The organism is Acinetobacter seifertii, assembly GCF_000368065.1.
GTDB classification, from domain to species: domain Bacteria; phylum Pseudomonadota; class Gammaproteobacteria; order Pseudomonadales; family Moraxellaceae; genus Acinetobacter; species Acinetobacter seifertii.
In genome coordinates this window covers 2010166-2125508 of sequence record NZ_KB851200.1, presented here as the reverse complement: position 1 = coordinate 2125508, position 115343 = coordinate 2010166, and the positions used below count along the sequence as shown (strand labels likewise).

Here is a 115343-nt window from a genome sequence, read left to right as displayed (position 1 = left end):
CGTTGGGTGAGCCCGGATCGGGGCATTCGTTAGATGAAATGCAAGAGTCATGAGATTTTAAAGATCGTGCTGTATTGATGTCTGGGGAAAACCGCAGCACTTCGTTAGGTAAAAGAGAAATGAAGACAAATTCGTTGATTATTGATTTACGTCGTCAATTACCGTGGCACAAGCGCTATGTTTCTACAACAAGCACAGCCATGATGTGGGGCGGTTGGTTGTTGTTGTGGCGTCCGTTCGTGTTTGTATGGCTATTGGTTGAACTACAAAAAACACATTTGGTACACCGTTTATTTAGTGCCTTTGGTGTGGGAATTGAGCATGGCTTTACAGCACTCATTGCTTGTGCAATTGGTTTGTTGCTATGGAGTCATATTTTGCCTGAACGCCGTGTGGGTGGTGATGAACTTGACATGAAGCAGACAGATGATTATGCACGCTACTTTGATTTACCTGAGCAAGAAATTGAGCAGGGACGTAGCCAAAAAATTACGATAGTCCACCACGATGAATTTGGTAAAATTGTTAGAGTTGAATAAGCCAAATTAATTCAAGAAAGCCCACATTATGTGGGCTTTCTTTTTATATATGTTTTTAGAGAGTAATAAGTTTTAAATCTTGAAAGCTGTGTCTAAGTAGGCTTTATTTACCTTTGAAAACAGGTGGACGCTTTTGCAACATGGCAAAAACACCTTCTTGAACATCTTCTGTGGTCAGCAAAGGCTGAAGATGGCTCTGTAATTGGCTAAAAGCAGTTTCATAACCTTCATTAATGGCTTCGCGTGCAGAGGCAAGAGTGGCTTTGACAGCAAGTGGCGCAGCTTGGGAAATATGTTCCGCAAGTTCTATCGCACGGTTAAGCTCCGTCCCTTCAGGGCATATTTCTGTAATCAGATTCATATCAAATGCTGCTTTTGCATCAAAAGGGTCACCTGTAAGCAAATAGCGCATGGCCTTGGCCCAACCTGCTGCCTGAGTAAAGCGGGCAGTTGCACCGCCAAATGGTAAGATGCCACGTTGGACTTCCATTTGCGCAAACTGAGTATTTTCACTCGCAATTGCAATATCTGCATTAAGAAATAGTTCTATGCCAGCTGTATAGCAATAACCTTGTACGGCTACAATTAATGGTTTACTCAGTTTTCGGCCAACTGTACCCCACGGGTTAATTTCTTCATCACTAAAATCAAAAACACCTGTAGCAAGCTTAGGTTGTAACTCAACTAAATCTAAACCCGCCGTAAAATGGTCGCCATGAGCAAAAATAATCGCACAGCGCAGAGCATCATTATTTTCATATTCTGTAAGCGCTAGAGATAAATCTTTAATGAGGTAGCTATCAAAGGCATTGCGTTTTGCTGCCCGATCTAAACCAATTAAAAAAATATGTCCGCGAGTTTCACGGCTGACTTTTCCTTCTTGATTTGACATATTGTCGCGCTCTTTATTTGTGTTTCATTATCTTTTAAACAATCATTTAAAAACGATCAAATACAATTTGTTGATGACTTGGTAAGTGAAAATAAAAGCATGCTGTCAATACTCGTCAAAAGTCAACCTGACGCATAGATGTATCAGGTTGAGCAGGTTTATGCAGAGCGCCTTGAATACATTAATAGCCCTAGACATAACAGGGTTAAACCTAAAACAAGATGTGAGCTAAGTTGTTCATGGTTGAACCATGTTCCCCAAAAGGTGGCTAAAACAGGGGTAATAATTGTAATAAGTAGTACCGTCGTCGGTTGGAGTACCTTAATGAGTTGATAATAAAAAATCATGGCAAGTACAGAAGAAAAGACAGCACTATAGAAGACCGCGAGTGAAATTTTCAGACTTGGAAGTTCAGTTGGAAGATGTGACCAAAAGAAAGGCAATAAGCATACGTAACCTACCCACGAGACAAGGCTAGAACCCGTCATTTGTATAATGGGATGAATATGCGCTCCGACAGATTTTACGGCGAAAGTCGACAATACATAAAACAGCATAGCGATTAGCTCTAGCATAATACCAATATTGTTGAGCTGAAAACCTGATGAAGATAGCCCTAATGTAAAACTCATCCCGACAAGCGCAATACCGAGACCAAGCCACTGCCATGATGAAAAACGCTCAAGCCCTAATACAAAAGAACTGACAAGCCCAGATACTAACGGAGAGGTGCCGTAAATAATTGAAATAATGGCTGATGGAACTTTATCTGCACCCATGTAGCAAAAAGCCATGGAACCAAATAAACCAATGGCTCCTGCACAGTAGCTTAAAACCGCTTTTTTACTAAAGATCAGTTTTAAACGGAAAAACTTTAGACATAGTAAAGCAATCGGAATAGCGATGCTAAAGCGAAGGAATAATCCCCATGCCCAGTGAAGTTCTTGTACTGTCCAGACGGCGGCGAGTGGTATAAGCGACCAAATAATAATGACCGCAATAAATTGGCCGGCTGTAGCGAGTCGAGTCGGAGATGAAGGTAATGCTACAGCCGGCTGAATCTGCGGGCTGGACGTACTCTGTTGTTCAAATAAAGGCTTCATATAAAGCTCCATAAAGTAATGTTTTGTAGGATGAACGGGCATAAAAAAAGCCGCTTTTTATGGCGGCTTTTTAAGAAAAATCAGAGGAAATATTATGTAAGTAACTTCTTGATTTTTTTATTCAAAGCGCCAAATTTTCTGAAATAAGGGCGTCGGCAATTGACCACACAGAGCATCATCTCTGAGGCGTGAAATTGACGCGCTAGACAATAATGGGCTTTAGATAAAAACATGATAAGTATATTAAAAATATAGATGATATTTTTATAACATATAAACAGAAAAGTACAAATGAGATTCAAGCGTGGAATATAGATTTTGTTGAATACGTTAAATTAGTTGTTTGCTTAGCCCCATATTTTTCTCATAATACCTCGTCAAATTGATCTCAATAAGCAGCTGCTCTTATGTCACCTTTAGAAATCTTTGCGGTCTTAATTAGTCTAATTGGAGTCGGATTAACTGTAATTCGCAATATGTGGTGCTGGCTGTTTAATTTCTTTGCCTTTGTTCTATACGCCTATTTGTTTTATGAATTTAAGCTTTATGGTGAAACGATTTTGCAGTTCTTTTTTATGGCTGTAAATTTTTATGGTTTTTACTATTGGCTCAAAGGAAAGCAGCAAGATCATGACATTCGTATAGAACCAATAGCCCCTAAAGTTGCAATTTTTCAAATGATCATTGCCGCGGTAGGTGGTTTACTTTTTGGTTTGATACTTAAAAACTTTACCGATGCAGCAGTGCCTATGCTCGACTCACAGCTTGCAGCATTTAGTTTGCTTGCAACTTATTGGACCAGCCGAAAACATATTGCGACTTGGATACTTTGGGTATTTGTCGACATTATTTATGTGGGTATGTTTATTTATAAAGATCTATTTTTAACTTCAGCCTTATATGCAGCCTTTGTGTTAATGGCAGCTTATGGTTGGTATCAATGGGAAAAGGTTAAAAGAAAGCAGGTTGATCATATAGATCTGAAAAAAACTATTTAATGTATGAGAAAATATTAAAACAATAATCCTCTTTGGAAATTATTTGATGACTCATACTTTAAAAAAACTTTTATTTTGTTTATTTCTTTGTTCTGGTTATGCAAATGCTCAGGTTAATGCTATTCCTTTAAACCAGCTCAGTAAATTACCTGATTCATGTCAGAAAGATGAACCTGTTGAAAATAATAAATTAATTATACAGACGGCACAGGTAAAAATACAAAGCTATTCTTGCTTTAAGCCTGATATAGCTGATGCGCTAGGCTATAACGTATTTGCTATCAATTTAGATAAAAATAAAACCTATTATATTAAATCGAAAACTCAGGATATATCCTCAATAGCTGGTCAGACTATACATAAAATTGATTCTGAAACCTTTGCAATAGACAACTATCAAGAGCGTGGCGGAAATTTCATTATTTTTTGGATAGCGAATTGGTCAAATATTTATACACAAGATATTAGTTATTATACGGATGATGAAGTCTCTATAGATAGTGTTATTAAAGACAACCAGATTTATTTACAGAAGAAAAAATATTTGGATAATACCAAAACTAAAAAAGTTGGATCTCCCTTAATCATTATGAAAGACAAACAAAAAGGTTTGATTATTAATAAGACGAAAGCGCAAAACTTTTAAATCATTAATTTCTGGATTTTTATGAAAAATTTAACTCATATATTTTTATTTTGTATTGGCTTTTTAGTAGCAACAACCTCTTATGCACAAGTAAATATTAAACCTTTATGGCATGGGAAAGTATTGAACAGTTTTGATATTCCTTTAAATAACCTGAAAAAGCCAAAGCAGGTTATTAAAGGTGAAGCTGATGAATGTAATGGTGGTTATTTTCCAGATCAATGGGTATATGAAGATGGAGTGGTACTCTCTACGGGTTCTTTAGATAAGGTATATGTAAGCCAGCAAAATGGTCTAAAGTATGGTTCCCGATTATTTAATCATTTAACTTCTGAGAATGAGTTTAAAAAGTTTTTTGGTGAACAGATCTATATGACTAAAAAACATGTTTATTCTTTACAACCTTGGAAAGGGAGTAATGATGGCTTACATTTTCATTTCCGTAATGGAAAGCTACATTACTATACGCACTCTATTGATGACTGCTAGTAATTAACTTTTAAGAATAACCATGATCCTGAATTTAGTCATATATAAACAGCAACAGTTTGATGCAGTGGCCCAAAAAATTATGGCTGAGCCTGCAAAATATATAGATTTTAATTCAGTGTCAGATTTCTATAAGGCTGCATGGCTCAAAGATTTTCCACAAGGCACTCAGGTCTCTGCGACAGGTTTAGATGATGGAGCCGAAGAGTTTTATGCAGTGGTGCAATTTAAACAGCAGTACTTAAATTTTGATATTAAAGAAAATTATTCAACACTGTGTTTTCAGGATATGAATGGTGAAATTTTTAAGCGTAATTTTTAATTAATGAAATAAAAACATAAAAAAAGCGACTTAACGTCGCTTTTTTTAATAGATAAATTTTGAAATTTTATCTGCCGTTGCGATGACTAGAGCGGCGATATCTTCTTTAAAGGTCTTTTCATCATAAGTGGTAATTGGACAGCTCACCGAAAGGACCGCTACCATTTTTCCATTAGATTGTTTGAAAATAGGAGCACCACAAGCAGCCATATCATGATTGTAATGACCCCAGCTCACCATCGATTTTTGGGTTTTTACATAATTTAGTTTTTGTAAGAGTGCTTTCAAGTTAGTTGGGGTAAGTTCTGAGAAACTATCCCACTCATTGAAATTACGATAGCGTTGTCGTACTTCTGCCTCTGGTAAATCCGACAATAACATTTGACCAATAACGGTAGCATGGGCTGGCCAGCGAGTACCTAAGCTAATATTGCTGGTAAAAGTACCCATTGATTGAACATTATTTACAAAAACAATATGTGTGCCTTCCAAAACAGTCAGATGTACTGCCAGTTTGGTCTGATCACGTAGTTCTTTCATTAAAGGAGTGGATAAATCGAGTAATGAAAGCTTCGATAAACTGTTAAAACCAAGCTCCATAACTTTTGAGTCAAGCGCATAAGTTTTTTGGGATGCTTTCCTTAAATAGCCACAAGCTTCGAGTGTATAAATAAGACGAAATGCACTAGAACGGTTCACTTCCAAAATTTCGGCAATTTCTGTAATCGTCATTTCTTGTGCTTGTTGATTAAATGCTTGCAAGATGGCTAAACCACGCACAAGCCCTGGTACTAAATATCGATCATCATTTTTTGTCGTTTCTGATTCTTGCAAATCTTCTTCAATCTCTAGGCTCATTTGTGTTGTTTTCCTATAAATAAAAAAGGGTTCGAATTGGGGCATTATGCTTTATTTTAGAACTATTGTAATTATAAAGATCACATAAAACATTTTTTATATTTAAAACAAAGTTTTCTTTTTGAAACGTAACAAATTATTTAAAATTAATTAATAGAATGATTTTTATCATTATTTTTACTTTGACAAAAATTAACCAAGAGTATTATTCTTTGCTTGTGTTTTGAAAATGAAATTAAGTTTTGTATATAAAACAAAATGAGGACGCAAAGTATGAGTTGGATCTCAGTTTGTCAGCAGGGTGACGTTAGCGAAGATGAGCCGAAGGCTATCGAAGTTGAAGGAAAAAAAATTGGCGTATTTTTTGTCGATGAAAATTACTTCGCTATCGAAAATGTTTGCCCTCATGCGTATGCCTTATTAACGGAAGGATTTATCGAAGATCAAACTGTTGAATGTCCATTGCACGAAGCAATTTTTGACATTCAGACAGGTGAGCTAAAAAGTGGGCCCGGGTGTAGAAACCTATGTACGTACCCAGTTCGTGTTGAAGGACAGGATATTCAAATTCAACTCTAGTCCTCACATGTACAAGGAAGCAGAACAATGAAGACATTTAATGAAAGGTTAGCAAGCTGGATTCATGCAACGCCAGCAACCGAAGCAGGTATCAACAATATTCAAATTCCTGGTCAATCTGAATTGTTGGTTTGGCAGACACGTTATAAAGAACCGACTCTCTACGAGCAAGATTTTGTAAAGAACTTAATTCAAGCATTTTCTGCGGGTGCAACAGCGCTAGATGATGTTGTTTCTGCACTTAATCAACAGGGTTTCCGCTGTGAATCTGGTGATGAATGGACTTCTGCAAGCTTTACAGAAGAAATGCAACGTTTAGGTTATTGATTCAGGGAAGAATAAAATGAACGCAATCGTATCAACTTCACAAAGTGCTGAAGAATATTTAGAACTTGGTTTACGTGACCAATGGCATCCGGTTTTGGCAAGTTGGGAAGTCGCTGCTAATCCGGTCGGAATTACCCGTTTAGGCGAAAACATTGTGGTTTGGCGTGATGCTGAAGGGCAGGTTCATGCACTTGAAGATCGCTGTCCGCATCGCGGCGCTCGTCTTTCCCTCGGTTGGAACTTGGGTGACCGAGTTGCTTGTTGGTATCACGGTGTTGAAGTTCGTGCTGATGGTGTGGTTGCCGATGTGCCAGCAGTTCATGAATGTCCAATGACTGGAACTAAATGCTTAAAGAACTATCCAGTAATTGAGCAGCATGGTGCAATCTTCATCTGGTTTGGTATTGATGCAAATGAACAACCAGCACCGCTTGAGTTCCCAGAGCAACTTGCCAGTGAAGAGTGGAGTGCCTTCCTTTGCCAAGCAGACTGGAAAGTAAACCATCAATACGCGATTGATAACGTGATGGACCCAATGCATGGTAGTTATTTACATGCGACATCGCACTCGATGGCAGATGGTGATCGTACCGCAGAGATGAAACATCGCACCACCGATAATGGTTTTATTTTTGAAAAAGAAGGTCAATTAGGTGTGAACTTCGATTGGGTTGAATATGGTTCAACAGGTGCGAGCTGGTTACGTCTGTCAATTCCATACCGCAAACAATTTGGCCCAGGTGGTGAGTTCTGGATCGTGGGCTATGCAACGCCAATTGATGCTAACAATACCCGCGTATTTTTCTGGCGCTGCCGTAAGGTGAGTGGCTGGCAACGTAATGTATGGCGCTTCTTGTATCGCAATCATTTAGAGCAGTTGCATTGGGATGTATTGGAACAAGACCGAATTATTTTAGAAAATCTTGCGCCAAATGCACGTGAACAAGAATTCCTCTATCAACACGATGTTGGCCTTGCTCGTTTACGTCGTTTAATGAAAAAAGAAGCTGAAAAGCAATTAAAGAAAATTGCTGCGCTAAATGCATCAAACCGTATTGAGATGCAGGAAGAAGCTCATGGCTAATGTAGCGTTGTTGCAAGGCAAAAAAGTTTTAGTGACTGGTGCTGCACGTGGTTTAGGCCGAGATTTTGCTCAAGCTATTGCCGAGGCTGGTGCTGAGGTTGTGATGGCAGATATTTTATCTGACTTGGTACAACAAGAAGCACAAGCTTTGCAAAAACAAGGACTGAATGTTCATGCTGTTACCGTTGACCTTGCCAATGCAGACTCTATTGAAAATGCGGTTGCAAAAAGTGCTGACGTACTCCAAGGACTAGATGGCCTTGTGAACTGCGCGGCACTGGCAACCAATGTGGGTGGAAAAAATATGATTGATTACGATCCTGAACTTTGGGATCGGGTCATGAATATTAATGTGAAAGGCACATGGCTCATCAGTAAGGCATGTGTTCCCCATTTAAAGCAATCGGCTGCAGGTAAGATCATTAATGTTGCTTCCGATACAGCACTTTGGGGCGCACCAAACCTGATGGCTTATGTTGCAAGTAAAGGTGCAATTGTTGCCATGACGCGTTCAATGGCAAGAGAGTTGGGACAATCTAATATCTGTGTCAACACATTGTCACCGGGACTTACTCTGGTTGAAGCAACCGAGTATGTGCCTCAAGAACGTCACGATTTATATGTCAATGGAAGAGCGATTCAACGTCAGCAACTTCCACAAGATTTAAATGGAACAGCATTGTATCTACTGTCGGATTTGTCCTCTTTTGTGACAGGTCAAAATATTCCGGTCAATGGCGGTTTTGTCTTTAACTAAGGAGTAGTCAAATGATTACAGGGATCGAGATTTTAAAGTTTGGAGTTGAGGATAGAGCCGCTTCAAACAAGTTTCTAGCAGATTTTGGTTTAAGCCAAAGTACTTCGGATATTGAAGGTACAGATTTATACCAAACTCAAAATGGCAGCAAGATTTATCTATTTAATTGTGATGATGATCGTTTGCCACCTGCGATTGAACAAGGCTCAACTTTACGTGAAGTCACTTGGGGTGTTGATAATTCTCAAGACCTTGAAGACTTGGTAACTCGTTTGGCTGATGTAGAAGGTTTTAAACGTTCTGAACATACAGTTCAGTGTCTTGACCCAAATGGCATGACGATTCGTTTTGAACAAAGTTTTGTTAAAGATGTCTCTGAGCTCAAAACGGAAGGTATTAACCAGTACGGCAACATTCAACGTGTTAATGCAGCAAGTCCTGTCTATGAAAAAGGTCAGCCTGTTGCGATTGGACACGTGGTGTTCTTTACACCGGATTTGGCAACAACTGAAAACTTCTATATTGAAAAAGTAGGCTTTCATTTATCGGATGCTTACAAAAATCGCGGTGCTTTTTTACGTTGCCGCGGTGAAGGTTATCACCATGATTTATTCTTGCTGAGTGTTCCAAATAAACCTGCTGGCTTAAATCACGTTGCGTTTGTAGTACGTGATATCCATGAGGTGATTGGGGGCGGTTTAAATATGAATCGTTCGGAATGGTCAACCTTTATTGGACCGGGACGTCACCCAATTTCTTCTGCTTATTTCTGGTACGTCAACTCACCATTGGGTGGTGCATTTGAATATTACACCAACGATGATTATTTGACAGAAGAATGGCAGCCACGTGTAGAAGAGCATCGTCTAGAGCTTTTCACCGAATGGGCGATTGAAGGTGGTCTTGATGACACAACCCGCCGTCAGGTGAAGCCTGTTTAACAGGTATGGCTGAACAAGGAAGATGGCTATGGAAAAGATCGTAATTGTAGGTGCCGGACAGGCAGCGGGTTGGGCAGTAAGTACCTTACGCCAAAATGGTTATGTGGGCGAAATTCACGTGGTTTCAAATGAAGACCAGGTGTTTTACGAGCGTCCACCACTGTCTAAGCAAGTACTTTCAAAAGAAGCTACTTATGAAAGTTTGAATCTGTTCTCACCTGAACAGGTTCAAGAGTTCAACGTTCAATGGCATAAACCAGAAATTGCGACAAAAGTTGATCGTGAGCAAAAACAGGTTCATTTAGAAAGTGGCCAAGTTTTGCCGTATGACAAATTGTTGATTGCAACCGGAAGCCGTGCACGTGTACCGGTCAATACATGGCAGTTCATTCCAAATGTTGTGACTTTACGCAATGTGCAAGACTGTGAACGTTTGGCTGAAATTTTAAAGAATGCAAAAAATGTCGCTGTAATTGGCGGTGGCTGGATTGGTTTAGAAATTGCTGCAACTGCACGTAAGCAAGGTAAAGATGTTCATATTTTTGAATATGGTGACCGTTTATGTGCAAGAAGTGTGAGTCCGGAAGTTTCTACATTTTTAAAAAATATGCATGAGACCCAAGGCACAAAAATTCACTTAGACAGTAAGAGCCTTCATTTGGTTGAAGCACCTAATCAAAAAGTTGAAGTGGTGAATCATCCTCAAAATAGTCAGTTATTTGACTGTGTTGTAGTAGGTGCTGGTGCTGAAATTGCCAAAGAGTTAGGTGTGCACGCTGGTCTCGATGTGAAAGATGGCATTGTGGTGAATTGTTTTGGGCAAACCTCAGATCAAAACATTTATGCCGCAGGTGATGTCGCGATTCATCCAGGCTTGGGTTATTGCATTCAGTCTTGGGCAAATGCACAAAATCAGGCGATTGCCGCTGCGAAATCGATGCTCGGAATTGAAACTGAATATAGCGATATTCCATGGCTTTGGTCTGATCAATATCACTTCAATATTCAAATTTTAGGGACTTATCAGCCTGAACAAACAAAAGAGTTGGTGATTCGCCAAGGCGGTGATGATCAGGTGAGCTATTTATATCTGGATCATGAAAATCGTTTGCTGAACATGATTGCCATTAATGATTCGAAACTGGTCAAACTGGCAAAACGTTGGATGCAAGCCAACACCATTTTAGATCCAAAACTGTTAGCAGATTCTGAATTTAATGTCATGAAGTTAAAACCGTAAACATTAAATCTGGTTCTCATTACCAAATCGAAGGAATGACACATGAGTAATGAAGAAAAAAGTGGATTAAAGCATTGGGTACCTGCTTTTGTCCTTATGGTGTGTGTGGTACTGGCGTTTTTCGACAAGATTAGTATTGCGGTTTTATTTTCAGATCCTCATTTTCAAAGTGCAATGGGAATTGCTGAAGATAAGGCCAAGCTTGGATGGCTTATGACAAGTTTCTTGCTTGCTTATGGCTTTTCATCGGTCTTTCTAAGCTTCTTGGGTGACATCTTTAACCCAAAGAAAATGCTGTTCTGGAGTGTGACCTCTTGGGGTTTACTCATGTTTTGCATGGGCTTCACCACCAGTTATTCAGGCATGTTGATTTTACGTGTACTGCTCGGTTTAGCAGAAGGCCCGCTATTTGCCTTGGCGTATACCATTGTTAAGCAGACTTATACAGACCATCAACAGGCACGTGCTTCTACCATGTTCTTACTTGGAACGCCGATTGGTGCATTCCTTGGGTTCCCGATCACTGCAAATGTTTTAGCGCACCATGACTGGCACACCACATTTTTTGTTATGGCTGGTTTAACACTCATTGCCATTTTCAGCATTGTCTTTGGTTTACGTAACTTGCAGCTCAAGAAAACTGTCGAAATTGATGGTGAGAGTAAACGTACCAATTTCAAAGGTCACATTGCCAATACTAAATTGCTCTTAAGCAACAGTGCATTCTGGTTGGTGTGTCTATTTAACATTGCATTGATGACGTATTTGTGGGGCTTAAACAGTTGGGTTCCTTCTTATCTTATGCAAGACAAAGGATTCAATCTCAAAGAGTTTGGGATGTATTCAAGCTTTCCATTCATTGCCATGTTAATTGGCGAAATCATCGGTGCGTTTTTATCTGACAAGTTAGGCCGCCGAGCAATTCAAGTCTTTAGCGGTTTATTACTCGCGGGCATCTTCATGTATGTGATGGTCATTATGACTCAACCATTATTGATTATTGCTGCCATGTCTTTAAGTGCGATGGCGTGGGGTTTTGGAGTAGCAGCAGTATTCGCTTTGCTTGCCCGAGTAACCACCTCAAATGTAGGGGCGACTGCGGGTGGAATATTTAACGGTTTAGGTAATTTTGCAAGTGCAATTGCGCCTGTTCTTATCGGTTACATCGTGATGCAAACACATAGTTTTAATTTAGGAATTAGCTTCTTGGCTGCTGTCGCTGTCATTGGGTCTTTGTTCTTGGTTCCTCTTTTAAAACGTTATTAATTCACTGTATAGGAGTTTTAAAAATGACTACACAACAATTCGAATCGTGGGCACAACCAGAGGGTGCTTCTTTAGAAGATTGGTTAAATACGCGTATTGCTCGCTTTGAGACACGTAAATACGACTTTGATGCTTTGAAGTTCCAAGCAGATTACGACCCTAAGTATCGCCGTGCACAAATGCGTTACATGGGTACGGGTGCAACAGGTGTTGCAAATGACGGTAACACTGTTCCAGCAGAAAACTTCACATTTTCCACACTGGTTTTGCCTGCACAGTGTGAAGGTCCTTTGCACATTCACCACGATGTTGAAGAAGTGTTCTTTATGCTTCGTGGCGAAATTGATTTATTCATTGAGCACAACGGCGAAAAATTTGAGACCCGTTTAAAAGAGCGTGACCTGATTTCAATTCCACCGGGAATCTACCGTGGTTTGTTTAACCCAGGTCAAGAAGATGCCTTGATGTGTGTGATGTTGGGAACAGGTAAACCAACCATTCCGAACTATCCACCAGCGCATCCATTGTCTCAAATCAAACGTTAATTGTTTGATGAAGTGAATGAAGGAAAGAATTGAAAATGATGACACTCATTGAAAAGTTAGCAGAATTTCCAGTGAAAACCGTGACTGTTCAAGGTCAGCAACAAGCTTATCGGGAAGCCGGTCAGGGCGAGTACCTTGTGCTGTTGCATGGCATTAGTTCAGGTTCTGCTTCATGGGTGAACCAACTTGAAGTGCTGTCTCATCATTTTCATGTCATTGCCTGGGATGCACCGGGCTATGGCAAATCAGATGAACTTTTAACGGATCAACCGAATGCTACCGATTACGCAAAGCGTTTGGCAGCGTTATTCAATACTTTAAAAATTGAAAAAGCAATTGTGGTAGGACACTCATTAGGTGCCTTACAGGCGAGTGCATTTGCTGCACTTTACCCAGAGCGAGTGAAGCACTTAGTTGTTGCTAACTTGGCTCAAGGCTACCAACGCCACGATGAACAAACACAAATTCAGGTTTTTGAAAAAAGACCAAAAATGTTGAAAGAACTAGGCGCTAAAGGAATGGCCGAAAGCCGTGGACCTCATTTGATTTATAAACAAGAGCCACAAGCCTTAGCCTTAGTTTCAGAGGTGATGCAGCAGTTGACCCAACAGGGTTTCACACATGCATCGTACTTACTGGCATATGACGAAATACGTAATTACTTAACCGATTTAAAAGTCCCATGCACAGTCATTGCAGGGCAGCAAGATCAAATCACTCCTGCGTTAGGTATACAAGAGCTTGCTCAGGAATTGCAGTTGGAACAGCCCTTCGTCATAGAAGATGCAGGACATTTAAGTTATGTCGACCAACCGCAAGCATTTAACCAAATTATGTTGACGATTCAGGAACAATCGTAAGAGAGATTAAGGATTATGAGCTTCCAAGTTGAAGGAAAAGTTGCAGTTGTTACCGGTGGCTCATCTGGGATTGGGCTGGCTGCTGTTGAAATACTGGTTGCAGAGGGTGCAAAAGTTGCTTGGTGTGGTCGCGATGAAGAGCGTTTAAATGCTTCAAAGCACTATATTTTAGAAAAATTTCCACATGCCAATATTTTTACCAAAGCATGTAATGTTTTGAAAAAAGAAGAAGTTCAGCAATTTGCTAAAGACGTCAAACTCAATTTGGGCAATGTAGACATGCTCATTAACAATGCTGGACAAGGCCGTGTTTCAAATTTTGAAAATACGCAAGATGAAGACTGGATGAAAGAAATCGAGCTGAAATATTTCAGTGTTTTACATCCGGTACGGGCTTTTCTTGACGACTTAAAACAGTCGGCAAATGCCTCAATTACCAATGTGAACTCATTACTGGCATTGCAACCAGAACCACACATGATTGCGACGTCATCTGCACGCGCTGCACTGTTGAACTTAACCCATTCTTTGGCACATGAGTTTACTCAATATGGCGTTCGCGTGAACTCGATTTTACTCGGAATGGTCGAATCTGCGCAGTGGAAACGCCGTTATGAAACCCGTTCAGATTTAAATCTGTCATGGGAAGAATGGACAGGCAATATCGCAAAAAATCGTGGTATCCCAATGCAGCGTTTAGGCCGTCCAGAAGAGCCTGCACGTGCTTTAGTTTTCTTGGCATCACCATTGGCATCTTATACCACAGGTTCGGCAATAGATGTCTCAGGTGGTTTTAACAAACATTTATAAATATCAGGTGCTGTCATGAAAAAGTTGATGATGATTGGTTTTGGCGCAATGGCAGCAGAAGTGTATGCCCATTTGCCCCAAGATCTGCAACTCAAATGGATTGTCGTGCCATCTCGCAGTATTGAAAAAGTGCAGTCACAAGTTTCTTCAGAGATTCAGGTGATTTCAGATATTGAGCAATGTGATGGTACGCCAGACTATGTCATTGAAGTGGCAGGTCAAGCAGCAGTGAAAGAGCATGCTCAAAAAGTTTTAGCGAAAGGCTGGACCATTGGTCTGATTTCGGTGGGTACTTTGGCTGATAGCGAATTTTTGGTTCAGCTTAAGCAAACTGCCGAAAAAAATGATGCACATCTGCATTTACTTGCAGGGGCTATCGCAGGCATTGACGGTATTTCTGCGGCTAAAGAAGGTGGTTTGCAAAAAGTCACTTACAAAGGCTGTAAAAGCCCAAAAAGCTGGAAGGGCAGTTATGCAGAGCAATTGGTCGATCTAGACCATGTTTCAGAACCTACGGTCTTTTTTACAGGAACTGCCCGCGAAGCTGCGACTAAATTTCCTGCCAATGCCAACGTTGCAGCAACGATTGCACTGGCAGGACTTGGTATGGACGAAACCATGGTTGAGTTAACTGTTGATCCAACCATCAACAAAAACAAACACACCATTGTGGCAGAAGGTGGCTTTGGGCAAATGACCATTGAACTGGTGGGCGTGCCGTTGCCAAGTAACCCGAAAACATCAACTTTGGCTGCGCTTAGCGTGATTCGTGCTTGTCGCAACAGTGTAGAAGCAATACAGATTTAAGAAGGATTTGATCATGGCAAAGGAAATTTATATTGCAGGTGAATGGCGTTTAGGCCGTGGTGCAGTCATTCAAAGCCTGTTTCCGGCAGATCAGTCGGTAAATGCTGAGCTTTCAACGGCAACGCTTGATGATGTAAATGAAGCAATTGAAAAAGCGGATCAGGCTTGGCGTGAGCCGAGCTGGAGAAACAGCTTACCGCATGAGCGCGCACGTATTCTCTACAAAGTTGCAGACATTATTGAGGCACGTGTAGATGAGTTAGCGAAATTACAAACCCGCGATAATGGGAAGCCTTTAACCGAAACTCGCGGTTTGGTGATGAGCGCTGCGGCGACTGCACGTTATGTTGCGGCGGCATGTGAAACGTTGAACGATGAGCTCACTACTCAACGTGCTCCAGACTTTATGACCATGAGTGTGCATGAACCTGTGGGCGTTGTGGCAGCTATTACCCCTTGGAACTCTCCAATTGCGAGTGAAGTTCAAAAGCTTGCTCCAGCTTTGGCAGCGGGAAATGCAGTGGTGTTAAAACCAGCAGAAGCAACTTCACTGATTGCTTTAGAGCTTGCCAAAATTTTTGAAGAAGCAGGCTTACCAAAAGGTTTACTTAGTGTGTTGGTTGGGCGTGGTTCAGTGATTGGTGATGCAATTGCTCAGCACCCGTTGGTTCGTAAAATCTCTTTTACAGGTGGAACAACCACGGGTCGTCATTTGGCACATATTGCCGCAGACAAACTGATTACTACTTCGCTTGAGTTAGGTGGCAAGTCACCCACCATCGTTTTGCCGGATGCAGATGTTGAACTGGCTGCTAAAGGTGTTGCGTACGGTATTTTTAGCTCAGCAGGCCAAGCGTGTATTGCAGGTTCTCGCTTGTTTATTCATAGCAGTCTTTACGATCAGTTTTTAACGCGTTTGGTTGAAATTACCAAAGGCTTACGTGTGGGCCATCCAGACCAGGCGGGTGTGCATTTAGGGCCACTAGTGAATGACAAACATTTGCAGTCAGTTGACCGCTATGTACAGCTTGCCAAAAGTGAAGGAGGTCAAGTTCTGATTGGTGGTGAAGCACTTACGACTGGTGACTATGCCAAAGGAAGTTATTACTTACCAACGATTATTACTGGCTTAAATAACAGTGCTCAAACTTGTCAGGAAGAAATTTTTGGCCCTGTTTTAGTCGTTATGAAATATGACAACGAGCAAGATTTAATTGCCCAAGCCAATGACAGTTGTTTTGGTCTTGCCGCAGGCATCTGGACTGAAAGCTATCGCAAAGCTTGGCGTATTGCACGTGCATTAGAAGTAGGAACGGTATGGATTAATACCTACAAAAAATTCTCGATTAGTGCGCCGTTTGGTGGCTTTAAAGACAGTGGAATCGGGCGCGAAAAAGGCCGTTTGGGCATTTTATCGTACATGCAACAAAAGAGTATTTATATGGGGCTGAATGAACAGCCTAACCCTTGGTGCGATTAATAAATTCAAGGACTGAAAACAAATTTTGAGGAACAGACATGACTGAACGTGTAAATGTAGGCGAAGCAATCGCAAGAGTTTTAGAAGCGCACCAAGTTGATAGTATTTATGGTGTTATTTCCATCCACAATTTACCTATTGCCGATGCAGTAGGGCGCCGTGAAAAAATGCGCTTTGTTGCAGCACGTGGTGAAGCGGGTGCAGTCACCATGGCAGATGCACACTCACGCTTTAAAGGTTTAGGGGTAGCCTTAACCAGTACAGGTGCTGGTGCAGGTAATGCGGTAGGTTCACTGATTGAAGCAATGAATGCTGGTAGCCCTGTATTACATTTAACAGGTCAAGTTGAGCGTGAATATCTCGACCGCGATGCAAGCTTCATCCATGAAACCAAAGACCAACTTACGTTTTTACGTGCATCAAGCAAAGCGGCATTCCGCATTACAAGTCCAGACAATGCAGTTGGTGTGATTCGTGAAGCCATCCGTGTCGCAACTACGGTTCCAATGGGACCAGTAAGTGTTGAGCTACCAATTGATGTACAAGCAGCAGAAATTGACTTGCCACTTAATCTTGGGCCAGTAAAAGCACTTGAGTTGCCACAGGCAGAGCAAGCTGAAATTGATCTTCTTGTCAGTGAAATCAAAAAAGCAAAACGCCCGATTTTCTGGATTGGCGGTGGAACTTTAAATAGCGTTGCTGAAGTTAAAGCAATTGCAGATTTAGGTATTCCGGTTGTGTCGTCTACGCACGGCCGCGGTGTTTTGGCAGATGATCACCCACGTAGTTTAGGTGCTTTCCATAACTCGGCAGGTGTTGAGCAGTTATTAAAAGATGCTGACTTGATGGTTGTTGTGGGTTCTCGTTTACGTAGTAATGAAACTAAAACCTATTCGGTTGAGTTCCCTGAAAATATTATTCAGGTAGATGCCAACCCAGTGGCTCAGCAACGTAATTACAAAATCCGCAACTTCATTTGTGGCGATGCCAAAGATGTCTTAACACGTGTGTTGGAACAGCTTAACGGAACCTCAAAAGTTGATGCCGATTACGATGCTGCTGTAGTGGCAGCAAAACAGGCTGCAATTGATGCACTGCGCAAACAAATCGACCAATACGCTTTAATCTGTGATCACTTGCGTGCAGCATTACCGCAAGACGGTATTTTTGTACGTGACATCACCATGTCGGGAAGCACATGGGGTAGTCGTTTATTCTCTGTACAAGCACCAAACCAAAACATCCACTCACTTGCAGGCGCAATTGGTTTAGGCCTTGCAACTGCAATCGGTGCTTCGGTTGCTAACCCTGACAAAAAAGTAATTGGTTTAGTCGGTGATGGCGGCTTAATGCTTGGTATTGGTGAAATTGCAACTATGGTGCAAGAAAACACCAACATGGTCTTAATGATTATGAATGACGGTGGTTATGGCGTAATGCGCGGCATTCAAAATAACTACTTTGGTGGTCGTCAGTATTTCAATGAATTGCATACGCCTGACTACAAACTTCTTGGCGAATCAATGGGTGTGAAGAGCTGGAAAGTGGGTAGTGCAGATGAGTTTAAAACGGTTATTCAAGAGGCTGTTGCTTTTGAAGGGCCAACCGTGATTGAGCTCGATATGAACTCGATTGGACCATTAAACTTCGCGGGTCCACCGCAAAAGAAACTGTATTAACCAGTTTGGATGGCTTAGTACATATGCGATGGGAGCTGCTAAGCCATCCTTTTTTTAGATAAAATTTTTTGTCTAAAAAACAATAAAAACTAAGTTTTACAGGTAAAACAAATAAAGTTCCAGCAGGACGCTGGAACTCAATCAAGGATGTAGAGATGAAAAAGACTTCATTGATCATGGCATTCATTGCACCGCTTACGCTGGGGGTAAGCGTCAATGCATTTGCAAAAGATTCATTGCTTGAATGGAAAAGTGATGACGGCTCCGACTCATTAAAGTTAGGTGGGGTGGTTCGGTTAAATCAACGCTATGAAGATTGGGAAGGGCCAAACCGTGGTTTTGGTAAGCTCCATTTTGATATTTTCAGGGTTGATCTAAAAGGTAAATTTGATGATGCCTACATCAATGCCAGTTATATGTTTCAAGACCAACAGAAAACGTCCATTGAAAAAGCATATGTCGGCTATAACTTAGATGCCAATAACAGCATTGAAGCAGGTCTTGTCTATAAACCTTTCACGATTTATCCATACCCACAAAATGGCTGGACCTATCACATTCCATTCTTTTTAGGCTATGGCAACAATATTGCACCGGGGATTAACTGGAATTATCACGACAAAGATTGGGATTTAAAACTCGGGTATTACCCGCAAATGTTAGAGACGAATTTGCGTTATTCACCTGAAAGTGCAACTTATGATGACTTGGCAGGAAATGCATTTCCATCTCAAAAAGCCTATCAAAATGAAAAGCGCAATCAGGTGAATACCCGTATTGTTCGCAAGTTAGAGACTGATTTCGGTAAGCAAGAGTTCGGTGTATCGGGTGCAATTGCTCAGTTGCATAATGATATTACCGATAAAGACGGCAAATATTATGCAGTCGGTTTGCACACCGAAAACAACTACAAACGCTTTAATTTACAAAGCTCGGTCATTCACTATCAGTACGATGCTAAAAATCCAGATGGTGTAAATAGTGATATGACTTTGATGGGAGCAAACGGCCTTACACCTGCTTATTTCATTGCTTCGGAAGGTACGATTGCCAGTTTAAACCTTGCCTATACGTTGCCTGTCACCAATATGGGTAAGCTAAAATCCATTAAGTTTTATAATGACTATAGTTACCTTGATAAAAAACGTGATGATTGGTCCGACTCGCAAATGAACACTACAGGTATGATGTTTATTGCTTCACCCTTTATGGTTTGGGCAGATTATACGTGGGGTAAAAACTCCAACATTATTGGTGGTTCTACAAACTCAACGGGTTATACCTCTGCAAGCTCGCCAAACAGCGATAAATGGTTATATCGTATTAACTTTAATATTGGCTTTACTTTCTAAAGTAAGCAGCAATAAAAAACCACGCAATCGGCGTGGTTTTTTATTTAATAAGTTAAAGCGTTTAATATCTGTTTTTTTCAAACTTATTCCAAAATACAAAAGCAGTCACAAAGGCCAAAATGGTCAGCGCGAAAATATAATACATCGCACCAATATCACTATATTGACTGAGCCAATGAACGAGAGGCAGTGTCATACCACCAACAATTGCATACGATAAATTATAAGAAAATGAAATGCCCGAGAAACGCACAGGCGCGGGGAACATTTTGACCATACTGCTCGACACTATGCCGACAGTACCAGAGCATAGACCCAACAGCATATATAAACCAAAAATGGTTGAATGTGCGGCATGTCCTAAACTGTTATAAAAAACTGCTGCTGTAAGTGCAACGGCAAGCGCGCCGACCATCATGACTTTGCCACAGCCAAAACGGTCAGCAAAATAGCCTGCCAAAATACAACCGACCATTTGCATGACAATGGCCGCACTTTGCATTTCAAAAGTCTGCGCGCGCTCAAAGCCAAATGAACCAATCAATAAATTGGGCATGGCTAAAATCACCACCACTACACAGCCGGTTAAAAACCACGTAAATAACATGCCAATCGCAACGGCTGTTTTATGCGTTTTTAAGACTTGTTTTACAGGCATTTCTTTTGAAATTTCTTTACGTGCCTGCATAGCTTTAAACACAGGCGTTTCTTTTAAATAAGTCCGTAAATAAAGTGCGACTAGACCAAAAATACCACCTGCAATGAAAGGAATACGCCAAGCCCAGTCATGGATTTGTCCTTCACTAAAATTCAGTGAAATCCATAGAGACATCAGCGCGCCTAGTAAAATTCCTAGAGACAGTCCAGCAGTCAATAAACCATTTGCCAGACCAACTTTTCTTTCGGGTACATGTTCAGACACAAAGGTCCATGCGGCTGGAATTTCACCCCCAATCGCAATACCTTGCACCACACGCATAAGTAATAAAAGTAGGGGGGCCAAATATCCAATATTTTCAAAGGTCGGCAATATCCCGATAAACAGAGTAGGTAGCGCCATTAGCAAAATAGAAAGCGAAAACAATTTTTTACGCCCGACCAGATCACCAAAATGGGCCATGACAACTCCGCCTAATGGCCTAAAAAAGTAACCTGCTGCGAAAATGCCATAAGTGTTAAGCATGGCCCAAAATGGGCTGAGTGTGCTTGGGAAAAAGAGGTCGGAAATGATTTTGGCGTAAAACACATAAATCACGAAATCGTAAAACTCTAAAGCACCGCCCAATGAAGAAAGGGCAAGGGTTCGTTTATCTTCTTTATTAAGATAGTTCGCATCCTGCAAAGTTAAGTCCTGATCCATTTTTTTACTTAATTGTTGTAATTGAAGTTTGGATATTAATGGAAAAGTGAAGTAAAAGTAAATGGAGGAAATTTGTTCTATATGGAGGTTTAGATTTTGCAATCACTCAAATAAAAAAGCTTTAAAACAAAAAACGCATTAGATGAAACAAAAACAGATGTAGGAATGACTTTTCTTTTGAGCTGTTCAGCGACACAATAAAACTTGTCATATTGAGTTTAATGAGAGATTCAAAGGATGAGTGTAGTTTTACCAGTCGCAAAGCGTGGTGAAGATATCTTAAAACTGATTGCGGCTCCTGTCTCGGCAAATGAGTTGAACAGTGATTGGCTTTATCAGCTTGCTGCTGCTATGCAAGCAACAATGCTTGAGCGTAATGGCGTAGGGATTGCCGCACCACAAGTTTATATTTCTAAACGCGTCATTATTGTGGCTTCCAGACCAAACCCACGTTATCCCGATGCACCTGAAATGGATGCTGTAGTGATGGTGAATCCTGAAATTTTAGAGTTCTCAAATGAAACGCTTTTGGGTGAAGAAGGTTGCTTAAGTGTGCCAGATGAGCGTGGACAAGTTGAACGTGCAGAAATGGTTAAGGTTAAATATTTAACACTTCAGGGTGAAGCCGTTGAAACAGTTTTCCATGGTTTTCCGGCTCGAATTGTTCAACATGAAGTGGATCATTTAAATGGAGTTCTATTTGTAGAAAGAATAATCTAATCTTCTATTTAAAGTTTTTAAAAACGTATAATGAGCTTGAAATAAATAAGCCATCGGAATTACAATACTTATATCGTGATTTTTATTTCACTAAAAAATTATAATTTTAATATTATCAGCAGGTTGTGCTGAAAAAATGATCGAAAGTGTAAATCTCCTCATTTAAGGTTACTGACCATGAAAACCCCTCTCCCAGATTATTTGGCAAATGTGATAGAAGCCTGTGAGGTAGATAATAGCGGACATCTAGCTGACTATATTCCAGAGTTAGCAAATGCAAATCCAGATCGATTAGCTTTAGCCATGTCTACGGTAGATGGCGAAATTTATTCGATTGGAGATGATGATGTTGAATTCACCATTCAATCGATTTCTAAACCGTTCGTATATGCCTATGTTTTACAACAGCTTGGCATTGATGCAGTACTTGCGAAAGTAGGGGTAGAGCCTTCGGGGGAAGCCTTCAATGAAATTTCATTGGGTAAAGACGGACGTCCGAAAAACCCGATGATTAACTCTGGCGCAATTACTGTACATTCCTTGATTCAGGTCAAGCATGGTTTACATAGTGCAGAAATTCTACGCCGTTTTATGAGCGAACTTGCAGGGCGTGAATTAAGTTTTGATGAGTCTGTTTATGATTCGGAAGTCAAAACTGCCTACCGTAATCTTTCGATCGGTTATATGTTGCGAACTGTCGGAATTTTAGAAACTGACCCTGTCGATATTGTGAATGGTTACATTCGTCAATGTGCGATCATGGTTACAGTTAAAGACTTGGTACGTATGGGCAGTGTACTTGCCAATGGTGGGGTTGACCCTAAAACTGGAAAGCGTTTGTTAAACCGATCTGTCGTTAGACAAGTGCTCAGTGTCATGATGAGCTGTGGTATGTATGATGCCGCGGGTGACTGGTTGTCGACTGTAGGTATTCCTGCTAAGAGTGGTGTAGCAGGCGGTATTTTAGGTGTGCTGCCGGGTCAGGTCAGTATTGCTGCTTTTTCTCCTCGTTTAGATGAGCATGGTCATAGTATTCGAGGCATCGATATTTTAGAACGGTTATCCCGTGACATGGGATTACACCTCATGGAAGGTACACCTTCTGCACAAACGATTGTACAAAGCCATTACCGTACAGGAAAAGATGCTTCATTAAGTGTATATGTGCTTCGCGGTGTATTGAAATTTACCGAAGCTGAAATGTTGTTGCGCATTTTACAAGACGAGACAACTGACCAAAGCACAATCGTCATTGATTTAACCCAGATTTCACTTATCCACGATGTGGGTAAACGTATGTTCTTAGAAGGTGTAGATCGTCTGATTGATGATGGCCATACGCTTGTTTTAGTGGATCCTGAACAACGATTAGATCATGCGAGAACTGGTAAAGATCGTGAGCTTCATGTCTACCATGATTTTGACGATTTGCTTGAAAAGCATGACCTACCTGCAAAAAAAAAGACTTATAGCGACATCGCAGAACTTCTAAACTGCTGAGGTGTTTTTCCTAGATGTCGCTTAAACATCGCACTGAACGCACTGGGGGTGTTATACCCCAGTGATTCAGAAATTCGAGCAATAGATTCACCATTCGCGATTTTACTTAAGGCAAGTGCAATATGCATTTGCTGGACCCATGCCCGATAAGACAGTCCAGTTTCTTTTTGGAACATGCGCATTAGGGTTCTAGAACTCGCACCAATCTCATCAGCCCAATCTGTTAAGTCTTTTGAATGGTCAGGAGTATGTAATAACTCTTGGCAAATTTTTAATAGTCGTTTGTCTTTCGGCCAAGGAATCTGAATAGGCAACAAATTGGCCCGATGAATTTCTTCAAAAATCAAAATTTGTAAAGAACGGGAAAGTTCTTGAGACGTCGCCGTATTGGGCGTGTCTTCTCGTTCAATTTCATTTAAACGAATCAAAAGCTCATGCAACAGGTTGCTTACCCGAATAATAAAGCAATGTTGCCCCATTAGAGCGGCTGCATTTACTTCAACCAACGCCGTATTTAACTTCACGTGACTTAGTGAAATCACACTGTGCTCAACATGAGCAGGAATCCATAAGGCACACATGGGTGGCACAATCCAGACATTATTCGGTGTAAATACCTGAATGTTTCCTGTGGATGCATACAAAAACTGCGCACGTGTATGCGTGTGGGTAGGGGTGATTTCTCGGTAAGAATGCTCAGAAGATAGCCCAATCACAAGTTCAGATAAATCAGACTGAATAAGAGAATCGGACATAAACTATCCTAAAAATTGTCACTTATACAATGATTATTGGAAGATAACTTTATAAGCGACAATTTACAATAAGCATCTTACTTAGAATATTGGAGTTTTTCAGGTATGACGTCTTCAATACAATTGAAAGATGGTATTGCCAATACCGTTGCAAATGATCAGCCTCAAGGAATGATTATTAAAATTGTAGGCGCCGTGGCGGTCGCACATTTACTGAATGATTTGATTCAAGCAGTGCTACCCGCTATTTATCCAATGCTAAAAGCAAACTTTTCGCTGAGTTTTGCTCAAGTTGGCCTGATTTCGTTTGTATATCAAATTACAGGTTCACTGCTTCAGCCTTGGATTGGACTTTATACCGATAAACATCCAAAACCGTATCTTCTACCACTCGGAATGATGGTCACATTCTGCGGCATTATCTTGTTGGCATTTTCACCAAGTTTTGCAGTGTTGTTGTGTGCATCTGCACTGATTGGGGTAGGGTCGGCAACTTTTCACCCTGAAGCTTCACGGGTGGCACGAATGGCATCGGGTGGGCGCTTTGGTACGGCGCAGTCGACTTTTCAGGTAGGTGGAAATACAGGTACTGCCATTGGCCCATTATTAGCAGCGTTATTGATTGTTCCATTTGGGCAGCATGCAGTTGCGGGCTTAGTGATATTTGCACTTTTAGCGATTTGGGTTTTATTTGGCGTAAGCCGCTGGACGGTGAGTCATGCTAAAAATCAGGTGGCTGCGCGTGCAAATCAAGCACAAAGTAAATTGCATGGCCGTAAGCTGATCATTGCTTTGAGCACAATTAGTTTATTGATGTTTGCTAAATTTACCTACATTGCCAGCATTAGTAACTACTTTACTTTTTATCTTATTCAAAAGTTCCATATCAGCATCCAGACCGCTCAATTGCATTTATTTGCCTTTTTAGCAGCTGTTGCTTTAGGTACATTTGCTGGTGGCCCAATTGGTGACAAAATTGGCCGTAAAGCGGTTATTTGGGTTTCATTTGTGGGTATGGCGCCGTTTGCATTAATGATGCCGTATGCAAACTTATTTTGGATAACAGTTTTCTCAATTATTGCAGGTTTGGTGTTGTCGTCTGCTTTTGCTGCCATGGTAGTTTACGCACAAGAAGCTGTTCCGGGCCGTGTGGGTATGATTGCAGGTTTAATGTTTGGTCTTATGTTTGGGGTAAGTGGTATTGCCGCAGCTGGGTTAGGACATTTAGCTGATATTAACGGCATTGAATGGGTATTTGGTTTATGTTCATTCTTGCCATTACTTGGATTTGCAACTGCATTTTTACCAAACACAAAAGTTAAATAAATGAAAAGACTCTCAGTCATATTCGGCTGAGAGTCTTTTTAGATAACTATAGTTCCAATCAAAAAGACTATTTCTGAATACCAAATTTAAATACGGTGACACTGTTATAAGTTTGATTTGGATTCAAACGTGTAGAAGGGAAGGATGGTTGATTCGGGCTATCTGGAAAATGTTGTGTTTCTAATGCTAACGCATCTGCTTGTCGATAGAGTACGCCATTTGAACCAGCAACATTTCCTAGTAAATGATTGGCTGTATACATTTGAATGCTTGGTTCAGTAGTTAAGACTTGCAGTGTCCGTTTAGATTTCGGATCAAAAACATGAGCTGCAAGATTTAACTTTCCTTGAGACTTTTGATTAAGTACCCAAGTTTGGTCATAGCCATATCCATAGGCCAATTGCTGATGATTCGCTCGAATATCTTTCACAATCGCTTTAGGCGTCCGAAAATCAAAAGGTGTACCTGCAACCGAAGCTATTTCACCTGTGGGTAAAGAATTTTGATCGGTTACCAATACACGGTCTGCATTAAGTTGTACAACATGATCGAGCACACCATAAGGGTTGTTGCCAGCACCTGACAAGTTGAAATAACTGTGGTTGGTGAGATTGACGACTGTCGGTTGATCAGTTTTAGCCTTATATTCAATCTTGAATTCATTTTGATCTGAAAGACTGTAGATTACTTCCACATCTAATTTTCCGGGAAAACCTTGATCCCCATTTGGACTGATTAACTTCAGAGAAGCTTTAACGGTTTCGCCTTTGGAAACGAGGGGCTTAACTTGCCAAACACGTTTATCAAAACCCGGATTACCGCTATGTAATGAATTCGGTCCATTATTTTTTTCAAGGTTATACGTTTTTCCATCTAAGCTAAATTTAGCATTACCAATACGGTTCGCATAACGACCAATTAATCCGCCAAAATGAATGCCTTCCTTGGTATCAGTGATTTCATAGCCTTTTAGATCATCGAAGCCTAAAACAATATTATTTTGTTTGCCTTGTGCATCGGGAGTCAAAATCTGGGTAATTACCCCACCATAACTAATAAAGGATACAGAGACGCCTTTGTTATTGCTCATGGTATATAGATCAACTTTTTGACCGTCTTGAGTCGTACCATATGGCTTTACATTTAATGTGGCTGCATTTGTAAGTTGTGCAATGCTATAAATCGTAACACCTAAAATTGCTAATTTTTTCATGCTTATACTCTATTTTGTAATAGTAAGACTGGATGAATATAAGATTGATTTTTCATCTTTTTAAAGAGGTTTTTATTATAGATAGTGTTAATGATGCTTAGTGCCATTAACTCTAAATATTAAACAAACTTGTACAATTTAAGGTTATAAAGAAATTAATCCTATGAGTAAAACTCAATGGTAAGGTGTTTTATGGTACAAATTGATAACTTCTTCACTATGAATTTTACTTGAATTTTTAACCCTATTTTATCGAATACAAAATTTAAATAAAAGTTATCTTATTTTTCTAAAACACCATTCCTTAACTAAAAGTCGGGATGGTGTTTATGTGTTTTATTATTTTAGTAATCTTTTTAATTCATTAATCATACTTTCATATAGATAATTAGGTAAACTAAAATTTCTATTAATATCAAATTTATTCATATGAGGAGGGGTGAAGTTTTCTGGTATTTTTGACATATCATAAGCTATTATTGGATAAATTTGATCACTATAAATATGGATTTGTTGAATTGAGAATAACTTTGCCAATTCAGCAAGTGAGTGTTCTTGTGTCGCGATATAGAAAATATTTAGTTCATTATTATTGAATTTAAAAAAAAGTTCAGGAAATCTGAGTAGATATAAGTCCCAGGCTGTTGATTTTATCACCTCTAAAGCTTTTTTAAATGATGTGTTATCTTGTATATTTAGTAATTGATCTTTAGTGTCGTGAAAGTAATGTATAGCAAATTGCATTTCTCTTGCAGGATTTATTTTTAAAACACTCTTAAAGAAACCTATAAAACTATTTATTTGATCTTTATGAGATCCATTTTTCATCTCAAATTTTTTAATTAGTAATATTTTAATTAATGCTATTTCTATTAAGGTTAGTTGATTATTAATCATACTTTTAGAGTATTTTGAAAGAAAATCTGTTACGATTTTAGCCGCGACTTCCTTTAGGTTTTTACATTGAAAAGTATTTAAATAGTGCTGGACAGCTTGCGGATTACTTTGGATTTTATTTGTTTCTAGAAAAATATTAGAATCCATAGAGTGAAGTATTAATAAACATTCTGTAGATTGTTTAGCATATTTAAGAAATAATTCTGAATTTTTACTTTTACATAAACTTTCCAAATAATAAAACAACAATGAATAATCACAATTCACCTTTGTCATAAACTTTATAAGTTCATAAACTCCATCTCTACATTCTCCTTTATTAACAAAATTTACTATTTCATCAGAGATGTTTGAATCTAATAATACACTAGGAAAAATTGGGAAGCTTATTTGTCCTTTTTTAAGAAATTCTTCATTAATTATTGATGGCTGTTTTCCAGAATATTGATCAATAAGATAACATTTCTTGTCTGTGCCAAAATCCATGGATGATGTAATAATTTGTGAGCTATAAGGAGATTGAGATGGCAGAGTAAAACTTGAAGTGCGACATAAACCACCTAATTAATTTAAAGGGTTTATGGAGTATATAAAATTGTCATACCATCATCTTAACTTTGAAGATCGTACTGCATTAATGCTTGAGTCAAGAAAAGAAGGCTTTTCAGCCAGAAAATTTGCTGAACTTATTAAAAGACATCCTAGTACGATCTATCGTGAGCTTAAAAGAAATAGCATCAATGACGTTTATCAAGCTCAATATGCTTCTGATAACACTTTTGCTAGACGTAGACGTGGTCACAGAAAACTCAAAATCGATTCAATCCTCTGGAAATTTATTGTTGAAGCGATCCGTTGTTTATGGTCTCCTCAGCAAATAGCAAAGCGTTTAAAGACATTTCCTGATTTGGATCAAACAATGAATGTAAGCCATACAACGATTTATTCAACGATACGAGCATTACCCAAGGGTGAGTTGAAAAAAGACTTATTATCCTGTCTACGTCATGAAAATAAAAAGCGAAAAGCTAACGGTGAACCTAAAAAAGATTCTATATTACAGGATATTAAAACTATTCATGAGCGCCCAGCCGAAGTTCAAGAAAGAAAAATACCGGGTCATTGGGAAGCTGATTTAATTAAAGGTAAAGACAATAAAAGTTCGATAGCAACACTTATTGAACGAAATACACGGCTCTGTATCTTGGCAACATTACCTGATGCAAAGGCAGAATCAGTGCGCAAGGCTTTAACTGAAGCTCTGAAATATTTACCTGCAGAACTGCGTAAAACGTTGACCTATGACCGTGGACGTGAGATGTCAGAACATAAAATACTCGAAGAAGATTTAGGCATAGATGTATATTTCTGTGACCCACATTCACCCTGGCAAAAAGGCACATGCGAAAATATGAATGGTTTAATTAGGCAATATTTACCTAAAGGGATTGATTTAAATCAGGCAGATCAGCATTATTTAAATCAAGTTGCCATGTCACTGAATACTCGTCCTAGAAAGGCGTTAGATTGGCTTACACCATTAGAGAAATTTGCTCAGCTTGTTGATTATCATATGGCTTTTGAAACTGTCGCACCTCATGTTTGAATTCGCCGATATTTCCCAAATGAAGTTCATTGTTATATCCAAATTAATAAAATTTTATAATACATATTAATATATATAGTATTTGTAATATTTAAAGTGGTTTTCTAAGAAAAATTAAGCTTAGTTACATTAATTATCTAAAATATATTTTTATAGTAATTTTAAGAAAATTAGTTTTAAAAACTTTAAAGATAAATAGAGCATGATGGAATTTCCCTCACGCCCTATTTTTAATCAGGATGATTCAAAATTTAAACAATCGAATCATCTAAATTCGGCGCTAACCAACGTTTAGCTTCATCCAGTGTCCAACGTTTACGTTTTGCATAATCTTCAAGTTGGTCTTGAGAGATTTTGCCCACGTTAAAGTATTCGCTTTGAGGGTGCGAATAATAGAAACCACTTACTGAAGATGGCGGCATCATTGCAAAGTGTTCAGTCAGTTTGGTGCCGATTTTGTCGGTAGAGCCTAACCAGTCGAACAACACCGCTTTTTCAGAGTGCTCAGGGCAAGCAGGGTAGCCTGGTGCTGGGCGAATACCGACATATTTCTCTTTAATCAGTTCTTCATTGCTGAGCTGTTCATCAGCTTTATAGCCCCAGAACTCTTTACGAATGCGTTCATGTAAGTGTTCGGCAAAGGCTTCAGCAAAACGGTCGGCTAGTGACTGAACTAAAATTGCAGAGTAGTCATCACCTTTAGCTTTGTATTCATTTGCCAATTCTTCTGCACCAAAAATCGATACAGTAAATCCGCCTAAGTAGTCTTGTTGCTCACGGTCAGCGCGAATGTAATCTGCCAAAGACAAGTTTGGTTTACCTGTCACTTTGTCAGATTGCTGACGTAAGTGCTCAAAAGTATGCGTAACATTTTGGCCAGCTTCATCAAATACACTCACTGTGTCGGCGTCAGTGCGCTGAGCAGGGAACATACCAAATACAGCACGAGCATCAAAACGGTTGTTGTCGATAATATCTTTCAACATTGCTTGAGCTTGGTTGTAAAGGTCAGTTGCCGCTTCACCCACCACTTCATCTTCTAAAATTTTCGGAAACTTACCTGCCAAGCTCCAAGAAATGAAGAATGGTGTCCAGTCAAAATATTCTACAAGGGTTGCAAGCGGGTAGTTGGTGAGGACTTGTGTTCCCAAAAGATTTGGTTTTGGTGGTACATAGCTCTCATCAATTTTAAAACCATTCTCAACCGACTCTTTATAAGTCAATTTTGCAGCTTTTGGCTGTTTATTGGCTAAGCGCTCACGGATCTTGGCATATTCAGCACGATGCTCTGCAATAAAGTTTCCACGCATTTCTTTCGAAAGGAGAGTGGTTGCAACACCTACAGCACGTGAAGCATCTGCAACATAAATCACTGCATCGTTTTGATACTGAGGGTCAATTTTTACTGCTGTGTGTGCTTTAGAAGTAGTCGCGCCACCAATCAATAAAGGAATGTTAAAACCCTTACGTTGCATTTCTTTCGCAACAAATACCATCTCATCTAAAGATGGAGTAATCAGACCAGACAACCCAATGATGTCACATTTTTCATCAATTGCAGTTTGCAAGATTTTCTCGCAAGGTACCATCACGCCAAGGTCAACAATGTCGTAACCATTACAGCCAAGTACTACGCCAACAATATTCTTACCAATATCGTGTACGTCGCCCTTAACAGTTGCCATGAGGACTTTACCTTTAGATTGGCTACCTGTTTTTTCAGCTTCAATGTACGGGTTGAGCCAAGCCACAGCTTGCTTCATAACACGTGCAGATTTCACAACCTGAGGTAAGAACATTTTGCCTGAACCGAACAAGTCACCAACCACGTTCATACCATCCATCAAAGCGCCTTCGATTACATCTAAAGGACGTTTTGCTTTGAGGCGAGCTTCTTCTGTATCTTGATCAATGTAAGTGGTAATACCTTTAACCAACGCATATTCAAGACGTTTTTCGACTGACTCATTACGCCATTCAAGGTTCTCGGCTTCTTTGGCAGCACCGCCTTGTCCGCGGTATTTTTCAGCGACTTCAAGCAGTTTCTCAGTCGCAGCTTGACCAGATTCACCTTGGTTTTGGTTCAAGATGACATCTTCAACAGCTTCTTTTAGCTCGGCTGGAATATCATCATAAATTGCCATTTGACCAGCATTCACAATACCCATGGTCATGCCTTGCTTGATGGCATGGTACAAGAAGACAGAGTGAATGGCTTCACGAACAGGCTCGTTACCGCGGAACGAGAATGAAACGTTCGACACGCCACCAGAAATCATGGCATGTGGTAAGTTTTGTTTAATCCAACCTGTGGCTTCAATAAAATCGACGCCATAGTTATTGTGTTCTTCGATCCCTGTTGCCACAGCAAATACGTTCGGGTCAAAAATAATATCTTCAGCAGGGAAGCCTACATCGTTAACCAAAACATCATAAGAACGTTTACAGATTTCACGTTTACGTTCAGCAGTGTCGGCCTGACCTGTTTCATCAAAGGCCATCACAATAATTGCAGCGCCGTATTGACGGCACAGGCGAGCTTTTTCGACAAACTCGTCATAACCTTCTTTCAAAGAAATCGAGTTAACAACGGGTTTACCTTGTACGCATTTTAAGCCAGCTTCAATGATTTCCCATTTTGATGAGTCAATCATGATCGGCACACGTGAAATATCTGGTTCAGAAGCTACAAGGTTTAAGAAATGCACCATCGCATTTTGCGAATCGAGCATCCCTTCATCCATGTTAATGTCAATAATTTGTGCGCCAGCTTCAACTTGCTGCTGTGCAACTTCTAAAGCTTCGGCAAAGTTTTCTTCACGAATGAGACGTAAAAATTTTTTCGAACCTGTAACGTTAGTACGTTCACCCACGTTCACGAAAAGTGAGTCATCATAAATATTAAATGGCTCTAAACCACTTAAACGGCAAGCAGGGACTGTTTCAGGAACTTGGCGAGGTGCAATGTCTTTTACTGCATTAGCAATAGCGCGAATATGATCAGGTGTGGTACCACAGCAACCACCAGTAATATTAATTAAACCGCTTTCTGCAAATTCTTTTAAGAATGCAGCAGTTTGTTCTGGTGTTTCATCATATTCACCAAAAGCGTTTGGTAAGCCTGCATTTGGGTGTGCTGAAACAAACGTATCTGCGACATCGGAAATAGTTTTTACATGAGGACGCATTGCATCTGCACCAAGCGCACAGTTAAAACCAATCGATAGTAAGTCACCATGACGTACAGAGTTCCAGAACGCTTCGGCAGTTTGACCTGTTAAGGTACGACCCGATGCATCGGTAATGGTCCCTGAAATCATGATTGGTAATTCATGACCAATTTGTTTAAAGACTTCTTTTACCGCAAAAATCGCAGCTTTACAGTTTAAGGTATCAAATACGGTTTCAATCAGAATGATATCTGCACCGCCTTCAATCAGCGCATGAGTCGCTTCAATATAGTTTTCTTTTAGTTCATCAAAGGTAATGTTACGAAAAGCAGGGTCATTTACATTTGGTGAAATTGAACAAGTACGCGAAGTTGGCCCAAGTACACCTGCTACAAAACGCGGCTTGTCTGGAGTTGAATACTTTTCACAAGCTGCTTTGGCTAAACGTGCTGCTTCACGGTTAATCTCTGGAACAAGATCTTCCATGTGGTAGTCAGACATTGAAACACGCGTACCGTTAAAGCTATTGGTTTCAATAATATCTGCACCAGCATCAAGATAAGCTTCATGAATGCCTTGAATGATTTGAGGTTGTGTCAAAACTAAAAGGTCGTTGTTGCCTTTTAAGTCATGTGCCCAATCGGCAAAACGCTCACCACGGTAGTCGGCTTCTTCTAACTTATGGCGCTGGATCATCGTTCCCATGGCACCATCAATAATCAGAATGCGTTTAGCAAGAAGCGCTTTTAGGGTGGCAAGCGTAGACATAAAAAACCCCGATCTTTTATATGAATTTAAAAATGCGGCGCTATTGTAACAGAATAGCAGCACAAATGATGACCTACGAAGGTCACGAGTCGATGAGTAAAAAATTAGTAAAAAGAGCCGGTTTTATGACAAAAACAAAAGAATTTTCATGAAATATTCATCAAATGATCATGATATTGAAATATTTCATGCCCAATATGCCGAAATATTACAATTGCTTTGTATGAAAAATAAACATATGGGTCATTTTATTTATTTTTTTGCTGTAAAAATAAGCACAAAAGGAGTTCGTAAATAATGATTTAACTTATTGTATTTTAATAAAAAAATAAAAAATAGCGAGGAAAGGTGCATCAAATGAGGTCAAAATATAAAAAATTGACTTCATCAGGCGGCTCTTTGTCATATAATTGTCATAATTTAATTTAAGAATACAGAGGATTTTATTATCCTCTTACCGTCTGCATGAATTCTAATCTACCCCCTGTTTCGGATTCAAAACTTGCGGCAAACCTGCAAGCAAAATCGACGAATGTACACGTCCCAACACCGAAATTTTTTATGCCGGTGTTTCTGACGATTATTGTTGCAACACTTATTTATATTGGGTTTCAGGTTAGTGCTGATTTAGCGCATGTTCCACCTTTGAGCCTTTATTCGGTTATTCTTTTATCTACTGCGCTTTTCATTGCATTGGGCTTTGAATTTGTAAATGGTTTCCACGACACTGCCAATGCAGTTGCAACGGTCATTTATACAAATGCATTGCCGGCACCAGTTGCAGTCATGTGGGCTGGTTTTTGTAATTTCCTTGGGGTAATGGTCGCAAGTGGTGCTGTTGCTTATGGCATCATTGCATTGCTTCCTGTTGAACTTATCATGAATATGGGTAGCGGTGCTGGCTTTGCAATGGTTTTTGCATTGTTAATCGCTGCAATTCTTTGGAACCTTGGTACTTGGTTCTTAGGAATCCCAGCTTCTAGCTCTCACACCTTGATTGGTTCAATCTTGGGCGTGGGTATTATGAACCATCTATTGAGTGCATCAACTGGCGTAACGACCAGTGGTGTAGATATGGATCAGGTGATTAAAGTAGGTAAGGCATTATTATTTTCACCTTTAATTGGTTTTGCTTTTGCAGCAATCTTATTCTTGTTGGTTAAAACTATTTTTAAACGCCAATTAGAATTATTTCAGCCACCTGAAGGTAATAAGCCACCACCAGCAATCATTCGTGCAATTTTAATCTTTACCTGCACAGGTGTAAGTTTTGCACATGGTTCAAATGACGGCCAAAAAGGTATGGGACTCATCATGCTTATTTTGGTTGGTTTAGTACCATTAGCTTATTCAATTAATAAAAACCTAGATACACAACAGGTTCAATCATTCCACCAGCTTTCTTCTCAAACTGCGGTTTTGTTAAACCATAATCAGCAAGAATTGACTGATGAAAAAGCGCGTGAAGTTTTAACTAAATATATTCAAACCAAGCAACAAACACCTGAAGTTGTACCTGCATTGGCAAGTATGACTGACCATTTAGGTGCTCGTGTTTCTAGCTATCGCGACTTAAAAGATATTCCTGAAGCTGCGATTAGCGAAATTCGTAATGACATGTATTTAAGCACAACCACGTTTAAACGTTTGGATAAAGCAGATGCTTTACCAAAAATGGATGATTCACAGAAAAAGCTTGTAAAAGATTATCGTGGTAGCTTGGATTCATTCTTACAGTACATTCCAAACTGGGTGAAAGTTGCAGTTGCATTAGCGCTTGGTCTTGGCACTATGGTCGGTTGGAAACGCATTGTGGTAACTGTAGGTGAGCGTATTGGTAAGAACCATATGACTTATGGTCAAGGTATGTCTGCTGAGCTTATTGCAATGAGTACAATTGCAGCAGCAGATGGTTTAGGTATGCCAGTTTCAACTACACATGTTTTAAACAGTGCTGTTGCCGGTACCATGGTTGCAAATAAATCTGGTCTAAACTTTAATACTGTTAAAACAATCTTATCAGCTTGGATATTTACTTTACCTGCGACCATCTGTTTGTCAGGTGGCTTATATTGGTTGTTCTTAAAGTTCATTTAAGTTGTCTGTTTAAATCTAAAAAGCCACTATTATTAGTGGCTTTTTTATTGGCATATTTAAAAAAAGATCGCTTTTTTCAGATAAATTCAGTAAAGAATGAATGATTATTGCAAATACTTATTGCTGTGTGACTAGCTCAAAAAATTGATGAAAGGATATAGGATGAAAACGGTTCAACTTGATCAGCTAAAACAACAATTCCCACTCATTCAAACATTACAAGATTACCAAGAAACATTTTGGTTTAACCCGAATCGTTATCCTTTAAAAGATGCACTCGCGAAAGTTGGTCTTAGCGAGCAAGATGTAAAAGACGCCGAGGCTAGGCTAGACCGTTTTGCTCCTTACTTGGTAAAAGTCTTTCCTGAAACTCAAACGCAACACGGAAAAATTGAATCCGAGTTAGTTGAAATTGCAAATATGCAACACGCCCTATCTGTAAAAGAGCAAAAGGAACTTACAGGCAGCCTTTGGCTTAAAAAAGATAGTCATTTACCGATTTCAGGTTCAATTAAAGCACGTGGTGGTATTTATGAAGTTTTGGCTCATGCTGAAAAACTAGCAATTGAGGCAGGGCTTCTTAAGTTAGAAGACGATTACAGTAAACTCGACCAAGATGCATTTCGGACATTTTTTTCCAAATATCAAATTGCAGTAGGCTCTACAGGTAATCTTGGTTTATCTATTGGTATTATGAGTGCGAAGCTCGGCTTTAGAGTGACAGTGCATATGTCTGCCGATGCAAGGCAATGGAAAAAGGATAAATTGCGTTCATTGGGCGTTAACGTGGTTGAGTATGACAGTGATTATGGGGTTGCTGTAGAGCAGGGACGTAAAGCTGCAGAACAAGATCCAAATTGCTTTTTTATTGACGATGAAAATTCAATAACATTATTTTTAGGTTATGCCGTTGCGGGGTTACGTTTAAAACAGCAGTGTAAGCAAAAGCAGATAAAAGTCGATGATGAACATCCATTATTTGTTTATTTACCTTGTGGCGTAGGTGGTGGTCCCGGTGGCGTGAGTTTTGGGCTTAAACTTGCTTTTGGCGAGCATGTACATTGTATCTTTGCAGAACCCACGCATTCACCTTGTATGTTATTGGGTGTGCATACAGGACTGCACGATGAGATTTCAGTAAATGATATTGGTTTAGATAACATTACTGCTGCAGATGGGTTAGCTGTTGGTCGTGCTTCTGGATTCGTAGGGCGAGCTATGGAACAGTTAATTGATGGTTACTACACGATTCATGATGAACGTTTATATGAGCTGATTGCACTTTTAAATCAAACGGAAAATATTCAAGTTGAGCCTTCAGCAGCGGCTGGCATGATGGGGTCATATTATGTGCAAACTACTCCTGATTATTTAGCTTTGCATCAATTGTCTGCAGAGAAGTTAAAGCAGGCAACACATGTGGTCTGGGCGACTGGTGGTGGTATGGTGCCACCGGATGAAATGCAAAAGTATTTAACTTATAGTCAAAACAAATAATTAGATTAAAAAAAGCCCAATTCGAAAATTGGGCTTTTAATTTCATTATTTTTTAGAGAATTTCTTAAAAGGAAGTTTCTCTGCTGCAAAACCGTAAATAGCAGCAAAAGGCAGAGCTGTACGGGCTAAATAAGCCACACGCCATAGACCACCGTGATTGGCACCTTCCATCATGAGTTCAAGCGGATGATCAAGTACAGTTTCTGGGTTTGCTACAGAGGACTCACTTCTTAAGTCATGAATCCATAGCGCTGCCATAATCGCATTGGTCGTTTCAGGGCTGAATGCTTCAACGTCAAAAAGTTCGGCACCATTAAATGCTGCTTTAAGTAGTGGGTTTTTGGTCACCGAGTGAGTTGTGGTAGACGGAGCAATATTAATACTTACACGTTGGCCTTGATGACGAGCAAGTGTTGCACGCCATTGTTGAATGCGTTTTGCCAAAGCATAGTTTGGCCCTTGTTCAACTACTAAGCAGTCTGCAATGCCATAAGTTTTACCATTCTCACTGGTAATTAAATCTTGATAAGGTGCTTGGAAAAAACGTTTAAGTGAAAGAGCAGAAACCCCTTTCGCAGCCATTTTCTGTAGTTGTGAACGAGATTTAAATTTCTCTTGAGCTGCTTCTGCAACTTCTTGAGGTACTGCGTAAACATCGGTTGGAGTACACATGAACATTAAGCTGGTATCTAATTTATGTTCACTCACATATTGCATAATACTATCCATTGCCATTGAAACACGGACATGTTTTTCACCGTCTAAATACGCAATAGCAGCTAAATCTAACTTTTGTGGAAATTGAACTAACCACTGTGCAATTTCTGGAAGTTGAGTCAGTAAATTGGCACCTAATTTATCTCTTAACTCGGATGCTTTTGCTGACGAGTCAACTGATTCAATCGTAGGGGCAATAAGCGTTGCATTTCCATTTTTAATCGTATTTAAGATTTTGCCCCACACTCGTGAATTTGGTAAGTCTATTGCAATAATATTAGCTTTCCATTTTGCCAGCCAAGGTAAGGGACCCGCTTCTGAGGCTGCACCAAACAACACCATAGTACGATCTGATAAATCAAACCATTCAGGATGTGCGATAGCTTCACGCAATGCGTTTGCATGGCTTGGTTCAATAATTCCTGCATTTTCCCATTTTTGAATTTGGTCAAGGAGACTTTGTCCACTGAGTTTCTGGCCTTTATATGGAACATACCATTCCGGTGCCGATTCACTTTCGCCTTTGAACTTTACTGTATTTAAAGGTGCAGACGCAGGAATACGAAGAGCATCTTTTAAAAGGTAATGTTTGCCATCTCTAAAAAAATCAAAAAGATGATGAGCCTTATGCAAACCCTGTTTTGCAATGGTAATCGGATTGTTGTTATTAGAGAGTCCATGCTGAACAAGCGATTTAAAGTATGTTGGATAATTTTTCCGCCAGTTTTTTTCAGTCAAAATCTGTTGAGCAGTTTTATTATCTACAATAGATAAAGCTTCTGACAAAATCTCTTGGCCTGTGCGAGAAGTACTTTGCTTTTTTGTTGAAGCATGTATTGGAAATTGTAGACCTTCTACTTGACTCTGACTGGACATAAAATATCTCACTTGTACGGTATCATTAATATACAGGTGTATACATTATCTATGCCAACGTAAAGAAACGAGTGGCAATAACTGACAAAATGAAAATTAAATTATTTATGTGATAGAGGTAGTTTGAGTGAATTTTTATGATAATTCGATCTCATTTTTACCTCATTTTTTTTCACATTTCTAGAACATTTTTATGGACTTACGTTACATAAATGATTATTTTGTATAGAGCGAATTCATCAGGTCTAAACTGAAGATAAAATGTTCAAAATGTATCAATAAAAAAGATACGATGATGATTAAAAAACTAGACTTTTTTATTAAACGATAAGACTAGTGAAACGGAATAAGAAAGAATTGGGGTGAAACTAGATGGAAGACAACGTAAGATTGTCTTTTAAAAATCTTGGGGATATGGTGATTTTTTTGCACCATAATTTTCTAGTTTCGCCCCATCTAATTTTGGGTGAAACCCTTCACGTGAGCTGTAAGTCATCTTGCTAAAGGGCAAGGTCAATTCGTTACAGTCTATCTAAACCTTTAGCAACGGCCTTTTTTAGCTTGTCCTGGTGGACAAAAATCACCTGGATGATTGTGATAAGGCGAATCCGGATCGACCACCACACTGCCAGCTGGGGTATAAACTGCACAAGCAGATAGTGATAGTGTGAAAATTGCTGCTGCACAAACTAGTAATACTTTCATATTGTTCTCACTTTTTATCATTCTCCCTTTTACTATTTACTATAAAAATTATTAGATCGTTTTTCGATCTACTTTTGGTTAAGAAATATCAATACTACAAAATAGTTTTAACTTGTTAAGGTGTACGTAAAATTGTTCTAAAACCAACATGTGTAGCAGCTAAATCAAAATCTTGAGGGTAACGGCTACTATTTCGATAACGTGAACAATAATTTTCAGCGCACAAAAATGAGCCTCCTTTAATGACATATTGGGTACTGCTCATTTCTTTTTGTCTTAAATCAGAATAATTACCCATATGTTGATCATGCGCGCCTTGGTAGGGAGAGGATGTCCATTCCCAAACATTTCCAATCATATCGAATAGTTTAAAGCCATTAGGTTTAAAACAGCCAACAGGAGCAATACCAGTAAAATGGTCTTGATTCAAATTTTCAAAAGGAAATACACCTTGCCAGTAATTTGCTTGGGGATGCTGATGTTCATCAGTAGGTGCTTGGTGTAAAGGCGTGTCGGTATGTGAGTTTGCTTTAGCGGCGTACTCCCATTCAAGTTCTGTGGGTAAATCGCGTCCTAGCCAAACTGCATAATGCTCAGCATCATTTTTTGTCACGTAGCGTACAGGTTCATGAGGGTTGGGAAGTGCGCCATTTTGGCCATTTGGCATTTTCCAGGTATATCCAGATTTGAGTTGCCACCATTGCTGTGGGTGATGAGGGTCTGGTGAAAAAACAGCCGCCTGTTTTTGTTTTTCAGCATCGGTAATATAACCCGTGGCTTTTACAAAACTTGAGAACTGAGCAACAGTGACCTCAGTTTGATCAATCCAGAATCCTTTGACTTCCCGCTGTTTTTTCCCAAAATTAAGCTCATCAGGATAAGCTTTTTCAGAACCAAAATTAAAATGTCCATCTGGAATGAACACCATTCCAGCCGTTGTATTTTTAAGCCAATCTGCAGGAAGGCCTGTATAGCTTTTACACTGTTCAATAGAGCCCAAAGCAGCCGATGGGATGGCTTGCTTTGGTAAAACTGTTTTTGTGTCAGAGCTATGTTCAGACTTACTACAGCCTGTGATGAATAACAGGCTGATTGTAGTGCTTAGAACCAGTTTCAATTTCATTTGGCGTTATATTCCTGTACGCCATTTTGTTCAGTGTATTTTTGATAAACCGAGAGCAACTCTTGTACTTTTGCTGGGTAAAGCTGCGCAACATTGTGGTTTTCACCACGGTCAGTGGCAATGTTATAGAGTTCCCAAGTACTCGTGCCTAATTCAGGGCGACCTTGAAGCGCAATTTTCCATTCGCCTTGTTTGGCATATTTACTGCCATGGAGTTCATCGGCAAAGCTGAAATTTGCTGGACGGATGGTTTGTGATTTATTTTCAAGTACAGATTTCCAAGAATAACCGCTCGGTGTATTAATGGTTCGACCTTTATATTGGCCCTGAGGGACTTGAATATGGGCATAATCTAATAAGGTTGGAAAAACGTCGAGTACAGATGCAAAGCTATGATTGGTTGCTTCTGCTTTTTTCTGATTTGGTAATTTCACAATAGCAGGGGCAGTCGTTGCACCTTCGCCAGCAGTATCTTTCCATAAGTGGAAAGGCGCCGCACTGACCTCGGCCCAACGTGGTCCAATATAGTGGTAGGAAGTAGGCGTACCTACGTTTGCTACAGAGTTATCAAAACCAGATTCACTACCATATCCGCCACGAATAAAACCTTCTGCGCCATTGTCAGAAACAAAGAAAATTAAAGTATTTTCATAAAGATTATTTTGTTTTAGATATTGGATAATTCGGCCTACGTTGGCATCAAGATTTTCTACCATACCTGCGTAGATTTCCATTTTTCGGGCTTCAAGTGCTTTTTGTTCAGCTGTTAACTCATCCCACTTTCCATATTTTTGTGGTGCGTTTTGGGTCGCAATTGGTTCTGCTGCTTCAAAGTTTTCCGGAATAATTCCAAGCTGCTTTTGGCGAGCTATACGTGCTTTACGAATAGCATCGTAGCCAACATCATAAACGCCACGATATTTGTCACGGTATTCAGCAGGTGCCTGTATAGGCCAGTGAGGTGCGGTATAGGCAGCATAGGCAAAGAAGGGCTTGCCACTATTTTTACCTGACTCTAAGTAGCTCAGTAATTTGTCGGTAAAATAGTTGGTTGAGAAGAAGTCATCAGGTAATGCTGAAACAGGAATAATTTGTCCATCTTCGGTATAGGTCGAGTTTCGTTTAAAGGCACTTGGAGCTTGTTTAAAGTGATGGTCTAGACCTTGTAATAAGGTAAATGAATGATCAAAACCTTTGGCATGTGCATTGGTTTCAGGGGTTAACCCTAAATGCCACTTACCACTAATATATGTCCGATAACCATTGTCTTTGAGCACCTGAGCAATCGATAAAGAGCGTTCATTTAAATAACCTTCATAGCCTGGCTGCCCTTTTAAATGGTCTGGTGTAAGCTCAGCCATAGCTCCTATACCTGCTAGATGATGGTCAGTACCAGAAATGAGTTGCGAGCGAGTAGGGGAACAAGTTGGTGCAGTATGATAGTCCGTTAAAAGTCGACCTTCTTGCGCCAGACTATCAATATTAGGCGTATGAATTTCACCACCAAAGGCTCCTAAATCTGAATAGCCTAAGTCATCGGCCATAATGAACAGAATATTGGGTTGCTTTGATGTAGTTGCTGCAGTTTCTTGTGAATTATTATCGTTACAGCCAGCTAAAGATAAGCTAAATAAAGCAATGGAAAGACTAGATAAAAGAGCTTTGTACTTCATTGTATCATCTGAATTATTAAAAGAATTGTGCATGAGTTTAATCAGATGGTTTTTGCAATCAAAACAAGGAATTGATCAAAGAAAATCAGAAAAATGTCTGAGCATTTATGCTCATAAATAAATGAGAAAAAAAGAAAAGCCCATCTAGGGCTTTTCAGAAATATTCATTTTAAAATGGTAAACGGGTAAGTTGATCTAGGAAATGCGGAATCACTCTTGGTTCAATCAAGATTGTTACAATCACGCCGTAAGCCGCACCCCATAAATGGGCACTATGGTTAATATGAGTATTGCCACGTTTGCCTGCCCAAATGCTATAAGCGACATATAAAACCGCAAAAATAATCGCTGGTACAGGAATAAAAAATACAAAAATCAGCTTCCATGGCTGAAACAGAATATAAGCAAATAGAACAGCAGATACCGCTCCTGAAGCTCCAAGACTTGCCCAGTTTGCATCATTTTTATGTTGTAGATAGCTTGGTAAAATCGCAAAAATTAAACCGCCTAAATAGAACAACACAAAGCCCATGTCATAAAAATATTGGCGATAAAAACTCTCAATAATACTGCCAAAGAAAAACAGGGTAATCATGTTGAACAGTAAATGTGTCCCATCTGCATGAATAAAGCCATGTGTGATGAAACGATCAAATTGTCCACGTTGCATTGCAGGTGGCCAGAAGATCAGACGATTCATAACATTTTGATTGCTAAAAGCAAGTAAAGACACGATGACCGTAATAATAATAAGGGTAATGGTATGGTTAAACGGCAAATTCAACATAAGAAATATTTAAAAAATGATCAATACTGGGGTCAATAATGCCATTAAAAATACAACTTGAAACCCTGTTGTGTATAAATCCGACAAATTTAGTTGATTTTTTTTAAATCCACCTCATCTTCGGTTAATATAAAGGCATCAGCTTGAGGAATATTGTTATGTCGACTGAGAACACCAACACTGCTGTTGCAGAAGAAATTCCGAACCTTTTGATTACACCATCTGCACAAGAGTATTTGCACGAATTATTGGCGAAGCAAAATACTCCGGGAATTGGCGTTCGAATTTTTGTTGAACATCCGGGTACACCACGTGCAGAGTGCTGTATGGCATATAGCGCACCAGAAGAAGTGGTGCCAACGGATTATAAACAGGACTATCCTGATTTTCCTGCATACATTGATGCACCGTCTATTCCATATCTTTTAGACGCTGTAATTGATTACAACAAAGACCGTTTCGGTGGTCAGTTAACTTTCCGTGCACCAAATTCAAAAGTGCCACGTGTAGGACCAGATGCTTCAATTGAAGAACGTATTACTTATATTCTTCAAGCAGAAATTAACCCAGGTCTTGCAGGGCATGGCGGTAACTGTAGTTTGGTAGAAGTACAAGACGACCCAGAACATGGTTTAACTGCTGTATTAAAATTTGGTGGTGGTTGCCAAGGTTGTTCTGCAATTGATGTGACTTTAAAACAAGGTGTAGAAACAACCTTGAAAGAAAACATTCCTGAGCTTCAACGTGTGGTTGACCAAACAGACCATACACAAGCTGAAGGCGCTTACTTCAAATAAAATTATTTGAAAAGTGAAATAAAAAAGCCTCTAAATGAGGTTTTTTTATTATTCAATATAAATAATGATAATTATTATCAATATCATTTGTAATTTTATTTATCTTTGTTACAATGCGAAACTGAAAATGAGAGATGTTTAATAAATCAATATATTGGGAATACTTATGTCGAAGCGTATTATCCAGTCAGTGCTTTCTGTTTCAGTACTGGCAAGTATGATGTCTATGACTTATGCTGCACAAAGTGAGCAAGAACAAGCATTAGAAAAGCCTGCTGAACCTGTGAAATTGGAAACAATTTTTGTAACAGCTGAAGAGCAGGTGAAGCAATCGCTCGGTGTGTCGGTGATTACCAAAGAAGATTTAGAAAAGCTACCTGTTCGTAATGATATTTCTGACTATGTACGTCGTATGCCGGGTGTCAATTTAACTGGTAATAGCGCAACAGGGCAGCGTGGTAATAATAGACAAATTGATATTCGTGGAATGGGGCCTGAAAACACACTTATTTTAGTGGACGGTAAACCAATTAACTCTCGTAACTCAGTCCGTTATGGCTGGAAAGGAGAGCGTGATACACGAGGCGACTCAAACTGGGTACCAGCAGAAGCAATCGAGTCGATCGAAGTTTTACGTGGACCAGCAGCAGCTCGTTATGGCTCTGGTGCAGCAGGTGGTGTAGTCAATATTATTACTAAAAAAGTGACGAATGAAACCCATGGTTCGGTAGAGTTTTATACTTCACAACCTGAAGACTCTAAAGAAGGTGCATCAAATCGTGTTGGTTTTAACGTAAGTGGGCCATTGATTAAAGACGTTTTGTCTTATCGTTTATATGGTAATTACAATAAAACAGAAGCTGACGACGTCGATATTAATAAATCAATAGGCAGTACAGCAGCTGGCCGTGAAGGCGTTAAAAATAAAGATATTTCAGGCCGTTTAGCTTGGCAGGCAACAGACCAGCAAACTGTCTTACTCGATGTTTCTTCTAGCAAACAAGGCAATATTTATTCTGGTGATTCTCAGTTAAATGCAAATGCTCAAGCGGATGCGATTCTTTCGCAGCTCATCGGTAAAGAAACCAATACTATGTACCGTGATAGCTATGCATTAACGCATGAAGGGGATTGGTCTTGGGGTAAAAGTAAGCTCGTTGCTCAATATGATAAAACTCACAATAAGCGCCTTCCTGAAGGTTTGGGCGGTAGCACAGAAGGAAAAATTAATAATCTGGATGACAAAGCCACTTCACGCTTAGAAACCCTTCGATTAAATGGTGAAGCCAATATTCCTTTTGAATATTATGTACCGCATGTATTAACAGTAGGTACTGAATGGGTTGAAGACAGATTTAAAGATAATATTTCGACAAATCAGGGTACAGACAGTAGTGGTTCGGGTTATGGCGATCAATTAGCTAAAGGCAATCGCAGTAAAATGGAATCACGTATTGCTTCTGCATATATCGAAGATAACCTAAAATTTACAGACAGCACTGATGTGGTATTAGGTTTACGTTTCGATGATCACAGCAAATCAGGTTCTAATTGGAGTCCAAGCTTAAACGTTACTCAAAGACTCAATGATTATTTCACTTTAAAAGGTGGGGTAGCAAAAGCCTATAAAGCACCGAATATGTATCAAAATGCCGAAGGGTATTTGTTAAGTACAAATGGTAATGGTTGTCCAGCTAATATTGATTCACGTTGTTTATTACAGGGTAATGGTGATCTAAAACCAGAAACTTCGGTAAACAAAGAGCTTGGTATTCAGTTCCAAAAGGATATCGTAAATGCGAGCTTAACTTGGTTCCGTAATGACTATAAAGATAAGATTGTAGCTGGTACAAATGTTGTTGGAACAGTAGATGGTTCAAGCACCAATGCAAATACTGGTGCTGTGACCAATACCAAGTGGAATATCTTACGTTGGGAAAATACGCCTAAAGCATTAATTCAAGGTTTTGAGGGAAGCTTGGGATTAGACTTCGGTGATATCCGCTGGACTAACAACTTTACTTATATGATGGACTCGAAAGATAAGCAAACGGGGAATCCATTATCTTTAGTTCCAAATTATACGATTAACTCGATTTTTGATTACGATATTACAGATCAGTTAGATGTGAATTTTGTATTCACTCAATATGGCCGTCAAAAATCTCGCCAGTTTGCTGAAAATAGACTCGAATCGGGCATTGGTTCAGGTGGAACAAATTCTGCGATTAAGCCTAGTACTGTAAAAAGCTATAGTACTGCTGGAATTAATGTTGGTTATAAATTTTCAGATAATATAAGTACGCGTTTTGGTGTAAGTAACTTGTTTGATAAACAAATTTTAAGAGACAGTAATTCGATCAGCCAAACCTACAATGAACCAGGTCGAGCTTATTACGCTTCTTTAAAATATTCTTTCTAATCAAGACAAATAACAAAGGCGCTTTAAGCGCCTTTGTTATTTATAATATTTAATGCTTTTTCAGAATAATAAAATTTCTCTAAATACACGCGAGCACGACGTCTTAAATGTCCAGTTGTAACTAATTGCTGTAATACAGGCACAAGCAACTGAGTCAGTTCATGTTGTATCAAACTTTCATTAATATTGAGATCACGCAGTAGCAAGTCAAAATTACGTTCCTGATTTCGAACATACCACGTGTAAATACCATCATGGACTTGTTGTTTCAGGTAATCAGTTCGACGAATGTGATCCCAAATCTCGTGTCCTAAACCTACAGTTTTTGATAAATCTTGAACTTCTACATAGTTTTTCAAAACAGAAAGTGGCATCGTTTTAACTTTATGCCAAACATTTGCTTGAAAATGATAGAGCTTTTCATTGTCAAAATGTTGATTTAAAACGCGCTCACTCATTTGGCTCAGTTTTAAAATATTCTTTTGCAAATAATGATTAATCGTGTCGTCTAGATTTGAATCAGTCACTGTTTCTAGAACAGATTTCCCCATTTTCATAAAACGGCCTACACCCGGCACACGTTTTGACATTGATTCATCTAAGTAATCATGCATTGTTTGTTGAATCAACTGAGTCAAGAGTGCTGAAAATGCAGGATTATTCACAATCATTTTAATGATTTTTTTACGATGCTCTTCTTTACTTGCAACGTATTGCGCAATTCCATCAATTGTTAAAACAGGAATAACATCTTCAATTGTTGTATTTTCATTGGCTGGATGAATAAGTGCAAAGCGAATATGTTCTGCAATTTGTTCAAGCAGAAAATCAGAAGCAGGAGTTTCTAAAATCTGTTTTTGAATCAGTTGCTGGATTTGTTCAAAGGTCCAGAGGTGTTGTAGTTGCCGACTACCCAACCAATGATAAAATTGCTCAAATTCTTGTTGAATGATTTGGGGCTGAGCAAATTCCTCATCTAAAAAATCAAGATGAGCTTCAATGAGTTTTTCTATAAGCGGTTGGGTAGACATAAGGTCTCACAAGTCCGAAGTTTTATTTAAGGTGTAGTCGTTTTTAAAGACTGATTTGTTTCTATTTTAAGTAAAAACGGTACATATTGTTGAATAACCAGCTGCTCGGCTTCCAATATTGGCATATGGCCGACATTCTCTAAAATAACCGGAGGCTGGGCATTCTTTAAAAGTCGTTTTAGTTCACTTGCTACTTCTACGTTAATAATCTTATCTTGCTTGCCCCATAAAATCAGTGTCGGTGCATCGATTGTCTTGGTGAGTACTGCAAATGAATCTGGCGTGTAGACTTTATTGAGTGCAATCAGTTGATCAACCAGTTTTTGTGTTTGAGGCGCCTGATTAATCATGAGCTTTTCTTGAGCTTGAAGGAACTCTTTAGGAATAAATGGAGGATTAAACATGGTTTGCTTTAACAAATAGTTAAAGTCACCTTTTTTAGATACTAAAAGTTGTTTTAAGTAGGCTGGATCTTTTAGGTAAATTGTGTTGGCAGAACGGAAAATACCGCCGCTATCAACTAAAAATAGACTCTTAGTTTCAAATGGATATTGTCCAGCATAGAGTAGGGCAATTGAGCCACCAAGCGAGTGCCCCGCAATATGAATAGGTCCCTTCAAATTTTCAGCTTCAACAAATCGACGTAATTTTTCAGCTAAGTTGGGAACAGAATAATCGAAATCTTGAGCAACGATTGTTTCGCCACTACCAGGTAAATCAGGAATAATGACATGATAATTTGTAGTTAAGTAATGTGCTACTCGGTTCCAGTTATCTCGACTACCACCTAAGCCATGAATGAGCAGTAAAGTTGGCTTCGTGCTAGAACCACCTTCACTATATGACCAAGTGATATCACCAACTTTTAATTTTTTGCTTTGCAGTCCAGCCCAGCTACGTTCTTGCTGTAATACGGTCTGAAAGTTGATATCAATATTATCGGCTGCCTGTGCTTGAGAAATACTCATCACTGAAAATAAGCTACAAGAAGCTATAGTCAATACAGTAGCAGTTTTTTTCATGGAGGCTTTAATTGATGCAGACAGCCTAGTCATAGTTTTCATCCTTGAAGCTTAAACGAGTTTGAAAAATTATTGAAAAACTTTGCCAATGAGTCATTTGCCAAACGTTTGGAATGAAGAAAATTATAGTCAATCTAGGAACTAAAGTATGTCTATTTTTTCACTAAACAGTAGGGAATTGAGCAGTAATAGCTGATTAAAATCGATTAGGCATTTTTAAATTTTTTCATAACAAAGGATTTATTTTTTGTCAGTGACATTCAAATTTTGACACATTAAAATAATTTCTAACCTTGAAAAAACAATGGAAATATAAAATGCCTACTGCGCAAGAAGTTTTAGATCGTCTGAAAGCTGGTAATCAACGATTTGTAAATGGAAATACTTCCCTTGCAAAAACCTTATCGCACCATGAACGTGCTGAAATGGCAAAGGACCAAAATCCATTTGCGATTGTATTAGGTTGTTCAGATTCTCGTGTACCAGCAGAAATGGTATTTGATCAAGGTCTTGGTGACTTATTCGTAATCCGTGTTGCTGGTAATGTTGTTGCGCCTTCACAAGTTGGTAGTGTTGAGTTTGCGGCAGAACGTTATGATTGTCCGGTTGTAGTTGTATTAGGACATAGTCATTGCGGTGCGATTCAAGCGACTATTGATACGTTGATGAACCCTGATCATCCGCCATCATCTAACTTAATGTCGATTGTGAACCGTGTTCGTCCATCAGTTGAAATTTTAATGCAAACTGATCTGAAAAATGATTTGAAAAAACTTTCATGTCATGCAGTACGTTCAAACGTTTTTGCTTCGGTCAATCAATTACGTCATGGTTCTGCTGTATTAGAGAGCCTAATCGCAAAAGGCGAGTTGATTGTTGTTGGTGCTGAATATTCGTTAGAAACTGGTGAAGTTACTTTTTTTGACTTCTGAGCAGATTGAAAAAATTTAAAACTAAAAGGTGCCTATAGGGCACCTTTTATGTATGGATAAGCCAAATTAAGTAATTTTGTTTGTGCTTGAGCATTTGGATGAATCAAGTCATTTTGCATTAGTTGTTTTTGACCAGCGACGCCATCAAGGAAAAACGGTAGCAGTTTCACCTGATATTTTTGACTTACAGTTTTATAGTTATTCTCGAATGCTTTGCTATAAGCAGTTCCATAATTTGGCGGAATTTTCATACCAAAAAGAATAACCTGCGCTTTTTGTTTTTGGCTTAATTGAACAAGCTGAGATAGATTTTGTTGAATCATTTGTGGGGGTTGCCCACGTAAACCATCATTTCCGCCTAACTCAATAACAACAACCTCTGGTTTATAAGTTTGTAAAAGTTTAGGTAATCTCGCTAAAGCGCCACTTGTAGTTTCACCACTCATGCTTGCATTGACCACCTTATGTTGTTTGGGATACTGTTGGTCTAAGCGTTTTTGTAGTAATTGTACCCAACCTTGTTTAGGGTCTATTCCATAACCGGCACTAATACTATCTCCTAAAATTAAAATAGTCTTTGCCGAGACCAACATGGGCAACATGCTCAATGAGATGAGTAAGAGGCTTTTAGAACCGAACAAATAAGATTTATACATTTGTGTTTCAACTCGAATACTAAACATATAGGACTGTCCACATCATGCCACAACCTATTATTGCTGCCCATAAAGTTACACAAACTATTCAGATTAACCAAAATCAGTTTACGATTTTAAAAAACATTGATTTAGAGATTTATGAAGGGGAGCAGGTAGCCATTACAGGACGTTCTGGCTCAGGTAAATCGACTTTGTTGGGCATTTTAGCGACTTTAGACCAACCGTCGGAAGGAGAGGTGTGGTTATGTGGACAGGCTGTTCATGAGTTGACAGAAGAACAACGCGCTCAGATTAGAATGCAACATATTGGTTTTGTATTTCAGTCTTTCCAACTTTTACCGCAACTAAGTGCGCTTGAAAACGTGATGTTACCGCTTCGGTTGCGTAAAGACTTTGATTATAAAATTGCTGAGCAAAAAGCCTTAAACTGGTTGCATAGAGTAGGGTTGAGTCGACAAGCCGAACAAACGCCTAAAGTCTTATCTGGAGGTGAGCAGCAGCGTGTAGCAATTGCTCGGGCTCTGATTGCCGAACCACAAATTATTTTTGCCGATGAGCCAACTGGGAACTTAGATGGGCAAACAGCTCAAGAAGTTGAAGGCCTCCTTTTTGATTTAAATAAAGAGCTCGGCACTACACTTATTTTGGTTACACATGACCGCGATTTAGCTGGGCTTTGCCAGCGTCATGTTGAACTAGATGATGGTTGTTTGAAGACAGTACAGGGTGGTTAGACTATGCGTAATCTACTTAAACCACTTTTACTACAAAGCTTTCGCACTGGTGGGTTATATTTACTCATTATTGCGCTTTCACTTGCCATTAGTGCAACAACAGCTCTCAAGTTCAGTAATGATCAGGTTAAAAATGCGGTAAGCCTACAAGCGTCACAAATGTTAGCAGCCGATTTAGTTCTGTCGAATAACGAACCTCTAGACACTAAATGGCAGAAAAAAGCAGAGCAGCTTGGTTTAAGGCAGACTCATGTGACCATGTTTAGTTCTATGGCACATACTCAAAATCAGTTTGTCATGGTCAATGTCAAAGCAATAGAGCCGGCGTTTCCATTAAGAGGACAGCTTGAGATTGCACCTAGTGCACAGAGTATTCAACCCGGCCAATTGTGGTTAAGTCAAAGAGCAGCCGATTTACTTAAAGTTAAACTAGGCGATACGGTTTCTATTGCAGATGCCGAATTTCGTTTTAGTGGTGTCATTGTACGTGATTCGAATCAGGAACTCGGCTTTTCAGGTTTTTCGCCTACCGTTATTATTCATCAAGCCGATATAGCTAAAACGCATGCAATTCAAACTGGCAGTAGAATCGATTATAGACTGTTAATGTCTGGTCAACCTGATCAGGTACAAAACTTTAGCAAGCAATTTAAACAGCAACATAAACCCGTAAATGATCAGGAAGAAAACGCAGGTTTACGTTTACGCGATGCCAGTGAGTCAAATAGTAGATTATTACGCCCACTAGAAAACCTTGATACTTTCTTACAACTTGCCAATATTTTAACGATTTTATTGTGTGGCATTGCGATTGCTTTAACGAGTCAACGTTATGTTCACCAAAACCAAGACCATATTGCTTTAATGCGTTGTTTGGGTGCCAGTAAGTTCCAAATTTTATGGGCATATATCGGGCTACTTTACTTAGTCAGTACAATTTCGATTGTGATCGGTAGCATATTAGGAATAATGATGGGCTATGGATTGCTTGAGCTTATGTTGCAACTCATTCCACAACTAGAGTTAAGTTTCTCGGTAGTCGGCTTTTTAATCGGTCCCTTACCAATTGCCATTTTTACGAGTGTAATTGTGCTACTTGGATTTATTTTGCCAAGTATCTGGGAGTTGTTAAATACACCTCCAATTCGAGTTATTCGAGAGCAAGCAAAATCTCGAAAATCACTATTTTTTATGTTCTTTGCGGGTATTACCAGTCTTGTTATTTTTAGCTTAGTTTTAAGTGAAAACTTGATGCTCAGTATTATGGTGCTAGCTGCAATTATCGTTCTGTGTGTTTTGTTATACACCGCTGTTTGGGTTTTGCTTCGAAGCTTAAAGAAGATGAAAACCCGTTTATCTTTTTATATTCGTTCACCATCGCAAAGTGCCTTACAAATTACAGCACTGGCTTTGGGTTTAAGCCTTATTACCGTGCTAAGCGTACTCAGGACAGATTTATTAGAGCGTTGGCAACAGCAGTTACCAGAAGGCACACCAAACCAGTTTGTTTATGGCCTACCACCATTTGATTTAAAAGCTTTTGAGCAACAATTAAAACAAAATGGTTGGCAAAGTACGCCTCTGTATCCAAATATTCGTGGACGATTACTTGCCAAGAATGATGTTCCTTTTTCTGAAGATGCAATCAAGCAAAATAATTCTTTACGCCGTGAATTAAATTTAACTCAGTCAAACATTTTGCCAAATGATAATGTCATTACAAAAGGACAAGCCACTTTTAATGGCGTAGGACAAGTTTCAGTCGAGGCAAAAACTGCTGAAAGTTTAGGTATTCAGATTGGGGATAAGCTGACTTTTAGCATGCCAGACGGTACTTTGCAGGCAAAAGTTGTGAATTTTAGAAGTGTTGAATGGGAAAGTTTTAGTCCAAATTTCTTCTTTATTTTTTCGTCCAAAACTTTAGATGAAAATGCGGGTAGCTACTTGGGTAGCTTTTATGTGCCTAAACAAGATCAGCCTAAAATGATTAATATTATTCAGCAATTTTCAAATACAGTTTTTATTGATGTTGACCGTATTTTGGATGAAGTAAAGCGTTTAATGAATGTATTAGTCAAAATCGTGACTGTACTTGCGGCTTTAGTTGGCTTTTCTGGAATACTCGTTTTAATTGCTTGTCTAAACCTGTTAATGGATGAGCGCCGTCGAGAGGTTGCTTTATTACGTTCATTTGGTTTGTCTAAAAATAAAATGAAGCAAATGCTGAGTTTAGAAATTGGATTTTTAGGGCTATTAGCAGGCATTGTTGCCTGCTGTTTTGCCGAAGTAATTAGTGCGATAGCAAGTTATAAAATGAATATGGCTATACAGTGGCATATTGAAATATGGTTGATTTTACCACTTGCTATGATGTTGCTTTGTGCTCTCATTGGTCGATATCGACTTGGTTATCTTTGTAATTTACCGCCACTACAAAGTTTGCGAGAGCTGAACCAGATTTAAGTTAAGGCAGTATTTCTGGGTTCTGAATTAAAATTTCATGCCAAAGTGGAAGTAATGGTGAGTTCAGTTGATTACAGTAAATATAGAAGCCGACTGTTAATAAGAGTCCTCCCATTAAACCCAAAAATTTTAAGGTCGTACTAAGTTTAGTACGGTAACTTAAATACCAAATCAGCGCGAGTAATGCACCCATAATCATACCGCCGACATGTGCAGCATTATTGATACCTGTGGCAACCAGACCGAATATAAGGTTAATCGCCATAATCATTAATAATGCTTTTTTATCGAGTATATAGGCTTGATGAGGTAGAGGAGGAAATAATGAAAGGACAGTTAAAGCCGCACCTAATCCCATCACAGCACCAGAGGCTCCGGCACTTACATGAGGGAGCAAGCTTTGGTCAAAATGTTGTAGTAATTCATGTCCATTTTGAATATTGATATAACTACTTAAAAGGCTACCAAACAGGCCAGCAAGCAAATATAGGCCGATAAAATATAAACGACCAAATAAAGCTTCAGCGACATTACCGAAAATATATAGGGCCCACATGTTAAGCATAAGGTGAATGATACCAAAGTGAAAAAACATGCTGGTAAATAAACGTTCGGGCTGTCCAGAAAAAGTAAGTGGTGTAAAATCTGCACCCCAGTGAAGAGCATCTTTTATGGCTGGGTCGCTAATGTCGACTCCAGATATAATTTGCCAGATGAACAAACCTACATTGATTGAGATCAGTAGGGCCGTCAGCCACCATGCTTGTACATTGAGTTTACGATTAATGTGCGGAGGCTGAGATTGAGTCATGCTATGCTTTTGTTATATATGAACATGCTTTACAGCTTAACATGAAAAAAGTTGAATACAGGAGATTGGGACGAACATGAAAGCTTTTATTGTTCGCGTGTTGTTAATTTTTATTGGTGCAATTCTCCTAATTCAGCTTTGGATTTTCTCAAGTTTAGTTTGGTGGCGTACTCATGAAGTTGATACTACCATGTTCATGCGAATTGATTATTGGTCAGATACATCTCGGCCGATCATTCATGAATGGCTCGACTATGATGATATAAGCGATAATTTCAAACATGCAATTTTAGCCGGTGAAGATGCAAAGTTTATCCACCATCATGGCTTTGACTGGGATGGTATTCGTTTTGCGCTAGAGCGTAATAACGAAGAGGGCGAAGTGGTTGCTGGTGGTTCCACTGTGTCTCAACAACTTGCAAAGAACTTGTTCTTATACAATAAGCGATCATTTATTCGCAAAGGCCAAGAAACAGTAGCGACATGGATGATGGAGCGTATGTGGTCAAAACGTCGAATTCTTGAGGTCTATATGAACTCTGTTGAATTTGGCAAACATTTATATGGTGTTGAAGCTGCTGCCCAATATTATTATGGTAAAAGTGCTAAAAACCTAACACGCGAACAAGCTGCTTTTTTAGCCGCATTATTACCAGATCCAAAATATTATCAAGATCACCGTAATGATCATAAACTACAATATCGAAAACGCGTTATTTTACGTTATATGAATAGCACCCAGATTCCTGAATAACTCTGTCTTAAAGATGTGTTATTTTTTTAGTTTTTATCAAATTGACATAATTTTGCAGCATACTATTTTGCAGAGATTTTGGTTGGAAAGAGATTAAGTTAGACATGAATACAGCGATTACAGCAACGACCCCAACAGAATATAGTTATAACGACCGTTATATTAATCGTGAATTGTCTATTCTTGACTTTCATTTACGCGTATTGGAACAGGCAGTCGACCCGCTACATCCATTACTTGAACGAATGAATTTCTTGCTTATTTTTTCACGTAATTTAGATGAGTTTTTTGAAATTCGTGTAGCTGGTGTCATGGAGCAATATGCTCTAGGCAATGAAAGTCGAAGTCCAGATGGTTTAACACCTAGACAAGTCTTACAAAAAATCTCTGAGACTGCTCATGCTGCAATTGAACGTCAATATCGTATTTTAAATGAAGAAATCTTGCCTAAACTCCGTGAAGAAGATATTTGCTTCTTACGTCGTGGGGAGTTAACACCAGCTCAATCAGCTTGGGTAAAAAAATATTTTCAGGAACAAGTTGCACCTGTTTTAACACCAATTAGTCTAGATCCAGCTCATCCATTCCCGCGTTTAGTCAATAAAAGCTTGAACTTTATTGTGACCTTAGAAGGTAAAGATGCGTTTGGTCGTCAAATTGACTTAGCGGTTGTACCAGCACCACGCTCATTACCTCGGGTTGTACGATTACCAGATGAGTTGACAGGCGGTAAAGAGCATCATGTCATGCTGTCTGCCATTATTCATGAGCATGTATCAGACTTGTTCCCAGGCATGACTGCAACGGGTTGTTACCAATTCCGTGTAACCCGTAATGCCGATTTGGCGCTCAATGAGGACGTTGAAGATTTAGCTAAAGCTTTAAAAGGTGAGTTAAGTTCACGCCGATTTGGTCGTGCAGTTCGCTTAGAAGTGACTCATAACTGTCCACAGCATATTTATGAATATTTATTAGAAGAATTCGATTTAACCAATGAGCAACTATACAAAGTTGATGGTCCTGTAAACTTGGCTCGTCTGGTTTCAAACTTTAAACGTCCTCATTTGCGTTATGACTCACATACACCGGTCGTACCAAAAGTATTTAAAAAAACTGAGAGTATTTTCTCGGCTATGCAAAAGCAGGATATTTTGCTTCATCACCCATTTGAATCTTTTGCTCCAGTTATTCAGTTACTCCGCGAAGCAGCACGTGATCCACAAGTACTTGCAATTAAACAAACGCTTTACCGTAGTGGTGTTGATTCGGAAATTGTACAAGTCTTGGCCGAAGCTGCACGTAATGGAAAAGAAGTAACGGCAGTTATTGAGTTACGTGCCCGTTTTGATGAAGAATCAAACATTGAAGTGGCAAATGTGCTTCAAGAAGCAGGAGCGGTAGTCGTTTATGGCATTGTGGGTTATAAAACGCATGCCAAAATGATTATGGTAGTACGCCGTGAAAACAATAAATTGGTACGTTATGTTCATTTAGGAACAGGTAACTACCATGCTATGAATGCCCGTATTTATACCGATTATGGTCTTATGACGACTGATAAAGACCTATGTGAAGACGTACACCGTATCTTCCAAGAGTTAACAGGTATGGGCAAAATGGCAAAACTGAAAAAGTTGCTTCATGCACCTTTTACTTTGCATGCTCAGCTCATCAACTTTATTGATGAAGAAATTGCAAATGCAAAGGCTGGTCGTAAAGCCCAAATTATTGTCAAAGTAAATGCTTTAACGGAAGTCCAATTAATCAATAAATTGTATGAAGCTTCTCAAGCAGGGGTGCAGGTAGATCTGATTATTCGTTCGATTTGCTGCTTACGTCCAGGACTACCGAATTTATCCGAAAATATTCGAGTACGTTCAATCGTAGGGCGCTTCCTTGAGCATACGCGTGTTTATTACTTTAGTAATAACGGCGATGCACGTATTTACTGTTCAAGTGCAGACTGGATGGATCGTAACCTATTTAATCGTGTTGAAGCATGTTTCCCAATTGAAGACCCAGCATTGAAGAAACGAATTTATCAACAAGGTCTTCTTAATTATTTGCAAGATAATCAGCAAGCTTGGTTATTACAAGGTGATGGTACTTGGGTTCGTGCCCAACCTGCTGAAGGTGAAAAATTGCATAATGCTCAAAGGGAATTATTAGAAACATTTAAATAAAACTTAATATTAGAAAACCGACTTTATGTCGGTTTTTTTAATTATATGAAATTCAAAGTATTTTAGTCTGAATACTTAAATGGTTGCAGGATATACAATAATAATTTGAATTAACGCAAGATGTTTAAAAAATATGTGATTCTTTGCATAAAACTTTGAATATTAAAAATATACAAATCACGAGAAATCTACTTTAATACGCCGCATTAAATATACTTAACTTTGGTAAGTGAATAATATGCAATGCTTTATTAAAAGTTTATTTATTAGAATATTTTTAGGGGTAATGCCAGTGACTGCTTATGCAGATCAAAAGTGCTATGGAGATATTATTGTATTTCATAAATATGATGATCAAATGATATATCCCTATTTTGTACAGCCGCCTAGGGAAAAAAATAAGAAGAATGAAACACAAAATAAATCTATAAACATTCAAAAAAGAAAAACGACTCAAGATGAGCAGTTAACACAAAAGAAGGCCGAAGAGACTCAATCAAAAAAAATAGAAGAAAAGAAAACTCTTGAGAATAAAAAACAGCTTGATGCAGCAGTGGCTAAAGAAATTTTAGAAAATGGTGAAAAAAAATGGATGGTACAAGTTGCATTAGCACCTAATCAAAATAAAGCAAATATGCTCCAGTCACAATTGCACGCTAAAGGATATAAGGTTGTGACTAGTCCAACCACAAAAGGAATACGGGTCATGATAGACCCAGCTAATGATTATGCGATTGCACAAATCATTCGAGAAAAAATCATTTCAGATGAGAATTTAGATTTGAAATCAGCTTGGGTTTTCAAATGGGCATCTTTAACAGCGCAGTAAAAGAAAAAGGAGTCCGAAGACTCCTTTTTTTATTCATGTAAATTTGTTGTGATTTTCTGCATGATTTGCAGGAGTACATCAAATTCGCTTTGTAGTGGTGTACTTTTACGTGTAACGAGTGCCAGAGTACGACTTGGTGCATCTTCAATTGGTTTTGCAGTAATCTGATCATTAAACTTGATCATACTATTTTCAATTGCGATTTCTGGTAAAAGCGTAAAACCTAAATTAGAAGACACCATCTCAACTAAGGTAGGTAATGAACTTGCTTTTAAACGATTATCGTTTTTACGCTCACCAATTGGACACGCACTTAATACGTGGTCACGTAAGCAATGGCCTTCTTCAAGTAAAATCAGTCGTGACAAATCGAGGTCATCTAGAGAGTTTGCTTGAAGCGCATTTGTATCTTGTTTACTGCAAACGAGATACAAATTTTCTTTTGAAATTTCAGCTACTTTTAGACTTCTTGTGTCAAAAGGTAGTGCAAGAACGATCATGTCCAAATTACCATGCTCTAATCGCTCTACAATTTTCTCGCTTTGAGCTTCATGTAAATGCAACTGAATTTTTGGTAATTGGTGATGCACTTCATCAAGTAACCGTGTCAGGATAAAAGGTGCAATGGTTGGAATAACACCCAAATGAAGATCACCAGTTAATGGTTCACTCATTTCACGGCTTAAACGCATTAAATCCTGAGCATCTGCTAGCAATACACGGGCTCGAGCAACGACTTGCTCACCTAATGGCGTTAAACGCACATTCTGACGGTCACGTTCAACCAGAACGCCACCTAGTAGCCTTTCTAGCTCCATAATGCCGCCCGATAAAGTCGATTGGGTAACAAAAGAGCGACGTGCTGCTTCAGTAAAATGCAAAGTTTCCGACAACGTAACTAAATATGATAGCTGTCTTAGTGAGGGTAATGCAGCCATAGTGTCCTAGTATGATGATTTAAAATGATGCGCAAATAAACCGCTAAGCTGTGGAATAAAATGGGCAGGGATATCATGCCCCATTCCATCAATTAATTCAAACTTAGCACCGGAAATTGCTTTTGCTACAGCCTTACCGTGGCTCGGTGGAAGTAAGCGATCACGAGAGCCATGTAAGACTATTGTGGGTTGCTTAATTTCACGGTCCAGTTGCAGTAAGGAACCTGTACATAATATTGCTAAAAACTGTTGAAGTACACCAGCAGGATAATAGCTACGTTGATAAAGTTTTCGTGCGGTTTGAACGGCTTCAATATGGTTAATATAACCAGGAGAACCAATTAACTGGAATAATTTTAAGCTGTGATTAACAATCCCTTCTTCATCACGTGATTCTGGTTTGCCAATCAAACTTAAAAGCTGTTTAGGAAACGGTGGGGGTAAAAACGGTTGATTGTTACTTGTAAACATCAAACCTAACTTTTCTACTTTTTCTGGATATTTTGCAGCAAGAATTTGGGCAATCATACCGCCCATTGATGCACCGACTACATGAGTCTTACTTACACCTAAACGGTCAAGAAGCATCGATACGTCGTCAGCCATATCATACAATGTATAAGGTGCGCCCTGATTACTTAACCCTAAAGCAAAACGTCCCATCAACTTCATGGTATTTAAACGTTTACCCTGATGACGAACTTTTGAAGAAAGGCCAATATCACGGTTATCAAAACGAATAACACGAAAACCTTGATCAATGAGCGATTTACAGAAAAAGTCCGGCCAAAATAGCATTTGAGCACCTAAGCCCATAATCAGCAAAATGGTCGGGTGTTCTGGTTTTCCACCTACTTCTACATGCAATTCAATACCGTTGCCTAAGTTGACTTTGGTTTCCTGCATAAAAGGAGTGTAGGGTGAAATACTAAATTGTAAGGCGCTATTCATGTTATTCATACCTTAAAGGAATACTCTGTAACGAGTATTCCTAATTTAAACTTTATGCTTGGGCAGGAATAAGATCTGGAACAAGCTTAGTTAAAGTTAAACGTTGCTTGCCTGCTGTCGCACCTAACAATACGAAACCACGTAATGTTCCGTCATTATCAAGTGCTTTGGCAAGCATACCATCGTCGAATTCTTCAGTTTCCCAATTTACATCGACATCAACTGGTGCCGGTAAAACTGTAAGTGGTGCAGCCGGGGTTTTTACCGCAACTGGCATTGCAGGATAATGTACATTTGTCTGTTGGCCGCTTAATGTTTTTGCTAGAGCACGCGCTTGCTGCATAATTGGCATTACATAAGGAAGCAGGGTACCGTTCACTTCTGCACAGTCACCAATCGCATAAATATCTGCTTGATTCGTTTCAAGCAAGCTATTGGTAATTACACCACGGCTGGTTTGAATATTTGCGCTTTGAGCAAGAGAAATATTTGGTTGTAGGCCAATTGCTGAAAGTACGATATCAGCAACTAAAGTTTGACCATTTGCTAATGTAACTGCGTAATCTTCACCGTTATTGATTTTACTTACTTTTTCAACGGTAGTGCCTAATGCAAATTTAACTCCAGCTTCTTCAAGATTTTCTTGGAATGCTGAAGCAATGTGTGACGGTAATAAACGACCCAATGGTTGAGGTGCTAAATCAATTACCGTTACATCATATTCACTATGAAGTAAGTCATTGGCAAATTCACAACCGATTAAACCAGCACCCAAAATTACAACACGTTTATCTTTACGTTGAGCAAGGTTTTCGCGGAAGGTACGATAGTCAATTAGTGAGTTCACTACATGAATGTCATCACTGCCATCTCCTGCAATTGCAAGACGAATCGGGTTGGCACCAATAGCCAAAATTAATTTTGAATAGGGTTGTTGAGAAACAACACCATCTTTTTCCAGAACAAGCTCATGACGCTCAGCTAAAATTTCTTTCACCCATGTAAAAGTTTCAATACGCATATTGAGCTGTGCACTCATTTTTGCGGCATCACCTAACGGAATTTGCTCTGGTGCTTTTTTACCTGCAAAGGCATTAGATAACGTTGGTTTTGCATAGTTCACCGCATCATCCGCACAAATCATCACAAGTTCTTGCTCTGGGTTAAGCTTACGGAACTCACGTGCTAAGGTATAACCCGCCATGCCTGATCCGATAATGACGATTGGATGCATTTTTTTCTCCAGAATTAGAATTGTTCATTTAATACGGTGATTGGTGATATATAAAAAAAGACCATGTAAATCATGGCCTTTTCATTTAAGACATTAGATTTCGATCATTTCAAAGTCAGCTTTTGAAACGCCACAATCAGGGCAAGTCCAATCATCAGGGATATCTTCCCATTTTGTTCCAGCTGCAATGCCGTCTTGTGGCCAACCTTCTGCTTCATCGTAAATCCATCCACAAACGATACATTGATATTTTTTCATGAGACTCTCCGCACTGATAAGTTTGCTCAAAGCTGCCTTTCAGTAAAACTATTCCATCTATTAATAATGTAACTACGATCCGTTCAATAATAACTAATGTAGCTTTGATCGGGTATCAAATTTTTACGCAGTTCTACATTTAAAGTAAAGCACATAAGGGAGTTTAATCATTCGTAAGCAAAGATGAATGGCATATCGAGACAAATAACTGGTTATTTAGGCAAAACTTCAACATAAATACATAATAAATCATATTTTTTTATTCACTTATTAATCTAATAAGGTTTTCAGTGATATGAAGGGTTACAAAAAGAACAAAGCATTTATATAAATAAAGTTCTTAAAAACATAAGCTGATTAATAAATGGACAGATAAATTGATATTTATATAAAGCGATAAAGTTTGTTGAATACTTGAGTAACAGAGATAAGGAAGTTGAGTATGGAAATTCTAGTATATGAAGTAGAGATTAACGCGCCTATAGAAAAAGTATGGAACGTACTCTGGAATAGCGAGACATATAATGCATGGACGAAATTCTTTGCGCCGGATTCTTCAATGCGTACTGACTGGAAAATTGGTGGTAAAACATATTTTCTAGACGGAGAAGGAAATGGAATGGTTTCGACCATTGAAGAAATGAAAAAGCCTGAAGTGCTAATTTTTAAACATTTAGGAATGATTAAAGAGGGTAAGGAAGACTTAGAAAGTGAAGAGGTGAAGGGCTGGAGTGGTTCGCTAGAAAAATATTTTTTAAGCCAAAATGGGAATACTACCACTTTAAAAGTTGAATTGGCCACCTTACCTGAATATATCGGTATGTTAAAAAGTGGCTTTATTCAAGGTTTTGAAGTTGTAAAACATATTGCTGAAGGGAGCTAGTTCATCTTACTCAGTTAGTTGTTTAGGCAAAGTATTTTTTATGAATTTTAGAAATCAGATCATTGAGACGAGAAGGATAAGCAAGACGATGATGGCCTCCGTCATATGTTTCTACTGTCATATAAGGTGAAAGCTTTTCCTGTACTTGATACATATCAAGTTGCTCGTCTCCTAATTCTAAATAAGCCATTTTAGGATGAGAGTGATCAAGATCCTCATCACAAAGGTGAGGGTAATCATTACGAAAACTAGGATTAAGGCTTGGGTTAGCAACAATCACCGCTAATTTATGTTGAGCGGCTGTTTTCAATGCCCAGTAGCCGCCAAGACTATGTCCAACCAATAAGTCAGGTTTAATTGTTTCGATCGCTTGGTGATAAAAATCTTTAACTGAAGAGTAGCTTAGGTTTCGATAATCAACATCAATACAAAATTTTTCAGGATGCAAGATGGCATGGAACTTTGTTGATTCACGAGAAGAATCCAAGCCATGTAAAAATAGAATTTTCATTATTTACTACACAATCTCATGGATAAAATAAAAGGCAAAAAAGCCTTTTAATATCGAGGTCATTTGGATTTTTTTATATTTTACTTAAAGCAAAAAAAAATGATCTTAGCGATTGGTCTAAGTAATTTTCGTCATTGAATACTGATTTAGTGTGAGTGGTTTGACTTTTTTCATTTTTGTTTTGTTGAAATCTTTCGAAAAACTCCCGCAATCTGTTAGGATATAGCACTTAATTTTTACTTAATCGAGGCAGAGATGACGCAACAAAACGCTCAATCGACTTCTGAACCAACTATTTCCGAAAACGATTTAATCGCACAGCGTCATGCCAAATTAAAGCAAATCCAAGATGTTGCAAAGGATACTGGAAAGAGTCCTTGGCCAAATACATTTAAACGTGAACACTACGCTGCCGATTTACAAGAACAATTTAAAGATCAGTCGAAAGAACAAATTGAAAGTGCTGAACATGTCTATGTAAAAGTTGCTGGCCGTGTCATGTTAAACCGTGGTTCTTTCATGGTAATCCAAGATATGACTGGGCGTATCCAGTTATATGTTGACCGTAAAGGTTTACCAAAAGATATTCTTGAGACCATTAAAGGTTTGGACCTAGGCGATATTATTGCTGCTGAAGGTTATATTGGTCGTTCTGGCAAAGGTGACTTATATGTACACCTTGAAAGCTTTGAGCTTCTTACAAAATCGCTTCGTCCGTTACCAGATAAATTTCATGGTTTGAACGATACAGAAGTTAAGTACCGTAAGCGTTACCTCGACTTAATCGTGAATGAAGAAACTCGTAAGACTTTTGAAATTCGTGCCAAAGTTGTTGCAGGTATTCGTGCATTTTTAACAAATGAGCGTTTCATGGAAGTCGAAACGCCAATGATGCATGTAATTCCGGGTGGTGCATCTGCACGTCCGTTTGAAACGCATCACAATGCTTTAGATATGCCGCTATTCTTGCGTATCGCACCTGAGCTTTACTTAAAGCGTTTGGTTGTTGGTGGTTTTGAGCGTGTGTTTGAAATTAACCGTAACTTCCGTAATGAAGGGGTGTCAACACGTCATAACCCTGAATTTACAATGATCGAGTTTTATCAGGCATATGCTGATTATAAAGACTTGATGGCTTTAACTGAAAACATGCTTGAAAAGCTAGCTCTTGATATTTTAGGTACGACTGATGTGCCTTATCAAGGTGAAGTGTTTAGTTTTAAAGGGCCATTCAAGAAAATCTCTATGTTTGATGCCATTTTAGAGAATAACCCTCAGTTCACCCCAGAAAACGTTGGTGATCGTGAGTTCCTTGCAAAATTTGTGCGTGAGGAATTAAAAGAGCAAGTTAAACCTGGTTTTGGTTTAGGTAAACTTCAAACAATCGTATTTGAAGAAACAGTTGAAACTAAACTGCGTCAACCTACCTTTATTACTGAATATCCAGCGGAAACGTCTCCACTTGCTCGTCGTAATGATGATAATCCGCACATTACCGATCGTTTTGAGTTTTTCATCGGCGGACGTGAATTGGCAAATGGCTTTAGCGAGTTAAATGACCCAATTGATCAGGCAGAGCGTTTCCAAGCTCAGGTTGCTGAAAAAGATGCGGGCGATGACGAAGCAATGCATTACGATGCAGAGTTTGTTGAAGCGCTTGAATACGGTTTACCTCCAACAGCTGGTGAAGGTATTGGTATTGACCGTTTGGTTATGCTTTTTGCTGATGCGCCAAGTATTCGTGATGTAATTTTATTCCCGCATATGCGTCGTAAAGAAGGTTAATTTAATCTTCAAAGTACAAAAAGGCAGTTTATACTGCCTTTTTTATTCACTATTTATATATAAAAAACACTAAAGTTATAGAAAACTTAAGACCACGTTAAAAAATGTAATTGCACAGTTTAACAATTGCAAATTTGTGATAAAAAAATTAATGTGTTGCTCATAAATAACTTTGAGAATTGTGCTGACATGTTTTTAAGAAAAACACTTTCAATTGCATTATTAACAGCTGCCTCTTCAGCTGTTTTTGCCCAAGGTTTGGTGCTTAATAATGATGATTTGCGTACAGATTTAAATTGGTTGAATCAACAAGGTGTTATTAACATCAGCACTTCTACTTGGCCTTTAAGCGGTGATGAAATTCAGCGCGCACTCTCTCAGGCTAAAGTAACTCATCCAGCTCAACAAAAAGTTATTAATTCAGTTCTTAATGCATTAAAAGCAGATAACGATACAGTTAAAGTAGGTGCTTTTGCAGGAACAGATATCAAAGATATTCCTCAAGCATTTGGAAATAATCATAAATCACAGTATGAAGGTTCTGTAGAGTTTAATGCGGGCGGTGAAAATTGGGACGCAAAAATTCGTGTAAACGCTGAAAAAGATCCACAAATTGATAGTGGGCATGATGTGAATGTAGAAGGTTCGTATGTTGCTGGCAAGCTCTGGAATCAGTGGGTTGTTGCAGGTCAAATTCCAACGTGGTGGGGACCTGGACATGATGGCAGCTTAATCCGTGGTGATGCGAGTCGTCCCGTTTATGGGGTAACCATGCAACGAGCTGTACAAGATGCATTTGAAAATAAATGGTTGTCTTGGATTGGGCCTTGGCAATACCAATTATTTGCAGGTCAGTTAGATGACTATAAGGCTGTTCCTAATGCTAAATTATTGGGGATGCGTGTAACTGCACGTCCAGTTCCAGCTTTGGAGTTAGGTGCTTCACGTACACTTCAGATTGGTGGTGATGGGCAACCAAACAGCTTCAAGGCATATTGGAATGCAATTATTGGTAAAGATAATGGCTGTACAAACACTGATTGTATTGGTGTAGATAATCCGTCTAACCAGTTAGCTGGTTTTGATGCTCGCTTACACCTACAACCTTTATTTAATATTCCAGTCAGTGTTTATGGACAATACATTGGTGAAGACGAAGCAGGTTACTTACCATCGAAAAAAATGTATTTAGCTGGTGCTGATTATTCTTCAATTGTTAAAAATATGCCTTACCAACTTTATGCTGAATGGGCAGATACGCGTACTAATGGCGATGTAAAAGGCATTTCATATAGTCATCATCAATATACTGACGGTTATTATCAGCATGGTTTCCCTCTAGGGCATGCAATTGGTGGTGATGGTCAAATGTACTCTGTCGGTGGTGATATTCGCTTTGACACGATGAATCGCTTAAGTGGCCGTGCAATGGTTGTTAAGGTGAATGAGTCTAATCTTGCAATTAATAAAGCCTTCCCTAAAGAAGATAAAATCAAAGCACTTGATTTAACTTGGACACATTACATCAAACCAGATCTTCCATTAAAAATTAATGGTTGGATTAGTGACTCTGACCTAGAAGGTAATGACTCAGGTGCATCTATTGGTATTGAAATTCCATTAGAGCGTAAAATGTTTGGTTTCTAATTATTAAATAGTGCTATAGCAAGAGAGAAGCTAAAATGGCTTCTCTTTTTTATTGTATTTAAAGAAATCTAAAGATGAGATCGTGATTTGCTTCAACTAATAATGCTAGCTACGATAGACAGGTGAGTTATGCAAATCAGTATTTTACATATATATGATGAATTTGAATATCAATATGAAAAAACAAGCAAAAGAAAACAGTTTTAAATCACTATAATGCATAACTAATGCTATAAGCCTCATAAAGGGCTTGTGGTTGGATTATTTATCACGAAAAATTGGAGTTGTTATGGCACTCGTTCCTCCACATGGTCTTCTAAGTGGTGGTTTAATACCACTTCTAGATTTTATGGGCAAAATGGATAGAGAAGGGCGTGTTCATGACTGAATCAAGACTTACACATCTCAAGCAACTTGAAGCTGAAAGTATTCATATTATTCGTGAAGTTGCAGCAGAATTTGAAAATCCAGTCATGCTTTACTCAATTGGTAAAGATTCGGCTGTGATGCTTCATCTTGCATTAAAAGCATTTTATCCTGCAAAACTTCCTTTCCCTTTATTACATGTTGATACAGGTTGGAAGTTTAAAGACATGATCGCGTTTCGCGATAACATGGCAAAAACTCATGGCTTTGATTTAATTGTTCATCAAAATAAAGAAGGCCGTGAAGCAGGGATTAATCCATTTGATCACGGTAGCTCAAAATATACAGATATTATGAAAACCCAAGCTTTAAAACAGGCTTTGGATAAATATCAATTTGATGCTGCTTTTGGTGGTGCGCGCCGTGACGAAGAAAAATCACGTGCGAAAGAGCGTGTGTATTCATTCCGTGATAGTAAGCATCGTTGGGACCCTAAAAACCAACGTCCTGAACTTTGGAACCTTTACAACGGTAAAGTAAACAAAGGCGAAAGTATTCGTGTATTCCCTTTATCTAACTGGACAGAGTTAGATATCTGGCAATATATCTATTTAGAAAATATTCAAATTGTTCCTCTTTATTTCTCTGCTGTTCGTCCAGTAGTTGAGCGTAGTGGTACGCTCATTATGGTGGATGATGAACGCATGCGCTTAAAAGAGGGTGAAGTTCCACAAATGAAGTCTGTACGTTTCCGTACGCTTGGCTGTTACCCATTAACAGGTGCAGTCGAGTCTGAAGCTGATACATTGCCAGAAATTATTCAGGAAATGTTATTGGCAACAAGTTCTGAGCGTCAAGGTCGTATGATTGACCATGATGAAGCAGGCTCAATGGAAAAGAAAAAGCAAGAAGGCTATTTCTAAGACAGTTTCTAAATTTGTGGAGTTTGAGCAATGTCTCATCAATCAGACTTAATCAGCCAAGACATTCTGGCTTATTTAAAACAGCATGAACAAAAAGACCTTTTGCGTTTTTTGACTTGCGGTAACGTAGATGATGGTAAAAGTACCTTAATTGGCCGTTTACTTTACGATTCAAAATTGATTTATGAAGATCAATTGCAAGCTGTAACACGTGACAGTAAAAAAGTAGGTACGACGGGTGATGCACCAGATTTGGCGTTGCTTGTAGATGGTTTGCAGGCTGAGCGTGAGCAAGGTATTACTATTGATGTAGCTTATCGCTATTTCTCGACTGAAAAGCGTAAATTTATTATTGCTGATACACCGGGACATGAACAATATACCCGCAACATGGCTACTGGTGCATCGACTGCTGATCTTGCAATTATCTTGATTGATGCGCGCTATGGTGTTCAAACACAAACGCGTCGTCATACATTTATTGCTAGTTTGCTTGGTATTAAAAATATTGTTGTTGCCATTAATAAAATGGACTTGGTTGAATATTCACCTGAGCGTTTTAATGAGATTCAGATTGAATATGATGCGTTCGTGAGCCAGTTAGGTGAGCGTCGCCCAGCTAATATCTTATTTGTTCCGATTTCTGCTTTAAATGGCGATAACGTTGTAAATCCATCTGCTCATACTCCTTGGTACAAGGGTCAAACCTTGATGAGTATTCTTGAGTCTGTGGAAATTAGCCGCGAATCAAACAAACACGAATTCCGTTTCCCTGTTCAGTATGTGAACCGTCCAAACCTCGACTTCCGTGGTTTTGCGGGTACTGTTGCTTTAGGTGAAATTAAAGTCGGTGACGAAATTGTAGCGTTACCTTCTGGTAAGCGTTCTACGGTTAAAGAAATCGTTACTTTTGACGGTAACCTTGAGCAAGCAGTGGCTGGTCAAGCAGTTACATTAACGTTAAACGACGAAATTGATATTAGCCGTGGTAACGTGCTGGTACGTGCAGGTGAGCAACCATTAATTTCACGTAGCGTTCGTGCTTCTGTGGTATGGATGAATGAGCACCCGCTTGTAAAAGGTAAGTTGTACAACATTAAGATTGGTACACAAACCGTTCCAGCAAAAGTGAAGAACATTCACTACCGTGTGAATGTAAATACACTTGAGCATACTCAAGTAGAAGAGCTTGAGTTAAATGCAATTGCCGATGTGGTAGTTGAGTTTGATGCTCCAGTAGTATTTGACCAATATCAAGACTCTCGTTATACAGGTTCATTTATTTTTATTGACCGTTTAAGTAACGTGACTGTTGGCGCGGGCATGGTAGAAGCTGCGGTAGAATGGACTGCTCATAGCAATGCTGTTACTGCCGAAGACCGTGCTGCTCGTTTAGGTCAAAAACCTGCTGCTATTGGTGTTTCTGCACAATTAATTGAAAAAGCTCAAGTCTTAGAAAGTTTGCTGATTCAGCAAGGTGTAGTTGCAATCGCGAAAGCAAGTTTAACAGCTGAGCAATTGGTTCTGTTACGTGAGACTGGTGTTGTAACTATTACAACTTCTGTGGATGGTACAGATACTGAGATAACTGCTGAAACAGTAGAAGAAGCAGTAGAAAAAATCGTGGAATTGGTTCGTCTTTAATAGATTGAAAATGAGTTCCAAAAAACCCGCGTAAGCGGGTTTTTTATTGAGTTTAGAAAATACTTTGGATTTTTAAAGTTAAATATTCTCTTAAATCTTTAGGGTAGTTCTGAATCATCTTTAAGAATGTATCTCGATCACCTTGATATAAGGCGCGTGTTGCTTCCTCATAATTTGGCATATTGCCTAACATAGCAGACATAAAACGGTCGATGGCTTGTTTGGCAAGCAGAATATTGCCTTCAGAATTTGGATTATTTAACTCTTTATCAATTAACTTACGAATTACTGCTGATGCACTCGCACTTTGTTGATCTAACCAATCCCAATGTTTTTTCTGTAAAGTGATTTCACGCGAAATTACGCCAAGTTTAGGTCGACCAACTTTTTTAATTTCTTCAGGTTCAGCATAACGTTGTTGAAAATCTTGTTCTGAACCAGAAAGATCAAGATCAATTTGTTGACCTGTTTGATCATTAAAAATCAGAATATTTTCCGTTGTTTTAGGAAGATGTTTTAGTTTTTTTGCAAGTTCAACAAGGGAGTCGCTTGCAATAAGTGTGCTTCCAGTAAAAGCGGTATAGGTGATTGTTGTATTCATTTTTGCCACATATTTTTATCAGGGTAAAATAATATTATCAGGGTAAAACTAATTTGGCAAACATTAAAAATTATAACCAAAGAATTATCTGATTTTTATGAGTGGTATCTCTGAAATTAAGGCTATAAAAATAGTCAAGGTAAGAGGCTATTTAAAATTTTGTTCTGCTTTAATATCGCTTTTATGAGAGAATGTGCCTTTAGTTGTATGTATAAGGACTCCTATGTTTGAGCAATCTCCTGAATCTTTAAGCGATATCGAAATTTTAGACATTTTACAGTCGATGAAAAAAGATAAGCTAGATACGGAAGCAAATGAGATTATCCGTAGCGGGGGGAAAGCAGGACGTCAGGAAGCGCATAAACAGGCTTTGGTGGCACTAAATACAAATTTTGAAGAGAAGTTTGTAGAGGCAGTGACTCTTGCACTAGGTTTAAATGCAGCTCAAGCTAAAAAAATTCGCTATAAAAAAGATCGAATTCGTATTTTAAAAGCGCGTGGTATTGATTATTTAGCTATTGATGGGGCAGAAACAGCGCAAGTTTTGGCACAAATTTCACAAGCAATTGTTCGTGAAGATGCAATAGTTACTCATGACTTGCATGATATCTTCCCATTTTGGAAAGAAGGTTGGCCAATGGTGCAATTTGATAATGCCTATAAAATTTTAGAAGAAGATATTAGCTTGCACTTTCATGCGTTCTTGGACGCCATGATTGAGTATGTAAATAAATAAAAAATAAAAGCCCCAATTGGGGCTTTTATTTTTATAGCAAAATGTAGTTAGATCGCACTAAAAAGTGGGAAAACACCAATCACCAAAGCTGTACCCATTAACACCATACAAGTAATAAATGCCCACTTAAAAGTGAACTTTTGATGATCTGCAAAATCGACTTTAGCAAGACCACATAACAAGTAAGTTGATGGAACAAGTGGTGATAATAAGTGTACAGGTTGGCCTACAATTGATGCACGAGCAATCGCTTCTGGACTAATACCATAATGTGAAGCAGCTTCAGCAAGAATAGGTAATACACCATAGAAGAATGCATCATTTGACATAAAGAACGTCAAAGGCATGCTTACCAACGCTGTAATTGGTGCCAGATAAGGTCCCATACTTGCAGGAATCATTGCGACGAATTCTTTAGACATCGCTTCAACCATGCCTGTGCCAGATAAAATACCTGTAAAAATACCTGCCGCAAAAATTAAACCTACCACAGCCAAGATACTATCTGCATGCATAGCGATACGTTTCTTCTGCATATCAACATCTGGATAGTTGATAAGCATCGCAATACAGAACGCCAGCATGAATAACACTGACATTGGTAAAATACCTTTGATCAACGCAATCATAAGAATAATGGTGAGTACCATATTTACTTTACGCAAATGTGGACGAGTCGCTTCTGGATCTTTTGAAACAGTAATATTGTCACCATGATGACTTTCAAGCTCAATCACGCCTAAACGTTTTTGCTCATAGCGACCATATAAATATGCCAAGAAGAATAACCAGCCAATACTAATAATCATTGGAAGAATCATTGGTACAAAAATATGGCTTGGGTCGACTTGAAGTGCACTCGCTGCGCGGGCAGTAGGTCCACCCCATGGCGTAAGGTTCATTACACCACTACATAACAACATAAGTGCTGTCATGATCAGTGTATTCATACCAAGTCGCTGATAGAGAGGAAGCATAGCTGCCACACAAATCATATATGTCGTTGATCCATCACCATCAAGGGAAACTAATGTCGTTAAAAAAACGGTCCCTAATGTAATTTTTAGAGGATCGCCTTTAACCTTTTTCAAAATCCATTTAACCGGGGGATCGAAAAGACCTGCATCGATCATTAAGGCAAAATATAAAATTGCAAATAATAGCATTACACCAGTAGGTGCAAGTTTTTTGATGCCTTCTAGCATCATCTCGCTGAGACCTTTAAGCTCAATATGACTTAAGCTTTCAAAGTAGTGACCTAGGCCCCAAGCAATAAGAGAAAAAATAAATGGGATAAGAATTAAAGCAATAATAGGGCTCAAACGTTTGGACATGATTAAGTACATGAAGCACAAAATCATGCCAACACCAAGTAATGTCAGCATACAATCAATCCTTTGCCTTTAGTTTTACTGAACAAGTTTATTCCAAACTTTGACTTTTATTATTCTTATGAATTTTTATTAAAAAAACAAATAATATATTTAGTTTATTTGGTTAATATATATTCAATTAAAAAGGTATATTCTTAGGAAATACTGAACATATATATTAATGGCTTAGTTTATTTATTATATATAGTGGTTTTACATTTATATAAAGGTTTTATCATATTTAAAATTATCATATATTTTGAAGAATTATACTTACTTTGAGCATTGAGATGAGAAGAAGACCCATTTACAAGGCTTGTAATGTCTACGTTACCTAAGGCTGATGGGGTTGTAAATGCTTTATTCGCAAATTTTCATTTCAATTGAACTCAATTTTTTTATTTTAATTAAGAGGTTAATCTTTATATTTATAAATATGATTAGCATAATTAATTAAACTTTTAATAATGAAGAATATTAAATGAAAGCGTGAATTTAATAATTACTTATTCATATTAAAAAAATATCCTGCTTTTGGCAGGATATTTTGCACCAAAATAAATCAATTTTCGTCAGTTGGTGAATGTAATTCAGATTTTTCTAATACGCGAGTAACTAATAGTTGATCGATTTTAAAATGATCCACATCGACAACTTCAAATTTATAACCACCAAATTCGACAAAATCGGCTGGACGAGGAATTTTGCGTAAACGATACATCATAAAACCTGCTAGCGTTTCATAATTCTCTTCATCGGGCATTTCGTCAATTTCAAGAGCATGTCTCAGGTCATCAATTGGTGTACTGCCATCAATTAACCAAGAGTTATTGTCACGTTTAATGATTTGCTGTTCTTCTTCAATTGGGGTAACCCAGTCACCCATTACGGTAATCATGATATCGCTTAAGGTGATAACACCAACTACAAGCGCATATTCATTAATTACAACAGCGAACTTTTCTTTTGTTGATCGGAAGCGATCAAGTAATTCAGAAAGGGTTAATGTGTCAGGAATAATTAGAACATTACGAATAGTAGATTCATTTAATTGAGTGGGTGATTGGTTATTTAAAATGCGGACAAGAAAATCTTTGGCATCTACATACCCAATAACCTGATCAATATTTTCATTACACACTAAAAATTTAGAATAAGGATATTCTGCTAATTTTTGTCGAATACTGTCTTCATGTTCGTTTAAAGTGAAATAAACAACATTTTCACGCGTCGTCATACTCGATGGTACGTTGCGTTCTTCTAGTTCAAAAACATTTTCAATAAAATGATGTTCTTGTTTTTGAAGTACACCTGCTTGGGCACCTGCATCCATAACAGCTGAGATATCATCAAAAGTAATATTGTCTTCTCGAGTTGTATTTACTTTAAATAAGCGGAATAACAGGTTCGCGATGGCATTAATTCCCCAAGCCAAAGGTTTACAAACTTTAATAAAAACCTGAATTGGATTGATAACACTAATTGCAATTTTTTCTGGGGCAATCATAGCCAAGCGTTTTGGCATAAGATCGGCAAATAAAATAAATAGCGATGTTACTAAAGTAAAAGATAGAGCAAAACCAATTGTTTGCGACCAGGGACCTACATAGAACCGGTCAACTAAAGTCACAAAAAATGGACGGAAAGCAGCTTCGCCTAAAATACCGCCTAAAATTGCAACAGCATTTAGTCCAATTTGGGATGCTGCAAAAAAGTCTGCAGATTGTTCTTGTAAATCAAGTACCTGTTGAGCACGTTCCTCGCCAGCTTCAGCTAAAATTTTTAACTTCACTTTTCTGGCGCCAGCCAGTGCAATTTCAGTTAAAGATAAAAAGCCTGCTGCGATGATGAGCAGTACGATGATAATGATATTTTGAAAGAGACTCACAAATCACCCGAGGTTCATCATTATTATGACTATGTTTTAACACAAAAAAGCGCTGAGGTAATCAGATTGATTGCTCAGCGCTTAAAGATAATGTTTGAAAGAGACAATTAAATTAAAATTTATTTAATAGTGAGAAAATTGTGAATTGTTGGTAAGAAATTCACGATTTTCTTCTTCGATCATTTGGCGAGCAACGAATAGAATAAGTTGGCGTAACCAGCGATGAGCAGGGTGATGGTGTAATAGTGGGCACCAAGCCATTTTAAGTTCAAATTCTGGAATATAAAAAGGAGGATCCTTTATAACCAGTTTTGGATTTTGAGTTTGTAGGCGCGCCATTCGAGTTGGAAGCGTTGCAATGAGGTCAACATTTTGAGCAAGCAAGGCTGGCATTTGGTAGTGGCGAGTAAATACTGAAATTTTACGACGTTGACCAATACGTTCTAATGCTTGATCAATCCAGCCTAAACCACCTTGTTTATCTGGGTTTACGCCAAAACCAACACCCATACCTGTTTTAGATACCCAAATATGCTGTGCATCTAGGTAACTTTTAAGATTTAAATGAGTAACAGCAGGGTGTTTGTCATTCAAAATACAGCTGAAACTATCACGCCAAACTAACACTTGGTGGAAACTTTGCGGTATTTCATTAAATCTATTAATTGCCAGATCAACTTTACCTTGTTCCATATCTCTATATGACACATCACTTGGGGTAAGAAAGTCGAGCACTACATTTGGAGCTTCAGAACGTAAAGCTTTTACAAGACGAGGAACCAGAGTTGCTTCTGCATAATCAGAAGTCATAATGCGAAAAACGCGATTGCTGGTATAAGGGCGGAATTCGGTACGCGGTTCCAAAATCATGGAAAGATCAGAAAGGGCATCGCGAATACGTGGTTGTAATTCGAGTGCGCGTTCTGTCGGTGTCATTCCTTCCGATGAGCGGATTAGAAGAGGGTCGTTAAATAAATTACGCAAGCGACGTAAAATATTACTCATGGCTGGTTGAGTAACGCCAAGCTGTTCTGCTGCGCGTGTAACATTTTTTTCACGAAGAAGAACATCAAGATATATTAATAGATTAAGATCTACCCGTTCCAGATTCATAAAAAAAATACCGAAAATAAAACCCTAAAATTGTTTCAAATTATGCCATATTTAAAGAACATTGTGTGAAAAAATGATGAGAAAAACGACATTTTTTGTTGAAATTAAGTATGCTTGAAAAGGACCTCAAATGCTCGATTTTATTATCTTTGATCTGTTTTTGACTTTATGTTTATAGACGTAAAATTTTTCTTATATATTTAACCATGTTCTATCATTAAAATTGACTTTTTACATTGGCAAAAGTCGCCTAATTTACAATTGACTTTTGACACTAAAAATGAATGGAAAAATCCCAAAAATTGTATAAAAATAAAACTTGGAGAGTTTTTTCATCAAAACACTATACTCCTTTAGGATTATTTTGTTTTCATAAACAAAGTGTTATGTTTTTTAGTTTTACTTATAATATCGATTTATTGGTATATTTTTTAAATAAATACTGAAGATTAACGAAGGATATTGGATTAATTGATTGGCTAAGTCTAAGCTGTGTTCATGAGGAAGCAGCTGGTGTCATAAGAAATTTAAGTAACGTGACTCTAGGCTTCAATCGATGAAATCCTAAAATGAATACAGGACAATATCATGACTACATATCAAACAGCGATTGATGCAGTACGTCAATTAAAAGCAAAATTTGGCAACACTTGGGCAGACATTAGCCCAGAAGATGCTGCTCGTATGCAACTTCAAAACCGTTTCAAAACTGGTTTAGATATTGCTAAGTATACAGCTGCGATTATGCGTCGTGATATGGCTGAATACGATGCTGACTCAAGCAAATACACTCAATCATTAGGTTGCTGGCATGGTTTCATCGCACAACAAAAAATGATTGCGAACAAAAAATACTTCGGTACTACAAGCAAACGTTATATCTACCTTTCTGGTTGGATGGTTGCTGCTCTTCGTTCAGAGTTCGGTCCACTTCCTGACCAATCTATGCACGAAAAAACTTCTGTTCCTGCTTTGATCGAAGAAATCTACACTTTCTTACGTCAAGCTGACGCAAAAGAATTAAACGATTTATTCCGTGCCCTTAAAAAAGCACAAGAAGCTGGTGATACTGCTAAAGCAGCTGAAATCACAGCTCAAATCGACAACTTTGAAACTCACGTTGTGCCAATTATTGCTGACATCGATGCTGGTTTCGGTAACGAAGAAGCAACTTACTTACTTGCTAAGAAAATGATCGAAGCTGGTGCTTGTGCGCTTCAAATCGAAAACCAAGTATCTGATGCTAAACAATGTGGTCACCAAGCTGGTAAAGTAACTGTTCCACACGAAGACTTTATTGCTAAGATCCATGCATTACGTTATGCATTCTTAGAAATGGGTCTTGAAGAAGGTATCATCGTTGCGCGTACTGACTCTGAAGGCGCTGACTTGACTCAAAAAATCCCAGTGGTTAAAGAGCCAGGTGACATCGCTTCTCAATACATCAGCTACTTAGATACTCAAGAAATTGACATTGCTGATGCGCAAGAAGATGAAATCTTAATCAAGCGTGATGGTAAGTTACACCGTCCTAAACGTTTACCTTCAGGTTTATATCAGTTCCGTGCTGACACTCAAATTGACCGTGTTGTACTTGACTGTGTATCTAGCCTTCAAAATGGTGCTGACCTTCTTTGGATCGAAACTGCGACTCCAAACGTAGAAGAAATCGCACACATGGTTAACCGTGTTAAAGAAGTTGTTCCAAATGCTAAGCTTGTTTATAACAACAGCCCATCATTTAACTGGACTTTAAACTTCCGTCAACAAGCTTACGACCGTTGGGTTGCTGAAGGTAAAGATGTTTCTGCATATGACCGCGCTAAATTAATGAGCGCTGAATATGACAATACTGAATTAGCTGCTGATGCTGATGACAAGATCCGTACATTCCAAGCAGATGCTTCTCGTGAAGCAGGTGTGTTCCATCACTTGATCACACTTCCGACTTACCACACTGCTGCTCTTTCTACTCATGAGCTTGCACAAGGTTACTTCGGTTCTGAAGGTATGTTGGCTTATGTTGCTGGCGTACAACGTAAAGAAATCCGTGGTGGTATCGCTTGTGTGAAACACCAAGCAATGGCGGGTTCTGACATCGGTGATGATCACAAAGAAATCTTCTCTGGTGATAACGCTCTTAAAGCACATGACGATGCTAAAAACACAATGAACCAATTCGCAGCTAACTAAGAATTGATTCCATAAAAAACCCGCTCAAATGAGCGGGTTTTTTATATTAAAAATTTATTAATCTTCTTTTTTCAACACATAGTGCTCTGCCAAAGAACCTTCAATTTTTTTACCTTCCATATCTAAAGCAGTTGCAGTATTTTCGCCAATAAAGAATTTACGATTTTCAGCTTTATTATCTAAGGTAATGATAGAAGTGTTGTCTTTATCGAAAGCAAACTTACCATGAGTTTCAAATGGTTTTGTATCACCTTTGCCTAAGTAAGTTTCAGTCAATTCATAAGTTTTATCATCTTTTAATTTTAGTTCTGTTTTGATGCCTTCACAGTCTGCACATGGAAGGGTACCTGTATATTTACCATTCCAATCTAAAGAATTTTCTGCTGAGTGCTCAGTATCTACAGCAACAGCATTACTTGCTTCACTAGTTTGTACAGGGGTAGAAGCATCAGAAGTTGTCTCTGTTTTATTTTCATGTTTGTTACATGCGACAAGAAGAGTACTCATAAGTGCAATTGCTAATAATGATTTTTTCATGATGAAGAAAACCTCAAAAATAAAAATTAAAAGTCTTTAAAGCCTAGAAAAAGATCATAAAAAATAAAAGCGTTTGTATGTAGTCAAAATTTAACAAAAGGTAAAGTGTATATTTTTTTGTTCATTTAAACGATTTTTATTGAAATTTATAACGAGTAAAAAAAGTATCCACTAACTGAGTTAATGGATACATCTAAAAAATTATGGATGAGCAGAAACTCCACCTAGAGAATCACACGCTGATTTATAGAGTTCATATTGTTTTTTTACTACCTCGTCTAAAGGCATTGCAAATAATTCCTCACCATCTTTATAACTTTCTACATAAGAGGTCGCTTTTTCTTTACTTACTGCTAAAGTTTGTTGGTAATAAGAATTAATTGAGCTATTTGAAATCTCCCTAGTTTCTACGTTTTTACATTGGAAATTATTTAGAAGTTTTTCTGCGCGTTTGACCTCACTAGATTGGCCAAAAATACACCCAGTTAAAAATACAAAAGGTACTAACACGAAAAAGATTTTCATGGAAAAAATTTATAAGAGCGAGGATGGATGCTATTGTATAAATAATTCCATGCTTTACTGTGGTTTTATGTTAGACATTGATGATTTTTTAACTCATTAAAATAAAAAAATTGTTTCCAAGTTTGTAATGACCTCTTTTTGTATATGGTGCATATTTTGCTTATTAAATAAAGCCATTAATAAAAATGAGCCAAAATGAATCGGATTCAACAATTTTCTCATACTTCTTTAGCACCATTTTGGTATGCGCAATTAGAACTAGGTTTTTGTTTTAAAGAAAGTCGCACCATAATGAATCATAGAAAACATTATGGCCCTGTTCGGGTGCAAAAAATGCTCTGGCCTGAAAAAACTGGAGTTTGCCACGCTATTATTGTTCATCCACCAGCCGGCATTGCAGGAGGCGACCATCTTACTTTTCAAATTGAAACAGCTGAACAGGCGCATGCCGTTATTACCACGCCTGGGGCTGGAAAATGGTATAGAACAAATGGTAAACAGGCTTTTCAACATATTTATTTGACTGTAAAAAAAGACTCTATTCTAGAGTGGATGCCGCAAGAGACGATGTTGTTTGATGGTGCTGTAGCGCACTCAGAAACACATATTCACCTTGAACAAACAGCAAGTTTCATTGGTTGGGATATGCTGGTATTGGGACGGCAAGCTCGAGCTGAAAATTTTGTTCAGGGCAGTTATCACAACCAGTTTAAGTTATGGCGTGAAAATAAATTATTAGTTGCCGATACATTATATTTTGAGGGAGGAGATCGCTGGTTAAGCTCATGTTTAGGAATGAATAATCAGGCTGTAATGGCAAGTTTCTGGGCTGTACCGCCTGAAAAATTTCGCTCTCCATTTTATTTAGAACAACATGTTGAACTTGTCCGTGAGTTAATCATGCGTATGGATGCTCCGGTTACTTTGACTTTATTGGAAGATGTGCTTTGTGCACGTTTTTTAGGGAATGATGTACGGCATTGTCATGATGCATTTGCGGCCATACGCGCAAGATTAAGACGTTATTGGTTTGATTTAGATGAAGAATTTCCAAGAATTTGGAAAACCTAACTTACGTTAAATTGCGTATTTTAAAAACGATTAGAACAAGTATGCTGCTTTTGAGCACGCATTTTGCTTAAAGAAAACTAGATGCTATTAGGAAAGAGATATGGAACTCAATCCAACAGAGAAAGATAAGTTACTCATTTTTACCGCAGGCTTAGTGGCTGAGCGTCGTAAAGCACGAGGTTTAAAGCTGAATTATCCGGAAGCAGTTGCCTTCATTTCAGCAGCCTTACTCGAAGGTGCACGAGATGGAATGACAGTGAGTGAACTCATGCACTTTGGAACGACTTTGTTAAAGCGTGAAGATGTTATGGATGGTGTAGCGGAAATGATTGCTGAGGTTCAGGTCGAAGCAACTTTTCCGGATGGTTCAAAATTAGTCACTGTTCATCAGCCAATCGTATAAAAGGAGCAGTTATGATCCCCGGTGAAATCATTACTCCAGAGGCTGACATTGAGCTAAATGTTGGGCGTGAAACTTTAAAAGTTATGGTGGCTAATGTTGGTGATCGACCTATTCAGGTAGGTTCGCATTTTCATTTTTATGAAGCCAATGATGCACTACAGTTCGACCGTGAAGCTGCAAAAGGTTTTCGCTTAAATATTGCGGCGGGTACAGCAATCCGTTTTGAACCGGGACAAAGCCGAGAAGTGGAACTTGTCGCTTTAGCTGGTAAGCGAGAAGTATATGGTTTTGCAGGCCGAGTCATGGGTAAGTTGGATTAAACATAACAACCATAATGAAAGATATGAGTAAAAAATTATGAAAATGTCACGTCGTGCATATGCTGAGATGTTTGGTCCAACGGTCGGAGATCGTATTCGTCTAGCTGATACAGAGCTCTTTATTGAAGTTGAGCAAGATTTAACGACTTATGGTGAAGAAGTTAAGTTCGGTGGTGGTAAAGTCATTCGTGATGGCATGGGACAATCTCAACTTTTAGCTGATGAAGTTGCTGACACGGTCATTACCAATGCTTTAATTGTAGATTGGTGGGGAATTGTAAAAGCTGATGTTGGCTTAAAAAATGGCCGGATCTGGAAAATAGGAAAAGCTGGCAACCCCGATATTCAACCTGACATTACCATTCCTCTAGGTGCTGCAACAGAAGTGATTGCGGGTGAAGGGCAAATTTTAACAGCAGGTGGTATTGATACCCACATTCACTGGATTTGTCCTCAACAAGTTGAAACCGCGCTGATGTCTGGTACAACAACAATGGTGGGCGGCGGTACAGGACCAGCAGCAGGAACTTCGGCAACTACAGTGACTCCGGGTCCTTGGCATATTGCGACCATGTTGCAGGCGATAGATGATTTGCCTATGAATATTGGTCTGTTAGGTAAAGGTAACCTGAGTTTGCCAGACCCAATTCGTGAGCAAATTAAGGCTGGAGTAATTGGGCTAAAACTACATGAAGACTGGGGTTCAACACCAGCAGCGATTGATAACTGTTTGAGTGTGGCAGATGAGTTTGATGTTCAGGTCGCTATTCATACGGATACATTAAATGAGGGTGGCTTTTTAGAAGAAACACTGGCCGCATTTAAAGACCGTACCATTCATACGTACCATACAGAAGGTGCGGGTGGTGGACATGCTCCAGATATTTTAAAAGCAATTGGACAAAGTAACGTGTTGCCATCTTCAACGAATCCAACGCGACCTTATACCATTAATACTATTGATGAGCATTTAGATATGCTCATGGTTTGTCACCATTTAGACCCTGCAATTGCTGAAGATATTGCTTTTGCAGAAAGTCGTATTCGTCGTGAAACCATTGCTGCCGAAGATATTCTGCAAGACCTAGGTGCAATTGCCATGATGTCTTCTGACTCTCAGGCGATGGGGCGCGTGGGTGAGGTGATTTTACGAACTTGGCAAACTGCACACAAAATGAAAATTCAACGTGGTCCTCTAGAGGGTGACAACGAGTTTCATGATAACAATCGCGTTAAACGTTACATTGCTAAATATACAATTAACCCAGCCATTACCCATGGTTTAAGTCATGAAATTGGTTCGATTGAGGTCGGAAAACTTGCTGATCTGGTGTTATGGAAGCCGGCCTTTTTTGGTGTGAAGCCTTCCATGATTATTAAAGGCGGCATGATCGCGGCGGCGCCGATGGGTGACATTAATGCCTCCATTCCGACACCTCAACCAGTTCATTATCGTCCAATGTTTGGCGCCTATCCGCGTGGTGTGCATAACACTTGTATTACCTTTTTATCTCAAGCAGCCATTGATGAAAAAGTTGCTGAAAAGTTAGAACTTAAAAAGCTAATTAGCCCCTGTCAAAATACGCGTGAAATTACTAAAGCGGATATGAAACATAATACATATTGTCCAGTTATGCATGTGCATCCAGAAACTTATGAAGTAAGAGCAGATGGTGAACTATTAACTTGTGAACCTGCTGACGTATTACCAATGGCTCAGCGTTATTTCTTGTTTTGATAAGTTTTATTGAAATGATTTTGTTTTATGAATTTATACATATGAACTGAATAAAGGAGAGAAAAATTAAATGAAAATCTATACCCAACGTCTTGAAGATATTTCTCCTGATCAGGCATTTGAAACGGTTGAACTAACTTTTGATACCCGTCAAAAATCACGTTTTCGAGCTGCCTTGGCAAGTGGCGTAGATATTGGAGCTGATTTGCCGCGTACTGGAATTTTGCGTAGTGGTTCGTATATTGCAACCCAAGAGGGTGATGTATTACGTGTTGACGCAAAACCTGAACGTTTAATGCAAGTTAGTGCTAAAACCGATTTTGATTTACTTAAAGCTGCCTATCACTTAGGTAATAGACATGTACCATTAATGCTCACACCTACAGCTTTGTATTTTGAGCCTGATCATGTGCTTGCAGAAATGGTAGAAGGATTGGGGCTCACAGTGACAGAAACAGATCATCCTTTTGAACCTGAAAGCGGTGCCTATGCTCAGCATAGTCATGACCATCGCTTAAGCCCAATCAAAGCTTTACACCATGTCCATTCATAATGCTGCGCAATTACTGCAATTGCTGACATTGTCTTCAACGGCACTGCCAGTTGGAGCGTATTGTTATTCACAAGGCGTGGAAACAGCCATCGATATTGGCTTAATACACGATGAAAGCTCAGCAATTGCTTACTTTGAAGAAGTTCTTGAAATGCTGTTAGTGAGGTTTGAGCTACCGGTACTCAAACGTCTTATGCAACATTATGATGAACCAGATGAATTCCTGACTTGGGCAAATTTATATAAGGCGAGTCGAGAAAGTAAAGAGCTTTTGGCTGAATCGCAGCAGTTGGCATTTTCTTTAAATGCATGGATTAAAGATGTTTTAAAAAAAACGGTTGAGGTTAAAAAGCAGTTTGGTTTTGTGCCTGTCTATGCGCAGCTTTGTGGGCGTTTAGAGCTTAAAGAAGAGGATGTGCTTACTGCTTATACTTTTACTGTTTTAGAAAATCAGGTTTTGGCAGCAGTAAAAACGGTTCCATTGGGACAAATGGCTGGGCAAAGAATTTTATGGCACTTGCATGGTTTAGTACCAGAGGCAGTACAGAAAGCTTTGAAACTTAATGATGAACAATTAAGCAGCGCTTTACCTCGTTATGCCATGCTGAGCATGAAACACGAGACACAATATTCACGGTTATTCAGATCTTAAGTTTAGGAAAAAAGGATAAAAATCATGACAGAACGTAGCCCGTTAAGAGTTGGAATTGGTGGACCAGTAGGTTCGGGTAAAACAGCACTTACGCTTAACTTATGCCGTGCCTTGCGTGATAAATACAATATGGCTGTAGTGACAAACGATATTTATACCAAAGAAGACTCAAACTTTTTAACCCGTAATGAAGCGATGTCGCCAGATCGTATTGTGGGTGTGGAAACTGGTGGTTGCCCACACACAGCAATTCGTGAAGATGCCTCAATTAACTTGGCTGCGATTGATGATCTATGCGAAAAATTTGATGGCTTAGAGCTTATTATTATTGAAAGTGGTGGTGATAATTTAGCCGCGACATTTAGCCCAGAGCTCTCTGATTTAACTTTGTATGTTATTGATGTGGCAGGTGGAGAAAAAATCCCTCGTAAAGGCGGGCCGGGTATTACCAAGTCAGATTTACTGATTATTAATAAAACTGACCTTGCACCAATGGTCGGTGCAAACCTTGATGTCATGAACCAAGATGCGAAACGCATGCGCGGTGAAAAGCCATTTTTATTTTCAAACATGAAAACACAAGATGGGCTTGAACAAATTATTCAATTTATTGAGAAACAAGGGCTGTTTAAGGCTTAAGGAGTAACTATGAACTTCATTAAGAAATGGGGCATTGGGCTCCTTAGCATGTTACCGGCATTAGCCATGGCACATCCGGGACATGATCATGCACATTCAGGGTTTATGGCAGGTTTTATTCACCCTTTTACTGGGCTTGATCATTTAGTCATGGCTTTAGGTTTTGGTATCTTGTTATGGTCAGCCGCTAAACAATGGAAAATTGCTGGTGTCATTACACTAAGCATTACTTTGATTGTTGGTTTTTTAGTAGGTGCTGAAGGTTTAGTACCAGCCAGTATTGCTGAATACGGCATTATTGCTTCTTTGATTGTTACAGCGATTGCACTATGGACAAAATCAAATCGGATTTTACCTATTGCTGCTGCATTACTCGCAAGCTTTCATGGTATAGCGCATGGTGTTGAACTCGCACATGCGGGACATATTGCTGCATTAGTAGCTGGTATGGTTACTGGTATGGCAATTATCTATTGCTGTGGCTTAGCACTAGGTGCATTGTTTACGCGATATGTACCTTATGGCAAAAAAATTATGGGTACTTGCACAGCAATTGTTGCAGTTATTGGTTTAAGTTAATTAAACCCTTGCAAAAAAAGGTAGCTTTAAGCTACCTTTTTGTATTTGCAAAATAAAATGTGTGTGCATAAAAATATTTATCCTGTTTTTACAGCGCTGATTATCTTTTACAGTGGATATGTTCAGGCCTATGATTTTTTTCAACCAGAAAGTGATTCTACTTTACTAGATACAGAGCAGTTATTAGATCAATCAGATTTAAACTTGGAACAAAGGCGGTTAGCCATTGAGCATGACGATGAAGTTAATAACTATAATGTGCTCAAAAACGAGTTTTATTCAAATGAGCGTTGGGTAATTTATAATTATACGGCCTATGATACCGGGCAACTTCAGAACAAAAACAGTAATGGTTTAACGAATCATATTAATATTCAAGATTTATCTATTTCAGTTGGATATGGAGTTAATTATAGTGTTAATCCAAGATTGAAAATTGGTTATGAATATATTTCGAGTTTTCCTTATGATCGAGGTCAACTCATACGATTTTTTACGATCTATTTATTCTGAAATACAAAATAAAAATAGTCTCATTCAAATAAATAGATCAGATAAATTAGTTCTTTATAAAATCCTACATGTTTAAATTTTCTGATAAAGCCCTGCGTGGACTGTACCTGCTTTAGTGGTTTTCACTTGTTGCCATGATGCAGGAAGATGAAGCTGAGATAAATCTCGGTCAGCTTCAACATAAATGTATCCATTCTTTTTAATGTGTGAATCTGCCAATTGAGCGAGCTCTTGCCATAGATCGAGGCTATAAGGTGGATCTAAAAAAACGACATCAAATTGTTCTTTTAAGCGCGGTAATGCTTGCTGAGCAGTTGCATTGACTAAATGACAATTCTGCGCTTTTAAAAGCTGGATATTCTCTTTTAAAAATCGTGCTTGAGTCTTATCTGGTTCAATCATGTAAACAGATGCGGCACCGCGTGAAAGTGCTTCAAAGCCTAATGCACCAGAACCTGTACAGATGTCGAGAACCTGAGCATTTTGAATGTCCCACATGAGCCAATTAAATAACGTTTCACGAACACGATCTGGGGTAGGTCTTAAACCTTCAATACTTGCGAATGGTAAAACTCGTCTTTTCCATTCGCCCCCAATAATGCGTAATTGATTTTTCATTATTCATCGATCTCATTTGTAGCAGAGCGAGCAGGAGTAGCTTGTGGAGCAGATGCTGCTGCGGTAGTTGTAGCAGGTGCTGGCGTAGAGCTAGCAGTTTCGCCGCCACTTGGAAGCTCACCCGGTTTAATTCCTGCTGTCATAAGGCCACCATTAACTTGATGGTTGGCTGGACGAATCGGATTTTTATTGCGGGTTAATAACCAGTAATCAAATATCGGCTTAGCAAGTTGAGCTGCGGAACCACCATGACGACCATTTTCCCAAATCACCGCAATAGCAATTTCAGGTTTGTCAGCAGGTGCAAATCCAACGAATAAACCATGGTCAAGTTGGCGTTCACTAAGCGCAGCTTCGTTATAACGTTTACCCTGTGCAATACTTTTAACCTGTGCTGTACCTGTTTTTCCGGCAATTTGATAAAGCGATGTACGGATACCACGTCCAGTACCTGATTGAATTACATCAATCATGGCTTCTCGCATTTTTACCCAGTCTTCGTCTGTACCGTTGAAATTAATTTTTCCATCAGGCGCATTACGGACTGTAAAAGGTTTTGCACCATGCGATGCACGTAAAACATGTGGAACTACATGAGAGCCGTGATTCGCTGTAATAGCAGTTGCCATTGCAAGTTGTAATGGAGTTGCAGTAAATGCACCTTGACCAATACTGACTGAAATTGTTTCACCTTTCATCCATTTAGTTTTGCGTGTACGCATTTTCCATTCTGGACTTGGGTATAAACCTTCACTTTCACTTGGTAAGTCGACACCTGTTTTTTGACCAAAGCCAAATTGGCGCATCCATTGGTTCATCTGGTCGATGCCCATTTGATTTGCCAAAATATAAAAATAGGTATCGCAAGACATGATAATCGCTTTGTGCATGTTCACGATGCCATGACCAGTTTTTTTCCAGTCACGGAATTTGTGAGAGTCACCAGGTAAATGGAAATAACCTGGGTCAGAAATAGCAGTAGACCAGTCGACAATACCATAATGTAAACCGCCCATTGCTTCCATTGGTTTAATAGTCGAACCAGGAGGGTATGCGCCTTGAACAGCGCGGTTATAAAGAGGTTGGTCGATGTTGTCACGTAGAGAGCTATAATCTTTATGATTAATACCCGTCACAAATAGGTTTGGGTTAAAGCTTGGGCTTGAAACCAACGCAAGAATTTCACCAGTACGTGGGTCTATCGCAACAATTGCACCACGACGACCAGCAAGTTGCTGTGATGCTACGACTTGTAAACCATAATCTAATGATAAATAGAGGTCATTACCACGAGTTGGATCTTTACGTCCTAAATGACGCAATACATTACTATGAGCATCGGCTTCTACAGATTCATAACCTGGTGTTCCATGCAGTAAATCTTCATAGCTTTTCTCTACGCCAATTTTACCAATCAGGTTTGTTCCAGCGTATAAGTCTTTATCAATACTTTTTAATTCTTTATCGTTAATACGGCCAACATATCCGATCACATGAGCAAACAATTCACCATGCGGGTAATAGCGCGTCATTTGGGTTTCAATTCTAACCCCAGGGAATTTGTATTTAACTTCACTAAACTTGGCAATGTTTGTCTCGGTCAAGTTTAGCTTAATTGCAACGCGTTCAGTTTTTCGTGCCGTTTTAATACGACTTTTAAAGCGGTCTACATCTTCTTGAGTAAGTTCTAAAATGGGTTGTAGTTGTTCAATAACTGCATCAGGATCTTCAACATCTGCCTTACTTAATGTTGCGGTAAAAACCGGGTAATTATCAGCAAGTAAAACCCCATTACGGTCATAAATATAACCACGAGCAGGGGGGAGCGGTTGTAAGCGAATACGGTTTTTATCCGATGCAGTCGAGAACTCATCGTAATGAAAAATTTGCAGATAAGCGTATCGGCTGGCTAGTACCAATAGACAGATAATCACAAGACCTACGGCAAAAAATATACGACCTCGATAAATGCGCTTTTCTTGCTGGATATCTTTTAAAGGAAAGTGCTGTTTCATACGGATCGACTTAATGACATAGGGTGAGAAAAATAGCTGCTTATTCTAACGCAAGCGCAGTTAAAATATCGCATAATTTTCAAAGTTTCAGTGAAGAGGAAAATTGGCTTTTTTGACTTTGTAGACAACAAAATTGTAGAGTCTTGTATATAAGAAGCAAAATAATTCTGTTAAAGTCTTTCATTCAATAGAATAGGGTTGTTCTCACTATACGATTAGGGAAAATGGAGAAAATAATGAGAAAAATTTATCCCTTACTTGCAGTTTTGACAGTAAGCAGTTGGGCAAATGCTCAAGATTATTCATTTCTTCCAGAAGCAAAATTAGCAGATCACAAAGCGTCTACTTGGAATGTAGGTGCAGGTTTTACTCAAAAATTATTACATCTTAATGGTGAGTGGGTAAATCCTTATGGTATTGCCTATGCCAAGGTTGGCGCATTTTTAAATGGTGATAAAACTGCTGGTGGACAGGTTGGATTTCGCTATCCTTACTATCTGACTGGAACAGATAAAAATGGCTACTATATTGGCTTTTATGCTGGACATCTTGATAGCAAGCCAGTAGATGGAGAGTATAAATCTCGTTTAGGTGCTGGTGTCGATTTGGCATATGTATTGTTGAATTCAGAAAGAATTAGTACTTTTAGTGTCGGTATTGGTGCAGCTGAAAAACTGACTGACCAGAACGGAGCAGTTGCTGCGAAGACTAAACCACAAATTCAATTTTCTTATTCTCTAAGTTTTGGTTTATAAAACAAAGCAGTTTATCGTTAACTCGCCATAAGCAGAGCACAAATAAATACGAGAGTCTTACATGTTAGAGTACGTCAGCGGATTGTGGCAGACCTTTTTACACAGACCTGATTTTTGGGCCGTTTTAAGTATCATCCCAGTTACTGCCTTTGTCACATGGGCACATGTGTGGATGGCGTTAAAAATGGTATTTTACCCAATCAAATTTTGGGGTTTTCATTTAGGCCCTTTACCAGTCGGTTGGCAAGGAATTGTGCCGCGCAAAGCTGGACGTATTTCAGGAATTATCACGGATAATACTTTATCTAAATTAGGTTCTTTACGTGAGTTTTTAGAGGCCATGGACCCTGAAGACATGGCACGTATTATTGGTGAGCAAGTCGGATTTGAACTTGAGCATTTGATTGATGAGGTGATGATCGATCGTAATGCCGTACTTTGGGAAAATTTACCTTATTCAATTAAACGCCGTATTTATGCACAGGCGCATAAACAATTACCCGGTGTATTAAGAGAATTAGTGACTGAGCTGACTATGAACGTCGAGTCACTGGTGAATATGCGTGAAATGGTCGTGAGCCAGATGGAAGGTGATCGCCGTTTAATGGTACGTATGTTTTTAAAGGTAGGCCAAAAAGAGATCAACTTTATTTGGCATATTAGTGCTTTAATCGGGATGTTCTTTGGTATTTTCCAAATGGTTGTCTGGTTCGTTGTACCTTGGCACTGGACTGTTCCGTTTTGGGCTTCAATTTGGGGTTTTTTAACTAACTGGATTGCAATCTGGATGGTATTTAATCCAATTGAACCAAATTATATTCGTTACCCACAGATTTTTAGATTAACAAAAGACCGTAAGTTCCCTTGGATTGTACCCGTTCTTCGAATTGGAACGTATAATTTCCAAGGTGCTTTCATGAAGCGTCAAGAGGAAGTCTCTGATGTGTTCTCAAGTGTAGTTACAGAAGATCTGATCACCTTAAAATCGATTATGACTGAAATGATGTATGGGCCGCGTAAAGATAAGACGCGCCGTATTGTGAAACGTCATATTAACGAAATTATGGAAACACCACTTGTTCGTACATCTTTACAGCTTTCTTTAGGGCCAAGAGAGTATGCAAGATTAAAGACGGACTTGATTGATCGTTCAATTGAAATTACGATGGGACCCGTATGTGACCCTGCACTAAATGCAAGCCGGGCACAGAAGATTTTTCAAATGTTTAAAGAGCGTATTCGTGAACTAACACCAAAAGAGTTTCAGAATTTATTACGTCCTGCATTTCAAGAGGACGAGTGGATTCTTATTGTATTAGGTGGGGTAACCGGATTTATTGCTGGTACAATACATTTGTTTGTAGCTTTCTTATAATTCGACGTCGGGCAGGATCTATTGAAGATTAATGAGACTTTTTCTGCCAGACTTCATTCATTGTTTTAAATGAGGATGTTTTTTATGCGCATTATCTTACTCGGACCACCTGGGGCAGGCAAAGGTACTCAGGCTCAGTTGATCTGTAAGCGCTACAATGTCCCACAAATTTCAACCGGTGATATGCTCCGTGCTGCGATTCGTGAAGGTACTGAACTTGGTCTAAAAGCTAAAAGCGTAATGGAATCTGGCGGTTTAGTTTCAGATGAACTTATTATCGGTTTAGTAAAAGAACGTATTGCTCAACCTGACTGTGCAAATGGCTGCATTTTCGATGGTTTCCCACGTACTATTCCTCAAGCAGAAGCATTGGAAAAAGAAGGCATCAGCATTGATCACGTGATCGAAATTGATGTGCCTGACGAAGAAATCGTAAAACGTCTTTCTGGCCGCCGTCAGCACCCAGCTTCTGGTCGTGTTTACCACACTGTATACAATCCACCTAAAGTGGAAGGTAAAGATGACGAAACTGGTGAAGATCTTGTTCAACGTCCAGATGACCAAGAAGAAACAATCCGTAAGCGTCTAGCGTCTTATCATACTGAAACAGAGCAATTAGTTGGTTTCTACCAAGGCCGTGCTGCTTCTGGTGAAAATGCGCCAACTTATGACAAGCTTGATGGCTTGCGTACAATTGAAGATGTACAAAAAGATTTGTTCAACATCTTAGACAAATAATTTAATATTATTTGTGATAAAGAGCCCTCTTTGTGAGGGCTCTTTTCTTTCATTAAGTGCGGGAGAACGATATGAAAATCATTTTGATTTTAGTGGTATTGCTGAGTCTGGCACTATTGTTATTTTTACTATATCAAAGTCAAAAAATGCTACGTCATGTGCAGAAACAACAGGCTTTGGAAAATAAAAAGAACGGACGAGAACGTCAACTACATCCCAAATTGCAGCAGATTAAAAAACCTCAGGATTAACTGAGGTTCTTTGTTGGAATTGCTTTTATAGCACCAAATTCAAAGCGATCTGGCCAGTTACACACATCGGCAACCACGCACTCTGAGCATTTCGGTTTACGGGCAATACAGCAGTAACGGCCATGTAATATCAACCAATGATGTGCATCTATAATAAATTCTTTCGGAATCACCTTAACCAGACGGTGTTCAACCTCAAGTACATTTTTGCCTACTGCTAAGCCAGTACGGTTTCCCACACGAAAAATGTGCGTGTCGACAGCCATAGTTGGTTGTCCGAAAGCAGTATTTAAAACCACATTGGCTGTTTTACGTCCTACACCTGGTAAAGCTTCCAAATCTTTTCTATTGCTTGGAACCTCACCGTTAAATTGCTCCATTAAAATCTTACAGGTTTTAATGACATTTTCAGCTTTGGCGTTATAAAGGCCGATGGTCTTTATATATTCTTTTAAACCGTCTACACCTAAGTTATAGATTTTTTCAGCAGTATTGGCGACAGGATAAAGCTTATCTGTTGCTTTGTTTACGCTAACATCGGTCGCTTGTGCCGATAACATGACGGCAATTAATAATTCAAAAGGTGATGAATATTTTAATTCGGTTTCTGGAGAAGGTCTTTGTTCACGAAGGCGTTCAAAGAAAATTTGAATCTGCTTTTTCGTCATATTTTTGACGGCCATTCAGACCTCCTGTAATTGAGTGAGTTGCTGTTGTAGTTCATCAAGTTGAAGACGCTTTTTTGCATCTTCTCGAACACTGAGCTGCTTTTCCAACTTTTTAATTTGTGTGCGAATTTTAGCTAATTCAATAGTCGTTTTTGCGTCATTTACAATTACTTCTTTCGGCTTCTCAATGATTTGAATTGAAGGCAGATCATCAAGTGCTTGAGAGAACTTTGCAAAAAATTGTGTGTCAATTTCAGCGCGTACCACAGGCCCTTTGCGATGTATACGACGTTTCTCTTCACGCTGAATATGCGCGTAGTAACGTTGTCTTAAATCATTTTGTTCCGCAATTCTTTGCTGTTCATTTGGTAAAGCTTGAGTGTCTTCGACCAGATCAATACAGTCAACTGGGCAGGGTGGAATACATAACTCACAACCTGTGCATAGATCAGTCAAAATGGTATGCATGAGCTTACCACTACCAATAATGGCATCTACAGGGCAGGCATTAATGCATTTTGTACATCCGATACATTCGTCTTCACGAATAATCGCTTTCATACGTTGTGGGCGTCCATCTGCTTGTACGGGCCAGACACTTGTTTCAGCAGGCAATGACGAGCGATTTAATAGTTTTGCGAGCGCATCGGCCACTGGCTGTCCACCAGGAACACATTTATTTGCATCTTCACCTTCAGCAATGGACTTTGCGTAAGGTAGACAACCGTCACGGTGTCCACATAAACCACATTGTGTTTGTGGCAATAACGCATCGATCTCGCGTATGAGAGAAATAGATGGATTCATAGAGGAAAATAGCTTGTTTAAAACGATGCGATAATGAAGAAAAACCTAAGTAAGGTCAATGGATTTTAACGAATTTATAGGCTTTTTGATTGACCTAAAATGTAGCTAATATTGCACAATAATAGATCAATAAAAGTGAAAAGATAAATGACTATTTCTGATTTTTAGAAAGTTTTTCTAAAATTAAGTTTATGATAATTAAGTAAAATAAAATAATTTAAAATAACTATTGTTAAAATTGATGGAAAGGGATTTAATATTTTGCTGCTAAATGATGCATTTTAAAATGTATTGCACCAATTTAATTCATTACTATGCTGAGGACCGTGCATTGAAATATAACAACCTGAATGAATTCCTGAATTACGTGCAAGCGCGTGATCCGCATCAACCTGAGTTTTTACAAGCTGTCGAAGAAGTCATGACAAGCTTGTGGCCATTTATTGAAAAAAATCCGGAATATGCAGAGCATGGATTGTTAGAGCGTTTGGTTGAACCAGAGCGTGTAATTCAATTTCGTGTTTCATGGATGGATGATCAAGGCCAGACTCAAGTGAACCGTGCTTTTCGTGTTCAATATAATTCAGCAATTGGTCCATTTAAGGGTGGAATGCGTTTCCATCCATCGGTCAACCTATCTATTTTGAAATTTTTAGGTTTTGAGCAAACTTTTAAAAACTCACTGACCACTTTACCAATGGGTGGTGGGAAAGGTGGTTCAGATTTTAACCCTAAAGGTAAATCTGATGCTGAAATTATGCGATTCTGTCAGGCTCTGATGATTGAGCTTTACCGTCATTTAGGTCCAAATACCGATATCCCTGCTGGAGATATTGGTGTGGGTGCGCGTGAAGTAGGCTACATGGCTGGCATGATGAAAAAACTCAGTAATGACACTGCATGTGTATTTACTGGTAAAGGAATTTCATTTGGCGGTAGCTTAATGCGTCCGGAGGCTACAGGCTATGGTACGGTTTATTTTGCAGAAGAAATGCTAAAAACACGTGGGCTATCTTTTGCTGGTAAAACTGTTTCGGTCTCTGGTTCTGGTAACGTTGCTCAATATGCTGCGGAAAAGGCAATGTTCTTGGGCGCAAAAGTGGTCAGCTTATCGGACTCTAATGGTACTGTTTATCTAAAAAATGGTTTTTCAGATGAGTTGCTGGCTGAAGTTATGGAGTTGAAAAACGTTAAACGTGGACGTATTTCAGAGTTTGCTTCTAAGCATGGCTTTGAATATTTTGAAGGTAAAACACCTTGGCATATTCCTGTAGATATTGCTTTACCATGTGCAACACAAAATGAATTAACCGATGAAGATGCTAAAACACTGATCGCTAATGGTGTCATTTGTGTAGCTGAAGGTGCTAACATGCCATCTACACTTGAAGCTGTTGAACATTTTATTGAAGCTAAGATTTTATATGCTCCGGGTAAAGCATCTAATGCGGGTGGGGTGGCCACTTCTGGTTTAGAAATGTCTCAAAATGCAATTCGTTTGGGCTGGACACATGCTGAGGTTGATGAACGCTTACATGCAATCATGAAAGACATTCATGCCAATTGTGTTAGATACGGTACTAAAGAAGACGGTAGTGTGAACTATGTAGATGGTGCCAATATTGCAGGCTTTGTAAAAGTTGCTGATGCGATGCTTGCACAAGGTATTTATTAAAATATAGAAATAAAAAATCCGATGCAAATGCATCGGATTTTTTTAGTCTAAAAATTATTTTTTAGGCTTTTTAACCATTTCTTGCTCTACAATCATATCTAACACATCTGCTTGGCTAGATTGATCTGCTGCTGGGTTTTTCACTTCAAAGCGTTTTACACGTAAAATTACGCGTTGGTTTGGATTGTGTTCAAAACCTTCGATTTGACCATAATATAATGACCAGTTTTTGTCGGCATAAGTTTTAACGCCTTTGTCATCATATTTAACTTCACGAACTTGCAAGCAAGTTTGTGGCGCAACACCCGTACAAGATTTAGTCTCTGGCGCTACTTCAAGAAAAACAGTTTTACCTTCAGACTGGTATTTTGCTTCAGGTGTCATTTTACCTGTGAACGTATATTTCTGACCTTGAGCATCAACGATTGTCAATGTTGGTTGATCAGCATTTGTTGTATTAATTTCAAATGGAATCGCACGTTTTTGGAACAGGCTGCTAGAGAATTGTTCCTGTTTCATTAATGCAGGTTCACACGCCATCATAGTCGACATTACATCAGCAGTTACGATGGTATTGTTTTCAACTTTCCAAGTAGTACCTTGGCGGTTACAACCTGTTGCGATAGACAAACGGTCGTTTGTGAAGTTAAGAACAATCGGCTTTTTAGTATTTTCAGGTTGGTATGACCATGAATAATCAGTTAAAGCTTGAGTATTAGTTGCTTTTACGCCTTGGAAAATATGCTTTTGACCTGCTTTATCTGTCACGCTTAAGATTACCTGACCATTGCTGTTACTAATTTCAATTGGTAATTTTGCTTCACTAAAAATGCTATTAGACAATTGTTCTTGTTTCATTAAATCGTCTTGGCAAGCCATCATTGTTGATGCAAGTGGAGAGGTTACAAGCTGGTTACCTTCAACTTTCCAAGTACCACCTTGACCATTACAACCTGTGTTAATTGCTAATTTGCCGTCTGCATTAAAGTTAAGAACAAGTGGCTTAGATGCTTTTACATTTTGGTAAGTCCAAGTATATTCACTTAGAGTTGCTGCAAGATTTTGTTGTTGCTCAGATACAATTGGAGCTTGAGTATGTGAAACTGTTTGACACGCCATCAAAGAAAAAGGTAATAACGCAAGAATTAAATATTTAATTTTCATTTAAAAACTTCAAGTAAAAAAACAACAGCAATAAGCTTAAAACATTCTTAAAAAAAGAAAATGTAAACATATGATTGTTTCGGTTTTTAAAATGTATAAGTTTGTAAATTATTCGAATTTTTAATAAAAATAATGCTATACCCCGCGAAAACGGGGTATTTCCTAAAAATTAATCAAAACGATATATATCCATACCTAATGAACCCATTGTGAAGCTGCTATGAACAATCGTAAAACGATGACCAGTTCCCATAGCGAAAAATAACGGTGCAAAATGCTCAAGAGTTGGATGATTACGTTTTATATAAGGCAGTGATTGCCATTCCAACACGCCATCGTAATCTTGATGTGAAAGCTTATTAACGACAGTATTTCTAAAAGTTGAAGCCCATTCAGGAACATTTGAATTGTCACCTTGCCAAGACAACTCAGCAAGATTATGGGTAATACTTCCAGAACCAATCAATAAGATTTGCTTTTCACGTAAAGGCGCAAGCGTTTGTCCAATTCGATAAATTTCTTGAGCGCTTAAGGTCATCGGTAAAGAAATTTCAACAACGGGAATGTCTGCATCTGGATACATGTGTAAAAGAGGCATCCATACACCGTGGTCGCGAGGACGAGTACTATTGGCATGTGCAACAAAATGAGCGTCTGCCAATAACTTCAATATTTCTTCGGCAAGTTCGGGTTGACCAGGTGCACTATAGCGAATCTCGTATAACTCGGGCGGGAAACCACGGAAGTCATGCCATGTTTCTGGTCGTGTTGAACTACTTACTTCAAGTGCTTTACTTTCCCAATGAGCAGACATCACGATGATTGCTTTTGGAGTTGGTAGATTTATACCAAGACGGTGTAAAGCAGGACCCACTTGTTCTGGATCAAGTGCAAGCATGGGTGAACCATGTGAAATAAACAGTCCGGGAAGGGTTTGTAGTTCCATTTCATTACACCTGAGTTGAAAAGCAGAATAGTATTCATTATGCCAAAATCAAGACATGTTAAAAGTATCTAGATTTCAACGGATTGTTCTTAAAATGAAACGGTTGTTCCATTTATGCGCGGTGATACGGATGGTTATGATTAATACTCATTGCTCGGTATAACTGCTCAATTAATAAAACACGCACCAAAGGGTGAGGCATGGTTAGTTTTGAGAGTGACCAATGCCAAGCAGCAGCTTTACGTACCTGATCTGATAAGCCATCTGGACCGCCAATAGCCAGTACCACATCATTTCCTTCAAGCATCCATTGTTTCATGGTGTCAGCTAGCTTTTCTGTGCTGAGTTCACGGCCACCCACCTCTAAAGCGATGAGTGTCTCGTTTGGTTTTAACGCATTTAAAATACTTTCACCTTCAATTTGACAGTATTTTAAAATATCCGCTTCCGAGTCATTTTTACCGCGTTTTGCCATTGGAAGTTCAATCACTTGAGTCTGGACAAAAGGCTGGATGCGTTTGAAATAATCTTCAAAACCAGTAAGTACCCAAGCAGGCATTTTTTGACCAATGGTCAGAATACGAATTTTCATGTGGTCTATTCAGTCAAAATGGCTGACACATTATACCTGAGGAGATGATAACCGCGGGGTGCAACTGGGCATAAAAAACGCAGTCCAAAAAATGGTGTTGGACTGCGATCAAATGATCATCTGTCTGGAGTTCAGATGACCATAGAGAATAAAAACAAGGCTATCTGTAACATAAGATAGATAAGAGTAAATAATAAAATTAATCACTCTTACTTCTTATTATGAGGATGGTTGGATATTTTTCAATCAAATTATGTAACAAAAAAAGAGAGCCGAAGCTCTCTTTTTTTTATTTTTCAATTAGTGACGCGCTGCTTTTGAACCTTCCACCGGTTTTACAATCGGTGTTTTGGGTAAAGGCTTTGGCATTGCAGTTAATGCTAAAGGTAAGATTTCATCAATGCTTTTTACAGGTTTGATTTCTAATCCTTCTTTAACATTGTCAGGAATCTCTGCCAAATCACGAACGTTATCTTGAGGAATAAAGACAAGCTTAATTCCACCACGATGTGCAGCAAGAAGTTTCTCTTTCAAGCCACCGATACGCATCGCACGACCACCAAGACTGGTTTCACCTGTCATTGCGATGTCTGGACGAATCGCAATACCAGTAAATGCTGATACAAGTGCAGTTGTTAATGCCAAACCAGCAGATGGTCCATCTTTTGGAGTTGCACCTTCAGGTAAGTGAACGTGTACATCAGTTTCTTCAAAACGAGACGCTTCAATACCAAGTTCATCAGCACGTGTACGTACTACAGTCATTGCTGCGGTAATCGATTCTTTCATTACGTCACCGAGTGAACCGGTTGTAATAAATTTACCTTTACCTTTAACAGCTGCAACTTCAATAGTAAGTAACTCGCCACCTACAGAAGTCCATGCCAAGCCATTTACACGGCCTACTTGTGCTTCATCTTCAGCAATACCAAAGTCAAACTTATGTGGACCTAGATATTCAGGAAGATTGGCAGAGGTAATGTCAAGCTGTAAGTTTTTAGACTTTTTACTTACCGCTTCTTTTACCACTTTACGCGCAATTTTAGAGACTTCACGTTCTAAACTACGAACACCAGCTTCACGTGTATAGCGTTGAACAATGTCACGAATCGCTTCTTCATGAATTGTTAACTCTTTTGCACGTAAACCGTTGTTCTTAATTGCTTTAGGAACAAGGTAACGTTCAGCAATGTTTACTTTTTCATCTTCGGTATAACCCGGTAGACGAATGACTTCCATACGGTCCAGTAATGCTTCTGGAATATTCATACTGTTTGCAGTACAGATGAACATGACTTCAGAAAGGTCAAGATCAAGATCTAAATAGTGATCGTTGAACTTACTGTTTTGTGATGGATCAAGTACTTCAAGTAATGCAGAAGCAGGGTCACCACGATAGTCTTGTGCCATCTTGTCAATTTCGTCGAGCAAGAACAATGGGTTCTTCACGCCAACTTTTGTTAAAGACTGCACAATTTTACCCGGCATCGCACCTATATAAGTACGACGGTGTCCACGAATTTCTGCTTCATCACGTACGCCACCAAGCGCCATGCGAACAAATTCACGACCTGTTGCTTTAGCTACTGATTCACCGAGTGAAGTTTTACCAACCCCTGGAGGACCTACTAAACAGAGGATAGGGCCTTTGAGTTTTTTCACACGTGATTGAACAGCTAAATATTCAACAATACGGTCTTTAACATCATCAAGACCATAGTGGTCAGCATCAAGAATCTCTTGTGCTTTTGCTAAGTTAATACTGACTTTGCTCGCTTTGTTCCACGGTGTATCTAAAATCACTTCTAGATAGTTACGCACAACGGCAGCTTCACTAGATGCTGGCTGCATTGCTTTAAGTTTACGGAACTCAGCTTCAGCTTTTTTGCGTACGTGTTCAGGTAAATCAGCTTCAGCAAGACGTTTCTCTATTTCAGCCACGTCATCTTCAGCACCGCCATTCATATCGGAAAGTTCACGTTGAATGACTTTCATTTTTTCATTTAGAAAGTATTCACGTTGGTTCTTTTCCATTTGGCGTTTTACGCTGTCATGTAAAGTTTGCTCAATTTGCTGTTCAGCAGATTGATTCATCAAGTAGTTCATTAACTCTTGCAAATGTGCTTCAAACTCATCGTGCTCTAAAAACTTCTGTTTAATTTCAATATTTAGAGGTACACGAGTTGCTACGAAGAACATAAGTTGCAATAAGTCTTCGATTTTATTGGCAGCAGCAACAAGTTCACGTGCATTACGTAATTTTGCTTCTGCATATTGAGCAAATAAGTTACGTAACTCTTGTAAACGAGTTTCTTGAGTTGCCTTATCTACATTAATAGTCATTGGACTTAGATCATGTTCAGCAGTCAAATAACTATCTTCATCGATAATTTTTGTGAGCTTAGAACGATGTAAGCCTTCAATAAGTACTTTAATGCAGTTTTCATCATTTTCATGATTAACTACTTGTACAATCTTAGCGACTGTACCGTACTGGTATAAATTGTCGTGATCAATTTCTTCTGTAAGCGAATCTTTTTGCGCAACTACAAATACTAAATTGTCACTGTTACGAGCCACATCAACTGCATTGATCGATTTTTCACGACCCACGAATAGCGCAATTTGCATGTGTGGATAAACCACGACATCACGTAAGGCTAATAGTGGTAATACACTTGGAACCTGAGGCTCTAAGTCAGTTTTTTCATTCATAATAAGTTCAGACATGGGCACTCCTAATGAGTGACAACGAGGTTGCCATGTTTTTTATAGTGATGTGTATTTCAAAAATTACAAGGGCATGACAATAGAAAATGTTGAAAAAATGACTAATTTAGTCAACTTTTTTTTAAAAATGTTATGAATCAATAGATTAATTCTTAAGAAGAATAAAATTTTGTAGTGAAGCTAAGCATTTTTACTTAATAATTAGTCTTTGCCGTACAAGTAAGGAAATCAGTTTTCGAAACAAATGTTTTGTTTAGTTTTATTTTATAATAAGTTTTTTTATTAAGTATATTTAAAAATTTATTTATTTTATAATTTATTGTGAGTAGAATAAACACACTATTATTTATAATATACAGCTGTATTTTAAATGGATAATCGTTGCTGAATAATTATATTAATAATGATATTTATTTTAGAGTTAATATTCTATTACTATAATATACAGATGTATTTTAAAATGTATTTGTTTTTATTAATTTTATAAAAATTAATCATATATTTAGAGTTATTATTCTATTTTAAAATAAGTTTACTTATTTTTAACAAAAACAAAACACTTTGTCGTTAATTAATTTTTTATTTATTAAATTCAATAAATTAAAATTAATTATAAAAATATAATTTGTGATTAAAATCACAATTTTTCTTATCGTTATTTTGTTTTTATATTTACCCTTTAGATTTATTCAATTAGGATGCCGCCTCTTTTTTTGGGCCGAAAATTTTAAAAATGTATTTGTACATTTTTATTGGTCGCTGCTGGTGTTAACACGACAGATGCAGTGAACAAAGGCCAACTTGATAGTGCAATCACTAACATTAATAACAATGTTGGTGCTTTGGCTAATAGTGCAGTTCAGTATGACAAAAATGCAGATGGCACTGTAAATAAAGATTCAGTGACATTCGCTGGTGGGGCAAATGGTACTGCACTTAAGAATGTAGCAGATGGTACTGTAGCAGCAGGTTCTAAAGATGCTGTAAATGGAGGCCAGTTGTGGAATGTTCAACAACAGGTCGACAAAAATACGAGTGATATCTCGAACCTTCAAAATAACATTAACAATGGTAAAACCGGTCTAGTTCAACAAGCGGATAAAAATGCTGTGATTACTGTAGGTAAAGACACTGGCGGGACACAAGTTAATGTTGGTGGAACGATAGGTGACCGCACGGTGACTGGCGTTAAAGCGGGCGCAGTCACGACATCTTCAAAAGATGCAGTAAATGGTTCTCAGCTTAATACCACAAACCAAGTGCTTGTAAGCGCACTAGGTGGTGGAGCTGGTTATAACAATATTACCGAAAGCTTCTCAAACCCGATCTATAACGTGGCTGATAAGTCCTACAACAATGTCGGTGATGCGTTAGGTGCATTAAATCAAGCTGATCAAACATTAGATACCAAAATTGACAATGTGAACAACAAGCTTGAGCAAGCGTTCTATGCAACAAATCAGCGTATCGACAACTTGGAAGAAAAAATGTCTGCGGGTATTGCTGCAAATGCTGCACTTGAAAATGCGCCATTTATTGCAGGGAAAGTTACCATGGCGGTTGGTGCTGCTTACTATAATCAGCAAAATGCTGTAGGTGTGACTTTACGTAAAACAGCTGACAACGGCCGCTGGTCACTTACAACAGGTGCAGCGCTTGGCAGTCAGGGTAGTCCATTAGTTCGTGTTGGCGTAAGTACAGTAATTGACTGAGTGCCTAACTAAGGAGAGTTTATCTCTCCTTTAAAGTAATATTGTGAGTATGAAAATGAAACAAAATATTCAAATTTTGGTAATGGGCATCTTAGTAAGTTTAAGTATCACTGGATTTACGGATACTGAAGTAGCAATTCAACGGAATGAGGCAAAATTTCCAGCAATTGAAAAGAGTTATCTTAAACAAATAAAACGTTATGAGTATGACGACGTTGCTCGTTTGGATAAAGGATTGAATAAAGATCAAATTCGAGCTTTACTAGGAAATCCACAATTTAGTGAAGGGGTTTTTGCAGTAAAAGTATGGAATTATGTATTGGATATCCGTATTCCTAACACTAATCAATATCAACGCTGTCAATTACGCATTGATTTTAATGAAAAATATTTGGCTGAACATTTATCTTGGAAGGGTGAGGTGTGTGAAGGTTTGGTCGCTTGGGGTGGGAATAATCAGTCGCCAGAGCATAGTAATTTAATTTTTGAGCGGACAGCAAGTGTATTATTTGCGTTTGATCGATTTGATGCGAGTGCCATTGAAGATGGTAATGAGAGCATTACCAAAATTGCTGAGCAGATCAAAAAAAGTCAAACAACGAATCCTATTATTGTTTCAGGCTTTACAGATCGGTTAGGTAAATTTAGCTATAACCAGCAATTGTCTTCGCAACGTTCTAATACGGTAGCCAAATTATTCGTACAACAAGGCATTGACTCAAGCCGGATACAAATACAAGCAAATAGCCAGACTGACTTATACAAGCAGTGTAGCGGTAACAATAGTTCACAACTTATTTAATGTTTAGCACCAAATAGACGTGTTAATGTTATTTGGTAAAACGGTCTGTCACGAAGAACTAATCATCCTTAGGATGGTTAGTTTTTCGTTTTTAAGGATCTAAAAATAATTTAAGATATAAGTAAAATATTGATTAATATAAATTTATTTTGTATTGTTTAGATTTTTATGCATAAATCTTTCAATCGTTGATTTATCAAAGCTTACTTTAGTTTATTAATACACAGAATTGATTAAATAATAATCAAAATAATTGCAAATTACTGTGCGCTTAAGCTGATTTTGTTAATTAGTACGATATTTTTATTTTAAATTTATTCTAATAAAAATTGATTTTATATATTAAATATTAATCATTTAAGTTTAATCAAAGCCAATCTCTCAATTTTTGTGAAATATATCTAACAAATCCGAATGGCGAGAAATCTTTATTCGTAAAAAAATGTAACAAAGATGTCTTGCGAATAGACCGTCAGGAAAAATTAAAAAATTGATAAATCTGTTATTTTTTAATTAATTTTTGAAATTTTTAGCTTTATTGAGTTTTAATGTGAATTTGTTCGATTTTAATATTTATAAATGTGATTTACTTCTCAAAATAAAAAAGATATTTTTATAAAAAATAAGCAATTTAAATATTTGATTGCAAATCTTTACAAATGTAAGCGGGAAGTTTACGGGTGGAAATATGAATAAGATATACAAAGTGGTTTGGAATGCTTCTATTGGTACATGGACTGTTGTATCAGAGTTAGCTAAAAGCAAAACGAGAACAGCTTCTGTTTCATCTACCTCTGAATCGAGTGGTCAACAAAACGAGATAGTTTCTAGAGAAAAAAGATTTAGACCTAAGGCTCTTGTATTATCTATCATCTCCTGTTTAGCCGTATCACATGTGTGGGCTGACTACACAAACTTGTATGGATCAATTATTGATACAAGTCCAACCATTAATAATGGTATTGCAATAGGGGCAAATACGGGTACTCCTGCAAGTGCAAACGATTCTAACGGATTAGCAGTTGGATCAAGAGCAAATGCTACTGCTGCAGATTCAACTGCATTAGGAAATTATGTAAATGCGACTGGTGTAAATTCAACTGTAGTTGGTGGTCAGGCTAGTGCTGCTGGAGCGCAATCAATTGCAATTCAAAATAACAGTGATGCAGATATTGTAGCAGAAGGCTTGGCAGCTGGATCATCTTTTACAGCAGTTGATAGTGCTTCTAGTTACAGTGTTGCACTGGGTGCGATGAGCCAAGTCGTTGGTTCAACAGCTGCAATGGCAATAGGAAAAAATGCTCAAGTTAACAGTGGTGCAAATAATGCTACTGCCATTGGTAATACAGCGACTGTAGACACAAATGCAGTTGATGGTGTTGCTATCGGTACTAACAGCTTAACCTCTGCAGCAAATAGTGTAGCTCTCGGACCAAGATCAACTGCGAATGTAACAAATTCAGTTGCTTTGGGTGCAGGATCAACAACTACGGTACAAAGTGGCAACTCATATATAACGAATGTTGCAGCATCTACGACAAATGGTGTTGTTTCAGTGGGTTCTATCATGGTGGTGAGAATGCTGTCGGTGTGACTTTACGTAAAACTGCTGATAATGGACGTTGGTCGCTAACTGGTGGTGTAGCTGCAGCTTCTCAAGGTGATCCAAGTGTTCGTATCGGTATTAGTGGTGTAATTGACTAATTTCGCTAGGCGAGGAAGGCATAGTCCTTCCTCATTCTCCATTTCGAGAGTAAAAATATGAAAAATACAGTTAAAGCGTTATTTATTGCTGTTCTTTCTGGCCTAGCAATGGTTAGTTATGCACAAGAAGAAGCAGTATCTCAAAAAAATGTCACGTTTCCTAAAGTATCAGATAGTTATCTTAAGCAAGTAAAACGTTATGAGTATGATGACGTTGCGCGCTTAGATTTAGGGCTAAATAAAGACCAGATTCGAGCTTTACTCGGCAATCCACAATTTAGTGAAGGACTTTTTGCCGTAAAAGTCTGGAATTATGTATTAGATATACGTATACCAAATAGTAACCAATACCAACGTTGTCAGTTACGCATTGATTTTAATAAAAAACATTTGGCTGAACGTTTATCTTGGAAAGGTGAAGCATGTGAAGGATTGATGGCTTGGGGCGAAAATAATCAACCTCCTGCAAGTAGTACTGCGGTTAATGGACGTACAGCGAGTGTTTTATTTGCTTTTGATCGATCTGATGCTAGTGCAATACAGCAAGGTCTAAACAATATAGACAACGTTGTCGATCAGATTAAGCAAACCCCATCAACAACACCTATTATTGTTTCTGGATTCGCAGATCCATTAGGTAAATTTAGTTATAACCAAGAGTTATCATCTAAACGAGCGAATACAGTTGCCAAATTACTTGTAAAACAAGGGATAGACCCAAACCGTATTCAAATACAAGCGAATAGCCAGACTGATTTATATCAGCAATGTTCAGGTGGTCATAATTCTCAACTTATTCAATGTTTAGCGCCGAATAGACGTGTTAATATAAGTTGGTAAACAGCCTGTCACGAAAAAGTAATCTTCCCTAGGATGGTTACTTTTTTCGTTTAAAGGGACTAAAAAAGTAAAAGGATATATTTAAAAATATTATTTTTTATAAATTTTATATAAAAATCATCTTTTAAAATAATAAAAGTGCTGTGGTGTGAGTAAACCATCTAAGGGCTGATCCCAGCTTTGACGTTCTAAAGTATGTTCAATAAATTGAAATTGATGAGCCAGTCCTAAACGGTAAGGTTTATGATTAGCACTTGCCAATGTACGATCATAATAACCACCACCCATACCAATACGTGTCCCATAGTGATCACAAGCTAAAAGAGGCATAAGCAGTAAATCAAGCTCTGAGACATGTTTTCCTCGCGTTGCCATAGGTTCTTTCATACCGAGTGGATGATGAGAAAAACGTCGACTTAAATATTGGTTTTTATTGATCTTTATCCATACTAAACGTTGATTCATTGAACAAATCATAGGTAAATAGACTTTTTTGTTATTTTTAAAGCAGAGTTTGATAATAAGATCAGTATGAATTTCACCAAAAGCATGTAGATATAAGCCAATTTTTTTTGAGGAGTGAAAAATAGGAAGTCTATTTAGGTAATGTAAAACGTTAAGTTGAGCCTGTTTTTGCTCAAATTGGGTTAAAGAACGTCTTTTAGATCTTAAATTTTTTCTAATAAAACTTAGTTCGTTCATGTATAAATCTAATAAAGATTTGAAATCAGTCGTCCAAAATTATACCTATTTTTCTATAGTTTTACCGAAATTTAAGTACTATAAAAAACAATATAGTTTAATCGATAACATAAAAATTACTTTTCTCTAGAAAAGGCATCTATATAAGTTTTTTAGCTTTTTTACGTATCTACAGTATTTATTTACATGTAATCAGGATAAGTATATTTAAAGATGAATATGAAACCGTGAAGGCTATGAAGTTAAAAATTTTAACGATGATGATGTGTACTGCTTTACTGAGTGCCTGTACCAAACAGGCAGACTCAGAAGCTCCTCAAGTTGACTATAAAGCTCAATTTGAAGAATCTGACCGAAAAATTGGTGAGTATTTAGATCAATTGGATAATCCTAAAACACCGCAGGAAGTTAAGGTGAAAATTTTATGTCACGACTATCCTGATCTGTACAAAAAACAGTACATGCCCGCCTTAATCAAAATTTCACCAAAGCCCTATACTGAAGAGAAACTACTTTCAGATTTGAAAAGTGCAACGGATTACTATAAAGGAAGTTTAGGAATAAAATGCGATAATTAAAAAATGCACAGTGTCACGTAAAAATTGATAATTGTGAATTGATTGGCATTATTTAGATATGCTAAATTTATTGATGTTCATTATTTAAATTTTTCATTGGACTTGAAATGCAAATCATAAAATTTTTGCAGAGTTTTAATACGATTGGTACCTATTTAATACTTGCTTCTATCTTGTTAGGGGTCATGATGATTTGCTTTTATTTCATCAATCCTGCATGAACATTTAAAGAAAAATCGTTTTTATATATTGGTTATCTTAAATGGAAGTTGAATAATTAATACAAGGTAGGGATATGAAATTTAAAATATTATTAATAAGTTTTATTGCAACGGGTTGCTATGCTAATGAGAATACAGATGATCCAGATATTTGTAATATCGTGAAAAAAGTTGCTTACAACGTAATGGAAGCTCGACAGAAAAAAGTACCAGCGCAGGAATTGCAACAAATTGCTGATAGTCTTACAGATCAAAAAGCAAAGCAGTTTTATCAAGACTTAATTAACTCAGCTTATGCTGCAAAAGTATTCAAAACGAGTTTTTTTAAACGGAAAGCTATCGAAGATTTTAAACAGGTTGGTATCAAGAATGTTTGAAAAGAAATGCACAATAATTAATAAATGATAATTCACTAATTTTTAAGTTTAACTAATAAATGAAAATGAATGCTAGACTGACAGGTCTGTATAGAGACTTTAATTTGAAATAAAAATTATATTTATACTTATTTTCTAGAAAATAAATACTCCGAAGATGCCGCTGCATGTGTCGTTACCCTGAACCCGATGAGTTCAAGGTGGACGCGACGTATACTTGCTGGGTTTCCTACTCGAAGGTAGGCATACACTCTAAATATACAGAACACAATCCATAAGTTTAAGTATCGGCAGGGGAATAGACCCGCTGGCGAACATCCCAGAGATAGCTTAATTATAAACGATCTTATTCAGTTGGCAATCGTCTGAGTTTATTGAACTGTAAAGTTAGTCTTCATTTGATGAAGCTTTGTACACTAAAAGTACATATAGTAATCATGAGACACACGAGGTAACTTCAATAAAAAATGCCTTGCTCTATTAACTTATAGCGCAAAGCATTTTTGTTGAAAGATGTTAATTAAACAGTTTGTTCAACATCTTCTAAAATCGCCTGTAGTAGACGTTCACAGTGTGTATATTCTTGCAAAGATTTATTCAAGCTTAATACTTCTTGGGTGAGCTGTAGGGCAACCATAATGACCAGTTTGTTGTGCTCAACACGGGGAGCACTGCGACGCATTTCGTTAAATTTCTCATTGAGAAGTTCAGCTGCACGCTCAAGTTCTTCTCTTTTATCAGAAGTAGTCGCAAGTCTAAAAGTTTGCTCAATAAGCCGAAGCTCTACCATGACTTGTTCACTCATGATTGCGTCTCCTCGCCAGTTTCAGCATTTGGGTGAGCAAGTTGCTGAATTTCTTGTGCATTTTGATCTTGAGCTGTACCTAAAATTGCTAAACGTTGAATAATCGCTTCAACTTTGGCTTTGGCAAGTTCATTTTTTTGTAACAAACGGTCACGATCTTGCTGTAAATCATGCAACTCTTGTTGAGTCTGTCGTTGATGTGACTGAAGTTTTTCTTTGGTTACACGTAACTCATTACGCTCTGCCAAAATTTCTTGAAAACGATTTTTTAAATCAGTGGTACTTTTTTCTAGACGGCTATAACGTTCAGCAAGTGTATTAGCATCTTGATTCAATTGTTGAAATTGGCCTTGTAACTGAGTCAATTGCTCAGTTAATGTCTCAATTTCCTCTTGTTTTTTAGTAATGATGCTATTTTTTTGCACAACTTGTGCGTGATGCTCTGTTTCAGCCAGTTCTTTAGCTTCCGAGAGAGTAGAATTTTCACTCTCGAGATGATGTAAGCGTGTTTTTAAAACGCCAATATGCGCTTGTAGCCGCTGTAATTGTTCTAACATAACGAGGTCGCACAGAATTGCAATCAAAGGTAATATATACGAAGTATAGAGATTGGATAAACGAATGCAAGACGATATTTCAGGCTGGACAGAATGGAACGCTCATTTTGAAGGAATTGAAGAAATTTCAAGCCCTAGTGAGTTACATGGTTTACTAACAGGTATTGTTTGTGTGACAGAAGCGCCAACGCGTGAAGAATGGACACAAATTTTAACAACTCTTAATGTACCTGATTTAAATGAAGAAGCTTTAGCGCTTTTAACTGATGAAACAGAAGATGTAGCGCATGCTTTATCGGAAGATGAATTGGACTATTTGCCAATGCTTCCAGATGATGAACACACCCTACAAGATCGCGTACAAGCATTATCAGACTGGTGTGCGGGTGTTGTTCTTGGCTTTGGTTTGGCATCGGGTCATGTCCGTGCTGATGAGCGCGAATTAATTGAACATTTGCAAGATGTCGCAGCAGTAGAGTTTGAAGACTCTGATAACGACGAAGAAGGCGAAAGCAGTTACGAAGAATTGTACGAATTTGTACGCCTTATTCCTGTGAGTTTATCTATTGGCAGAAAGAAAGTAACAGTTGCTGAAAGTTCATTATTGAAAAACTTTTATGCAAAAAGTAAAACTTCTGCTGTAGGCACTACAGATCAAAATATTGTAGAAATGTTTACACCACATCGCCCAAGTTAATTGAGGCGATGTGTTATTGGCTGTGTTTAATTTTTTGACTTTAAAATTCTAAATCAAGTAGATCATTATGAAATTGCCTCAAGCTGATTTTCAACATCGCAGAAATCGTCTAGCAGAAAAAATGGGTCCAAACAGCATTGCGATTATTGCAACGCGTGAGGAAATGTACCGTAATCGTGATGCGGATTATAAATTCCGTGCCGATAGTAGTTTTTTCTATTTGACTGGTTTTGCAGAGCCTGAGGCAGTAGCTGTTATAGAAACCTTTGATGATGTTACTGACTATAGCTATAGCTTGTTTTGTCGTGAACGTAACCGTGAGATGGAAATCTGGAATGGTTACCGTGCGGGAATTGATGGCGCAATTGAAGAGTATGAGGCAGATGAAGCTTATGCAATTGATCTGCTTGATGAAGAAATTATTGAAAAATTATTAAACAAAGAACGCCTTTATTATCGAATTGGGCACAATGCTGCATTTGACGCCAGAGTAAGCCAATGGATTAAAAAAGCGAATGCTGAGCATCGTCATGAAGCTGCTCCAGCTCAATTGGTTCAACTTGACCGCATTATTGATGAAATGCGTTTAATCAAGTCACCGCAAGAAATTGAGCTAATGCAAATAGCCTCAAAAATTAGTGCTAAGGCACATACTCGTGCAATGCAAACTGTTCGCCCCGGCATGATGGAATATGCACTTGAAGCCGAACTAAATTATATATTTGGGCAAAACGGCTGTGTGCCTTCTTACAACAGTATTGTCGGTGGCGGTGCCAATGCTTGTATTTTGCACTATGTTGAAAATAACCAACCTCTTAAGGACGGTGATTTGGTTTTAATTGATGCTGCATGTGAATATGAGTTCTATGCATCGGACATTACCCGTACTTTCCCTGTAAACGGAAAATTTAGTCCAGAACAAAAAGCATTGTATGAAGTGGTACTGGCATCTCAATATGCTGCGATTGATGCAGTACGTATTGGTAATGCGTACCGTGAGCCTCATGAGGTTGCAGTCAAAATTTTAACTGAAGGCTTAGTTGATTTAGGTTTGCTCAAGGGTAATGTGAGCGAGCTTATTGAAAATGAAGCATATCGACAGTTTTATATGCATGGTACAGGCCACTGGTTGGGTATGGATGTGCATGATGTCGGTTCTTATAAAAAAGATGACGATTGGCGCCAATATGAAGAAGGTATGGTTGTTACTGTTGAACCAGGTTTATATATTGCACCAGATGACGAAACTGTAGATAAAAAATGGCGTGGTATTGGTATTCGTATTGAAGATGATGTGGTCGCAACCTCAAAAGGCCCACGAGTTTTAACTGCTGATGTAGTTAAAGATATTGCAGATATTGAACATTTAATGGCGCAAGCTAAAGCATAATTAAACGTATTCGCCAAAGGAGCAAATTCGATGCAACAACAAGTGATTATTGTAGGTGGGGGTATGGTGGGTTTGAGCCTTTCCCTGATGCTGGCGAAGGCTAATATCGCAGTCAAGCTATTAGAAGCCGTGAAATACCCAAACTACGATGATCAGAATGTTGCCCCTTACCATTCCAGTTTCGATGCACGTAATACGGCTTTATCGCGTCGTAGCGTACAGATTTATCAGAAGCTGGGGTTATGGGATGCATTACAACAGCACGCCACTCCAATTTTGCAAGTTCACATTACTGAGCAAGGCAGTTTTGGTAAAGCACGTTTAGTTGCGGAACAAGAAAAAGTCGAGAGCTTTGGACAAGTCATTGAGAATGCGTGGCTCGGTCGTGTTTTATTAACTCAAGTACGCCAACAACCTTTGATTGAGCTAATTGATGGCGTACAAGTTACTGCTCTAACTCAAGATGCTGAACAAGTACATATCGAAGCTCAGCGTGGTGATGAACTTTTAAAGCTTGAGTCAAAATTATTAATTGCGGCAGATGGAAGTGATTCTTTCTGTCGTCAAGCAATTGGTGTGGGTGTTGATGTCCACGACTATGATCAGGTTGCGATTGTTACGACTGTTCAGACTTCAAAACCGCATGAGCAGGTAGGGTTTGAGCGTTTTAGTGCATTAGGACCTTTAGCTTTATTGCCGTTGCCAGGTGAATATCGTCGCTCAGTGGTATGGCCTGTTAAAAAGGGCACTGAAGATGAGTGGTTAGGCGAAGAAAATGACCAGCATTTTTTAAGTGCCTTGCAACAAACCTATGGTGACAGAGCAGGTAAATTTGAAAAAACAGGTAAACGCTTTAGCTATCCGCTTTCACAAGTGCTTGCGCATAAGCAAGCGGTTGGACGCGTTATTTTAATGGGTAATGCAGCACACACTATTCATCCTGTTGCAGGCCAAGGTTTTAATTTATGCCTACGTGATGCAGATGTGTTGCTACGTTATTTAGTAAATCAGCTAAGCACATCTGATGATATTGGTAACCCAGATAATTTGCTTGCCTATGAACAAGCCCGTTTATCTGATCAACAGCGAGTAATTAAGTTCTGCGATACTGTCGTTCGTGGTTTTAGTAACCAAAACCCATTATTAAAATTAATTCGTAATACGGGATTAATTGCATTTGATGTAATTCCGGGTGTTAAGCCACTGGTAGCAAACTATGCAATGGGGCTAAAAGCATGAGTGAAGTGTTAGATGTCGTTATTGTTGGTGGTGGACTAGTTGGTGGCTTAACTGCTCTATTACTTGCTCAAGGTGGAGTACAGCCTACTGTGCTTGATGCTGCTCCTGTACTGGATGTTGAAAAAACATTAAGTGTGATGAACCCACGTGTTTTAGCACTTAGCCAAGCGACCATTCATTTACTTAAAACAGTGAATGTTTGGGATGATTTAGCACGTCAAATGCCTTATACCGGCATGCAGGTGTGGAATCTAAATGGTTATGGTGAAATTAATTTTGGCCATGAGTCTGTACAAAGACCAATGCCAGAGCAAGCCTTAGGTTCTATGGTTGAGCCGAGCGTATTGAATGTTGCCATTCAGCAAAAAATGCTAGAGCAGTTAACCGATTATCGTACCGAAATTCGTGTTACGCGTATTGAGCAAGGTGTTGGGTGTTGGCATATCCAATTGGCTGATGGATCTACACTTAAAACTAAACTGCTTATTGGTGCAGATGGTGCCAATTCATTTGTACGTGAACAAGCTTTTATTGACCTCGATGTACTAGATTACAAACAAGCAGCCATCAGCTGTGCAATTAAAACGTCTAAGCCGCATCAGCATGTTGCTCGTCAAATTTTCTTACCTACTGGACCTTTGGCATATTTGCCAATGGCGAGTCTGGATGCAAGTGAAAATGGCTACTGGCAGTCAATTGTCTGGACACTGCCAGATGATTATGCCGATGAATATTCGGCTTTAAGTGATGTTGAATTTATGCAGCTTCTAACTCGTGAAAGCCAGCATATGTTGGGTGAAGTGCTCGATGTTCGTTCAAGAGCACAGTTCCCACTTAAGGCTCGTGCTGCAAAACAATATGTGAAGGCTGGTTTAGCCCTAATCGGTGATGCCGCTCATGTTATCCATCCGCTTGCTGGACAAGGGGTAAATATTGGCTGTTTAGATGCCGCTGTACTCTGTGATGCGCTACTGCATGATTTAGGCCGTGGTGTGTGGGCGCATGAACAAACATTAAGACGTTATGAACACCGTCGTAAAGGACAAAACGATGCGATGATGCATAGCATGTCTGCGATTGGTTGGCTAGAAAGTTCTGAGTTGTTCCCATTTATTTTGGCTCGAAATGCAGGACTTAAGCAGGTTGAACAAATTTCGTTCTTAAAAGAGCGTTTTATGCAACAAGCGAACGGTTTAGGGGCTTTACAAAACACCCTGTATAGTCGTTAAAATAATTACGAAGTTTATGCTCTACTGGTCTAAATAAATATCAGTAGATATTTTTTAAACAATCATTTATATATCATTACCAATTCGGTCAGAAAAGATACGGATTTGACCAATTTGGCTCTTTGCTAAATGCAAAGAGATTGCTAAATTTCTGAGGTCTCAAAGGCCATAGCGATGATGCAATACAAATCATTGTGGGGAGTGTAAATATGACAGATATCAATGATTATGAAGATGCAGAAGATTCTGCTGTAGATGAAGATGAAGCCAAAGCGGCTGAGAGCGGCGCGGCTGATGAAGAAGCAGGCAACTTAACGGATGCCGATCTTGCAGAAGCAGAAACGCTTACCGTAACTGCGAAACAAAAACAGCGCCAAGCATTGGAAGATGAGGTTGCTGCGTTTTTAGCTCGCGGTGGGAGAATTACTGAAGTTCCACCAGACGAACATAGCGACCATTAATATTAAAAAAGCATCACATGAGTGATGCTTTTTTATTGGCTTCTAAATTGAGTTAAAGATTATTTTGCAGTTCTTTTAAAATGCCGCATTCGTCTACTGTGCGGTCGGTAGAGCAGTGCTGTTTTAAATCGATGAGTGTTTCTTTTAAAAGCAAAAGTCGTTCAATTTTTTCCGATACTTCAATCAAATATTTATTCACCAAATTATCAACTTCCGTACAAGCCTGTTTCGGCTTAGCTTTCATCTGTTTTAGCGTTTTAATGTCGTTAAGGGAAATATCTAATTCGCGGCAATGCTTAATAAATAATAGGTCTGCGAGCGTTTGATCTGTGTAAATACGATAATTATTTTCTGAGCGTTGAATACGGTCTAGCACACCTACTTTTTCGTAATAACGAATAGTATCGATAGGAATATCCGCTTTTTTTGATAATTGGCCAATAGAAAGACTCATAAGACTTGACTCTGGAGCTACTCAAGGGTTTTTAATCACTATAAAAGAGTTTTTGAGGAAATAAAATGGCCGGATGTGGATGTGCTTCAACATGTTCCCCTACAAAGAAAGTCAGCCCACGCTTTAGAAAAGCGTTATGGATTGCACTTGTGATAAATGCACTCATGTTCGTAGTTGAAATAGTAGGCGGTTATAAAGCCCAATCTGTTTCATTGTGGGCGGATGCACTCGATTTTGCAGGAGATTCAGCAAATTATGCTTTATCTTTAGTTGTACTTTCGATGAGCCTTTACTGGCGCGCAACCGCAGCACTTGTCAAAGGATTAACCATGGCAGCTTTTGGTTTCTTCGTCATTGCAAAAGTAGTATGGTCATTCTTTCATGGCGTTTCACCTGAACCGATGGTCATGGGGGCAATTGGGGTAATGGCTTTAATTGCGAATGTTTCTGTTGCGCTTATGCTTTATGCATTTAGAGATGGTGATGCCAATATGCGCTCTGTTTGGCTGTGTAGCCGAAATGACTCTATTGCTAACATTGCTGTTATTTTTGCTGCTGTAGGCGTGTTTGGAACAGGCACCGTATTTCCGGATTTATTGGTAGCCTTTGTGATCGCATACTTAGGGGTATCTTCGGGCTATGCTGTGATTAAGCAATCATTACAGGAAAGAAAACAATCAAAGGTGATGTTGGGTTCACAGGCTTAATTGTGATTGCAAATAAAAAGTATCATTTAAGTATGGTACTTTTTAGTGCTTGAATGCATTAGATGAGAAGAGAAATCGCAATACTCCACATCACGCAACCAATAAGAAAATCTAAAATTTTCCAAGCTTTTGGATTAGTAAATAAAGGTTTTAGTAATCTTGCACCATAACCTAAACTGAAAAAGAAAATCCAAGAAGCAAGAATACTGCCCAAAGCAAAACTAAGTTTGTCTTCTAGCTGGGTTGCAACTGAGCCCATCAGTACAATGGTATCTAAATAGACATGCGGATTAAGCCAAGTAAAGGCCAGACAGGTTACAAGTGCTTGAGTTAAAGTCTGTTTTTGGTTGCCATCAAGTTCCATACTTTGGTTAGTTTTGAGTGCAGCGTAGAATGCTTTTGCACCGTATACGAATAAGAATGTTGCTCCTAAATATTTAGCGACCGAGATTAAGATGGGTGATGCAGTCATAATTTCGGCAAAACCCAATACACCACAAGCAATTAAAATCGAGTCAGACAGGGCACAGATTAAACATAGCCAAAATACATACTGCTGTTTAAGTCCTTGCTTTAGTACAAAAGCGTTTTGGGCACCAATCGCTACAATTAGGCCGCTACCAATACCTAAACCTTTAAAAAACACACTCAGAGAAAGCATAACCATTAAGTAGAAAAATCAGATGCGGGAATTATCTGACTTTTTATTGGGAAATAAGTAAAATTAAGAATATTTAGGTTTGGCTAAAAATAATTTAGGTTTGTATATGTTAGATAGTAAGCAATGTGAAGCTTTTCTTGCTGTTGCAGAAGTCGGGAGTTTTGATGCAGCAGGAGAGCATTTATGTATAACGCCTTCTGCTGTATCACTACGTGTACAAGCGCTAGAAAAATATTTAGGGCAGATTTTAATTATACGTGGCCGCCCTTGTGTACTCACACAAGCAGGACAAACCTTGCTCCAGCATTTACGTCATACAAGGTTAATGGAGCAAAATCTATTACAAGGTTTAATGGGTAAATCTTCTGAATCGGAATTTTATAAGATTGCTTTAGCTTCAAATGCAGACTCATTAGCAACTTGGCTTTTACCAACTATTCAGCAAACATTGTTTAATGAAAAAATAGTGTTAGAGCTAAAAATTGATGATCAATCACACACGCATACTTTGCTAGAAACGGGACAAGTCAATGCATGTATCACAGCAGAAGAGCAGGTTATGGCGGGTTGCTTAGCTCAGCCTCTTGGTAAAATGCGCTATAAAATGCTGGCATCGGCCGAATTTGTAACCCAGTGGTTTAGTGGTGGAATTAACCGAGAAAATTTAAGGAAAACACCAGCAGTTATTTTTAATCATAAAGATTTAATGCATTCGGAAGTTTTATTAAAAGGATATGGTTTACCGATGCAGAGTTATCCTTATAGTTTTATTCCGGCAACAGATGCTTTCGTCAAAGCAATTCAACTAGGTTTAGGTTATGGAATGGTGCCAGAGCTTCAAGTTCAACCATTACTCGAAAACGGAACACTTATTGATATTATGCCTGAAGCTCAACTTGATATTCCTTTGTATTGGCACCACTGGAAAAGACAGTCGAAACAACTTGATGTGCTGACCGAAACAATTGTTCAATCAGCGAAAAAGATATTGAGATAAATTTAAGTCTGTGAGCGTGCATAAAAATTTGAAACGTGTTGAATATAAAACTCTATGTCTTGCACTGAATAACCTAAAAGTTGTCCGATTCTACGGTCGAGTGCTAAGCGGTCTTCAAGTTGAGTTTCCTTTATCGATTTATCAATACATAACACGAGTTCATTCAAATCTACTAAAGAGACATCTTTATAGATCAGCATAATTGAAAAAGGTACGGGTAAAGATGTTTCAATATCTTTACTGAGCATAGTTAAAGTACCTTGCTCAAGATGCTTTACAAATTCAGTAGGTAATAAGTCATAAAATAAAGCAATTGGTTTCTTACCAGACAATAATAATTCTAGTTCTTGCCCTTCATGAGGGCCAAGTTTTCCAAGCTGTTCAACCATATCAATGCTCTTGTTTTTATGATTAATATTATTATGCAAAATTCATGCGCGGGATGGCATAAAGTATTTGCCATCACCGCACTTACTTAAAAAATTAAGATTGTGTCAGTTCAAGTGCACGTTGATAAGCGACTTTTTTCTTAATACCTGTTAGATCTGCAGCAAGTTGAGATGCCGCTTTAACAGATAAATCTTGAAGTAAGCGCTTTAAGAGCTCATCTAGTTTTTCTTGATCCAGATCTGTCTTTTCTGGTGCACCGCCAACTACCAGAACAATTTCACCTTTTTCTTGATTGTGATCATTTTCTATAAAACTAACCAAATCTTTTAAAGTCATTTTTTTGATGGTTTCAAAAGTTTTGGTAATTTCACGTGCGAAACCGATAGGGCGGTTTTCACCAAATACTTCAGCCATATTTTTTACGCATTCTAAAATACGGTGAGGTGCTTCATAAAAAATTAACGTTTGAGTTTCATTTTTAAGCTTTTCAAGTTGCGTAATACGTTGAGAAGCTTTTGATGGTAAAAAGCCTTCAAAACTAAAACGGTCACTTGGTAAACCCACAGCACTTAACGCAGCAATTGCAGCACATGCACCGGGTACAGGTACAACTCTAATACCATGTTCTTGTGCAGCTCGAACCAGTTTAAAACCAGGGTCGCTAATAAGCGGCGTACCTGCATCGCTAATCAAAGCAATATTTTCACCAGCAAGTAACTTTTGAACTAACTGTTCAATTTTATTGCTTTCGTTGTGGTCATGGCATGCTGTAAGTGGAGTAGATATATTATAGTGCTTAAACAATTGAGCTGATTGGCGTGTATCTTCGGCAGCCACAATAGAAACTGATTTTAAAATATCAATTGCACGGAAAGTCATATCATCTAAGTGCCCGATAGGGGTGGCTACAA

The 115343-nt window shown here is 38.5% G+C and carries 111 protein-coding genes, 1 other RNA gene and 3 pseudogenes (2 of these 115 only partly in view); 71 read left to right on the top strand and 44 right to left on the bottom strand.

What is annotated here, in order from left to right; genetic code table 11:
• Together pgaC and pgaD are read left to right on the top strand one after the other, a co-directional pair.
• Positions 1-33, top strand: partial view of a poly-beta-1,6-N-acetyl-D-glucosamine synthase gene (gene pgaC / locus F985_RS17505; protein WP_004703185.1) — the final stretch only. It extends 1224 nt beyond the left edge of the window; 33 of the gene's 1257 nt are visible here — the last part of the coding sequence; its start codon lies beyond the left edge, outside the window; the stop codon is at positions 31-33.
• 86 nt (positions 34-119) lie between these two features.
• A complete protein-coding gene (gene pgaD / locus F985_RS17500) occupies positions 120-539 on the top strand; it encodes a poly-beta-1,6-N-acetyl-D-glucosamine biosynthesis protein PgaD (protein ID WP_004703183.1) in 420 nt (139 codons plus the stop codon).
• A 103-nt stretch (positions 540-642) separates the two neighbouring features.
• On the opposite strand, the gene F985_RS17495 is transcribed toward pgaD, so the two are convergent.
• Both F985_RS17495 and F985_RS17490 read right to left on the bottom strand, forming a co-directional pair.
• Positions 643-1431, bottom strand: coding sequence for a crotonase/enoyl-CoA hydratase family protein (locus tag F985_RS17495; protein WP_004703182.1), 789 nt, complete (start codon positions 1429-1431; stop codon positions 643-645).
• 158 nt (positions 1432-1589) lie between these two features.
• Positions 1590-2534 carry a DMT family transporter gene (locus F985_RS17490; RefSeq protein WP_004703181.1) on the bottom strand — a complete coding sequence of 315 codons (945 nt, stop codon included), beginning with the start codon at positions 2532-2534 and terminating at the stop codon, positions 1590-1592.
• Between the two features lie 407 nt (positions 2535-2941).
• Here F985_RS17490 and pnuC point away from each other — a divergent pair, with 407 nt between their 5' ends.
• The 4 genes from pnuC to F985_RS17470 are packed head-to-tail and all read left to right on the top strand — an operon-like array spanning position 2942 to position 4989.
• Entirely contained in the window at positions 2942-3532 is a 591-nt protein-coding gene (pnuC, locus tag F985_RS17485) for a nicotinamide riboside transporter PnuC (RefSeq protein ID WP_004703179.1), read from the top strand.
• A 46-nt stretch (positions 3533-3578) separates the two neighbouring features.
• Positions 3579-4178 carry a hypothetical protein gene (locus F985_RS17480; RefSeq protein ID WP_004703178.1) on the top strand — a complete coding sequence of 200 codons (600 nt, stop codon included), beginning with the start codon at positions 3579-3581 and terminating at the stop codon, positions 4176-4178.
• Between the two features lie 21 nt (positions 4179-4199).
• The gene (locus F985_RS17475) at positions 4200-4667 is read left to right on the top strand and encodes a hypothetical protein (RefSeq protein ID WP_004703176.1); all 468 of its coding nucleotides are present in this window, start codon (positions 4200-4202) and stop codon (positions 4665-4667) included.
• A gap of 22 nt (positions 4668-4689) precedes the next feature.
• Positions 4690-4989, top strand: a complete 300-nt coding sequence (locus tag F985_RS17470; protein WP_004703173.1) for a hypothetical protein — start codon at positions 4690-4692, stop codon at positions 4987-4989.
• Between the two features lie 45 nt (positions 4990-5034).
• On the opposite strand, the gene F985_RS17465 is transcribed toward F985_RS17470, so the two are convergent.
• The gene (locus F985_RS17465) at positions 5035-5847 is read right to left on the bottom strand and encodes an IclR family transcriptional regulator (RefSeq protein ID WP_004703172.1); all 813 of its coding nucleotides are present in this window, start codon (positions 5845-5847) and stop codon (positions 5035-5037) included.
• A 273-nt stretch (positions 5848-6120) separates the two neighbouring features.
• On the opposite strand from F985_RS17465, the gene F985_RS17460 reads away from it, so the two are divergent.
• The 14 genes from F985_RS17460 (at position 6121) to F985_RS17395 (ending at position 19574) form a co-directional block, all read left to right on the top strand.
• Positions 6121-6426, top strand: a complete 306-nt coding sequence (locus F985_RS17460; protein ID WP_000118513.1) for a non-heme iron oxygenase ferredoxin subunit — start codon at positions 6121-6123, stop codon at positions 6424-6426.
• A 27-nt stretch (positions 6427-6453) separates the two neighbouring features.
• Entirely contained in the window at positions 6454-6753 is a 300-nt protein-coding gene (locus F985_RS17455) for a recombinase-like helix-turn-helix domain-containing protein (RefSeq protein WP_004703170.1), read from the top strand.
• A 16-nt stretch (positions 6754-6769) separates the two neighbouring features.
• Complete coding sequence (locus tag F985_RS17450; RefSeq protein WP_004703167.1) at positions 6770-7837, top strand: aromatic ring-hydroxylating oxygenase subunit alpha; 1068 nt, start codon at positions 6770-6772, stop codon at positions 7835-7837.
• Positions 7830-8594, top strand: coding sequence for an SDR family oxidoreductase (locus F985_RS17445; protein WP_004703166.1), 765 nt, complete (start codon positions 7830-7832; stop codon positions 8592-8594). The genes F985_RS17450 and F985_RS17445 overlap by 8 nt, the downstream gene beginning before the upstream one ends.
• Positions 8595-8605: 11 nt before the next feature.
• Positions 8606-9535 carry a VOC family protein gene (locus F985_RS17440; protein ID WP_004703164.1) on the top strand — a complete coding sequence of 310 codons (930 nt, stop codon included), beginning with the start codon at positions 8606-8608 and terminating at the stop codon, positions 9533-9535.
• Between the two features lie 28 nt (positions 9536-9563).
• Positions 9564-10775 (top strand): NAD(P)/FAD-dependent oxidoreductase, encoded by a 1212-nt coding sequence (locus tag F985_RS17435; protein WP_004703163.1) that lies wholly within the window; start codon positions 9564-9566, stop codon positions 10773-10775.
• A gap of 42 nt (positions 10776-10817) precedes the next feature.
• Entirely contained in the window at positions 10818-12041 is a 1224-nt protein-coding gene (locus tag F985_RS17430) for an MFS transporter (RefSeq protein WP_004703161.1), read from the top strand.
• Positions 12042-12064: 23 nt separating this feature from the next.
• On the top strand, positions 12065-12586 hold the full coding sequence (locus F985_RS17425) for a cupin domain-containing protein (RefSeq protein ID WP_004703159.1): 522 nt from the start codon (positions 12065-12067) through the stop codon (positions 12584-12586).
• Positions 12587-12621: 35 nt separating this feature from the next.
• Complete coding sequence (locus F985_RS17420) at positions 12622-13446, top strand: alpha/beta fold hydrolase (protein WP_004703158.1); 825 nt, start codon at positions 12622-12624, stop codon at positions 13444-13446.
• Between the two features lie 15 nt (positions 13447-13461).
• Complete coding sequence (locus F985_RS17415) at positions 13462-14256, top strand: SDR family oxidoreductase (protein WP_004703156.1); 795 nt, start codon at positions 13462-13464, stop codon at positions 14254-14256.
• Between the two features lie 15 nt (positions 14257-14271).
• Positions 14272-15063 carry an aspartate dehydrogenase gene (locus F985_RS17410; RefSeq protein WP_000735783.1) on the top strand — a complete coding sequence of 264 codons (792 nt, stop codon included), beginning with the start codon at positions 14272-14274 and terminating at the stop codon, positions 15061-15063.
• 13 nt (positions 15064-15076) lie between these two features.
• Positions 15077-16543 carry an aldehyde dehydrogenase gene (locus F985_RS17405; protein WP_004703154.1) on the top strand — a complete coding sequence of 489 codons (1467 nt, stop codon included), beginning with the start codon at positions 15077-15079 and terminating at the stop codon, positions 16541-16543.
• Between the two features lie 38 nt (positions 16544-16581).
• A complete protein-coding gene (locus F985_RS17400) occupies positions 16582-18222 on the top strand; it encodes a thiamine pyrophosphate-binding protein (RefSeq protein WP_004703153.1) in 1641 nt (546 codons plus the stop codon).
• Positions 18223-18377: 155 nt separating this feature from the next.
• A complete protein-coding gene (locus F985_RS17395) occupies positions 18378-19574 on the top strand; it encodes a hypothetical protein (RefSeq protein ID WP_004703151.1) in 1197 nt (398 codons plus the stop codon).
• Positions 19575-19635: 61 nt separating this feature from the next.
• Here the strand turns inward: F985_RS17395 and F985_RS17390 are convergent, their stop codons facing one another.
• Positions 19636-20934, bottom strand: a complete 1299-nt coding sequence (locus F985_RS17390) for an MFS transporter (protein ID WP_004703148.1) — start codon at positions 20932-20934, stop codon at positions 19636-19638.
• Between the two features lie 237 nt (positions 20935-21171).
• Between F985_RS17390 and def the strand changes: the two genes are divergently transcribed.
• The gene (gene def, locus F985_RS17385; protein ID WP_004703146.1) at positions 21172-21654 is read left to right on the top strand and encodes a peptide deformylase; all 483 of its coding nucleotides are present in this window, start codon (positions 21172-21174) and stop codon (positions 21652-21654) included.
• A gap of 177 nt (positions 21655-21831) precedes the next feature.
• Positions 21832-23154 carry a glutaminase gene (locus F985_RS17380; RefSeq protein ID WP_004703144.1) on the top strand — a complete coding sequence of 441 codons (1323 nt, stop codon included), beginning with the start codon at positions 21832-21834 and terminating at the stop codon, positions 23152-23154.
• On the opposite strand, the gene F985_RS17375 is transcribed toward F985_RS17380, so the two are convergent.
• On the bottom strand, positions 23121-23909 hold the full coding sequence (locus tag F985_RS17375) for an AraC family transcriptional regulator (protein WP_004703142.1): 789 nt from the start codon (positions 23907-23909) through the stop codon (positions 23121-23123). The genes F985_RS17380 and F985_RS17375 overlap by 34 nt on opposite strands.
• Positions 23910-24014: 105 nt before the next feature.
• Here F985_RS17375 and F985_RS17370 point away from each other — a divergent pair, with 105 nt between their 5' ends.
• Positions 24015-25235: an MFS transporter gene (locus tag F985_RS17370; protein ID WP_004703140.1), complete on the top strand. Its 1221-nt coding sequence runs from the start codon at positions 24015-24017 to the stop codon at positions 25233-25235.
• 67 nt (positions 25236-25302) lie between these two features.
• Here the strand turns inward: F985_RS17370 and F985_RS17365 are convergent, their stop codons facing one another.
• On the bottom strand, positions 25303-26448 hold the full coding sequence (locus F985_RS17365; RefSeq protein WP_004703138.1) for an aldose epimerase family protein: 1146 nt from the start codon (positions 26446-26448) through the stop codon (positions 25303-25305).
• Positions 26449-26787: 339 nt separating this feature from the next.
• Entirely contained in the window at positions 26788-27831 is a 1044-nt protein-coding gene (locus tag F985_RS17360) for a hypothetical protein (RefSeq protein ID WP_004703136.1), read from the bottom strand.
• A 94-nt stretch (positions 27832-27925) separates the two neighbouring features.
• On the opposite strand from F985_RS17360, the gene F985_RS17355 reads away from it, so the two are divergent.
• Positions 27926-28951, top strand: coding sequence for an IS30-like element ISAba125 family transposase (locus F985_RS17355; RefSeq protein WP_001988464.1), 1026 nt, complete (start codon positions 27926-27928; stop codon positions 28949-28951).
• Between the two features lie 251 nt (positions 28952-29202).
• Here F985_RS17355 and metH read toward each other — a convergent pair whose 3' ends face one another.
• Complete coding sequence (gene metH / locus F985_RS17350) at positions 29203-32889, bottom strand: methionine synthase (RefSeq protein WP_004703133.1); 3687 nt, start codon at positions 32887-32889, stop codon at positions 29203-29205.
• A 465-nt stretch (positions 32890-33354) separates the two neighbouring features.
• On the opposite strand from metH, the gene F985_RS17345 reads away from it, so the two are divergent.
• Positions 33355-34986: an inorganic phosphate transporter gene (locus F985_RS17345; RefSeq protein ID WP_004703132.1), complete on the top strand. Its 1632-nt coding sequence runs from the start codon at positions 33355-33357 to the stop codon at positions 34984-34986.
• A 162-nt stretch (positions 34987-35148) separates the two neighbouring features.
• Positions 35149-36483: a D-serine ammonia-lyase gene (locus tag F985_RS17340; protein ID WP_004703131.1), complete on the top strand. Its 1335-nt coding sequence runs from the start codon at positions 35149-35151 to the stop codon at positions 36481-36483.
• 45 nt (positions 36484-36528) lie between these two features.
• Here the strand turns inward: F985_RS17340 and F985_RS17335 are convergent, their stop codons facing one another.
• From F985_RS17335 to F985_RS17315, 5 genes are all read right to left on the bottom strand, one after another.
• Positions 36529-38076: a hypothetical protein gene (locus F985_RS17335; RefSeq protein ID WP_004703130.1), complete on the bottom strand. Its 1548-nt coding sequence runs from the start codon at positions 38074-38076 to the stop codon at positions 36529-36531.
• A 540-nt stretch (positions 38077-38616) separates the two neighbouring features.
• Entirely contained in the window at positions 38617-38781 is a 165-nt protein-coding gene (locus tag F985_RS17330) for a hypothetical protein (protein WP_004703129.1), read from the bottom strand.
• A 115-nt stretch (positions 38782-38896) separates the two neighbouring features.
• A complete protein-coding gene (locus F985_RS17325) occupies positions 38897-39904 on the bottom strand; it encodes an SUMF1/EgtB/PvdO family nonheme iron enzyme (RefSeq protein WP_004703128.1) in 1008 nt (335 codons plus the stop codon).
• The gene (locus F985_RS17320; RefSeq protein WP_025469183.1) at positions 39901-41577 is read right to left on the bottom strand and encodes an arylsulfatase; all 1677 of its coding nucleotides are present in this window, start codon (positions 41575-41577) and stop codon (positions 39901-39903) included. Before F985_RS17320 ends, F985_RS17325 begins: the two co-directional genes overlap by 4 nt.
• Before the next feature lie 169 nt (positions 41578-41746).
• Positions 41747-42364 (bottom strand): rhomboid family intramembrane serine protease, encoded by a 618-nt coding sequence (locus F985_RS17315; RefSeq protein WP_004703126.1) that lies wholly within the window; start codon positions 42362-42364, stop codon positions 41747-41749.
• A 158-nt stretch (positions 42365-42522) separates the two neighbouring features.
• Here F985_RS17315 and nfuA point away from each other — a divergent pair, with 158 nt between their 5' ends.
• A complete protein-coding gene (gene nfuA, locus F985_RS17310; RefSeq protein WP_004703125.1) occupies positions 42523-43161 on the top strand; it encodes a Fe-S biogenesis protein NfuA in 639 nt (212 codons plus the stop codon).
• A gap of 166 nt (positions 43162-43327) precedes the next feature.
• On the top strand, positions 43328-45583 hold the full coding sequence (locus tag F985_RS17305; protein ID WP_004703124.1) for a TonB-dependent siderophore receptor: 2256 nt from the start codon (positions 43328-43330) through the stop codon (positions 45581-45583).
• A 23-nt stretch (positions 45584-45606) separates the two neighbouring features.
• Here F985_RS17305 and F985_RS17300 read toward each other — a convergent pair whose 3' ends face one another.
• Positions 45607-46614: a hypothetical protein gene (locus F985_RS17300; RefSeq protein WP_004703123.1), complete on the bottom strand. Its 1008-nt coding sequence runs from the start codon at positions 46612-46614 to the stop codon at positions 45607-45609.
• 26 nt (positions 46615-46640) lie between these two features.
• Complete coding sequence (locus F985_RS17295; RefSeq protein WP_004703122.1) at positions 46641-47669, bottom strand: alpha/beta fold hydrolase; 1029 nt, start codon at positions 47667-47669, stop codon at positions 46641-46643.
• A 284-nt stretch (positions 47670-47953) separates the two neighbouring features.
• Between F985_RS17295 and F985_RS17290 the strand changes: the two genes are divergently transcribed.
• The gene (locus F985_RS17290) at positions 47954-48568 is read left to right on the top strand and encodes a carbonic anhydrase (RefSeq protein ID WP_004703121.1); all 615 of its coding nucleotides are present in this window, start codon (positions 47954-47956) and stop codon (positions 48566-48568) included.
• Between the two features lie 32 nt (positions 48569-48600).
• Here F985_RS17290 and F985_RS17285 read toward each other — a convergent pair whose 3' ends face one another.
• Positions 48601-49224, bottom strand: a complete 624-nt coding sequence (locus F985_RS17285) for an arylesterase (RefSeq protein WP_031944531.1) — start codon at positions 49222-49224, stop codon at positions 48601-48603.
• 44 nt (positions 49225-49268) lie between these two features.
• On the opposite strand from F985_RS17285, the gene F985_RS17280 reads away from it, so the two are divergent.
• Both F985_RS17280 and F985_RS17275 read left to right on the top strand, forming a co-directional pair.
• Entirely contained in the window at positions 49269-49961 is a 693-nt protein-coding gene (locus F985_RS17280) for an ABC transporter ATP-binding protein (RefSeq protein ID WP_004703117.1), read from the top strand.
• Between the two features lie 3 nt (positions 49962-49964).
• Positions 49965-52424, top strand: a complete 2460-nt coding sequence (locus tag F985_RS17275) for an ABC transporter permease (protein ID WP_004703114.1) — start codon at positions 49965-49967, stop codon at positions 52422-52424.
• 1 nt (position 52425) lies between these two features.
• Here F985_RS17275 and F985_RS17270 read toward each other — a convergent pair whose 3' ends face one another.
• Positions 52426-53235: a rhomboid family intramembrane serine protease gene (locus F985_RS17270; protein ID WP_004703112.1), complete on the bottom strand. Its 810-nt coding sequence runs from the start codon at positions 53233-53235 to the stop codon at positions 52426-52428.
• A gap of 76 nt (positions 53236-53311) precedes the next feature.
• Here F985_RS17270 and mtgA point away from each other — a divergent pair, with 76 nt between their 5' ends.
• The 3 genes from mtgA (at position 53312) to F985_RS17255 (ending at position 57001) form a co-directional block, all read left to right on the top strand.
• Positions 53312-53989 carry a monofunctional biosynthetic peptidoglycan transglycosylase gene (gene mtgA, locus F985_RS17265; protein ID WP_004703111.1) on the top strand — a complete coding sequence of 226 codons (678 nt, stop codon included), beginning with the start codon at positions 53312-53314 and terminating at the stop codon, positions 53987-53989.
• A gap of 104 nt (positions 53990-54093) precedes the next feature.
• On the top strand, positions 54094-56172 hold the full coding sequence (gene ppk1, locus F985_RS17260; protein ID WP_004703108.1) for a polyphosphate kinase 1: 2079 nt from the start codon (positions 54094-54096) through the stop codon (positions 56170-56172).
• Positions 56173-56410: 238 nt separating this feature from the next.
• The gene (locus F985_RS17255) at positions 56411-57001 is read left to right on the top strand and encodes an SPOR domain-containing protein (protein WP_025469181.1); all 591 of its coding nucleotides are present in this window, start codon (positions 56411-56413) and stop codon (positions 56999-57001) included.
• A gap of 29 nt (positions 57002-57030) precedes the next feature.
• Here F985_RS17255 and oxyR read toward each other — a convergent pair whose 3' ends face one another.
• The 4 genes from oxyR to rubA form a co-directional block, all read right to left on the bottom strand.
• Positions 57031-57939 carry a LysR family transcriptional regulator OxyR gene (oxyR, locus tag F985_RS17250; protein WP_004703104.1) on the bottom strand — a complete coding sequence of 303 codons (909 nt, stop codon included), beginning with the start codon at positions 57937-57939 and terminating at the stop codon, positions 57031-57033.
• 6 nt (positions 57940-57945) lie between these two features.
• A complete protein-coding gene (gene estB / locus F985_RS17245; RefSeq protein ID WP_004703103.1) occupies positions 57946-58890 on the bottom strand; it encodes an esterase EstB in 945 nt (314 codons plus the stop codon).
• Positions 58891-58942: 52 nt separating this feature from the next.
• On the bottom strand, positions 58943-60124 hold the full coding sequence (gene rubB / locus F985_RS17240; protein WP_004703101.1) for a rubredoxin reductase RubB: 1182 nt from the start codon (positions 60122-60124) through the stop codon (positions 58943-58945).
• A 93-nt stretch (positions 60125-60217) separates the two neighbouring features.
• A complete protein-coding gene (rubA, locus tag F985_RS17235) occupies positions 60218-60382 on the bottom strand; it encodes a rubredoxin RubA (RefSeq protein WP_000760495.1) in 165 nt (54 codons plus the stop codon).
• 442 nt (positions 60383-60824) lie between these two features.
• On the opposite strand from rubA, the gene F985_RS17230 reads away from it, so the two are divergent.
• Complete coding sequence (locus tag F985_RS17230; RefSeq protein WP_004703100.1) at positions 60825-61265, top strand: SRPBCC family protein; 441 nt, start codon at positions 60825-60827, stop codon at positions 61263-61265.
• Between the two features lie 22 nt (positions 61266-61287).
• On the opposite strand, the gene F985_RS17225 is transcribed toward F985_RS17230, so the two are convergent.
• The gene (locus F985_RS17225; RefSeq protein WP_004703099.1) at positions 61288-61776 is read right to left on the bottom strand and encodes a YqiA/YcfP family alpha/beta fold hydrolase; all 489 of its coding nucleotides are present in this window, start codon (positions 61774-61776) and stop codon (positions 61288-61290) included.
• A 255-nt stretch (positions 61777-62031) separates the two neighbouring features.
• Between F985_RS17225 and lysS the strand changes: the two genes are divergently transcribed.
• The 5 genes from lysS to cysN all read left to right on the top strand — a co-directional run bounded on the left by lysS (position 62032) and on the right by cysN (position 68141).
• The gene (lysS, locus tag F985_RS17220; protein ID WP_004703097.1) at positions 62032-63561 is read left to right on the top strand and encodes a lysine--tRNA ligase; all 1530 of its coding nucleotides are present in this window, start codon (positions 62032-62034) and stop codon (positions 63559-63561) included.
• Between the two features lie 189 nt (positions 63562-63750).
• Positions 63751-65208, top strand: coding sequence for a capsule assembly Wzi family protein (locus F985_RS17215; protein ID WP_004703094.1), 1458 nt, complete (start codon positions 63751-63753; stop codon positions 65206-65208).
• Positions 65209-65464: 256 nt separating this feature from the next.
• The gene (locus tag F985_RS25325; RefSeq protein ID WP_081401316.1) at positions 65465-65596 is read left to right on the top strand and encodes a hypothetical protein; all 132 of its coding nucleotides are present in this window, start codon (positions 65465-65467) and stop codon (positions 65594-65596) included.
• Entirely contained in the window at positions 65589-66497 is a 909-nt protein-coding gene (gene cysD / locus F985_RS17210; RefSeq protein ID WP_000140408.1) for a sulfate adenylyltransferase subunit CysD, read from the top strand. The genes F985_RS25325 and cysD overlap by 8 nt, the downstream gene beginning before the upstream one ends.
• A gap of 30 nt (positions 66498-66527) precedes the next feature.
• Positions 66528-68141: a sulfate adenylyltransferase subunit CysN gene (gene cysN / locus F985_RS17205; RefSeq protein ID WP_004703089.1), complete on the top strand. Its 1614-nt coding sequence runs from the start codon at positions 66528-66530 to the stop codon at positions 68139-68141.
• A gap of 52 nt (positions 68142-68193) precedes the next feature.
• On the opposite strand, the gene F985_RS17200 is transcribed toward cysN, so the two are convergent.
• Positions 68194-68751, bottom strand: a complete 558-nt coding sequence (locus F985_RS17200) for a DUF2239 family protein (RefSeq protein WP_081401315.1) — start codon at positions 68749-68751, stop codon at positions 68194-68196.
• A gap of 214 nt (positions 68752-68965) precedes the next feature.
• On the opposite strand from F985_RS17200, the gene F985_RS17195 reads away from it, so the two are divergent.
• Positions 68966-69478, top strand: a complete 513-nt coding sequence (locus F985_RS17195) for a hypothetical protein (protein ID WP_004703085.1) — start codon at positions 68966-68968, stop codon at positions 69476-69478.
• A 47-nt stretch (positions 69479-69525) separates the two neighbouring features.
• Here the strand turns inward: F985_RS17195 and F985_RS17190 are convergent, their stop codons facing one another.
• From F985_RS17190 to F985_RS17180, 3 genes are all read right to left on the bottom strand, one after another.
• The gene (locus F985_RS17190; RefSeq protein ID WP_004703084.1) at positions 69526-70863 is read right to left on the bottom strand and encodes a CitMHS family transporter; all 1338 of its coding nucleotides are present in this window, start codon (positions 70861-70863) and stop codon (positions 69526-69528) included.
• Positions 70864-71413: 550 nt separating this feature from the next.
• Positions 71414-72739 (bottom strand): polyamine export protein PaeA, encoded by a 1326-nt coding sequence (locus F985_RS17185; RefSeq protein ID WP_004703083.1) that lies wholly within the window; start codon positions 72737-72739, stop codon positions 71414-71416.
• Positions 72740-72862: 123 nt separating this feature from the next.
• Positions 72863-73852: a LysR family transcriptional regulator gene (locus tag F985_RS17180; RefSeq protein WP_004703082.1), complete on the bottom strand. Its 990-nt coding sequence runs from the start codon at positions 73850-73852 to the stop codon at positions 72863-72865.
• Between the two features lie 588 nt (positions 73853-74440).
• On the opposite strand from F985_RS17180, the gene F985_RS17175 reads away from it, so the two are divergent.
• A complete protein-coding gene (locus tag F985_RS17175) occupies positions 74441-76045 on the top strand; it encodes an isocitrate lyase (protein WP_004703081.1) in 1605 nt (534 codons plus the stop codon).
• 57 nt (positions 76046-76102) lie between these two features.
• Here F985_RS17175 and F985_RS17170 read toward each other — a convergent pair whose 3' ends face one another.
• Positions 76103-76582, bottom strand: a complete 480-nt coding sequence (locus F985_RS17170; protein ID WP_004703080.1) for a copper resistance protein NlpE — start codon at positions 76580-76582, stop codon at positions 76103-76105.
• 201 nt (positions 76583-76783) lie between these two features.
• A complete protein-coding gene (locus tag F985_RS17165; RefSeq protein ID WP_004703079.1) occupies positions 76784-77107 on the bottom strand; it encodes a hypothetical protein in 324 nt (107 codons plus the stop codon).
• 195 nt (positions 77108-77302) lie between these two features.
• Between F985_RS17165 and F985_RS17160 the strand changes: the two genes are divergently transcribed.
• From F985_RS17160 to F985_RS17120, 9 genes are all read left to right on the top strand, one after another.
• A complete protein-coding gene (locus tag F985_RS17160; protein WP_004703078.1) occupies positions 77303-78178 on the top strand; it encodes an urease accessory protein UreD in 876 nt (291 codons plus the stop codon).
• A gap of 100 nt (positions 78179-78278) precedes the next feature.
• The gene (gene ureA / locus F985_RS17155; RefSeq protein ID WP_002054385.1) at positions 78279-78581 is read left to right on the top strand and encodes an urease subunit gamma; all 303 of its coding nucleotides are present in this window, start codon (positions 78279-78281) and stop codon (positions 78579-78581) included.
• A gap of 11 nt (positions 78582-78592) precedes the next feature.
• Positions 78593-78901 (top strand): urease subunit beta, encoded by a 309-nt coding sequence (locus F985_RS17150; protein WP_004703076.1) that lies wholly within the window; start codon positions 78593-78595, stop codon positions 78899-78901.
• A gap of 37 nt (positions 78902-78938) precedes the next feature.
• Positions 78939-80639 carry an urease subunit alpha gene (gene ureC / locus F985_RS17145; protein WP_004703075.1) on the top strand — a complete coding sequence of 567 codons (1701 nt, stop codon included), beginning with the start codon at positions 78939-78941 and terminating at the stop codon, positions 80637-80639.
• Positions 80640-80709: 70 nt separating this feature from the next.
• The gene (gene ureE / locus F985_RS17140) at positions 80710-81192 is read left to right on the top strand and encodes an urease accessory protein UreE (RefSeq protein WP_004703074.1); all 483 of its coding nucleotides are present in this window, start codon (positions 80710-80712) and stop codon (positions 81190-81192) included.
• Complete coding sequence (locus F985_RS17135; RefSeq protein ID WP_004703073.1) at positions 81179-81844, top strand: urease accessory protein UreF; 666 nt, start codon at positions 81179-81181, stop codon at positions 81842-81844. The genes ureE and F985_RS17135 overlap by 14 nt, the downstream gene beginning before the upstream one ends.
• A 24-nt stretch (positions 81845-81868) precedes the next feature.
• Entirely contained in the window at positions 81869-82483 is a 615-nt protein-coding gene (gene ureG / locus F985_RS17130) for an urease accessory protein UreG (RefSeq protein WP_004703071.1), read from the top strand.
• A 9-nt stretch (positions 82484-82492) separates the two neighbouring features.
• A complete protein-coding gene (locus tag F985_RS17125; RefSeq protein ID WP_004703069.1) occupies positions 82493-83062 on the top strand; it encodes a HupE/UreJ family protein in 570 nt (189 codons plus the stop codon).
• A 57-nt stretch (positions 83063-83119) separates the two neighbouring features.
• Positions 83120-83575 (top strand): hypothetical protein, encoded by a 456-nt coding sequence (locus tag F985_RS17120; RefSeq protein ID WP_004703067.1) that lies wholly within the window; start codon positions 83120-83122, stop codon positions 83573-83575.
• A 72-nt stretch (positions 83576-83647) separates the two neighbouring features.
• On the opposite strand, the gene rsmD is transcribed toward F985_RS17120, so the two are convergent.
• Positions 83648-84193, bottom strand: coding sequence for a 16S rRNA (guanine(966)-N(2))-methyltransferase RsmD (gene rsmD, locus F985_RS17115; protein WP_004703065.1), 546 nt, complete (start codon positions 84191-84193; stop codon positions 83648-83650).
• On the bottom strand, positions 84193-86208 hold the full coding sequence (gene mrdA, locus F985_RS17110; protein WP_004703063.1) for a penicillin-binding protein 2: 2016 nt from the start codon (positions 86206-86208) through the stop codon (positions 84193-84195). The genes rsmD and mrdA overlap by 1 nt, the downstream gene beginning before the upstream one ends.
• A 236-nt stretch (positions 86209-86444) precedes the next feature.
• On the opposite strand from mrdA, the gene F985_RS17105 reads away from it, so the two are divergent.
• The 4 genes from F985_RS17105 (at position 86445) to F985_RS17090 (ending at position 89327) form a co-directional block, all read left to right on the top strand.
• Complete coding sequence (locus tag F985_RS17105) at positions 86445-86963, top strand: hypothetical protein (RefSeq protein WP_004703061.1); 519 nt, start codon at positions 86445-86447, stop codon at positions 86961-86963.
• A 61-nt stretch (positions 86964-87024) separates the two neighbouring features.
• Entirely contained in the window at positions 87025-88338 is a 1314-nt protein-coding gene (locus F985_RS17100; protein ID WP_004703059.1) for a DUF445 domain-containing protein, read from the top strand.
• 84 nt (positions 88339-88422) lie between these two features.
• A complete protein-coding gene (gene adk, locus F985_RS17095) occupies positions 88423-89076 on the top strand; it encodes an adenylate kinase (protein ID WP_002117671.1) in 654 nt (217 codons plus the stop codon).
• 71 nt (positions 89077-89147) lie between these two features.
• Positions 89148-89327 carry a hypothetical protein gene (locus F985_RS17090; RefSeq protein ID WP_004703056.1) on the top strand — a complete coding sequence of 60 codons (180 nt, stop codon included), beginning with the start codon at positions 89148-89150 and terminating at the stop codon, positions 89325-89327.
• Here F985_RS17090 and nth read toward each other — a convergent pair.
• Together nth and F985_RS17080 are read right to left on the bottom strand one after the other, a co-directional pair.
• On the bottom strand, positions 89324-90010 hold the full coding sequence (gene nth, locus F985_RS17085; RefSeq protein WP_004703053.1) for an endonuclease III: 687 nt from the start codon (positions 90008-90010) through the stop codon (positions 89324-89326). The two genes, F985_RS17090 and nth, sit on opposite strands and share 4 nt — an antisense overlap.
• Positions 90011-90802, bottom strand: a complete 792-nt coding sequence (locus F985_RS17080; RefSeq protein WP_004703050.1) for an RnfABCDGE type electron transport complex subunit B — start codon at positions 90800-90802, stop codon at positions 90011-90013.
• A gap of 271 nt (positions 90803-91073) precedes the next feature.
• On the opposite strand from F985_RS17080, the gene gdhA reads away from it, so the two are divergent.
• On the top strand, positions 91074-92477 hold the full coding sequence (gene gdhA, locus F985_RS17075; protein ID WP_004703049.1) for an NADP-specific glutamate dehydrogenase: 1404 nt from the start codon (positions 91074-91076) through the stop codon (positions 92475-92477).
• A gap of 54 nt (positions 92478-92531) precedes the next feature.
• On the opposite strand, the gene F985_RS17070 is transcribed toward gdhA, so the two are convergent.
• The 4 genes from F985_RS17070 to lon form a co-directional block, all read right to left on the bottom strand.
• Positions 92532-93641, bottom strand: a complete 1110-nt coding sequence (locus F985_RS17070; RefSeq protein WP_004703047.1) for an META and DUF4377 domain-containing protein — start codon at positions 93639-93641, stop codon at positions 92532-92534.
• 169 nt (positions 93642-93810) lie between these two features.
• Positions 93811-94587, bottom strand: a complete 777-nt coding sequence (locus F985_RS17065; RefSeq protein ID WP_004703045.1) for a dioxygenase family protein — start codon at positions 94585-94587, stop codon at positions 93811-93813.
• Between the two features lie 112 nt (positions 94588-94699).
• Entirely contained in the window at positions 94700-95179 is a 480-nt protein-coding gene (gene rlmH / locus F985_RS17060; RefSeq protein ID WP_004703042.1) for a 23S rRNA (pseudouridine(1915)-N(3))-methyltransferase RlmH, read from the bottom strand.
• Between the two features lie 300 nt (positions 95180-95479).
• The gene (gene lon, locus F985_RS17055; RefSeq protein ID WP_004703041.1) at positions 95480-97909 is read right to left on the bottom strand and encodes an endopeptidase La; all 2430 of its coding nucleotides are present in this window, start codon (positions 97907-97909) and stop codon (positions 95480-95482) included.
• A gap of 755 nt (positions 97910-98664) precedes the next feature.
• Here lon and F985_RS17050 point away from each other — a divergent pair.
• The 5 genes and pseudogenes from F985_RS17050 to tpgA (F985_RS17035) form a co-directional block, all read left to right on the top strand.
• A pseudogene (locus F985_RS17050) lies at positions 98665-99621 on the top strand (YadA-like family protein); the annotation flags it as partial.
• A gap of 55 nt (positions 99622-99676) precedes the next feature.
• Positions 99677-100423 carry a trimeric autotransporter adhesin/peptidogylcan-associated protein TpgA gene (gene tpgA, locus F985_RS17045; RefSeq protein WP_004703036.1) on the top strand — a complete coding sequence of 249 codons (747 nt, stop codon included), beginning with the start codon at positions 99677-99679 and terminating at the stop codon, positions 100421-100423.
• Positions 100424-101111: 688 nt separating this feature from the next.
• Complete coding sequence (locus F985_RS17040; RefSeq protein ID WP_004703034.1) at positions 101112-102017, top strand: ESPR domain-containing protein; 906 nt, start codon at positions 101112-101114, stop codon at positions 102015-102017.
• Positions 101987-102127: pseudogene (locus tag F985_RS25920) on the top strand (YadA-like family protein); the annotation flags it as partial. The gene F985_RS17040 and the pseudogene F985_RS25920, both read left to right, overlap by 31 nt.
• Before the next feature lie 57 nt (positions 102128-102184).
• Complete coding sequence (gene tpgA / locus F985_RS17035) at positions 102185-102967, top strand: trimeric autotransporter adhesin/peptidogylcan-associated protein TpgA (protein WP_004703029.1); 783 nt, start codon at positions 102185-102187, stop codon at positions 102965-102967.
• Positions 102968-103084: 117 nt separating this feature from the next.
• Here the strand turns inward: tpgA (F985_RS17035) and F985_RS17030 are convergent, their stop codons facing one another.
• Positions 103085-103669 (bottom strand): 5-formyltetrahydrofolate cyclo-ligase, encoded by a 585-nt coding sequence (locus F985_RS17030; protein ID WP_004703027.1) that lies wholly within the window; start codon positions 103667-103669, stop codon positions 103085-103087.
• A 236-nt stretch (positions 103670-103905) separates the two neighbouring features.
• Between F985_RS17030 and F985_RS17025 the strand changes: the two genes are divergently transcribed.
• The 3 genes and pseudogenes from F985_RS17025 (at position 103906) to F985_RS17020 (ending at position 104862) form a co-directional block, all read left to right on the top strand.
• A complete protein-coding gene (locus F985_RS17025; RefSeq protein ID WP_004703025.1) occupies positions 103906-104247 on the top strand; it encodes a hypothetical protein in 342 nt (113 codons plus the stop codon).
• A 107-nt stretch (positions 104248-104354) separates the two neighbouring features.
• The gene (locus F985_RS26195; RefSeq protein ID WP_081401313.1) at positions 104355-104468 is read left to right on the top strand and encodes a hypothetical protein; all 114 of its coding nucleotides are present in this window, start codon (positions 104355-104357) and stop codon (positions 104466-104468) included.
• Positions 104469-104542: 74 nt separating this feature from the next.
• A pseudogene (locus F985_RS17020) lies at positions 104543-104862 on the top strand (hypothetical protein).
• Between the two features lie 127 nt (positions 104863-104989).
• Here F985_RS17020 and ssrS read toward each other — a convergent pair.
• From ssrS to F985_RS17010, 3 genes are all read right to left on the bottom strand, one after another.
• Positions 104990-105174: non-coding RNA, 6S RNA (gene ssrS, locus F985_RS25315), on the bottom strand.
• Positions 105175-105365: 191 nt separating this feature from the next.
• Entirely contained in the window at positions 105366-105650 is a 285-nt protein-coding gene (locus F985_RS17015; RefSeq protein ID WP_004703022.1) for a cell division protein ZapA, read from the bottom strand.
• Positions 105647-106207 carry a hypothetical protein gene (locus F985_RS17010; protein WP_004703019.1) on the bottom strand — a complete coding sequence of 187 codons (561 nt, stop codon included), beginning with the start codon at positions 106205-106207 and terminating at the stop codon, positions 105647-105649. Before F985_RS17010 ends, F985_RS17015 begins: the two co-directional genes overlap by 4 nt.
• A gap of 64 nt (positions 106208-106271) precedes the next feature.
• On the opposite strand from F985_RS17010, the gene F985_RS17005 reads away from it, so the two are divergent.
• The 5 genes from F985_RS17005 to F985_RS16985 all read left to right on the top strand — a co-directional run bounded on the left by F985_RS17005 (position 106272) and on the right by F985_RS16985 (position 111223).
• Positions 106272-106904, top strand: coding sequence for a UPF0149 family protein (locus F985_RS17005; protein ID WP_004703017.1), 633 nt, complete (start codon positions 106272-106274; stop codon positions 106902-106904).
• Between the two features lie 67 nt (positions 106905-106971).
• On the top strand, positions 106972-108294 hold the full coding sequence (pepP, locus tag F985_RS17000) for a Xaa-Pro aminopeptidase (protein WP_004703016.1): 1323 nt from the start codon (positions 106972-106974) through the stop codon (positions 108292-108294).
• Between the two features lie 30 nt (positions 108295-108324).
• A complete protein-coding gene (gene ubiH, locus F985_RS16995; protein WP_004703014.1) occupies positions 108325-109533 on the top strand; it encodes a 2-octaprenyl-6-methoxyphenyl hydroxylase in 1209 nt (402 codons plus the stop codon).
• Positions 109530-110762, top strand: a complete 1233-nt coding sequence (locus F985_RS16990; protein ID WP_004703013.1) for an FAD-dependent monooxygenase — start codon at positions 109530-109532, stop codon at positions 110760-110762. Before ubiH ends, F985_RS16990 begins: the two co-directional genes overlap by 4 nt.
• A 209-nt stretch (positions 110763-110971) precedes the next feature.
• Positions 110972-111223 carry a hypothetical protein gene (locus F985_RS16985; RefSeq protein WP_004703010.1) on the top strand — a complete coding sequence of 84 codons (252 nt, stop codon included), beginning with the start codon at positions 110972-110974 and terminating at the stop codon, positions 111221-111223.
• Positions 111224-111275: 52 nt separating this feature from the next.
• Here F985_RS16985 and F985_RS16980 read toward each other — a convergent pair whose 3' ends face one another.
• Complete coding sequence (locus F985_RS16980; RefSeq protein ID WP_004703009.1) at positions 111276-111677, bottom strand: MerR family transcriptional regulator; 402 nt, start codon at positions 111675-111677, stop codon at positions 111276-111278.
• A gap of 65 nt (positions 111678-111742) precedes the next feature.
• On the opposite strand from F985_RS16980, the gene F985_RS16975 reads away from it, so the two are divergent.
• On the top strand, positions 111743-112384 hold the full coding sequence (locus tag F985_RS16975; RefSeq protein WP_004703008.1) for a cation efflux transmembrane domain-containing protein: 642 nt from the start codon (positions 111743-111745) through the stop codon (positions 112382-112384).
• Positions 112385-112442: 58 nt separating this feature from the next.
• Here F985_RS16975 and F985_RS16970 read toward each other — a convergent pair whose 3' ends face one another.
• Positions 112443-113045 carry a LysE/ArgO family amino acid transporter gene (locus F985_RS16970; RefSeq protein WP_004703007.1) on the bottom strand — a complete coding sequence of 201 codons (603 nt, stop codon included), beginning with the start codon at positions 113043-113045 and terminating at the stop codon, positions 112443-112445.
• Positions 113046-113151: 106 nt separating this feature from the next.
• Here F985_RS16970 and F985_RS16965 point away from each other — a divergent pair, with 106 nt between their 5' ends.
• Positions 113152-114042, top strand: coding sequence for a LysR family transcriptional regulator ArgP (locus F985_RS16965; protein ID WP_004703006.1), 891 nt, complete (start codon positions 113152-113154; stop codon positions 114040-114042).
• A gap of 2 nt (positions 114043-114044) precedes the next feature.
• On the opposite strand, the gene F985_RS16960 is transcribed toward F985_RS16965, so the two are convergent.
• Both F985_RS16960 and rsmI read right to left on the bottom strand, forming a co-directional pair.
• Entirely contained in the window at positions 114045-114431 is a 387-nt protein-coding gene (locus F985_RS16960) for a hypothetical protein (protein WP_004703005.1), read from the bottom strand.
• A 94-nt stretch (positions 114432-114525) separates the two neighbouring features.
• Positions 114526-115343: the 3' portion of a 16S rRNA (cytidine(1402)-2'-O)-methyltransferase gene (rsmI, locus tag F985_RS16955; RefSeq protein ID WP_004703003.1), read on the bottom strand. It continues 19 nt past the right edge of the window; 818 of the gene's 837 nt are visible here — the last part of the coding sequence; its start codon lies beyond the right edge, outside the window — the gene reads right to left on this strand; the stop codon is at positions 114526-114528.

What these genes read in the sequence shown, in the direction of transcription:
- pgaD (WP_004703183.1), top strand. Translation starts at nt 120, where the DNA reads ATGAAGACAAATTCGTTGATTATTGATTTACGTCGTCAATTACCGTGG.
- F985_RS17495 (WP_004703182.1), bottom strand. Translation starts at nt 1,431, where the DNA reads ATGTCAAATCAAGAAGGAAAAGTCAGCCGTGAAACTCGCGGACATATT.
- F985_RS17490 (WP_004703181.1), bottom strand. Translation starts at nt 2,534, where the DNA reads ATGAAGCCTTTATTTGAACAACAGAGTACGTCCAGCCCGCAGATTCAG.
- pnuC (WP_004703179.1), top strand. Translation starts at nt 2,942, where the DNA reads ATGTCACCTTTAGAAATCTTTGCGGTCTTAATTAGTCTAATTGGAGTC.
- F985_RS17480 (WP_004703178.1), top strand. Translation starts at nt 3,579, where the DNA reads ATGACTCATACTTTAAAAAAACTTTTATTTTGTTTATTTCTTTGTTCT.
- F985_RS17475 (WP_004703176.1), top strand. Translation starts at nt 4,200, where the DNA reads ATGAAAAATTTAACTCATATATTTTTATTTTGTATTGGCTTTTTAGTA.
- F985_RS17470 (WP_004703173.1), top strand. Translation starts at nt 4,690, where the DNA reads ATGATCCTGAATTTAGTCATATATAAACAGCAACAGTTTGATGCAGTG.
- F985_RS17465 (WP_004703172.1), bottom strand. Translation starts at nt 5,847, where the DNA reads ATGAGCCTAGAGATTGAAGAAGATTTGCAAGAATCAGAAACGACAAAA.
- F985_RS17460 (WP_000118513.1), top strand. Translation starts at nt 6,121, where the DNA reads ATGAGTTGGATCTCAGTTTGTCAGCAGGGTGACGTTAGCGAAGATGAG.
- F985_RS17455 (WP_004703170.1), top strand. Translation starts at nt 6,454, where the DNA reads ATGAAGACATTTAATGAAAGGTTAGCAAGCTGGATTCATGCAACGCCA.
- F985_RS17450 (WP_004703167.1), top strand. Translation starts at nt 6,770, where the DNA reads ATGAACGCAATCGTATCAACTTCACAAAGTGCTGAAGAATATTTAGAA.
- F985_RS17445 (WP_004703166.1), top strand. Translation starts at nt 7,830, where the DNA reads ATGGCTAATGTAGCGTTGTTGCAAGGCAAAAAAGTTTTAGTGACTGGT.
- F985_RS17440 (WP_004703164.1), top strand. Translation starts at nt 8,606, where the DNA reads ATGATTACAGGGATCGAGATTTTAAAGTTTGGAGTTGAGGATAGAGCC.
- F985_RS17435 (WP_004703163.1), top strand. Translation starts at nt 9,564, where the DNA reads ATGGAAAAGATCGTAATTGTAGGTGCCGGACAGGCAGCGGGTTGGGCA.
- F985_RS17430 (WP_004703161.1), top strand. Translation starts at nt 10,818, where the DNA reads ATGAGTAATGAAGAAAAAAGTGGATTAAAGCATTGGGTACCTGCTTTT.
- F985_RS17425 (WP_004703159.1), top strand. Translation starts at nt 12,065, where the DNA reads ATGACTACACAACAATTCGAATCGTGGGCACAACCAGAGGGTGCTTCT.
- F985_RS17420 (WP_004703158.1), top strand. Translation starts at nt 12,622, where the DNA reads ATGATGACACTCATTGAAAAGTTAGCAGAATTTCCAGTGAAAACCGTG.
- F985_RS17415 (WP_004703156.1), top strand. Translation starts at nt 13,462, where the DNA reads ATGAGCTTCCAAGTTGAAGGAAAAGTTGCAGTTGTTACCGGTGGCTCA.
- F985_RS17410 (WP_000735783.1), top strand. Translation starts at nt 14,272, where the DNA reads ATGAAAAAGTTGATGATGATTGGTTTTGGCGCAATGGCAGCAGAAGTG.
- F985_RS17405 (WP_004703154.1), top strand. Translation starts at nt 15,077, where the DNA reads ATGGCAAAGGAAATTTATATTGCAGGTGAATGGCGTTTAGGCCGTGGT.
- F985_RS17400 (WP_004703153.1), top strand. Translation starts at nt 16,582, where the DNA reads ATGACTGAACGTGTAAATGTAGGCGAAGCAATCGCAAGAGTTTTAGAA.
- F985_RS17395 (WP_004703151.1), top strand. Translation starts at nt 18,378, where the DNA reads ATGAAAAAGACTTCATTGATCATGGCATTCATTGCACCGCTTACGCTG.
- F985_RS17390 (WP_004703148.1), bottom strand. Translation starts at nt 20,934, where the DNA reads ATGGATCAGGACTTAACTTTGCAGGATGCGAACTATCTTAATAAAGAA.
- def (WP_004703146.1), top strand. Translation starts at nt 21,172, where the DNA reads ATGAGTGTAGTTTTACCAGTCGCAAAGCGTGGTGAAGATATCTTAAAA.
- F985_RS17380 (WP_004703144.1), top strand. Translation starts at nt 21,832, where the DNA reads ATGAAAACCCCTCTCCCAGATTATTTGGCAAATGTGATAGAAGCCTGT.
- F985_RS17375 (WP_004703142.1), bottom strand. Translation starts at nt 23,909, where the DNA reads ATGTCCGATTCTCTTATTCAGTCTGATTTATCTGAACTTGTGATTGGG.
- F985_RS17370 (WP_004703140.1), top strand. Translation starts at nt 24,015, where the DNA reads ATGACGTCTTCAATACAATTGAAAGATGGTATTGCCAATACCGTTGCA.
- F985_RS17365 (WP_004703138.1), bottom strand. Translation starts at nt 26,448, where the DNA reads ATGAAAAAATTAGCAATTTTAGGTGTTACGATTTATAGCATTGCACAA.
- F985_RS17360 (WP_004703136.1), bottom strand. Translation starts at nt 27,831, where the DNA reads ATGGATTTTGGCACAGACAAGAAATGTTATCTTATTGATCAATATTCT.
- F985_RS17355 (WP_001988464.1), top strand. Translation starts at nt 27,926, where the DNA reads ATGGAGTATATAAAATTGTCATACCATCATCTTAACTTTGAAGATCGT.
- metH (WP_004703133.1), bottom strand. Translation starts at nt 32,889, where the DNA reads ATGTCTACGCTTGCCACCCTAAAAGCGCTTCTTGCTAAACGCATTCTG.
- F985_RS17345 (WP_004703132.1), top strand. Translation starts at nt 33,355, where the DNA reads ATGAATTCTAATCTACCCCCTGTTTCGGATTCAAAACTTGCGGCAAAC.
- F985_RS17340 (WP_004703131.1), top strand. Translation starts at nt 35,149, where the DNA reads ATGAAAACGGTTCAACTTGATCAGCTAAAACAACAATTCCCACTCATT.
- F985_RS17335 (WP_004703130.1), bottom strand. Translation starts at nt 38,076, where the DNA reads ATGTCCAGTCAGAGTCAAGTAGAAGGTCTACAATTTCCAATACATGCT.
- F985_RS17330 (WP_004703129.1), bottom strand. Translation starts at nt 38,781, where the DNA reads ATGAAAGTATTACTAGTTTGTGCAGCAGCAATTTTCACACTATCACTA.
- F985_RS17325 (WP_004703128.1), bottom strand. Translation starts at nt 39,904, where the DNA reads ATGAAATTGAAACTGGTTCTAAGCACTACAATCAGCCTGTTATTCATC.
- F985_RS17320 (WP_025469183.1), bottom strand. Translation starts at nt 41,577, where the DNA reads ATGAAGTACAAAGCTCTTTTATCTAGTCTTTCCATTGCTTTATTTAGC.
- F985_RS17315 (WP_004703126.1), bottom strand. Translation starts at nt 42,364, where the DNA reads ATGTTGAATTTGCCGTTTAACCATACCATTACCCTTATTATTATTACG.
- nfuA (WP_004703125.1), top strand. Translation starts at nt 42,523, where the DNA reads ATGTCGACTGAGAACACCAACACTGCTGTTGCAGAAGAAATTCCGAAC.
- F985_RS17305 (WP_004703124.1), top strand. Translation starts at nt 43,328, where the DNA reads ATGTCGAAGCGTATTATCCAGTCAGTGCTTTCTGTTTCAGTACTGGCA.
- F985_RS17300 (WP_004703123.1), bottom strand. Translation starts at nt 46,614, where the DNA reads ATGTCTACCCAACCGCTTATAGAAAAACTCATTGAAGCTCATCTTGAT.
- F985_RS17295 (WP_004703122.1), bottom strand. Translation starts at nt 47,669, where the DNA reads ATGACTAGGCTGTCTGCATCAATTAAAGCCTCCATGAAAAAAACTGCT.
- F985_RS17290 (WP_004703121.1), top strand. Translation starts at nt 47,954, where the DNA reads ATGCCTACTGCGCAAGAAGTTTTAGATCGTCTGAAAGCTGGTAATCAA.
- F985_RS17285 (WP_031944531.1), bottom strand. Translation starts at nt 49,224, where the DNA reads ATGTATAAATCTTATTTGTTCGGTTCTAAAAGCCTCTTACTCATCTCA.
- F985_RS17280 (WP_004703117.1), top strand. Translation starts at nt 49,269, where the DNA reads ATGCCACAACCTATTATTGCTGCCCATAAAGTTACACAAACTATTCAG.
- F985_RS17275 (WP_004703114.1), top strand. Translation starts at nt 49,965, where the DNA reads ATGCGTAATCTACTTAAACCACTTTTACTACAAAGCTTTCGCACTGGT.
- F985_RS17270 (WP_004703112.1), bottom strand. Translation starts at nt 53,235, where the DNA reads ATGACTCAATCTCAGCCTCCGCACATTAATCGTAAACTCAATGTACAA.
- mtgA (WP_004703111.1), top strand. Translation starts at nt 53,312, where the DNA reads ATGAAAGCTTTTATTGTTCGCGTGTTGTTAATTTTTATTGGTGCAATT.
- ppk1 (WP_004703108.1), top strand. Translation starts at nt 54,094, where the DNA reads ATGAATACAGCGATTACAGCAACGACCCCAACAGAATATAGTTATAAC.
- F985_RS17255 (WP_025469181.1), top strand. Translation starts at nt 56,411, where the DNA reads ATGCAATGCTTTATTAAAAGTTTATTTATTAGAATATTTTTAGGGGTA.
- oxyR (WP_004703104.1), bottom strand. Translation starts at nt 57,939, where the DNA reads ATGGCTGCATTACCCTCACTAAGACAGCTATCATATTTAGTTACGTTG.
- estB (WP_004703103.1), bottom strand. Translation starts at nt 58,890, where the DNA reads ATGAATAGCGCCTTACAATTTAGTATTTCACCCTACACTCCTTTTATG.
- rubB (WP_004703101.1), bottom strand. Translation starts at nt 60,124, where the DNA reads ATGCATCCAATCGTCATTATCGGATCAGGCATGGCGGGTTATACCTTA.
- rubA (WP_000760495.1), bottom strand. Translation starts at nt 60,382, where the DNA reads ATGAAAAAATATCAATGTATCGTTTGTGGATGGATTTACGATGAAGCA.
- F985_RS17230 (WP_004703100.1), top strand. Translation starts at nt 60,825, where the DNA reads ATGGAAATTCTAGTATATGAAGTAGAGATTAACGCGCCTATAGAAAAA.
- F985_RS17225 (WP_004703099.1), bottom strand. Translation starts at nt 61,776, where the DNA reads ATGAAAATTCTATTTTTACATGGCTTGGATTCTTCTCGTGAATCAACA.
- lysS (WP_004703097.1), top strand. Translation starts at nt 62,032, where the DNA reads ATGACGCAACAAAACGCTCAATCGACTTCTGAACCAACTATTTCCGAA.
- F985_RS17215 (WP_004703094.1), top strand. Translation starts at nt 63,751, where the DNA reads ATGTTTTTAAGAAAAACACTTTCAATTGCATTATTAACAGCTGCCTCT.
- cysD (WP_000140408.1), top strand. Translation starts at nt 65,589, where the DNA reads ATGACTGAATCAAGACTTACACATCTCAAGCAACTTGAAGCTGAAAGT.
- cysN (WP_004703089.1), top strand. Translation starts at nt 66,528, where the DNA reads ATGTCTCATCAATCAGACTTAATCAGCCAAGACATTCTGGCTTATTTA.
- F985_RS17195 (WP_004703085.1), top strand. Translation starts at nt 68,966, where the DNA reads ATGTTTGAGCAATCTCCTGAATCTTTAAGCGATATCGAAATTTTAGAC.
- F985_RS17190 (WP_004703084.1), bottom strand. Translation starts at nt 70,863, where the DNA reads ATGCTGACATTACTTGGTGTTGGCATGATTTTGTGCTTCATGTACTTA.
- F985_RS17180 (WP_004703082.1), bottom strand. Translation starts at nt 73,852, where the DNA reads ATGAATCTGGAACGGGTAGATCTTAATCTATTAATATATCTTGATGTT.
- F985_RS17175 (WP_004703081.1), top strand. Translation starts at nt 74,441, where the DNA reads ATGACTACATATCAAACAGCGATTGATGCAGTACGTCAATTAAAAGCA.
- F985_RS17170 (WP_004703080.1), bottom strand. Translation starts at nt 76,582, where the DNA reads ATGAAAAAATCATTATTAGCAATTGCACTTATGAGTACTCTTCTTGTC.
- F985_RS17165 (WP_004703079.1), bottom strand. Translation starts at nt 77,107, where the DNA reads ATGAAAATCTTTTTCGTGTTAGTACCTTTTGTATTTTTAACTGGGTGT.
- F985_RS17160 (WP_004703078.1), top strand. Translation starts at nt 77,303, where the DNA reads ATGAATCGGATTCAACAATTTTCTCATACTTCTTTAGCACCATTTTGG.
- ureA (WP_002054385.1), top strand. Translation starts at nt 78,279, where the DNA reads ATGGAACTCAATCCAACAGAGAAAGATAAGTTACTCATTTTTACCGCA.
- F985_RS17150 (WP_004703076.1), top strand. Translation starts at nt 78,593, where the DNA reads ATGATCCCCGGTGAAATCATTACTCCAGAGGCTGACATTGAGCTAAAT.
- ureC (WP_004703075.1), top strand. Translation starts at nt 78,939, where the DNA reads ATGAAAATGTCACGTCGTGCATATGCTGAGATGTTTGGTCCAACGGTC.
- ureE (WP_004703074.1), top strand. Translation starts at nt 80,710, where the DNA reads ATGAAAATCTATACCCAACGTCTTGAAGATATTTCTCCTGATCAGGCA.
- F985_RS17135 (WP_004703073.1), top strand. Translation starts at nt 81,179, where the DNA reads ATGTCCATTCATAATGCTGCGCAATTACTGCAATTGCTGACATTGTCT.
- ureG (WP_004703071.1), top strand. Translation starts at nt 81,869, where the DNA reads ATGACAGAACGTAGCCCGTTAAGAGTTGGAATTGGTGGACCAGTAGGT.
- F985_RS17125 (WP_004703069.1), top strand. Translation starts at nt 82,493, where the DNA reads ATGAACTTCATTAAGAAATGGGGCATTGGGCTCCTTAGCATGTTACCG.
- F985_RS17120 (WP_004703067.1), top strand. Translation starts at nt 83,120, where the DNA reads ATGTGTGTGCATAAAAATATTTATCCTGTTTTTACAGCGCTGATTATC.
- rsmD (WP_004703065.1), bottom strand. Translation starts at nt 84,193, where the DNA reads ATGAAAAATCAATTACGCATTATTGGGGGCGAATGGAAAAGACGAGTT.
- mrdA (WP_004703063.1), bottom strand. Translation starts at nt 86,208, where the DNA reads ATGAAACAGCACTTTCCTTTAAAAGATATCCAGCAAGAAAAGCGCATT.
- F985_RS17105 (WP_004703061.1), top strand. Translation starts at nt 86,445, where the DNA reads ATGAGAAAAATTTATCCCTTACTTGCAGTTTTGACAGTAAGCAGTTGG.
- F985_RS17100 (WP_004703059.1), top strand. Translation starts at nt 87,025, where the DNA reads ATGTTAGAGTACGTCAGCGGATTGTGGCAGACCTTTTTACACAGACCT.
- adk (WP_002117671.1), top strand. Translation starts at nt 88,423, where the DNA reads ATGCGCATTATCTTACTCGGACCACCTGGGGCAGGCAAAGGTACTCAG.
- F985_RS17090 (WP_004703056.1), top strand. Translation starts at nt 89,148, where the DNA reads ATGAAAATCATTTTGATTTTAGTGGTATTGCTGAGTCTGGCACTATTG.
- nth (WP_004703053.1), bottom strand. Translation starts at nt 90,010, where the DNA reads ATGGCCGTCAAAAATATGACGAAAAAGCAGATTCAAATTTTCTTTGAA.
- F985_RS17080 (WP_004703050.1), bottom strand. Translation starts at nt 90,802, where the DNA reads ATGAATCCATCTATTTCTCTCATACGCGAGATCGATGCGTTATTGCCA.
- gdhA (WP_004703049.1), top strand. Translation starts at nt 91,074, where the DNA reads ATGATGCATTTTAAAATGTATTGCACCAATTTAATTCATTACTATGCT.
- F985_RS17070 (WP_004703047.1), bottom strand. Translation starts at nt 93,641, where the DNA reads ATGAAAATTAAATATTTAATTCTTGCGTTATTACCTTTTTCTTTGATG.
- F985_RS17065 (WP_004703045.1), bottom strand. Translation starts at nt 94,587, where the DNA reads ATGGAACTACAAACCCTTCCCGGACTGTTTATTTCACATGGTTCACCC.
- rlmH (WP_004703042.1), bottom strand. Translation starts at nt 95,179, where the DNA reads ATGAAAATTCGTATTCTGACCATTGGTCAAAAAATGCCTGCTTGGGTA.
- lon (WP_004703041.1), bottom strand. Translation starts at nt 97,909, where the DNA reads ATGTCTGAACTTATTATGAATGAAAAAACTGACTTAGAGCCTCAGGTT.
- tpgA (WP_004703036.1), top strand. Translation starts at nt 99,677, where the DNA reads ATGAAACAAAATATTCAAATTTTGGTAATGGGCATCTTAGTAAGTTTA.
- F985_RS17040 (WP_004703034.1), top strand. Translation starts at nt 101,112, where the DNA reads ATGAATAAGATATACAAAGTGGTTTGGAATGCTTCTATTGGTACATGG.
- tpgA (WP_004703029.1), top strand. Translation starts at nt 102,185, where the DNA reads ATGAAAAATACAGTTAAAGCGTTATTTATTGCTGTTCTTTCTGGCCTA.
- F985_RS17030 (WP_004703027.1), bottom strand. Translation starts at nt 103,669, where the DNA reads ATGAACGAACTAAGTTTTATTAGAAAAAATTTAAGATCTAAAAGACGT.
- F985_RS17025 (WP_004703025.1), top strand. Translation starts at nt 103,906, where the DNA reads ATGAAGTTAAAAATTTTAACGATGATGATGTGTACTGCTTTACTGAGT.
- F985_RS26195 (WP_081401313.1), top strand. Translation starts at nt 104,355, where the DNA reads ATGCAAATCATAAAATTTTTGCAGAGTTTTAATACGATTGGTACCTAT.
- F985_RS17015 (WP_004703022.1), bottom strand. Translation starts at nt 105,650, where the DNA reads ATGAGTGAACAAGTCATGGTAGAGCTTCGGCTTATTGAGCAAACTTTT.
- F985_RS17010 (WP_004703019.1), bottom strand. Translation starts at nt 106,207, where the DNA reads ATGTTAGAACAATTACAGCGGCTACAAGCGCATATTGGCGTTTTAAAA.
- F985_RS17005 (WP_004703017.1), top strand. Translation starts at nt 106,272, where the DNA reads ATGCAAGACGATATTTCAGGCTGGACAGAATGGAACGCTCATTTTGAA.
- pepP (WP_004703016.1), top strand. Translation starts at nt 106,972, where the DNA reads ATGAAATTGCCTCAAGCTGATTTTCAACATCGCAGAAATCGTCTAGCA.
- ubiH (WP_004703014.1), top strand. Translation starts at nt 108,325, where the DNA reads ATGCAACAACAAGTGATTATTGTAGGTGGGGGTATGGTGGGTTTGAGC.
- F985_RS16990 (WP_004703013.1), top strand. Translation starts at nt 109,530, where the DNA reads ATGAGTGAAGTGTTAGATGTCGTTATTGTTGGTGGTGGACTAGTTGGT.
- F985_RS16985 (WP_004703010.1), top strand. Translation starts at nt 110,972, where the DNA reads ATGACAGATATCAATGATTATGAAGATGCAGAAGATTCTGCTGTAGAT.
- F985_RS16980 (WP_004703009.1), bottom strand. Translation starts at nt 111,677, where the DNA reads ATGAGTCTTTCTATTGGCCAATTATCAAAAAAAGCGGATATTCCTATC.
- F985_RS16975 (WP_004703008.1), top strand. Translation starts at nt 111,743, where the DNA reads ATGGCCGGATGTGGATGTGCTTCAACATGTTCCCCTACAAAGAAAGTC.
- F985_RS16970 (WP_004703007.1), bottom strand. Translation starts at nt 113,045, where the DNA reads ATGCTTTCTCTGAGTGTGTTTTTTAAAGGTTTAGGTATTGGTAGCGGC.
- F985_RS16965 (WP_004703006.1), top strand. Translation starts at nt 113,152, where the DNA reads ATGTTAGATAGTAAGCAATGTGAAGCTTTTCTTGCTGTTGCAGAAGTC.
- F985_RS16960 (WP_004703005.1), bottom strand. Translation starts at nt 114,431, where the DNA reads ATGGTTGAACAGCTTGGAAAACTTGGCCCTCATGAAGGGCAAGAACTA.